Source organism: Streptomyces humidus, from assembly GCF_014649655.1.
Lineage (GTDB): Bacteria > Actinomycetota > Actinomycetes > Streptomycetales > Streptomycetaceae > Streptomyces > Streptomyces humidus.
Map to the genome: position 1 here is coordinate 169,590 of NZ_BMTL01000005.1, position 115,343 is coordinate 284,932.

Here is a 115,343-nt window from a genome sequence, read left to right on the forward strand (position 1 = left end):
GGCCGCCGCCCCCTGACCGTGCACTCCCGGCCCGACGACACGGACGACGACGGCGGCGACGACGGCGACGGCGCAGAGTGGACCGCGCATGCCACCGGCGTCCTGTCCGCCGTTCCCGCCGCCGCGGCCGAGCCGCTCGCAGCGTGGCCGCCGCCCGGCGCCGAGCCGGTCGACATCACCGGGATCCACGAGCGGTTCGCCGCGGGCGGGTTCGCCTACGGACCCGCCTTCCAGGGCCTGCGCGCCGTCTGGCGCCTGGGGGAGGAGTACCTCGCCGAGGCGCACCTGCCGGACGACCGGCAGGGCGAAGCCGCCCGCTTCGGACTGCACCCCGCGCTGCTGGACAGCGCCCTGCACACCACCGGACTGATGGGCGAGGGCGGCGGCCGGATGCCGTTCACCTGGACCGGGGCCGTCCTGCACGCCCAGGGCGCGACCCGCCTGCGCCTGCGGATCACCCCGACCGGCCGGGACGGCATGGCCCTGCGCGCCTGGGACCCGGCAGGACAGCCAGTCCTGTCGGTGGCCTCCCTCGGCCTGCGCCCGGCCGATCCCGACGCCCTCCGGAGCCCGGCACGCCACCACGACTCCCTCTTCCACCTCGACTGGACGCCCCTCGCCCCGGCGGCAGGCCCGGCGCGCGCCCGGTGGGCCCGCCTCGCCGGGTCGACGCACACGGACACGGACGGGCACACGGACGCCGACTTCGTGCTCGCCGAACTCGCCCCCGCCGACGACGCCCGCACCGCCGTCCACCACGCGCTCGCCCTGCTCCAGGACTGGCTCGCCGACGACCGCCGCGCCGGCTCCCGGCTGGTGCTGCTCACCCGGGGCGCCGTGGCCGCGCACCCCGGCGACGACGTCGCCGATCTGCCGCTGAGCGCCGTCTGGGGACTCGTCCGCTCCGCCCAGTCGGAACACCCCGGGCGCTTCCACCTCGTCGACACCGACCGGGACGACACCGGGCCCGCCGCCCTGGCCGCCGTGCTGGAGACCCACGACGAACCGCAGTTGGCCCTGCGGGACGGCCGCTGGCTCGCACCACGCCTGGCCCGGACCCCGGCACGGGACGACGACCCGGCGCCCGCCCTGGACCCCGAGGGCACCGTGCTGATCACCGGCGGCACCGGCCTCATCGGCGGGCACGTCGCCCGCCACCTGGTACGCCACCACGGAGTACGGCACCTGCTGCTCGCCGGCCGCAGCGGCCCCGACGCCCCCGGCGCGGCGGAACTGCGCGACGAACTCGCCGCCCTCGGGGCCGACGCGCGGATCGAGGCCTGCGACGCGGCCGACCCCGGACGACTGGCCGAACTGCTGGCCGGCGTGCCCGCCGGCCACCCCCTGACCGCCGTGATCCACGCGGCCGGAGTCCTCGACGACGGCGTGATCGAATCCCTGACGCCCGACCGCGTCGACACCGTGCTGCGGCCGAAGACCGACGCGGCGCTCACCCTCCACCGCCTCACCGAGGGACTCGACCTCACCGCCTTCGTGCTCTTCTCTTCCGCGGCCGGTACGTTCGGCGGCCCGGGCCAGGGCAACTACGCCGCCGCCAACGCCTACCTCGACGCCCTCGCCCACCACCGGCGCGCCCGCGGCCTGCCCGGCCGGTCGATCGCCTGGACCCTGTGGGAACAGCGCAGCGCCATGACCGGCCACCTCGGCGACGAGGAGGTCCGCCGCATCGCGCGTTCCGGCATGCGCCCCCTCACGGTCGAGCAGGGCCTGGCCCTGCTCGACAGCGCCCTCACCGTCGACGCGCCGCACCTGGTCGCGCTGCGACTGGACACCGCGGCCCTGCGCGGCCGGACCGCCGCCGACCCCGTGCCCCGGCTGCTGCACGGCCTGGTCCGCGCCCCGCTGCGCCCGCAGGCCGCGACCAACGGCCCCGGCGGCGACGAGCGGCCGGCGCTGATCCTGCGGCTCGCCGCCCTGGACGGCCCCGGCCGCCGGCGCGAACTGCTGGACCTCGTCCGCGAACAGGTCGCCGCGGTCCTCGGCCACGCCTCCGGGCAGGCCGTGGAGACCGGCCGCGCCTTCCGCGACCTCGGCTTCGACTCGCTGGCCGCCGTCCAGCTGCGCAACCGCCTCGGCACTGCGACGGGGCTGCGGCTGCCCGCCACCCTGGTCTTCGACCACCCCAACCCCGAGGCCCTCGCCGCCCACCTCGACGAGGAGCTGACGGGCACGGGCGAGGCGCCCGCCGCCCCGGCATCCCGGGCCGCGACGCGCGACGACGACCTCGTCGCCGTCGTCGGCATGGGCTGCCGCTACCCGGGGGGCGTCCGCTCCCCCCAGGACCTGTGGGACCTCGTCGCCGCCGGCGCCGACGGCGTCGCCGCCTTCCCCGCCGACCGCGGCTGGGACCTCGACGCCCTGTACGACCCCGACGGCGAACGCCACGGCACGTCGTACGTGCGCGAGGGCGGATTCCTCGACGCGGCGGGCGAGTTCGACGCGGGCTTCTTCGGGATCTCGCCGCGCGAGGCGCTGGCCATGGACCCCCAGCAGCGGCTGATGCTGGAGACGTCCTGGGAGGCGCTGGAGCGCGCGGGCATCGACCCCGCCACCCTGCGCGCCACCCCGACCGGCGTGTTCGTCGGCGTCATGCACCAGGACTACGCCGCCAGGCTGCTGCCGCACATCCCCGAGGAGGTCGAGGGCTTCCTCGGCGCCGGGAACTCCGGCAGCGTCCTGTCCGGCCGGATCAGCTACACCCTCGGTCTGGAGGGGCCCGCGGTGACGGTCGACACGGCGTGCTCGTCCTCGCTGGTCGCCCTGCACCTGGCGGTACGGGCCCTCAGGTCCGGCGAGTGCACCCTCGCGCTGGCCGGCGGCGTCACCGTCATGTCCAGCCCCGAGCTGTTCGTGGAGTTCAGCCGGCAGCGCGGCCTGGCCTCCGACGGCCGCTGCAAGGCCTTCGCCGACGCCGCCGACGGCACGGGCTTCGGCGAGGGCGTCGGCGTCGTCGTCCTGGAGCGGCTGTCGGACGCGCGGGCGGGCGGGCGCCGCGTGCTGGCGGTGGTGCGGGGCTCGGCGGTCAACCAGGACGGGGCGAGCAACGGGCTGACGGCGCCCAGCGGCCCGGCCCAGCAGCGCGTCATCCGGGCCGCGCTGGCCGACGCCCGGCTCGCACCGCAGGACGTGGACGCCGTCGAGGGACACGGCACCGGAACCCGGCTGGGCGACCCCATCGAGGCCCAGGCGCTGCTGGCCGCCTACGGACACGACCGCCGGCAGCCCCTGTACCTCGGGTCGCTGAAGTCCAACATCGGACACACCTCGGCGGCCGCCGGAGTGGGCGGCGTCATCAAGATGGTCCAGGCGCTGCGGCACGGGACGCTCCCGAAGACCCTGCACGTGGACGCCCCCTCGACACAGGTCGACTGGTCGGCGGGCGCGGTGGAGCTGCTGACCGAGGCACGCGAGTGGCCCGCCGACGACGGCCGGCCGCGACGGGCCGCCGTCTCCTCGTTCGGCATGAGCGGCACCAACGCCCACCTCGTGCTGGAACAGTTCCCGGAGCCCCCGGCCCCCGCCGGGGAGGCCGCCGGCGGCCCGCCCGTCCCCTGGACCCTCTCGGGCCACACCCCCGAAGCGCTGCGCGCCCAGGCCGGCCTTCTCGCCGCCTTCGCCGAGAGCCACCCGGAGGCCGGCCTCGCGGCCGTCGGCCGCGCCCTCGCCACCGGCCGTGCCCGCCACGAGCACCGGGCCGTCCTCGTCGGCGACCGTGGGCAACTGACCGCCGGCCTGCGGGCCCTGGCCGACGACAGCCCCTGGCCCCGCACGGCCCGGGGCGTCGCGGGACCGGTGGGCCGCACCGTCTTCGTCTTCCCCGGCCAGGGCGCCCAGTGGACCGGCATGGCCCTCGAACTCCTCGATACCTGCCCGGCGTTCGCCTCGGCCCTCGCCGACTGCCAGACGGCCCTCGCGCCCCATGTCGACTGGTCCCTGACCGAAGTCCTGGGCTCCGCCGTCGAGATGGAGCGCGTGGACGTCGTCCAGCCCGCCCTCTTCGCCGTCATGGTCTCCCTCGCCGCGGCCTGGCGGGCCTACGGCGTCGAACCGGACGCCGTCCTCGGGCACAGCCAGGGCGAGATCGCCGCGGCCGTCGTCGCCGGGGCGCTCAGCCTGGAGGACGGCGCCAAGGTCGTCGCCCTGCGCAGCGGGCTGCTGCGGGCCGTCGCCGGCCGCGGCGGCATGGCGTCCGTGGCCCTGCCCGCCGACCGCACGGCCGCACTGCTCGCCGCCTGGGGCGAGCGGCTGTCCGTCGCCGCCGTCAACGGCCCCCGCTCCACGGTGGTCGCGGGCGAGGCCGCCGCCCTGGCCGAACTCCTCGCCGCGTGCGAGGCCGACGGTGTCCGGGCCCGCCGGATCGAGGTCGACTACGCCTCCCACTCCGCCGAGATGGACCCCTTGCGCGAACAACTCCTCGACGCACTGGACGGGTTGCGCCCTGCCCGCGCGCATCTGCGCATGTACTCCACCCTCGAGGCCGACTGGCTCGACGGCCCCGAACTCGACGCTGACTACTGGTTCCGCAACCTGCGCGGCACCGTCCGCTTCGCACCGGCCGTCCAGGCGCTCGCCGAGGCCGGGTTCACCGCGTTCGTGGAGACCAGCCCGCACCCCGTGCTCACCGCCGCCGTCCAGGAAGCGCTGGACGACGCCGAGGGCGGCCTCGTCGTCGGTTCCCTGCGCCGCGCCGAGGGCGGCCTCGGCAGGCTGCTGCTGTCGCTCGGCGAGGCCCATGTCCAGGGCCTGCCCGTCGACTGGTCCGCCGCCCTCCCCGGCAGCGGCTCCCCGGCCGCCGACCTGCCCGCCTACGCCTTCCAGCGCACCCGCTACTGGCTGGACGCCCCCGTCCGCACCGGAGACGTGGCCACCGCCGGACTCGGCGCCACCGGCCACCCGCTGCTGGGCGCGTCCGTCGACCTCGCCCGCTCCGGCGAACACCTGCTCACCGGACGGCTCTCGGCCCGCAGCCAGCCCTGGCTCGCCGACCACGTCGTCCTCGGGACGAATCTGCTGCCCGGCACCGCGTTCCTGGAACTCGCCCTGCGCGCCGCCGACGAGGCCGGCAGCGCCGTCGTCGACGAACTCACCCTCCACACACCGCTGGTGCTGCCCGAACGCGACGGCGTCCACCTGCAACTGCGGGTCGGGCCCGCCGAGGACGACGGCAGCCGGATCCTCGGCCTGTACGCCCGCCCCGAAGACGACCCGGGCGCCGAATGGACCCCGCACGCCACCGGCGTCCTCGGCCGCGACGACCGCGCCACCGCTCCCGCCGCGCCCGCGGCCTGGCCGCCGCCGGGAGCCGAGCCCGTCGACCTGACCGGCGTCCACGACCGCTTCGCCGACGCCGGCTACGCCTACGGCCCCGCATTCCGCGGACTGCGCGCCGCCTGGCGGCACGGCGCCGACGTCCACGCCGAGATCGCCCTCGACCAGCCGTCCGACGCGGCCCGCTACCTGGTGCACCCCGCCCTCCTCGACGGCGCCCTCCAGGCCTGCGCCCTGCTCGCCGGACAGGACGGACAGGCCCGGCTGCCCTTCTCCTGGACCGGCGTCGCGCTGCACGCCGCGGGCGCCGCCGCGCTGCGCGTGCGCATCCGCGCCGCCGGACCCGACGCGGTCGCCCTCGACGCCTGGGACCTGGCCGGAGAGCCCGTCCTGTCCGCCGAGTCGCTGCTCCTGCGCCCGCTGACCCCCGGCGCGCTGACGCCCGCCGCCGGCCGGGACGGGCTCTACCGGGTGGAGTGGACGCCGGTCCCCGCCGACGGGCCCGAGGCCGGGCACCCGGCCGTCCTGGACGACGCCTTCCTCGCGGGCCTCGCCGACCGGGCCGACGAGGCGCCCGCCCTGCTCGTGTGGCCCTGCCCCGCCGAGACCGGCGACGACGCCGTCCGCACCCTCACCGGCCACGCGCTGGACCTGGTCCGCCGCTGGGTCACCGAGCCCGCCCTCGCCGAGGCCCGCCTCGCGGTCGTCACCCGCCACGCCGTCTCCACCGCCCCCGGCGCCCCCGCGCCCGACCCGGCGCAGGCCGCGGTGTGGGGACTCCTGCGCGCCGCCCAGAGCGAACACCCCGGCCGTTTCGTGCTGGTGGACTCTGACGGCGCCCCCTCCTCCGCCGACGCGCTGCCCCGGGCGCTCGCTGTACGCGAGCCCCAGTTCGCCCTGCGCGAGGGGGCGGTGCTCGCGCCGAGGCTCGCCCGTGCCTTCCGGGACCCGGGCCTGCGACCCCCGGCCGGCGAGACCGCCTGGCACCTGGCCGTCACCGGGGACGGGGGCCCCGACGGCCTCGTCCTGCTGCCCGCCCCGCACGCCCACGCCCCGCTGGCCGCGGGCGAGGTCCGCATCGCCGTGCGCGCCGCCGGACTCAACTTCCGGGACGTCGCCGTCAGCCTCGGCCTCGTCCCCGGCCAGAGCGTCCTCGGCAGCGAAGGCGCCGGGGTGGTCCTGGAGACCGGACCCGGGGTGAGCGGCCTGGCCGTCGGCGACCGCGTGTTCGGCGTCTTCGGCGCAGCCTTCGGCCCGGTCGCCGTAGCGGACCGCCGTGCCGTCGTCCCGATGCCCGCAGGCTGGTCCTTCGCCCAGGCGGCCGCCGTGCCCGTCGCTTTCCTCACCGCCCACTACGGCCTCTTCGACCTCGGCGGTCTGCGGGCGGGGGAGACGGTCGTGGTGCACTCCGCCGCCGGGGGCGTCGGCATGGCGGCCGTACAGCTCGCCCGGCACGCCGGAGCCGAGGTGTACGGCACGGCGAGCCCCGCGAAATGGGACGCCCTGCGCGCGCTCGGCCTCGACGACGCGCACCTCGCCTCCTCCCGCACCCTCGACTTCGAGCCCCGCTTCCTCGCCGCCACCGACGGGCGGGGCGCCGACCTCGTCCTGGACTGCCTGGCCCGGGAGTTCGTGGACGCCTCGCTGCGCCTGCTGCCCCGCGGCGGACGGTTCCTCGAGATGGGCAAGGCCGACGTCCGCGACGCGGACGCCGTCGCCGCCGTCCATCCCGGCGTCCGCTACCGGGCGTACGACCTCGCCGAAGCAGGACCGGAACGGATCGGCGAGCTGCTGCGGCGCCTCGTCGCCCTGTTCGACGAGGGGGCCCTCACCCCGCTGCCGCTCACCTGCTGGGACGTACGCCGGGCCCCCGAGGCGTTCCGCCACGTCGGCCGGGCCCGGCACACCGGCAAGAACGTCCTGCTGCCGCCCCGCGCGCTCGACCCCGACGGCACCGTCCTGATCACCGGCGGCACCGGCACCCTCGGCCGCCTCGTCGCCCGGCACCTCGTCACCGAGCACGGCATCCGGCGCCTGCTCCTCGCCGGCCGCAGCGGCCCCGACGCGCCCGGCGCGGCCGAACTGCGCGACGAACTCGCCGCCCTGGGCGCCGAGACGCGGATCGTCGCCTGCGACGCCGCCGACCGCGACGGCCTCGCCGCCGTCCTCGCCGGCGCCGACGCTCCGCTCACCGCAGTCGTGCACGCCGCCGGCGTCCTCGACGACGCCCTGGTCGACTCGCTCACCCCCGCACACCTGGACCGGGTGCTGCGCCCCAAGACCGACGCGGCGCTCGTCCTGCACGAACTGACCCGCGACGACGACCTTGCCGCCTTCGTGTTCTTCTCCTCCGGCGCCGCCCTCCTCGGCGGGGCCGGACAGGCCAACTACGCCGCCGCCAACGCCGCCCTGGACGCACTCGCCCTGAGGCGCCGCGCCGAGGGCCTGCCGGGGCTGTCGATCGCCTGGGGCATGTGGGAGGAGCGCACCGGCATGACCCGGCACCTGGACGAGGCCGACCTGCGCAGGATGAGCCGCGGCGGCGTCACCCCGCTGACCTCCGCCGAGGGCCTCGCCCTGTTCGACCGCGCCCTCGCCTCGGACCACGGCCATCTGCTGGCCGCCCGGCTCGACACGGCCGCGCTGCGCACGGGCGGCCAGGAGATCCCGCCGCTGCTGGCCGGCCTGGTCCGCGCACCGCGCCGGCGCGCCGCCGCCGAGGCCGCCTCCGGCCGCGCCGCCGACGACCTGACGACACGGCTGAGCGGGCTGTCCGAGGCGGACGCCCACCGGGCCCTCCTCGACCTGGTGCGCAGCCACGCCGCCGCCGTCCTCGGCCACACCTCGGCCGAACGCGTGCAGCAGGGCCGCCCGTTCAAGGACCTCGGCTTCGACTCCCTCACCGGCGTCGAACTGCGCAACCGGCTCTCCGCCGCGACCGGCGTGCGGCTGCCCGCCGGACTGGTCTTCGACCATCCCACGCCCGAGGCACTGGCCCGGCACCTCGGCACGGCCGTCGGCGAGCGCGCCCGCCCGGCCCGCCCGGCCGCGTCGCCGGCCGAACTCGACGGGTTCCTGGAACGGATCGCGGCGCTGCCGCCCGAGGCCCCCGGACGCGATCTGCTGACCCGGCGCCTGCGCGAGGCCCTGACCGCCCTGGAGGCCTCCGCCCCGGACCCGGGGACCGACGGCGAGGTCACCGCCGCGGGCATCGAGTCCGCCACCGACGACGAGATCTTCCACCTCATCGACCACCAGCTGGGCATCTCGTGACGCCCCGGATCCACGTACCACTGCTTCCAGAAGGCGAGGATGCCCAGTGAGCGAGCACAACGAGCAGCGTCTGCGCGACTACCTCAACCGCGTCACCATCGACCTCCAGCAGACCCGCAAGCGGCTGCGCGAGGCCGAGGAACAACGCCATGAGCCCATCGCGATCACCGCGATGAGCTGCCACTTCCCCGGCGGGGTGCGCAGCCCCGAGGACCTGTGGGCGCTGGTCGCCGCCGGCCGGGACACCATCGGCGCGATGCCGGCCGACCGGGGCTGGGAGGTCGGCGCGCTGTCCTCCTCCGGAGTGCCCGTGCAGGGCGCCTTCCTCGACGACCCGGCCGGCTTCGACCCGGGCTTCTTCGGCATATCGCCGCGCGAGGCCCTCGCCATGGACCCGCAGCAGCGGCTGATGCTGCAGTCCTGCTGGGAGGCGGTCGAGCGGGCCGGCATCGACCCCGTGACACTGCGCGGCAGCCGCACCGGCGTGTTCGCCGCCTCCATCGACCAGGGCTACATGTCGCTGGCCGACGGCGCGCCCGAGGCGGTCCGGGGCTTCCTGATGACCGGCAACGCCGTCAGCGTCATGTCCGGCCGGGTGTCGTACGTCATGGGCCTGGAGGGCCCCTCGGTCACCGTCGACACCGCCTGCTCCGCCTCCCTCGTCGCCCTGCACCTCGCGGCCCACTCCCTGCGCAACGACGAGTGCGCGATGGCGCTCGTCGGCGGCGTCAACGTCATGGCCCTGCCCGGGGCGTTCGTCGAGATCGCCCGGCAGGGCGGCCTCGCCGCCGACGGCCGCAGCAAGCCCTTCGCCGCGGCCGCCGACGGCACCGGCTGGGGCGAGGGCGTCGCCGTCCTCCTCGTCGAACGCCTCCGTGACGCCCGGGCCGCCGGCCGGCCCGTCCTCGCCGTGCTGCGCGGCAGCGCCATCAACCAGGACGGCGCCAGCAACGGCCTCACCGCCCCCAACGGGCCCTCCCAGCAACGGGTCATACGGGCCGCCCTCAAGGACGCGGGCCTGACCCCGGCCGACGTCGACGTCGTCGAGGCCCACGGCACCGGCACCCGGCTCGGCGACCCCATCGAGGCAGACGCCCTGCTCGCCGCCTACGGGCGGGAACGCCCCCGGGAGCGGCCGCTGTGGCTCGGCTCCGTCAAGTCGAACATCGGCCACACCCAGGCCGCCGCAGGTCTGGCCGGCGTCATCAAGATGGTCATGGCGATCCGGCACGGCGTCCTGCCCCCCACCCTGCACGTGGACGCCCCCACCCCGCACGTCGACTGGAGCTCCGGCGCCGTCCGGCTGCTCACCGAGGCCCGCGACTGGACGGGCGCCGGGGCGCCGCGCCGCGCGGGCGTGTCCTCGTTCGGCATGAGCGGCACCAACGCCCACGTCATCGTCGAGCAGGCGCCGGACGCCGACATCGACACCGACGCCGAAGCCGCCCCGGACGCGAGCGGCGTCCCCGTCGCCTGGCCGCTGGCCGCCCGCACCCCCGACGCGCTGCGCGACCAGGCCGTCCGCCTCGCCGCCCGGATCAGCGGCCCCGAGACGGACACGGCCCGCCCCGCCGACATCGGCCACTCCCTGGCCACCACCCGCTCCGCCTTCGAACACCGGGCCGTGATCGTCGCCGACGACACGGAGGGGTTCCGCCGCGGCCTCGCCGCCGTGGCCGCCGGCGGCAGCGCCCCCGAGGCCGTCGTGGGCCGCACCGGCGCGGGCGACGGCAAGACGGTGTTCGTCTTCCCGGGCCAGGGCGGCCAGTGGGAGGGCATGGCCCGCGCCCTCCTGACCGAGTCACCGGTGTTCGCCGCCCGCATGGCCGAGTGCGAGCAGGCCCTCGCCCCCCACCTGGACTGGTCGCTGTCGGCCGTCGTCCGCGGCGAGCCCGACGCCCCGAGCCTGCGGCGCATCGACGTCGTCCAGCCAGTCCTGTTCGCCGTGATGGTCTCCCTGGCCGCGCTGTGGCAGGCGTACGGCGTCGAACCGGACGCCGTCGTCGGCCACTCCCAGGGCGAGATCGCGGCCGCCTACGTGGCGGGCGCCCTGTCCCTGGAGGACGCCGCCCGGATCGTCGCCGTCCGAAGCCGCGCCCAGCGCGAGCTGTCCGGCACCGGGGGCATGGCCTCCGTCGCGCTGCCCGCCGACGCCCTGCGCGAGCGGCTGCGCCCCTTCGACGGCCTGTCCGTCGCCGCCGTCAACGGCCCCGCCTCCGCCGTCGTCGCGGGCGATCCCGCGGCCCTGGAGGAGTTCCTGACGGGCTGCGAGAGCGACGGGACACGGGTGCGGCGCGTCGCCGCCGACGTCGCCGGCCACTCCGCCCACATGGACCCGCTGCGCGAGGGCGTCCTCGCCGCCCTCGCCCCGGTGCGGCCGCGCGCCGCACGCGTCCCGTTCTGCTCCACGGTCACCGGCACGCTGCTCGACACCGCCGCCCTGGACGCCGCCTACTGGTTCGCCAACATGCGGCAGACGGTCGACTTCGACACCGCCGTGCGGACCCTGGCCGGGCAGGAGCACACGGTCTTCCTGGAGATCAGCCCGCACCCGGTCCTCACCGTCCCGACCCAGGACATCGTCGACGACCTCACGGACCCCGACGCCGCCGTCCCCGCCCCGCCCGCCCTCGTCACCGGCACCCTGCGCCGCGACGAGGGCGGACTGCGCCGGATGCTCACCGCTCTCGCCGAACTGCACACGGCGGGCGTCCGGGTGGACTGGCGGGCCGTGTACGAGGGCCACCGGCCCCGACGGGTCGACCTGCCCACCTACGCCTTCCAGAACCGGCGCTTCTGGCTCGAACCGGAAACCGGCGCAGCCGCCGGCGCCGTCGCGGAGGACCCCGCCGACGCCGCCTTCTGGGCCGCGGTCGAGCGTGAGGACGTCCCCGCCGTCGCCGCCACCCTCGGCGTCGCGGCCGACACCTGGAGCGACGTCGCGCCCGCCCTCGCCGACTGGCGCCGACGCCGCCGCGACCGCTCCGTGCTGGACCGCTGGCGCTACCACGTCACCTGGCAGCGGCACACCGTGCCGCCCGCCGCACCCCTGCACGGCGTCTGGCCGGTGCTCGTCCCCGAGGGCCGCGCCGACGACGCCGTCGTGACCCGGGCCGTGGACGCGCTGCGCCGGCGGGGCGCCGAACCCCGCCTCGTGACCCTGGACGCCTCCCACACCGACCGGAGCCGGCTCGCCGGGGAACTGCGCCCCCTCCTGGCCGACGCACCGGCCGGATTCCTCTCCCTGCTGGCCCTCGACGAGCGCCCCCACCCCGGTCTGCCCGCCCTGCCCACGGGCCTGGCCCTGACCACCGCCCTGCTCCAGGTGCTGGACGAGGCCGCGACCGCGGCCCGCCTGTGGTGCGCCACGACCGGCGCCGTCGCGGTCCGCACGGGCGAGCCCGTGCCCCACCCCGCACAGGCCCTGGTATGGGGCCTCGGCCGCACCGCCGCCCTCGAACACCCCGGCCTGTGGGGCGGGTTGGTCGACCTGCCGGACACCTGCGACGAACCCGCGGCCCTGCGCCTCGCCGACGTCCTCGCCGGCGCCGACGAGGAGGACCAGCTGGCCGTGCGCCCCTCCGGCGTCCACGTCCGGCGGCTCGAACGCGCACCCGCCGGCGGCGACACGCCGCAGCCCTGGCAGCCCCGGGGCACCGTGCTCGTCACCGGCGGCACCGGCGGCCTCGGCGCACACGCCGCACGCCGGCTCGCCGACGGCGGCGCCGAGCACCTCGTCCTCGTCGGCCGACGCGGCGCCGACGCGCCCGGCGCCGGGGAACTGGCCGCCGAACTCACCGCACTCGGCGTCGGCGTCACCCTCGCGGCCTGTGACATCACCGACCGCCGGGCCCTGTCCGACCTGGCCGACCGGCTCGCCGCCGAGAACCACCGCGTCGACGCCGTCCTGCACACCGCCGCGGCCGCCCAGCTGCTGTCGCTGCGCGAGGAGAGCCCGGAGACGATGAACGCCACCCTGGCCGCCAAGGTCCAGGGCGCGGCCAACCTCGACGCGGTGTTCGCCGACGCCGACCTGGACGCGTTCGTCCTGTACTCCTCCGTCTCGGGCACCTGGGGGAGCGCCGACCACGCCGCCTACGCCGCGGGCAACGCCTACCTCGACGCCCTCGCCGGCCACCGCCGCGGACGTGGCCTGAAGGCCACCTCGATCGTGTGGGGCATCTGGAGCGCCGAGGGCGGCGGCCTGGCCACCGGCGACCTGGAACGGCAACTGCTCCAGCGGGGCATCCCGTTCATGGACCCGCGCCTCGCCGTCGCCGGACTCCAGCGGGCCCTGGACGACGACGAGACCGTGGTCGTGGTCGCCGACGTCGACTGGGCGCGCTTCGTGCCCGTCTTCACCTCCGTGCGCCCCAGCCCCCTCATCGCCTCCCTGCCCGACGTCCGCGCGCTCGCCGCCGCCGAGGAACCCGCCGCCGACGACCCCGCCGACGGCGCGTCCGGCCTGCGCCGCAGCCTGGCCGGCCTGCCCGAGCCCGAGGTCCGGCGCACCCTGCTGGAACTCGTCCGCACCCACGCGAGCGCCGTCCTCGGCCACGACAGCGTCGACGCGGTCCTGCCCGACCGGGCCTTCCGCGAGCTGGGCTTCGACTCCCTCATCGCCGTCGAGATGCGCAACCGGCTCAACACGGCCACCGGCCTGCGGCTGCGCGCCACGGTCGTCTTCGACTACTCCACCGCCGCGCTGCTCGCCGAGCACCTGCGGACCGAACTCCTCGGCGGAGCCCCGCCTCCGGCGGCCGAACCCGGCGCCGGGGCCGGCGCCGCACCCGACGAGCCCATCGCCGTCGTCGCCATGAGCTGCCGCTTCCCCGGCGGCATCGACACCCCCGAACGGCTGTGGCAGCTGCTCCAGGACGGCGGCGAGGTGCTGTCGGGCATGCCCGCCGACCGCGGCTGGCCCCTGGAGCGCCTCTACCACCCCGACCCCGACCACCAGGGCACCTCCTACGTGCGCGACGGCAGCTTCCTGCACGACGCGGGCGACTTCGACCCCGCCTTCTTCGGGATCTCCCCGCGCGAGGCCGTCGCCATGGACCCCCAGCAGCGGCTGCTGCTGGAGACCTCCTGGGAGGCTGTGGAGCGCGCCGGCATCGAACCGGGCACCCTGCGCACCACCCGCACCGGCGTCTTCGTCGGCCTCAACTACCAGGACTACACCTCCCTCGCGGGCGCCTCCCCGGAGGGCGGCGAGGGCCACCTGGTCGCCGGGGGAGCGGCGAGCGTCGTCTCCGGCCGCGTCGCCTACACCCTCGGCCTGGAGGGCCCGGCGGTCACCGTCGACACCGCCTGCTCCTCCTCCCTCGTCGCCATCCACCTCGCGGCCCAGGGACTGCGCGGCGGCGACTGCTCGCTCGCGCTGGCCGGCGGCGTGGCCGTGATGGCCACCCCGGGCGTCTTCGTCGGCTTCTCCCGGCAGCGCGGCCTCGCCGCCGACGGCCGCTGCAAGGCCTTCGGCGCCGGAGCGGACGGCATGGGCCTCGCCGAGGGCGCCGGAGTGGTCCTCCTCGAACGCCTCTCGGACGCCCGCCGCAACGGCCACCCCGTCCTCGCGGTGCTGCGCGGCTCGGCCGTCAACCAGGACGGCGCCAGCAACGGCCTGTCCGCCCCCAACGGCCTCGCCCAGCAACGCGTCATCCGCCAGGCCCTGGCCAACGCCCGGGTCACGGCGGCCGACGTCGACGTCGTCGAGACCCACGGCACCGGCACCACACTCGGCGACCCCATCGAGGCGGACGCCCTGCTCGCCACCTACGGCCAGGAACGCCCGCACGGACGGCCCCTGTGGATCGGCGCGCTCAAGTCGAACATCGGCCACACCCAGGCCGCGTCCGGCGTCGCCGGCGTCATCAAGACCGTCCTCGCCCTGAACCACGGCGTCCTGCCCCGCACCCTGCACGCCGACGAGCCCTCCCCGCACGTCGACTGGGACTCCGGAGACGTCGCCCTGCTCACCGAGGCCCGCCCGTGGCCCGAGACGGGGCAGCCCCGCCGGGCCGGCGTCTCCTCCTTCGGCTTCAGCGGCACCAACGTCCACGCCGTCCTGGAGGAGGCCCCGCCCGAGACCGAGCAGAGCGAACCGCGGGACGTCACCGACGCCCCCGCCTGGATCCTGTCGGCCCGGTCGCCGCGCGCCCTCGCCCGCCAGGCGGAGCGGCTGCGCGAGCGCCTCACCGGCCCCGACGCACCCGAACCCCTCGACGCGGCCTGGTCCCTGGCCACCGGCCGCACCCCCTTCGAGCACCGCGCCGTGCTCGTCGGCGCCGACCCGCTGGCCGCCCTCGACGCCCTCGCCGCGGACGGAGAGGCCCCCGGGCTGGTCCGCGGCACCGCCGACACCGACGGCCGCCGCGTCTTCGTCTTCCCCGGCCAGGGCGCCCAGTGGGCCGGCATGGCCGTCGAACTCCTCGACGCCTGCCCGGTGTTCGCCACCGCCCTCGCCGACTGCGAACGCGCTCTCGCCCCGCACGCCGACTGGTCGCTGGAAGCCGTCCTGCGCGGCGAGGAGGGCACGCCCCCCTTCGAGCGGGTGGACGTCGTCCAGCCCGCACTGTGGGCCGTGATGGTGTCCCTCGCCGCACTGTGGCGCTCCTGGGGCGTCGAGCCCGACGCGGTGCTCGGGCACAGCCAGGGCGAGATCGCCGCGGCCGTCGTCGCCGGGGCGCTGTCCCTGGACGACGGCGCCAAGGTGGTGGCGCTGCGCAGCCGCGCGATACTCGCCCTCGCCGGACACGGCGGCATGCTGTCCCTCGCCGCCTCGCGCGGGCGGGCCGCCGAACTCGTCGAGGGCCGGGCGGACCTGTCCCTGGCCGCTGTCAACGGCCCCTCGGCCGTGGTCGTCTCGGGCGCCCCCGAGGCCCTGGCCGCGCTCCGGGCCGACTGCGAGGCCGACGGCGTCCGCACCCGCACGGTGGCGGTCGACTACGCCTCCCACTCCGCCCAGGTCGAGCGGATCCGCGAGGACCTGCTCACCGCGCTCGACGGCATCCGCCCCGTCACCGGCGACGTGCCCCTGTTCTCCACCCTCACCGGCGACTGGCTCGACACGACGGCCATGGACGCCGGCTACTGGTACCGCAACCTGCGCGAGACCGTCGAGTTCGACGCCGCCGTCACCGCCCTCGCCGCCCAGGGCCACGAGACCTTCGTCGAGGTCTCGCCGCACCCCGTGCTCACCATGTCCGTCCAGGACTCCCTCGACGCCGCCGGCGTCGCACAGGCCGTGGTGACCGGAACACTCCGGCGCGGCGAGGGAGGCCTCGCCCGCGCGGTCGCCTCGGCCGCCGGACTGTGGGTCCGCGGAGCGCCCGTCGCCTGGCCGGTCCTGTTCGAGAACTCCGGCGCCCGCCGCGCCGATCTGCCCACCTATCCGTTCGAGCACCGGCGCTACTGGCTCCGACCGGCCGAACCGGCGGCCGCCGCCACGCAGACGGACGACGACACCGGCTTCTGGGACCTCGTCGAGGGCGCCGACCCCGTCGCCGCCTTCTCCGGCCTGGACGTCGACGCCGACGCGCTCGGCCGGGTGCTGCCCGCGCTGGGCGACTGGCGCCGCCGCAGGCGCGAGAACGCCACCGTCGAGGGCTGGCGCTACCGCGTCGACTGGCAGCCGGTCCCCGAACCGCCGGCCGCCCGCCTGTCCGGCGTCTGGCTGGTCGCCGTGCCCGAGGGACCCGAGGGACCCGAGGAGGACCCCGTGGTCCGGGACACGCTCCGGGCCCTCGACGAGGCCGGCGCGCGGGCGGTCACCGTGCGGCTCGGCGACGACGACGCCGACCGCCGGGCCCTCGCCGCGAAACTCGCCGACGCCCTCGACGGACACGGCCCGCAGGGCGTCCTCTCCCTGGCCGCCCTCGCCGGACGCCCCCACGCCCGCCACCCCGCCGTCTCCACCGGCGCCGCGCTGACCCTCGTCCTGGTGCAGGCCCTCGGCGACCTCGGCGTCGACGCCCCGCTGTGGTGCGCCACCCGCGGCGGCGTCTCCACCGGCCCCACCGACCCGCTCACCGCCCCCGACCAGGCACTGACCTGGGGCACCGGCATGGTCGCGGGACTGGAACACGCCCACCGCTGGGGCGGCCTCGTCGACCTGCCGCCCGCCCTCAACACCCCGGCCCGCGAACGGCTGCGCGCGGTCCTGGCCGGTGCGACCGGCGAGGACCAGCTCGCCCTGCGCGCCTCCGGCCTCCTCGCCCGCCGCCTGGTACGCGCCCCGCGCCTGCCCGGAGCCGGGTCCCGGCCGGCCTGGCGTCCCCGGGGCACCGTCCTGGTCACCGGCGGCACCGGGGCCCTCGGCCCCCACCTCGCCCGCTGGCTCGCCCACGGCGGCGCCGAACACCTCGTCCTGCCCGGCCGGCGCGGCGGCGACGTCCCCGGCGCCGACGAACTGCGCGCCGAACTCGCCGACCTCGGCGCCCGCCTCACCCTGCCCGCCTGCGACGTCGCCGACCGCGACCAGGTGGCCCGGCTGCTGGACTCCCTCGACGCCCAGGGCACCCCGGTCACCGCCGTCTTCCACGCCGCCGCCTACATCCAGCTGGCCTCCCTGGACGACACCCCGCTCGACGCCTTCGCCGAGGTCGTCGCCGCCAAGGCGGACGGCGCACGGCACCTCGACGAACTCCTCGACCGCGAACTCGACGCCTTCGTGCTGTTCTCCTCCGTCGCCGGTGTGTGGGGCAGCAGCAACCACGCCGCGTACACCGCCGGCAACGCCTACCTCGACGCCCTGGCCGCACACCGCCGGGCCCGCGGCCTGACGGCGACCAGCGTCGACTGGGGCGTCTGGGCCGCCGCCAACCCGTGGGCCGTCCGCGACACCGTCGACGACTCCGACTTCTACCGCGTGCAGAAGCAGGGACTGCCGCTCATCGAACCCGACCGCGCGCTGACGGGGCTGCAACAGGCCCTCGACGACGACGAGAGCGTCATCGCCCTCGCCGACGTCGACTGGGAGCAGTTCGCCGCCGTCTTCACCTCCGTACGCCCCAGCCGGCTGCTCACCGGCGTCCCCGAGGTCAGGCGCCAGCTGGAGGAGGCACAGAGCCCGGCGACGGACTCCACGGCCCCCGCCGCGTCCGCCTTCCGCGAGCGCCTGACCGGGCTGCCCGAGACCGAGCAGCGCCGGGTCGCCCTCGACCTGGTGCGCGGCCACGCGGCAGCCGTCCTCGGCCACGACTCGCCCGAGGAACTGCGGCCCGGCCGGGCCTTCCAGGAACTCGGCTTCGACTCGCTCACCGCCGTCGAACTGCGCAACCGCCTGCGCACCGCCACCGGCCTCCCGCTGCCCGCCACCCTTGTCTTCGACTACCCCTCCGCCGCCGTCCTGGCCGACCACATCCGCGCCGAGACACTGGGCGAACAGGCGGCCTCCGCCGCCCCCTCGACCGGGCCGGCGGCCGCCGACGACCTCGTCGCGATCGTCGCCATGGGCTGCCGCCTCCCCGGACAGGTCCACACCCCGGAAGAGCTGTGGGAGGTCCTGGCATCGGGCGCCGACGTCGTCACCGAGTTCCCCGACGACCGCAACTGGCCGCTGGACACCCTTTTCGACCCCGACCCGGACCGGCCCGGCACCTGCTACGTCCGGCACGGCGGATTCCTGCACGACGCGGGCGAGTTCGACGCCGACTTCTTCGGGATCTCCCCGCGCGAGGCCCTCGCCATGGACCCCCAGCAGCGGCTGCTCCTGGAGACCACCTGGGAGACCCTCGAACGGGCCGGCCTCGACCCCGAACGCCTGCGCGGCAGCGACACCGGCGTCTTCACCGGCGTCAACTACCAGGACTACGGCGCCTCCGTCGCCCAGACCCAGGAGAACGAGGGCCATCTCCTCACCGGCAGCGCCGCCAGCGTGATCTCCGGCCGCATCTCCTACACCCTCGGCCTGGAGGGACCCGCCGTCACCGTCGACACCGCGTGCTCCGCCTCCCTGGTCGCCCTCCACATCGCCGCGCAGTCCCTGCGCTCCGGGGACTGCTCGCTCGCGCTGGCCGGAGGCGTCGCGGTGATGTCGACACCGGGCGCCATCGTCAGCTTCGCCCGGCAGCGCGGCCTCGCCGCCGACGGCCGCTGCAAGGCGTTCTCCGACGCCGCCGACGGCATGGGCATGGCCGAGGGCGTCGGCGTGATCCTGCTGGAGCGCCTCTCCGACGCGCAACGCAACGGCCACCCCGTGCTGGCCGTCCTGCGCGGCTCCGCCGTCAACCAGGACGGCGCCAGCAACGGCCTCACCGCCCCCAACGGCCCCTCCCAGCAGCGGGTCATCCGGGCGGCCCTGGCCAACGCCCGGCTCACCCCGGCCGACGTCGACGTCGTCGAGACCCACGGCACCGGCACCAAGCTCGGCGACCCGATCGAGGCCCAGGCGCTGCTCGCGACCTACGGCAGGGAGCGCGACGGCGGCCGCCCGCTGCTGATCGGCTCCCTGAAGTCGAACATCGGCCACACCCAGGCCGCCGCCGGCGTGGCCGGAGTCATCAAGACCGTCCTCGCCCTCCGGCACGGCCAGGTGCCGCCCACCCTGCACGCGCAGCGGCGCTCCACCGAGGTCGACTGGACGGCAGGAGCCGTCGAGGTGGTCACCGAGCCGACGCCGTGGCCGCGCACCGGCCGGCCGAGCCGCGCGGGCGTGTCCGCCTTCGGCATGAGCGGCACCAACGTCCACGCCGTCATCGAGGAGGCCCCCGCACCGGACCCCACGGCGTCCGTGCCCTCCGCATCCCGCGGCCCACTGGCCTGGCCGCTGTCCGCCAAGTCGACGGACGCCCTGAGCGCCCAGGCGCGGCGGCTCGCCGAGCACCTGCTCCAGGAGCCCGGCGCTCCCGCCCACGGCGTCGCCGCCGCCCTCGCCGGCCGGACCGCTTTCGAGCATCGCGCCGTCCTCGTCGGCGACCCCGGCGCCCTGCCCGGCGTCCTCGCCGCGCTCGCCGACGGCGCGAGCGCCCCCGACCTGGTGCGCGGCCTCGCCGACACCGAGGGCCGGACGGTGTTCGTGTTCCCGGGTCAGGGGTCGCAGTGGGCGGGGATGGCGGCCGGACTGCTGGATTCGTCGGCGGTGTTCGCGGCGCGGATGGCGGAGTGTGAGGCGGCGTTGGCGCCGTTCGTGGACTGGTCGCTGACGGAGGCGGTGCGGTCGGGTCGGGCGTGGGAGGGGGTGGATGTGGTGCAGCCGGCCCTGTTCGCGGTGATGGTGTCGTTGGCGCAGGTGTGGCGGTCGTTCGGGGTGGTGCCGGACGCGGTGGTGGGTCACAGTCAGGGGGAGATCGCGGCGGCGGTGGTGGCGGGTGCGTTGTCGCTGGAGGACGGGGCCCGGGTCGTCGCCCTGCGCAGCCGTGTCCTGGACTCCCTGGCCGGACGCGGCGGCATGGTCTCCCTCGTCCTGCCGGAGACCGAGGCCCGCGCCGCCATCGCCCCCTGGGCCGACGTCCTGTCCGTGGCCGCGCTCAACGGCCCCGCAGCGACCGTCGTCGCCGGAGACGCGGACGCCGTGACCGCACTGCTCGCGCACTGCGAGGCCGAGGACATCCGCGCCCGGCGCGTCGACGTCGACTACGCCTCCCACTGCGACCACGTCGAGGAGATCCACGGCGTGCTCATGGACGCGCTGGCCGGGCTCTCGCCCACCGAGGCCGAGGTGCCCCTGTACTCCACCGTCGACGGCCGCTGGCTCGACACCACGCGGATGCACGCCGACTACTGGTACCGCAACCTGCGCGAGACCGTCGGCTTTGAACCCGCCGTACGCGCCCTCGCCGCCGAGGGGTTCACCTCCTTCGTCGAGGTCAGCCCCCACCCGGTGCTCACCATCTCGGTCGAGGAGACCGTCGAGGCGACCGGCCGCCACGCCGTGGCCGTCGGATCGCTCCGCCGGGACGAGGGCGGAACGCACCGCATGCTGCGCTCCGCGGCCGAACTGTGGGTGCGCGGCGGCGCCGTCGACTGGGCCGCCGCGTGCGCCGACGGCGCGGCACCGGTGCCGCTGCCGACCTACGCCTTCCAGCGCCGCCACTTCTGGATCAAGCCCCCGGCCGCGCTGCCCGCGGGCCCCGGCGCCTCCGGCCATCCCTTCCTCACCCACGCCGTCGAGATGGCCGGCACCGGCGAGATCGTCCTCACCGGCAGCCTGTCGACGCGGACCCACCCCTGGCTGGCCGACCACACCGTCTCAGGGGTGACCCTGCTGCCGGGCACCGGCTTCGTCGAGATGGCCGTGCGCGCCGCGGACGAGGCGGGGTGCCCGCAGGTCGAGGAGCTCACCCTGCAGGCGCCGCTGGTCCTCGACCGCGACGAGACGGTGCACGTCCAGGTCCGGGTCGGCGCCCCCGACGACGAAGGCCGCCGCGGCCTCGGCGTCTTCTCGCGTGTCGCCGAGGGCACGGGTGCCTGGACCGCCCACGCCGACGGAGTCCTCGCCCCCCGGCCCCTCGACGGCCCGGCCGCGTTCGCCGCCTCCGCCTGGCCCCCCGCCGGCGCGGAGCCGGTCCCGGTCGACGACCTCTACGAGCGCTTCGCCGGCTCCGGTTACGGCTACGGCCCCGCCTTCCACGGCCTGCGCGCCGCCTGGCGACTGGGCGACGACGTCTACGCCGAGGTCGGGCTGCCCGAGGACCAGCAGGACCGGGCCGCCGCGTTCGGGCTCCACCCGGCGCTGCTCGACGCCGCCCTGCACGGCCTGTGGCTCACCACCCCGGGCGGCGCCTCCCAGGCCGACGAACCCGGCACCGCCCGGCTGCCCTTCTCCTGGGGCGCCGTGCGGCTGCACGCCTCGGGCGCCACCGAACTGCGCGTCCGGCTCAGCTACGACGACACCGGCGCCATCGCCCTGTCCGCGGCCGACCCCACCGGACAGCCCGTCGCCGACGTGGGCGCGCTGGCCGTGCGGACCGTCTCCCTCGACGCCCTCCGGCGCACCCGGGACAGCCGCCAGGACTCGCTGTTCCGGCTCGGCTGGACCGTCCTGCCCGCCACGGACCGGCCGCCGAGGGGCCGTTGGGCCGCCCTCGGGACCGCGCCGCTGCTGCCCGAGACCCACGCCGACCTCGCGGCGCTCACCGCCGCCGTGGAGGCCGGCGCCCCCGTGCCCGAAACCGTCGTCACCGCGCTCCCCGCGGGCGGCGACAGCGCCGACGCGGCCCGCGGCGGACTCACCGCCGTGCTCCGCCTGCTGCAGGACTGGCTGGCCGACGACCGCTGGGCAGACACCCGGCTCCTCCTCGTCACCCGGGGGGCCGTCGCCACCGACCCCGGGGACGACGTCGGCGACCTGACGGCGGCGGCCGTGTGGGGACTCGTGCGCTCCGCGCAGTCCGAACACCCCGACCGGATCGTGCTCCTCGACACCGACACCACCGCCACTGACACCACCGGCGGTGACGGCGACGACGGCGACGACGGAGACCAGGGTCTCGACCTCCCGCCGCTCGCCGCCGCCATGGCCGCGGGGGAGACACAACTCGCCGCGCGAAAGGGCCGGTTGCTCGCCGCACGGCTCACCCGGGTCGCTGCCGCCGAGACCGGGGGCGAAACCCCTGACGACGGCGGGAGCACCCGATGGGACCCGGACGGCACGGTGCTCGTCACCGGCGCCTTCGGCGTCCTCGGCGGGCTGGTCGCCCGGCACCTGGTCACCGAGCACGGCGTCCGCAGGCTGCTGCTGACCGGACGCCGCGGCGCGGACACCCCCGGGGCACGGGAGCTGGTCGGCGAACTCACCGCCCTGGGCGCGCACGTCGACGCGCGAGCCTGCGACGCCGCCGACCGCGAGGCCCTCGCCGCACTTCTCGCCGACATTCCCGGGGAGCACCCGCTCACCGCCGTCGTCCACGCGGCCGGCGTCCTCGACGACGGAGTCATCGCCTCCCTCACCCCGGAGCGCGTCGACCGCGTCCTGCGCCCCAAGGCCGACGCGGCCCTGAACCTGCACGACCTCACCGAGCACCTGCCGCTGACCGCGTTCGTGCTGTTCTCGTCCGCCTCCGGCACCGTCGGCAGCTCCGGGCAGGGCAACTACGCGGCCGCCAACGCCTTCCTCGACGCGCTCGCCCGGCGTCGCCGCGCCCGCGGACTGCCCGCCCGGTCGCTGGCCTGGGGCATGTGGGCCGAGCGCAGCGCGCTGACCGGCACGCTCGACGAGGTCGACCTGCGACGGCTGGCCCGCGGCGGCGTGGCCGCCCTTTCCAACGAGGAGGGCCTGGCCCTGTTCGACACCGCGCTAGGCCTGGACGAGGCGGCGCTGGTGCCCGTCCGGCTCGACCTGGCCCGACTGGCGGCCCAGGCGGGCACGGCCGGCGTGCCGCCGCTCTTCCGCGACCTGGTCCGCGGGCCCGCCCGCCGCGCCGCCGCCACCGGCGGCGGCATGGCCGAGGAAGCGGACCTGCTGCGCCGCCGGCTGGCGGGCCGGTCCGCCGACGAGGCCCGGCGCGTCCTCACCGACCTGGTACGCGCCCACGTCGCCGACGTGCTCGGACACACCGGCGCCGCGGCGATCGACCCCGAACGCGCCTTCCGGCAGCTCGGCTTCGACTCGCTCACGGCCGTCGAACTGCGCAACCGGCTGCGCGCCGCGACCGGACTGCGCCTGCCGGCGACCCTCGTCTTCGACTACCCCAGCCCGACCGCGGTCGCCGGGTACTGCGCCGAGCGCCTCGTCCCGGCCGCCCCCACGGCCGCCGACGCCGCCGACGCCACGGACGCAGCAGAGGCCGCCGGACCGGCCGACGACGACATCGCCCGCACGGTGTCGGCCATCCCGGTCGCCGAACTGCGCCGCTCGGGCCTGCTGGAGGCCCTCCTGCGGCTCGCCGGACCCGCGCCCCACGAGAACGGCGCCGCCGGGGAGGCCACGGACGCCGACCGCGCCGAGGAGATCCAGGACATGGGCGTCGACGACCTCGTACGCCTCGCGATGGGAGGCGACCGTGCCTGAGCCCCGACCGCACCCGGACGCAAGGGGGACCAGGATGACCGACGACAAGGTCGTGGCGGCACTGCGCAGTTCGCTCCTGGAGAGCGACCGGCTGCGGGGCGAGAACCAGCGGCTGCGCCGGCAGCGCGAGCGGGCCGCCGAGCCAGTCGCCGTCGTCGCCATGAGCTGCCGCTTCCCCGGCGGTGTCACCACCCCGGAGCAGCTGTGGCAGCTCCTCGCCGACGAACGGGACGCCGTCACCGGGTTCCCCGTGGACCGGGGCTGGGACCTCGCCGGGCTCTTCGACCCCGACCCCGACAACCCCGGCACCAGCAGCACCCGGGAGGGCGGCTTCCTGCACGACGCCTGCGCCTTCGACGCCGACTTCTTCGGCATCTCCCCGCGGGAGGCCCTCGCCATGGACCCCCAGCAGCGGCTGCTGCTGGAGACCTGCTGGGAGGCGGTCGAACGCGGCGGCATCGACCCCCTGTCGCTGCGCGGCAGCCGCACCGGCGTCTACGCGGGCGTCATGTACAACGAGTACGGGGCGCGGCTGCCCAGCATGCCGCCCGACGTGGAGGCGTTCATCGGCACCGGGACCGTGCCGAGCGTGGTCACCGGACGCATCGCCTACACCCTCGGTCTGGAGGGGCCCGCGGTCACCCTCGACACGGCCTGCTCCTCCTCGCTCGTCGCCGTCCACCTCGCCTGCCAGGCGCTGCGCGGCGGGGAGATCTCCCTCGCGCTCGCCGGCGGCGTCACCGTGATGTCCACGCCCAGCCTCTACGTCGGCTTCAGCCGCCAGCGGGGGCTGGCCCCGGACGGCCGCTGCAAGTCCTTCGCGGCGGCCGCCGACGGCGCGGGCTTCGGCGAGGGCGTCGGCGTCCTGCTCCTGGAACGCCTGTCGGACGCCCGCCGCAACGGGCACCCGGTCCTGGCCCTCGTCAGGGGCTCGGCCGTCAACCAGGACGGCGCGAGCAACGGCATGACGGCCCCCAACGGCCCCTCCCAGCAGCGCGTCATCCGCAGCGCCCTCGCCGCGGCCGGACTGACCGGCGCCGACGTCGACGCGGTGGAGGCGCACGGCACCGGCACCAGGCTGGGCGACCCGATCGAGGCACAGGCCCTGCTCGCCACCTACGGCCAGGACCGGCCCGCCGGCCGGCCCCTGCTGCTCGGCTCCCTCAAGTCCAACCTCACCCACACCCAGGCCGCCGCCGGGGTCGGGGGCATCATGAAGATGGTGCTGGCCATGCGCCACGGCCTGCTGCCCCGCACCCTGCACGTCGACGAGCCGTCCCCCCAGGTCGACTGGAGCGAGGGCGACATCGCCCTCCTCACCGAAGCCCGCGCCTGGCCCGACACCGGACGGCCGCGCCGGGCCGCCGTGTCCTCCTTCGGGGCGAGCGGCACCAACGCGCACGCGGTGCTGGAGGAGGCGCCGGCCCCGGAGCCCGACGCCCCCACCGCGCCCGACGCCCCCACCGCGCCCGACGCCCCCACCGCGCCCGACGCGCCCGCCGAACCCGCCGCGTCCGGTGAGGCCGTGCCGCTCGTCTGGCCCCTGTCCGCCAAGGGCCCGGCCGCCCTGCGCGCCCAGGCCGCCGCCCTCCACGCCCACCTGGAGGCCGACCCCGGCATCCGCCCCGTGGACGTCGGCCACTCCCTCGCCGCCGGCCGTGCCCTGTTCGCCGACCGCGCGGTCGTGGCCGGCGCCGACCGCACCGAACTCCTCGCCGGGCTCGCCGCCCTCGCCGCCGGACGGCCGCACCCGGCGGTCGCCACCGGCCGCGCGCTGCCCGGCCGAGGGGCCGTCTTCGTCTTCCCCGGCCTGGGCTCCCAGTGGCCCGGGATGGCAGCCGGACTCCTCGACGCCTCACCGGTGTTCACCGCCCGCCTCGCCGAATGCGAACAGGCCCTCGCCCCGTACATCGACTGGTCCGTGGCCGACGTCCTGCGCCGCGTGCCCGGCGCGCCGGAGCTGGACCACGTGGAGGTGGTCCAGCCCGTCCTGTTCTCCGTGATGGTGTCCCTGGCCGCCGTATGGCGCTCCCACGGCGTCGAGCCCGTCGCGGTCGTCGGCCACAGCCAGGGCGAGGTGGCCGCGGCCTGTGTGGCCGGCGCCCTCGGTCTGCGGGACGCCGCCCGCGTGGTCGCCCTGCGCAGCCGGGCCCTGGCCGGTCTCACCGGCACGGGCGGCATGGCCACGGTCCTGATGTCGGCCGACGAGCTCGCGCCCCACCTGGAGCGCCGGTCGGGCAAGGTGACCGTCGCCGCCGTCAACGGCCCCCGGGTGCTGGTGGTCGCGGGCCCCGGCGACGAGGTCGCGGGCCTCGTCGACGATCTCACCGGCGACGGCGTGATGGCCTGGAGCATGCCGGTGGACTACGCCTCCCACTCCGACGACGTCGAGGCGGTGCGCGACCGGCTGCGCGAGGACCTGTCCGGGCTGACGTCCCGCGCCCCCGACATCCCCCTGATGTCCACGGTGGACGCCGACTGGACGGGCCCCGGCGCACTCACCCACGACTACTGGTACCGCAACCTGCGCCACACCGTCCGCTTCCACGAGGCCGTGCGCAAGCTGCTGGACGCCGGTCACCACACCTTCGTCGAGGTCAGCCCGCACCCCCTGCTCACCTACGGCATCGCCGACACCGCCGCGGACGCCGGCGCCGACGACACGGCCGTCCTCACCACCCTCCAGCGCGACGACGGCGGTCCGCACCGCATGCTGCTGGCGCTCGGCGAGGCCCACGTCCAGGGCCTGCCCGTCGACTGGGGCGGGGTGTTCGCCGGCGCCCGCCGCACCGACCTGCCGACGTACGCCTTCCAGCGCACCCACTACTGGCTCGACGTCCCGGCCCCCGTGGGCGACCCGGCGTCGGCCGGCCAGACAGCCACCGGCCACCCCCTGCTCCCCGCGATCGTCGACCTGCCCGACGGCGAGGGCACGGTGTTCACCGGCCGCCTCTCGCTGCGCACCCACCCGTGGTCGGCCGACCACGCCGTCGCCGCGGCCGCGCTGCTGCCCGGCGTGGCCTTCCTGGAGATGGCCGCCCACGCGGCGGCCCACGTCGGGTGCGCCGCGGTGGAGGAACTCACGCTGGCCGCACCGCTGGTCCTGACCGACGACGCCCGGCGGCTGCGCCTCACCGTCGGCGGCCCCGGCCCGGACGGCCGCCGCGGGATCAGCGTCCACTCGGCCCCCGACGACGGACCGTGGGAGCGCCACGCCACGGGCGTCCTCGCCCCGCGGCCCGCACCCGCACCCGGCCCGGGCCGCCACCGAGGACCCGGCGAGGACGCGGAGGAACTCGCCGTCGACGGGCTCTACGACGACTTCGAGGCCGTCGGCGTCCACTACGGCCCGCTGTTCAGGGGCCTGCGCGCCGCCCGGCGCGTCGGCTCCGAGATCCACGCCGAGATCGTCCTGCCCGAGCCGGGCCGTGGCGGGTTCGCCGTGCACCCCGCGCTGCTGGACGCCGCGCTGCAGACCGTCGGCCTGCGTCCGGGCGCCCGGGACGGCTCCCCGGGCCTGCCCCTGCCGTTCTCCTGGCATGACGTGACCCTGCGCGAGAGCGACGAGTCGGCGCTCACCGTGGTCCTGCGGCCCCTCGGCGAGGACGAACACGATGACGGTGACGGCGGCGGTGACGGCGGCGCCGTCTCCGTGCTGGTCGCCGACGGCAGCGGGCGTCCGGTGCTGACGGTCGGCCGGCTGACGCTGCGCTCCGGCACGGCGGGCCCGCCCGCCGCCGCGGCGCGTTCGCTGTTCGCCCTCGACTGGACGGCGCTTGCACCCGCCCCGCCCACGACCGAGCTGCGCACCGCCGTCCTCGGCTCGGCCGACGATGCCACGGACGTCGTCCTGCTGCCGTGCCCGCCGGCCGGCGGCGACCCGCACGCCGCACGCGCCGCGCTCACGGGCGTCCTGCGGCAGCTCAAGGCATGGCTGGCCGACCCCCGCCGCACGGACACCCCCCTCGTCGTGCTCACCCGGGGCGCGGTCGATCTGGGCGAGGTCCCGGTGGACGTCGCCGGCGCCGCCGTGTGGGGGCTGCTGCGCACCGCCCAACTGGAGCACCCCGGCCGGTTCGTCCTCCTGGACACCGACGGGGGCGAGAACCTCAAGACGGCACTGGCGGCCGCCCTGAACGGGGACGAGCCGCAGCTCGCCCTGCGCGGCGACGCCCTGCACGCACCCCGCCTGGCGCGCCCCACCGTGCCCGCGGGCGAGCCGCTCGCCCTGGACGCCGAGGGGACCGTCCTCGTCACCGGAGCCGGCGGGACCCTCGGCGGACTCGTCGCCCGGCACCTGGCCGCCGCGCACGGAGCCCGGCGCCTGCTGCTCCTCGGCAGGAGCGTCACACCCGCCATGACCGGGCTCGCCGACGAACTGCGCGCCGCCGGCTGCCAGGTCACCGTGCGCGCCTGCGACGTGGCCGATCGCGCCGCGCTGGCCGCCGTGCTCGACGCGGTGCCGCCGGAGCACCCGCTGACCGCGGTCGTCCACACGGCCGGAGTGCTGGCGGACGGAGTGCTCACGGACCTGACCGACGACCGGCTCGACACCGTGCTGCGGCCCAAGGCCGACGGCGCGTGGAACCTGCACGAGCTGACACGCAGTCAGAATCTGTCCGCCTTCGTGCTGTTCTCCTCGTCCGCCGGGGTCTTCGGCAGCCCCGGCCAGGCCGCCTATGCCGCGGCCAACGGCTTCACCGACGCCCTCGCCGCCCTGCGCCGGCGCGCGGGACTGCCCGCCGTCTCCCTGGCCTGGGGGCTGTGGGAACAGCGCACCGCTCTGACCGGCGGACTCTCCGACACTGACCGGCAGCGCATGGCCCGGGCCGGCATCCGCCCCCTGACCACCGAGGAGGGCCTCGCCCTCTTCGACGCCGCGCCCACGGCCGGGCGCCCGCTGGTCGTGCCCGTCGGCCTCGAGCCGGCGGCCCACCGTCACGGCCCCGTACCGCCGTTGCTGCGTGCGCTGGTGCGTCCCGCCGCCCGGCGTGCCGCGTCCGCGGCGACCGAGCCCGACCTGCGCCCGCGGCTGGCCGCCGCACCGGAGGCGGAGCGCGACGCCGTCCTGCTGCGCCTGGTGCGCGCCCAGGCGGCCGAGGTGCTCGGGCACACCGACCCCGAGGCCCTGGACCCCCGGGACGCCTTCCTCGAGCGGGGCTTCGACTCGCTCACCGCGGTCGAACTGCGCAACAGGCTCGCGGCGGCGCTCGACCTGCGCCTGCGCCCCACCGTCGTTCTGGACAGCCGCACCCCGGCCCGGCTGGCCCAGCGCCTCGCCGCCGAACTCGCCGCCACCACGGCCGGACCGGCCCCGGCCGGACCCGGACCGGACCCGGTCAGCGCCCTGTTCCGGCAGGCCTGCGACCTCGGCCGCACCCACGACGGCATCCAGCTGCTGCAGCAGGCCGCGCGGCTGCGCCCCGAGTTCCGCTCCGGAACCGGCCTGCTGGACTCCGGCGAGCGACGGCCCGAACTGCTGCGGCTGCACCTGCGTGCGCAGGCGCCCGAACTGGTCTGCTTCGCCTCCGTCGTGGCCCTCGGCGGAGCCCACCAGTACAGCAGGTTCGCCGCCGCCTTCGAGGGCCGCTACGGAGTCAGCGCCCTGGACGCGCCCGGCTTCGCCGCCGACGAGCCGCTGCCCGCGGACCTGGACGCGCTGCTGGAGTTCCAGAGCGGGCTCGTCGCACGCGGTCTGGGCGACCGGCCCAAGGTGCTGCTCGGCTCCTCCTCCGGCGGCACCCTCGCCTATGCGGCCGCCGCCCGGATGGAGGAGACGGGCGCCGGACCGGCGGCCGTCGTACTGCTGGACACCTACCTCTCCGGCGACACGGCGATGACCCAGTTCGACGACGTGCTGGTGCGCGGCATGTTCGCACGCGAGGACCGTGCGGCCCCCATGGACGGCGCACGGCTGACCGCGATGGGCCGGTACTTCCAGCTCCTCGACGGCTGGACGCCGCCCCCGGTCCGGGCGCCCGTCCTGCTGGTCCGCGCCTCGGAACCGATCGCCGAACCGGCGGCGGACGGCGCCGTCGACTGGCGGGCCTCCTGGCCGCGGGCGCACCACGTCGTCGACGTCCCCGGAAACCACTGGTCGATGCTCGAACAGCACCTGCCCACCACGGCCGGCGCCGTCCGCGCATGGCTGGACACCGTCCTTGCCGACACCACCCCCGAACCCCGAAGCGAATAGGCGGCCGACGTGCAGCAACCGAGCGAACAGACAGCCCGCGAGCCCCGCCGGCACCACCTCGCCGTCCTCGGCGCGGGCGTCATGGGCGCGAGCATCGCGACCCTGGCGGCCGGGCACGGCGTCCCCGTCACCCTCATCGACGTGGACGACGCCAAACTCGCCGCCGCCGAATCCAGGATCGCCGGAGAGATCCGCCTGGCCCAACTCATGGGGGCGCTGCCCGACGACGTCGTCGAAGCGACGGTCACCCCCGGCGGCCGCCTCGCCGACGCGGCCGGTGCCACCGCCGTCGTCGAGGCCGTCACGGAGGACGCCGACATCAAGGCGAAGGTCCTCTCCGAAGTCTCCGCCCTCGTCGAACCCGGCACTGTCCTGGTGTCCAACACCTCCTCCATCCCCATCGACGAGCTAGCCTCGGCGGCCTGCCGTCCCGCGGACGTCGTCGGCACCCACTTCATGAACCCGCCCTACCTGATCCGCACCGTGGAGGTCATCCGCGGCGCGCGCACCGGAGAGCGGGCGATGGCCTCCATCCGCTCCCTGCTCGACGCGCTGCGCCGGCAGCCGGTCGTCGTGCGTGACGCGCCGGGGTTCGTCACCAGCAGGGTGCTCCACCCGATGATCAACGACGCCGCCCGCGTGGTGCAGGAGGGCACCGCGACCGTCGAGGACGTCGACGCCCTCATGGAGGGCTGCCTCGGCCATCCCACCGGTCCGCTGCGCACCGCCGACCTCATCGGCATCGACAACCTCGTCGACTCGCTCCGGGTCCTCCACGAGCGCACCGGCGACCCCGGCTGCCTGCCCTGCGACCTTCTCCTGGAGAAGGCGCGGGCCGGCGACACCGGCCGCAAGTCCGGCCGTGGCTTCTACGTCTACCAGGGAGAAACGTCATGACCGTGTCACCGCAGAGCACGATCCAGCAGGAGCTCGTCGACTTCCTCCACAGCAGGACCAAGAAGGTGTGGGAGGAGGACACCGACCTGTTCGCCTCCGGCGGCCTGTCCTCCCTCTTCGCCATGGAGATCGTCGTCCACCTGGAGAAGACGTACGACGTCTCCGTGCGCGGCAAGGACCTGCGGCTGGACAACTTCCGCACCGTCACGAGCATGGCGACCCTGGTCCGCCGGCTCCAGGGCGCCGGAGACGCCGGTGAGTGACGAGTACGCCGACGCCGCGGCCGCCGTCACCGCCCTGGTCGCCGGACGCGCCGGCGACTGGGACCTGGCCGGCCTGATCCCCGAGCCGCTGCTGCGCGAACTCGGAGCGACGGGCCGGCTGTGCGCCACCGTGCCCGCCGAGTACGGCGGCCCCGGCTGGAGCAGCCTGGCCGGCGGGCAGTTCACCGCCCACGTGGGCAGCCTGTGCAGCTCCCTGCGGAGCGTCATGACCTCCCAGGGCATGGCCGCCTGGACCGTCGAACGCCTCGGCACGGCGGCCCAGCGCCGCGCCTATCTGCCCCGCCTGACCTCCGGCGAGCTGGCCGCCGTGGGCTTCAGCGAACCCCTGGCCGGCAGTGACCTGTCCGCCATCGGCACCACCATCCGCAGCGAGGGCGGCATGCTGGTCGTCGACGGCCACAAGGTCTGGGTGACCGCCGCCCACTACGCCGATCTGCTCGTCGTCTTCGGACGCTACGGCGAGGGGGCCGCCGCCGTGGTGATCCCCGCCGACGCGCCCGGCGTCCGCGTCCGAAGGGTCGCCGACCCGATGGGCTGCCGCGCCGCCGGCCATGCCGAAGTGATCCTGGAGGGAGTCAGGCTCCCCGCGGACCACCTGCTCGGCGGCGACGGACTCTCCCTGCCGCTGCTGGTGACCACCGCCCTCGCGTACGGCCGCATCTCGGTCGCCTGGGGCTGTGTCGGCATCCTGCGCGGCTGCCTGGCGGCGGTCGCCTCGCACGTCGTCTCACGGCGCCAGTTCGGCGAACCGCTCGCCTCCCACCAGCTCGTCGCCCGGCACGTCGCCGAGCTCTACGTCGCCGAGCAGACCGCCACGCGCGCGTGCGAGCATGCGAGCCGCTGCTGGGACGAAGGGACACCCGACATGGTCGGCGCCACCGTGCTCGCCAAACACGTCGGCGCGGTGCAGGCCGCCCGGGGAGCCGCCACCGCCGTCCAGGTCATGGCCTCGGCGGGCGCCCAGGACGGCCATGTGGTGGCCCGCGCCCACCGGGACGCCAAACTCATGGAGATCATCGAAGGCAGCAACGAGATGTGCGAACTCATGCTCGCCCAGCACGCGCTGGCCACCCTGGAGGGGTCGTGACCGACACCTCGACGATCGTGAAGTGCCTGGTGTGGGACCTCGACAACACCCTGTGGAACGGCACGCTCCTGGAGGACGAGCAGGTGCTGCTGGACGCCGGGATCCGTGCCGTGGTCACCGAGCTCGACTCGCGCGGCATCCTGCAGTCGGTGTGCAGCCGCAACGACCACGGCCAGGCCTGGGCCCGGCTGGAACAGCTCGGCATCGCCGAGTACTTCGTCCTGCCGGAGATCGGCTGGGGTCCCAAGTCGAAGGCGGTGGAACGGATCGCGCGGCGCCTGAACTTCGCCCACCGCGCCATCGCCTTCATCGACGACCAGCCCGCCGAACGCGCCGAGGTCGCCTACCACCTGCCCGACGTCCGCTGCTATCCCGCCGAGGCCGCCCGCACGCTCACCGGCCTGCCCGAGTTCCGTCCCGCCGCCGACACCGTGGACTCCCGGCGCCGCCGGGCGATGTACCAGGCAGGCTTCCGCAGGGACGCCGAACGGGAGGCCTTCGAGGGCCCCGACGAGGACTTCCTGCGCAGCCTGGAACTGGTCATGCGGATCGGCCGGGCCACTCCGGAGGAACTCACCCGGGTCGAGGAACTGACGCTGCGGACCAGCCAGATGAACGCCACCGGCGTCCACTACCCGGACGCCGCCCTGCGCGCGCTGACGGCCGACCCCGCCCACGAGGTGCTGGTCACCACGCTCACCGACCGGTTCGGGCCGCACGGAGCGGTCGGGGTGATCCTGCTGGAGAGACACCCGGGCCTGTGGCATCTGAAACTGCTGGCCACCTCGTGCCGGGTGGTCTCCTTCGGCGCCGGGTCGGTCATCCTGAACTGGCTGGTGGACCGGGCGGCGGCCGCCGGGGCCCACCTGGTGGCCGACTTCCGCCGCACCGACCGCAACCGCATGATGGAGGTCGCCTACCGCTTCGCCGGCTTCGAGGAGTCCTCCTGCGCCTGCGTACGGGCCCTGGGCGGGACGGAACGGGACGACGTGGAGCGGCTCCACCTCGTGGCCGGCCCGAGACCGGCGTCCACCACGGTGCGCCTCGAGACGTCCGAGCTCGCGCCCACCGGCGCGTGACCCCACGGCGCCCACGGCTTCGGGGCTGTGACGACACCGGTCGTCACAGCCCCGAAGCGCTGCCGGTCAGGCCTCCTTGCGACGGGCGAGCGTGACCCCGTCGGCGATGGTGAGCATGCTCACCTCCACCCGGTCGTCGTCCCGCAGCAGCGCGTTGAGCTCCCGGACCCCCTCGGTGTCGGCGTCCGAGACGTCCGGATCGACGACCCGGCCGAAGAACAGCGTGTTGTCCACGACGATCAGACCGCCGGCCCGCACCAGCTCCAGCGACCGCTCGTAGTAGCGGGGGTAGTTGACCTTGTCCGCGTCGACGAACACCAGGTCGAAGCCGCCCGGCCCCTGCTCGGCGAGCAGCTCCCCGAGGACGGCGGCCGCGTCCCCGACGCGCTGCTCGATACGGTCGGCCACCCCCGCCCGCTTCCAGTAGGGCACGCCGATCGACGGCCAGCGGTCGGTGATGTCACAGGTCACCAGGCGTCCGCCGGCCGGCAGGGCCCGCGCCATGCACAGGGCGCTGTATCCCGTGTAGGTGCCCAGCTCCAGGACGGTGGCCGCCCCCGTGAGCCGTATGAGCAGGGCGAGGAACTGCCCCTCCTCCGGGTGTATCTGCAGGGCGGTGCCGCCCGGCAGTTCGGCCGTCTCCTCCCGCAGCTCGCGCAGAACGTCGTCCTCCCGCAGCGAGAAGTCGCGTACGTAGTCCAGGAGTTGCGGGCTCACGGTCAACTGGTCGGCCATGCGGTGCTCTCTCCATCCGGTGCGAGTGGTCCGGCGCGGCACGGGCAGCCGGCGGCACGGCCGCCGCGGGGCAGGGCGGGGCGCCCGCTCACGTCCGCGTCGTCGGCGCCCGCGTGGCGCCGTGGCAGAAGGGCAGAAGGGCACAGGAGGTCCGGCCACGCCCTCCGCGTCTCCCCGAACGGGGCGAACGGGGAAGAGCGGGGGAGCGGCCGGTCCGACGGCGAGGCCCCCCGGGCGTCAGGCGCCCGTGCCGGGCACGGGCAGTGCGCCCAGATGCCGTCGCAGGGTCTCCTGCACGGCCTCCGCCCGGTCGTTGAGGTAGAAGTGGCCGCCCTCGAAGACATGCAGGAAGAACGGACCGTCGGCGTACTTGCGCCATCCCTCGACCTCGCGCACCGAGGCCCTGGGGTCGCGGTCGCCGGTGAGGGCGACCACCGGGGACCGCAGCGGGGGCCCGGGCACGTGCACATAGGTCTCCGCCGCCCGGTAGTCGCTGCGCAGGGCGGGCATCACCATCTGGAGGATCTCGGGGTCCCTGAGCGCGTCGCCGACGGAACCGCCCAGCAGGTCCAGCTCGCGCAGGATCCCCTCGTCGTCGCGCAGATGGACGGTCTCGCCGCGCTCGAAGTGGGGTGCGCGGCGCCCGGAGAGGAAGACGATCACGGGCTCCGCCGCCCCGCCCAGCTCCTGAAGCCGGCGCGCGACCTCGTAGGCCAGGGACGCGCCCATGCTGTGGCCGAACAGCGCCAGCGGCCGGTCGTCGCCCGGCGCCGAGAGCAACGGGACCAGCCGGTCGACCAGCCCGGGAACGCTGTCGACGCAGGGTTCGTTGCGCCGGTCCTGCCGGCCCGGATACTGCACGGCGAACACCTCGGCCGTCGGCGCGAGCGCGGCCGACCACGTGTGGTAGGCGCTGGCCGAGCCGCCGGCGTGGGGGAAGCAGACGAGTCGGGTGGGGGAGTCGGGAGCGGGGTCGAAGCGCCGGAACCACAGGTCCCGCTCGTCGACATGATGATCCATCGGCTGCTGTCCTTCGAGAGAAGTCGATCACGGACACATGACGCCGCTCCGCAGGCTAGACACCCCCGTCCACGGGGGGCTACCCCTACTGGCCCCGGAGCGCCCCCTGTCTTTGCGCCGCTCACCCCAGCTTCCTCCCGGGCGGTCCGGCAAAGCAGCTAGAAAGTGACCATGAACGTGTTGTGCCAGGCACGCGAACACCGTCCACCGCCGCCGATCACGCCCGCCGGTCTCTCTCCCGGTCTCGCTCCCGGATTCCCCCGGCACGCTCGTCCGAACGGATCCGCCCGGCGTGCTCGTCCGCAGAGAACGGCCTGGCGCCGGGACGCGGCTTCCCACAGCTGAGCGTGCCACTCCCCACCCGCACTGTTCCTGCGCACCGCGTCAAGACACCCCACTGGGCACCCCTCACCGACTTCCGCCACCGGTTCGCCGTCCGGTCGGACGCCGCCGCTCACTGCCGTCTCAAAGGGTGGAGCAGTCATGGAAATATCGTTGCTTGGCCCCCTGGTCGTCCGCTCCGGCGGCCACGAGCTGAGAGTGTCGGCGCCCCGTCAGCGCGTCGTGCTCGCCGCCCTCGTACTGAACGCGAACAGGCTGGTGCCGGTCCGGACACTGGCCCGCTTCGTCTGGGACGGCACCCCGCCGCCGAGCGCGACCGCCACGATCCGCACCTACGTCATGCGTCTGCGCCAGTGTCTGGGCCCGCACGGCGGAAGCCGGATCGTCACGCGCGCACCGGGATACCTCATCGAGATGGAGGAGGACGAGACCGATCTCGGCCGGCTCCAGGCCCACCGCAGGACGGCCCAGTCGCTGGTCGAGGGCGGCGCCCTCCCGCAGGCGGCGGAACACCTGCGCGCGGCACTCGACCTGTGGCGCCACGAACCGCTGATGGACGTCCCCTCCCATACTCTGCAGGAGCTGGAGGGCTGTCACCTGGAGAAGCTCTACCTCCAGACCCTCACCTGGCGCGTGGACCTGGACCTGGCGCTCGGGCGGCACGCCGAGATCCTCCCCGAACTGTGGCGGCTGGGCCGTGAGCACCCCCTGCACGAGGGGCTGATCGGCAGGCTGATGCTGGCCCTGTCCCGCTCCGGGCAGCAGACCGAGGCCCTCGACCTCTTCCGGCGCACCCGGTCCGCCCTCGTCGACCAGCTGGGCGCCGAGCCGGGCGGCGAACTGCGCGCGGTCCAGCAGCGGATCCTGCGCGTCGAGGACGAGCCCGAACAGCCCTCCGCGCGACGGCAGGACCCACCCGCGCTCTGGAGCGACGGCAGACCGCGCTGGCCCGTCCCCGCTCAACTGCCGGCGGTGGCCGCCGGGTTCACCGCACGCGGGCGAGAACTGGCCCGGCTGGAAGGGCTGCTGGACTGCGCACCGGCCGCGGAGACGCGGACGACGGTGGCGTTGACGGGCGGCGGTGGCCTGGGCAAGACCGCCCTCGCCGTGCAGGCGGCACACCAGGTCCGCGACCGGTTCCCCGACGGTCAGCTATTCGTGGAGCTGGAGGGCAGTTCGGGACGGCCCGTCGACTCCGGGGAGATCCTGGCCAGGCTGCTGGCGGGACTCGGCGTGCCGGACACGGCGGTGCCCGCCTCGCACGCGGGGCGCATCGCGCTGTTCCGGTCCCTGACGGACGGCCGCCGCATGCTGATCGTGCTCGACGACGCCGCGAACGCCGCGCAGGTCCGCCCCTTCGTCCCCGGCGCCGGAGGCAGCCGGGTGCTGGTCACGAGCCGCGACCGGCTGACCGACCTGGAGGGCGCGCACACCACGGCGCTGGAGCCGCTCTCCGAGGCGGGCGCCCTGGAGCTGCTCGGCCGGATCGTCGGGCGTCGCCGGACCGAACGCGAACCCGGGGCCGCCCGGCAGGTCGCCGCCGAGTGCGCGGGGCTGCCTCTGGCGGTGCGGATCATCGGCTCCCGGATCAGTGCCAGGCCCCGTCGTGAACTGGCCGACGTGGCCCGGCGCCTCGCCGACGAACGGCGGCTGCTGGACGAGCTGGAGGTCGGCGACCTGGCGGTGCGACCGGTGCTGGAGTCCGCGTACGCAGCCACCCGTGAGCGCACCGTGGCCGGAGTCGGCCTCGGCGCGGCCTTCCGCGTCCTGGGGGCGGAGGCCGACGCCTCCTTCGGCCGGGAGACGGCGGCCGCGCTGCTCGGGTGCTCGCCGGACGGCGCGCAGGACGTCCTGGACGCGCTGGTGGACGCCAACCTCCTGCGCGAACGCGACCACGGGCGCTACCTCATGGACCGGCTGGCCCGGACCTACGCCCGTGAGCGGACCCGCGTCGAGGGCCCGGCCGCCGGCACGGCGCGGACCGGGAGCGGGCCCCGCGTCCTGCCCGCCGTCGGTCCCGGCGCCGGGACCCGGGTCGCGGCCCACGCCGGAGGCTCCCGATAGCGGCCGACGGCACACCGCGCGCCCGCCCGGCCGCGCACCGGCCGACGGGGCCGCGCCCGCCGCGCGCCTCCCGGCTCCTTCCCATCCCATTGGAGAGGTTCATGGACTCCTTGACCGAAGCCGTGCTCGCCGAGGCGCCCGCGGAGGAACTCCTGCGCAGTCCGCTGCCGTCGGCCTACACCGCGGCCCATCTGCGCGCCGAGGACCAGCGGATCTTCGACGGCGCCGGCGACCGGGACGTCCGCAGGACCCTGCGGGTCGGCCCGGTGCCCATGCCTGAACTGGCCGTCGACGAGGTCCTCGTCGCCGTCATGGCCAGCTCCATCAACTACAACACGGTCTGGTCGGCGACCTTCGAACCGGTCTCGACCTTCGCCTTCCTGGAGCGTCTCGGCCGCCAGGGCGGCCCGGCCGCCCGGCACGACCTGCCCTGGCACGTGGTCGGCTCCGACGCCGCCGGAGTGGTCGTACGGGTGGGAGCGGGCGTACGGCGCTGGCAGGCCGGTGACCACGTCGTCGTCAGCTGTGTCCAGGTCGACGACCAGGAACCCGCCACGCACGCGGACGGCATGCTCGGCGCGGAGCAGCGGATCTGGGGGTTCGAGACCAACTTCGGCGGTCTGGCGCACTACGCCGTCGTCCGGGCCAGCCAGTTGCTGCCCAAGCCGCCGCACCTGACCTGGGAGGAGGCCGCCTCGACGATGCTCTGCGCGGCGACCTCGTACCGCATGCTGGTCAGCGACCGGGGCGCGCGCATCAAACAGGGCGACATCGTGCTCATCTGGGGTGCGACCGGAGGACTGGGCTCGTACGCCGTCCAACTGGTCCGCAACGGCGGCGGCATCGCCGTCGGGGTCGTGAGCTCCGAGGAGAAGGCGGAACGGCTGCGCGCGTTCGGCTGTGATCTCGTCGTCAACCGGGCCGAGATCGGACTGGACCGGGACATCTCCGACGATCCGAAAGCGACCGTCGAGGCCGGCAAACGACTCGGCCGCATCATCCGGGGCCGCTTCGGCGAGGACCCCCACGTCGTCTTCGACTACATCGGCAAGGCCACCTTCGGCCTGTCCGTCTTCGTCGTCCGGCGCGGCGGGACCGTCGTCACCTGCGGCTCCAGCACCGGTTACCAGCACCGCTTCGACAACCGTTACCTGTGGATGAACCTCAAACGGATCGTGGGCAGCCACGCCGCCAACCTCCAGGAGCAGGCGGAGTGCAACCGGCTGTTCCGCCTCGGCCACCTGGTCCCCACTCTCTCGGCCGTGCACCCCCTCGCCGACGTCGCCGAAGCCGCCCGCCTGGTCCAGACCAACCGCCATCAGGGGAAGGTCGGTGTGCTGTGCCTGGCCCCCCGCCCCGGGCTGGGCGTCACGGACCGCGCTCTGCGCGACCGGATCGGTGAGGACCGCCTGAACCCCCTGCGCGGTGCGCCGACCGCCGAGCCCGGCGGCAGCCCCGCCGCGGCCGAGCCGGCCGAGGCCGAGCCGGTCCACTGACCCGGGGGCCGGTCGGGCGCCGGACAGACACGAGCGGGAGCCGGAGCGCCGGAGTGCGAACTGGGCAAGTGCTGTGAACGCGCCGTCAAGGAGCGCGCGCTCCGGGTTCTGGCCGACATCGACCCGGAGCTGTGCGCTCAGGTCGCCTCGGGTCTCGGCCTGCCGGTCCCCGCACCCACGGTTTCCCTGGCCGACGTCGCCTTGAGCCCGGCGCTGTCCCAGCTCGGCGGCACCTGGCCCACCGACGGGCGCGTCATCGGGATCGTCGCCGCCCCGGACGGCGACCTCGACGAGGTCCGCGCCCTGCGGGAGACGGTCCTCGCCGGCGGCATGGTGCCCCTGATCGTCGCCCCGGCCGGCGGCACGCTCGGTGAGGGGACGCCGGTCCGACGGTCCAGCGGACGTACGCGACCGCGCGCTCCGTCGAGTTCGACGCCGTCCTGCTCGCCGGACCACCCCCGGTCGGTGCCGACGCCTTCGGCGTCCGCGACGCGAAGGCCGCCCTCGGCGCACCGCGGCCGGGCGTCGATCCGCGCGTGGCGCTGCTGCTGTCGGAGGCCTTCCGGCCCGGCAAGGCCATCGGCGCCTCGGCGCTGGGCCAGGACGTGCTGGAGGCGGCCGGCGTGCCCGTACCCGCTCCCGGCGTCGTCCTGGGCGACTCCGGTCCCGCCGTTCTGGAGCAGGTGACCGCGCTGCCGGGCTCGCACCGCGTGTGGGAGCGGTTCACCGCGGTCTGATCACGGTGCAGGCGGACAGCGAAGCCGGGCGGAAGCGGTCCCGCCCGGCTTTCGCCGTTCGTCGGCACCGGTTGCGGCTGCTGTCGCGCCCGCACCGCACCTCGCGCCGCTCACCCGCTTCGGCCGCCCTCACGGCCTGCGGACGCTGCCGGACGACCCGCCGAGAACCGGCGACACGGCAGCAGCGTTCACCGGGCCGACGCGTTCCTACTGGATCAGCTCGAGGTGTGGATGATCCGCGGAGACCGGGCAGACGTGGAGTTGCAGGCCGTAGCCCCGGGCGAGGTCGACCCGGGTGTAGTTCGCCGGCGGGATGCCGGGCGGGAGCGGATCGCGGGCCTGGTCCCCCTCGGGGGCCCAGCTCTTGGTGCCGGCGTTCCATTCAGTGGTGGCGATGGTCAGCAGCGGGTCCATCTCGGCGCCGCACACGGAGCAGATCCGGGGCACGGGATCGGTGAGACCCCAACGGGACCAGCCGCCCACCTTCCAGCCGGGGGAAACGGACAGCTTGTTCGTGTAGAAGTCCTCCGGGGCCACGGAGTAGGAACTGTCCACCATGGCACCGGCGGACTGCCACCTGCCCCAGTCCGCCAACTCCTCCTGCAACTCCTTGCTCAGCTCCATGAAGTGGGGGTGTTCGACGACCTCCTCCGGCGAGAGGAGGCACGGCTGGGGCAGGTAGCCGGGGAACTCGACCGCGGGAGGTTCGGGCGGTGTGTCCAAGGGGTCGGTGACCGTGGCGGCGGACCGCCAGAAGAGAGCGGTCCTGGGATGGTCCGGGTGGTCGAAGGGGCACCACAGCACCTGGAGCAGATCGGCCTCCGACTGCCCGGGCGGGCGCAGCAGGGGGACGTCCCGCGTGTAGAGCTGGGCGACGGGCAGCATGGCGATCGGGCCGCCGGCCCACGGCAGTTCGGCGTCGCCCAGGTCGTCGACCGCCCGCTCCCCGGCCTCGTACGCGTCGGCGTCGTGCTGCGACCGGCTCTCCCCGCGTGCCGGGATGCCCCGGTCCGCCCGTTCCTCCTCCAGGGAGAAGCCCGCCTCCACCTGGTCCTGCGTGTGCGGCTCGTCGCACTGCGGCCACGGTTCGCCGGCGGGCCACATCAGCGGCCCGCCGACCGAACTGTCGTGCCGCGACGGAGACCCGGCGCGAGGGTGCAGCCGGGTCGCCGTGCGTGCCAGCGGGGCCAGTCGAGGGAAGAGCGCCGTGACGTCGAGCGGCCGCGGCGGGGTGGTACGACTCATTCCGGCTCCCGGTGGCATGCATCGTCCTGGATCAATTTCCGAGGTTCAACTTACCGGTGTTGCGTTGGGTGTTGGTGATGTACACGTCGGGGAACAACGGCTGCGAGGATCCGTCCGCCCGCTCGATCGTGGCGCTCATGGTGACCCCCTGCGGGATCGTGCTGGTGTCGTCCCGGTAGTCGGGCGTGACCTGGTAGAAGATCGCGTCGTTCGGTCCGAAGGCCGCGTTCGCCACCGCCGTCTGTGCCGCGAACTCGTAGGTCCGCATGCTGGGTGTCCCGGTGTTCATGCCCGACTGCCAGCAGGGGACGAGATTGTCCGGTCCGCCGTCCCGGCGCCCGCCCTTTCCGCCGAGGATGTTGGCGATCAGGTGACACCGGGCGAGCCCGGTTCCGGGCGAGTTGACGCGGGCGAACTCCTGGGCGTCCTGCCAGCCGGTGATGTCACCCTCGGCATCGCTGCCCTCGCCGAGGTTCTTCCCGATGCAGGCCTGGGCCATGGACGCCCGGGTACCCGCCGGACCGGGCGGGCTGGTGGTCTTGTTGACGTGCGCGACCGGTTCGGTGGTGTTCCTGATCCACCCGTCGCCGGAGGGAAGCGCCCCGGTCGGCGCGCTCTGCAGACAGGCGCCCTGCGGCTCGGGGGTCGAGCCGGCGATCTCCACCTTGAACTGCTCGGCCTCCACCACGCGCTGGCTCGCGAAGCCTTCGGAAAGCTCCGTCTCGGCGGACCGGACGGCCGCGAGCGGGGCGTGCACGCGTGCGCAGGGCCTGCTGGAGTTCTCGCCGTTCAGTCGGTAGACGTCCCATCCCCCGCTGCTGTAATTGGGGACGACCTCGGCGCACCGGGCGCCGTCGGTTCCTCCTTCGTGAGTGGCCGCGAAGGGGAACTCGCCACAGCTGTCGTCCGCGACGAGGTCCGTCCGCGCCTGGAACGGCTCTGAGCCCCCACTTCCACAGGTGCGGCTCGTGCGGTCGGCGACGCCGTCCTTCGCCCGCGTCAGCGGCTTGTCGCGCCCCCATCCCTCGGCGAGGTTCTCCTGGGCCCACAGATAGCCGGCCGCCGCTGCGCCCGAGCCCGACGCCGCGCTCATCTTCACGACCGGCATGACGGAGGGCACCACGCAGCCGCGGGCGGGCGTGCCGGTGGAACTGGTCGTGTCCCGTACGTCGTCGTCGCAGCGGATCTTCTCCGGGTTGCTCCAGGAGGCGTTCGGGTCGGTGATCTGGGCGCCGGGAGAGGTGACGTACAGCTGGTACGACGTGGTGAAGTCGACCTTCGCGCCGGCGGCCGGGGAGGAGGAGTAGGTCACGAAGCCGTTGACGGAAGCGCCCTTGACCAGATCGCCCCCGTACCACGGCGCCGTCTTGGTGGCCTTGCAGCCGGCCGAGCACGCGGACCTGAGCTTCGCGGTCAGGGACGTGACAGCCCCGGTCGCGCCGGTCATGGTCACCGTGACGTACTCGTTCCACTTCGGGTTCGTGATGTCGGCGGGCAGGAGGGCACTGGTCGCGACGCCCAGCGTGCCGGTGCCTATCTCCTTGCCGTTGCCGTCCCTGAGCACGTACAGCACGGTCAGGCCGCTCACGCAGTAGCCGAAGCGGTGGTAGTTCCACCTCCCGGGGACGGTGATCACGCACTCGGCGTCGTCGGCGGCGGAAGCCCTCGGCTGCGCGGCACCGGGGGTCTTGCGCCCGGCCGGCTTCACCGGTGCGGTGCTCGTGGTGACACAGGCCTCCACGGCGCCCGCCCTGCGCTCGCGGGAGCCGGCGCGCGTGGGCGCGCAGTGCTCCCCGGGCTCCACCGGGACGGGCCGCGTCTCGGTCGGCGCGGGCAGGACGCCCCGGCCGGTCAGGTCGACCCTGCTCACCTTGTGCGCAGACGTCTGCGGCGCCGGGGGCGCCGGAGTCATCGCGGTGGTGGCGCCCAGGGCCAGGACGGCCAGCAACGGAACGGCTGCGCGTCGATACCGCGCAAAGAGGGATGATGGTCGCATTGTCGTACTTACCTTTCGGGTGTGACGTGCTGCCGGTCGGGAGGGGTGAGGAACGTGTCCCGGAAGGGGAGTTCGGGGCGAGGGGACGGCGGGGCCCGCCCGCGCCGCGGATCCGCGTCGGCCTCGGCGCGGCGGTGGGACGTCGTCATGGGACCGCCCCGCCGGTCACCGGCGGGGCGGGGGCGTCATCCGTCGGGTGAGGAGCGGACGGTGCTGGTCACCAGAGGTTCGAGAGACCGCCGGTGATCGAGGACACCAGTTCCTTGCCTTCTTCCGCGACCTTGTTGACCACGGGCGCGGCCTTCTTCACGAGCGGCTTCGCCAGCTTGCCCCGGCCGAAGGTGGCCAGGTTGAGTGCGGCCTCCCCGGCGGAGCTGACGAACTCACCGCTGGTGAAGCCGTGTTCGATGCCGGTGAAGAGGGCTCCCAGCGCACCGGCGCCCAGCGACACGTAACCGAAGAACGCGGCGCCCGCCGCGAGCGGCGGGAAGACCAGGCTGGCCGCACCGAGACCGACGGCGATCAGGCCCGCGGCGACGCTGACCTTGTTGGCGGCGTCGGCCCACCAGCCGGCGTCCGACCACCAGTCCTCGTCCTGCCCGGAGCCGGTGCCGTTGGGGTGGACGTCGTCGTGGGTGTCGCTGTCGGCCGGGTTCTGGCCCTGCTGCCGCTGCTGCCTCGCCTTCTCGGCGGCCTTGCGGGCCGCCTCGGCGATCTCGTCCTGCCGCTTCTGCGCGGCGATCCGGTGCGCCTGGCTGGCCGCCGCGGCGGCGGTGGCCGCGTCCCGGCCCGCCTGGATCTCGGACTGCCGGGCCGCTGCGGCGGACGCCTGGGCGTTGTAGGAGGACTGGAGCGCCGAACGGGCCGCGTCGATGGCCGTGTTCGCGGAGTAGTTCGCCGACCGGGACGCCTGGCGCGCGGTCGAGGCCGCCGCCTTGGCCTGGTCGGCCGAAGCCTGTGCGGCCGCCGCGGAACGGTCGGCGGCGTCGGCGTTGTCCTTGGCCTGCTGGGAGTAGCCGTTCGCCTTGCTCGCCGCGGCGATCGCCTTGTCGGCCCATTCCTTGGCCTTGTCCGCGGCGTTGCGGGCGTCGGCGGCGGCCTTCGACGCGTCCGCCGCGTCCTTCTGTGCCTGGTAGGCGATCTTGGCCGCGGCCGCGATCGACCCGCGGATCGCGGCGACGTGGGTGGCGGAGTCGTGGTCGAGCTGCGCCGCCGTGTACTGCACCTGCTGGACGAAGTTCCGGCGCATCCAGGTGGGCCCCTCCAGGGCCACCTCCGCGTACGCCTTCACGTACTCGCCGCCGGTGGTCGTCGACGTCGCCGTGGCCACCGCGTCGTCCTCCCGCATCGCGGCCGGGTAGGTGCGGTTGAAGAAGTCCTGGTACCCCTCGGGCGTGTTCTCGTCGAGCGCGTCGTTGGCGGCCTTGACGACGGCCTTGCCCGGCTTGTCGTTGAGGATGCGGCCGATCTGGACCTTGTTGTCGTCCTGGGACGCCCGGATCACCCCGGAGGTGAGGAAGTCGCCCACCGCCGTCGAGCTGGTGCTCTGCAGGGCGGCCTGGGCGGCCTCCGCGATGGCGGGGCTGGATATCTGCGCGAGGTAGAGGACGGTCTCCCGGTCGTCCTGGTTCTTGGCGATGGACCGGTCGAGGTCCACCCAGGAGAGCACGTCCTCGTCGCTGCCGGACAGGGCGAACTGCGCCGCCTGTCGCGTCCACGCGCCCTTCGCGTCCAGCAGCCCGGTTGCGGCCTTGCGGCCCAGGGTGGCGGCGAGCGCCAGGTCGCCGGTCTCCCACAGGGCCTTCTCCGCCGCGGCGATGACGTCCTTGAGGGCCTGCTCGGTCTGGGCGTCCTGGGTGCGCTTGTTCTCGTACGCGGCCTCTTCGTCGGCCTCGATCCGGGCCAGCAGGCGGGCCTCGTCGATGCCCTGCAGCTTGTCCTGCTCGAGGCGGGCCAGCTCAGCGTCCCGGGCCGCCTGCTCCACCGCCATGGCGTCCGTCACGGCCTTGGTGGCGACGTCGGCGGCCTTCACGGCCTCGGCGGCGTGCGCGGTGGACTTGTTGGCGTAGTCGATGGCCTTGCCCGCGTTCTTCACCGCCTCGTCGGCGGCGTCGGCGGACTTCAGGGCGTGCGCGGCCGCGGAGTTGGCGGCGTCACGCGCCGCGCGCGCCGCGGAGGCGGCCGTGTTGGCGAGCGCCTGGGCGGTGGACGCGGAGTTGGTCGCGCGGTTGGCGGCGGCCGTCGCGACGGCCGCCTGGCGCTTGGCCTCGGCCGCCTCGGACTGGGCCGCGCCGGCGGACTCGGCGGCCTGCGCGGCAGCCCGTGCGGCGGCGGCCGAGTCGCGGGCCGCGCCCGCGGCCGCGACGCCGGCGTTGACGGACTGGGCGGTGGCGGCCGCGGCGTAGTCGGCGGCCTTGGCCGCGGACTGGGCCTTGGCGGCGGCGTCACGGGCGGCGACCGCGGCGTTCTTGGCCGCCTGCGTCTTGGCCGCGTCCTTGGAGGCGGCGATGGCGGCGTTGTAGGCGCGGGAGGCGGCGTTGCCGGCCGCGGCGGCGGCGTGGGAGGCCGCCGTGGCCGCGTAGGAGGCGCGGCGGGAGGCGGTCACGGCCGCGTTGGAGGCGCTGATGGCGTCGCGGGCGGCGTTCGCCGCGCCCTTCGCGGCGTTCGCGGCCTTGCGGGCGGCCGCGGCGGACTTCTGCACGTCCTGCTGCGCCGCGGCCGCCTCGGCGGCGGCCTTCTCGGCCGCTTCCTTGGCCTTCTGGGCGGCGGTCTGGGCGCGCGCGGACGCCTCGGTGGCCAGGTCGGTCTCGGCCTGGGCGCGCTTGCCCTCCCGCTCGACCACCGCGACGAGTTCGGCGATGGTCGCCGACTCCTGGTCCCGGGCCCGGGCGATGTGCTGGCCGGTGTCGAGGAACCACTGGATGTCCGACGCGGCGCCGCTCAGCGCGCGGTCCGCGTACTTGCGGACCTCGGGCCCGGCGCCGACCAGCATCGCCGACACCTGCACCCGCGCGTCCTCCAGGGCGCCGTCGTACTGGCCGTCGGTGAGGAACGTCTCCAGCGCCTGCGGGGTTCCGGCGTCCAGGGCGGCGGAGGCCTTCCGCTGCACGGCCTTGTTACCGGTGGACGACACGATGAGGGTCGCCACGCGCAGATCCTCCAGCAGGGCGGGCCGGTACCCCTGCGCGAGGAACGCGGCTATGGCGTCGTCGCCGCCGTCGAGGGCGGCCACGGCCTCCCGGCGTGTGCCCTTGCCGGCCCGGACGAGGTACCTGAGGACGGCGACACGATTGTCCTCGGCTCTGACCTTCGGCAGGGTTTCCGCGAGGAACGTCCTGACCTCCGTGTCGCTGCCGTAGAGGGCGTAGGCCGCGGCGGCCTTGGTGGCTCTGCCTCCCGTGGTCCACGCTTCGACCACCTTGGCCCGCTCGGTGTCCGGCAACGGAACCGGGCCGGGCGGCGTGTCCTGGCCGGCGGCGCGTGCCGGGTGAGTCAACGACAGGGGAGTGGCAGCGGCGGCCGTCACGGCGGCGACCGCGCCGAGGAGCCGTCTGCGACTCCAGAACATCGTCTGCATAAGGGCGTTCTCCTCGCGGTCTGGTCGATGGAAGAGCAAAGGGCTGGACTCCGAAGGGGACCATATCAATGCGCATCGGCCCATAAATCATTTGACAGACAAGGGAATTGACGGCACGCCAGTTGTCTCGGAATGCATGGCCCCGCTTGTTTTCACGTGTTCTCCACATGTGGACGCACAACCTCTCCCGGGGGTGTCGCAAGTCACGAAGGATCTTCAACTGCCGTCTCTTTTCGCCCGTTTCACACCCTGGACAGAGTCCCGTCGAGGGAGGTGGCATGGACAGGCTCAAGCGGGGGGTCCGCACGATGAAGGATTGTTCTCCCTTATTCCCGCCGGGGTTGGGGGCCCTTTGTCGAATTGCGGAGCCTTCACGCCTGACACGGGGCCGGATTACGGACGTCCGGCCGAAGGAAAGCGAATTTAGGACTGCGATGAAGGTATGGATCACCCCTGCGGTGAAGCCGCAGCGGAAGAGGCTCGTGGCCGGCGCGCTGGGCGTGCTGGTCGCCGGGGGCCTGGCATGGGCCACGCCGGCGTCCGGCCTCCGGACGGAGAGCGGCGATGCCGCGGTGCCTGTGGCGGACGAGGCCCCGGGCTACGCGGTCGAGAACTTCGCCTATCCGCGGGCCGACAAGATCCTTCAGGAGCAGGGCATCGTCCTCAAGCGCGGGGACGGTCACATCACCCTGGCCGACTGCGCCGACGGCCCCGGCCTCCTGCAGGTCATGGCCCGGCGGAAGTCGGAGACGATCTGCTTCAGGACCGTCGGCAACTCCGGCTGGCTGACGCTGGAGATCCCCGCCGTCTACGTCATGAAGGGCAACGACTACACGACCCAGGTGGACATGACCGTCGGCAGCGAGCAGAAGTCCTTCGACGTCGCCAAGAACACGTGGACGGCCGTCGGCGAGAGCGCGGACGAGCAGGGTCGCGAGTTCATGCTCATGGAGATCCGAACCTCCAAGTGATCCGGCTCCGGCGTCCCGCGCCGGAGCCGCCGCGCCACGCCGGACACCGCACTTCGCCGGCAGTCGGCGGGAGCGCCGACCGGTCCGCCCACCCGGGCCGGGCAGGCCGGGGTCGCCTGCACGTGGCCGGCATCGATCGCAGCCGGCTGTGCGGGCCCGATCGTGCACCGCACCGACGGGAAGAGCGCCACGCGCATCGCCGCCGGCACATGTACGCGCACGTCGCCCCCGGCGACGACGCGTCCGGCGACCCTGTGCCGCACTGCTCCGGCGAGACCTCTCGCCGGAGCGTCAGCCGAACTACTCGTAAGGGAATGACATGCCCGGGAAGAGAACCCGCGCAGTACGGACCACGGGGCTGCTGGCGGGCCTCGCCGCAGTATGCGCGCTCGCCGCACCGGCGGGGGCCGTCACCGGCGGAGCGGCCGCGGACGGCGCGTACGCCTTCACAGCGAAGATCACCGTCGGGGACAGGGCCGGATGCACGGCTGTGCTCGTCGACCCGCAGTGGCTGCTGACGGCGGCCTCGTGTTTCGCGGACGACCCCTCCCACATGGGCTCCCCGATCACTCCGGGTCCGCCGGACGTCGCGACCACCGCGACGATCGGCGGCGACCTCGGCTCCGCCGCCGGCCATGTCCTGGCGGTCACCGAACTGGTCCCACGCACCGACCGCGACCTGGTGATGGCCAAGCTCTCCGCACGGGTCACCGACATCGCCCCGGCTCTCGTCGCCACCACCGCGCCCGTCGCGGGCGAGCAGCTGCGCGTGGCCGGGTACGGCCGCACCAGGGACGAGTGGGTGCCCGACAAGCTCCACACCGGCATCTTCGGCGTCGGCACGGTGGAGCAGGGCACGGTGTCGGTCACCGCCGGTGAGGGCTCGGCGCTCTGCAAGGGCGACAGCGGAGGCCCGGCCCTGCGGGAGACCGGCGGCACGACCGAGCTCGTCGCGCTGCACAGCCAGTCCTGGCAGGGCGGCTGCTTCGCCTCCGACGAGACCCGTACCGGCGCCGTCGAGACCCGCCTGGACAACGTCGCCTCCTGGATCCAGCAGATCCGCGCGCTGCCGCAGAACTTCCAGACCGCCTCGGGTGACTTCAACGGCGACGGCAGGCAGGACGTCGCCGCCTTCTACGACAACGGGACCTCACCCGAAGGCAAGAACCGCTCCTCGATCTACGCCTTCCTCAGCAACGGAACCGGTTTCGCCGCACCCCAGCTCGCATGGAGCACTCCCGGCGGCTTCACCTGGAGGTCCTCCAAGCTGACCTCGGGCGACTACAACGGTGACGGCAAGGACGACATCGGCGTCTTCTACGACGGCGGGTCCTCCGACACGGGGGCCGTCTCCTCCGTCTACACCTTCACCAGCGCCGCCACCGCCACGACCGCCGTCTTCAGCGCCCCCAAGAAGGTGTGGACCACCACCGGCGGCTTCACCTGGGATGCTTCCAAGGTCACTTCGGGTGACTACAACGGTGACGGCAAGGACGACATCGGCGTCTTCTACGACAGCGGCTCCTCGCCCACCGGAGCCATGTCCTCCGTCTACACCTTCACCAGCAACGGCGCCGGCATGACCGCCCACAAGGCCTGGACCACCACCGGCGGCTTCACCTGGGATGCTTCCAAGGTCACTTCGGGTGACTACAACGGTGACGGCAAGGACGACATCGGCGTCTTCTACAACAGCGGCACCTCCGCCGACGGCAAGGCCATGTCGGCGCTCTACACCTTCACCAGCAACGGCGCCGACATGACGGCGGCCAAGACCTGGAGCACCCCCGGTGGGTTCACCTGGGCGGCCGGCCAGGTCACTTCGGGCGACTACAACGGCGACGGCAAGGACGACGTCGGCGTCCTCTACGACACCGGCGCCTCGACCGACGGGGTGCCCACCACCTCGCTCTACACCTTCACCAGCACCGGCACCGTGTTCGGTGCCCCGGTGAGGATGTGGACCAGTACGGGCGCCTTCAGCTGGAACAAGAGCCAGGTGACGTCCGGCGACTACAACGGCGACAAGAAGAGCGACGTCGGAGTCCTCTACGACGCCGGCCAGACCCCCGACGGCCGCCGCCTCAACAGCCTCTTCACCTTCCGCAGCACCGGAGCCACCCTCCAGGCGCCGGTCAGGAACTGGACGGGCAGCGTCCACTGACGCGACCTCAGCAGGACAGGGGGGGACGGACGCGTCCGTGCCCCCCTTTTCCGGATCCGCTCAGGAGCGGCCGTCGGCGGCCGGTCGGCAGGGGTACCGGCTCGGTGCCCGGAACGACGGTGCTGCGGACGGAGCCGAGGATGTCCGCGGTGAGGGTGACGGTGTCGCCGGGCTTGAGCGGAGGCGGAACCTGTTCGCTCGGGCGCCCCACAGTCGGGGGACCGGAGTGGATCAGGCCGAGCAGCGTCGTGCCGTCGGAATCCACGGGCCGAGCGGGGTGAAGCCGGGGGCGTTCGTGCTGTGCAGCCAGTCGGTGCCGATTCCGGGCATGTCCTGGCGGAAGACGGTGGCGCGGTCGGTGAGGTCGCTGGCGATCGTGCAACCGGCGACGTACTCCAGCGCCTCCTCCATGGAGACTCGGTGAGCGGGTTCGGCGATCACCGCCGCCGGCTCCGGTTCCCAGTCCGGCTGTGCGGCCCAGGAGGGGAGGACGACGTCGTCGTAGGGGCCGGTGATCGCGCTCGGCAGGCCGATGAACACGTAGGGCAGGTCCTCGCGTGCCCGCCGGTCCAAGACCTCCGCGAACTCCGCCCGGGCCTCCTCGACGCGTCCGGCCCGGTGGGCCGACGGTGCAGAGGGCGAAGGGGCCGGAGAAGAGCGGTGAATCGACATCACGTTTCACGGACGTGTCCTCTCGGCGGCGGTGCGACTACTCTGGCCGTCCCGCATCCGATTGGGGAAATCGATTCGCCGGATGAAGGTCATCGGTTTCACCGATGACCTTCAGGTCTCGTCTCCGACGGCGACCAGCGCTCGGGAGTGTCATGCATCTGGCCAGCCTTGACCTGAATCTCCTGGTGGCTCTGCGCGCTCTGCTGGAGGAACGCAGTGTCACCAGGGCCGGGCAGCGCGTCGGGCTCAGCCAGCCCGCGATGAGCGGCGCCCTCGCGCGACTGCGCCGGCATTTCGACGACGAGCTCCTCTCCAGGACCGGCAACAACTACGAGCTGACCGCCCTCGGCCAGGCGCTGCTGGACCGGACGGCCAGGGCCTGCGACATGGCGGAACGGGTCTTCAGCAGCCAGGCCGAGTTCGACCCCGTCCAGGACGGCCACGAATTCAAGATCATCGCTTCGGACTATGCCGTGACGGTCTTCGGCACCGAACTGACCCGCATCCTCCACGCGGAGGCGCCCGGCGTCCGGCTCCATTTCGAGCTGACTCCCGCCACGGTCACCGAGGAGACAGCCGCACTGCTGAGCACCACCGACGGGATGCTCCTGCCGCACGGCTTCATCAGCGGGTACCCGGCGGTCGAGGTCTTCCAGGACCGCTGGGTCTTCGTGGTCTCACGGGACAATGCCGAGGTGGGGGACGCGCTCACGCTGGACGACCTGAGCCGGCTGCCCTGGGTGACGTATCGGCGGCTGTACGACACAACGTCCACGAGGCAGCTGAGCATGCTCGGCGTCGAGCCCCGCTCGGAGGTCTCCGCCGACACCTTCCAGGCACTGTGCTTCCTCGTCGCCGGAACCCGCAGAATCGCCCTCGTCCAGGCCCGGCTCGCCGAGCGACTGCGCGAAACGGCCGGCATCCGCGTCATGGAACCGCCGCACGGCATGGTGCCCCTCCACGAAGCCCTGTGGTGGCACCCCGTACACACGCACGACGCGGCGCACATGTGGCTTCGCGAGACCATTGCGCGCGTCGCGAAACGGATGGCAGAGCGCGCACCGGAGGGGTGACCGGGTCTGCCCTCAGGGCGCCGACGGTCTCGGCTTGCCTTCCTCACCTGCGAAGACGCGGAGCTGCAGGGCGAGCGTGGAGTAGTAGCCCACCAGGGTCGTCAGCTCGAACAGGCCGCGTTCACCGATCGCCGACACCGCCGCGTCGTACTCGTCGTCGCCCAGGCTGCCGGAGTGCAGCAGCGAGGCCGTGGCCCGCAGGGCCGTCGTCTCGTCCGGGTCGGTGACGTCCGGCAGCGCACCGGAGCGCAGTGAGGCGAGTTCCTCCTCGGTCAGACCGCATACGCGCCCCACGGCTTCGTGCGCCTCTCGTTCGAACGCGCTGCCCCAGTGCGCGGCGACGAGGAGCACGGCCATTTCACGGACGCGGTCGCTGAGAGAGGACCGGTAGCGCACCGCCGCACCCACGGCCTGCAGCGCGGCGCCGATCGGAGGACTGAGCAGCATCGCGTTGAACGGCCCCCGAAGCCGTCCCTCGCTGTCGGTGAGGGCGAAGAGCTGGGGACCGGCGGCGCGTGGGCCTCCGGAGATCGACCGGTAGACCGCGGCCTGTTCCTCGCTCATGTCGCCGGGAAGAAATCCGGCCAGGCGGGCGACCATCGTCGCTCCCTTCGTTCGGTGCCGGGGAACTATAGCCGCGCGGATCACCGGAGTGGGTCAGCCCTCGCGGCGCAGCGCGGCCGGCGTCGTGCCGAGGCGGGAGCGGATCACTCGGGTCAGGTGTTCCTGGTGGGAGAACCCGCAGGCGGCCGCCACCTGGGCGATGGGCATGGATCCGGCGCGCAGCAGGCGGGTGGCCCGTTCCACGCGCAGCCGCACGAGGTACCGGTGCGGAGGGCATCCCGTGCGAGCCCTGAAACGCCGGGTGAACTGGCTGACACCGAGCCCCGCGGCCGAGGCGAGGTCCTCCAGCGACAGAGGCTCGGAAAGCCGCGTGTCCATGAGCTCCCGAACGGCCGTGAACTGCCGGTCGCTCAGCCCCGCTTGCTCCCGGTCCGGCTCCGCGACGCTCCTCCAGCCTCCGGCCGGGGGCGTCCCCGGCCGCACGCTGTGGCGGCGGGCCAGCTGGGCGGCGGTCATGAGCGCGAGCTGATCCGCATAGGTCCTCCCGCTGGGCTCCCAGTGACGCACCACACCGTCGAGCGCCAGAACGAGCTGCTCCAGCAGCGGATCCGTGGTGCCGAACTCCTCCCTCAGCCGCACCGGCCGGCCGTCCTTCGCCGTCTCTGCCGTCGCCTGGAGGGCTGCGTCCGACAGGTAGACGTGCACCGTGTTCAGATAGCCGCCGAGTTCCACGTCCAGCTCCGTGTCGGCCGGATGCAGGAACAGCCCACCGGGCGGCACCTGCCGCGCCGCCGTCAACCCCCGGCGTCCCCTCCGGACCGTGACGGGGCCGTCCAGATGCAGGATCACCAGGTGACTGCCGGCTCCCTGAAAAGCCTCCCGATACGGCAGCTCCCGCTGCGTCGACACATACAACCGCTCCCAGCCGAGACCCGCGCTCGTACGGAGGGGACGCACCCCGGGCCGCGCCAGGATGCCGTGGGTGTCACCGAGGCCCATCTCGTTCATGAGGCCCTCCTTCGGGGGCACGGTCCTGCCCGCCCTCCGGCGCGGGCGGGCAGGCACGGACCGAGCGAGCCGCGGCCGACGCTGCTTTTGTGCAGGGCGATGCGGAGATTATGCAGGAACGACCGGCACACGGGCTCGAATACTGCGGGAGACCCCCTGACCCCGCAGCACGGAGAGCAGCTTCATGAGGAGTTTTGTGCACACCACCGGCCCGAGCCGGGTGGTCTTCGGCGCGGGTACGCTTCCGCGGGTCCGCGAGGAGGTCGGGCGTCTCGACGGGTCCCGGGTACTGCTCCTGTCCGACGGGTCGCCCGCTCTGCGCAAGGACACCGAACGGCTCCGCGAAGCTCTGGGCGACCTGGTGGTGGCCGAGTTCGACGGCGCGGCCATGCACACCCCCGTCGAGGTGACGGAGCAGGCCCTGAGTCTCGTGCGCGACCGGCGCGCGGATTGCCTGGTGGCCATCGGCGGCGGCTCGACGACCGGCCTCGCGAAGGCGCTGGCGGTCCGCACGGATCTGCCCCAGGTCATCGTGCCGACCACCTACGCCGGCTCCGAGGTCACCCCCGTGCTCGGCGAGACGGTGGACGGCCGCAAGGTCACCCGGTCCTCACCCGCGATCCTGCCCGAAACGGTCGTGTACGACGTCGAGCTCACCCTCGGCCTCCCCGTCGCCATGTCAGTGACCAGTGGCGTCAACGCACTGGCCCATGTCGTGGAAGCCCTCTACTCACCGGACGCGACTCCGGTCACGGACGCCATGGCTCTGGAGGCGGCCGCCGCCATCGCCCGTGCCCTCCCCGCCCTCCACGACGATCCCTCCGACCTGGAAGCACGGGCGGAACTGCTCCAGGCGGCGTGGCTGGCAGGCACCTGCCTCGGCGCCGTGGGCATGGGACTGCACCACAAGCTCTGCCACACGCTGGGCGGCGCCTTCGGCCTGCCGCACGCCGACACCCACACCGTGGTCCTCCCGCACGCGATGGCGTACAACGCGCCCGCGGCACCGGAGGCGATGGACCGCATCGCGCGCGCCCTGGGCGTGCCCGACGCGCCCACCGGAGTCTTCGACCTGATCTGCCGGGTCGGCGGTCCGACGTCGCTGCGAGGCCTCGGCATGGCGGAGGCCGACCTGGACCGCGCGGCGGAACTGGCCACCGCACAGCCGTACCCGAACCCGCGCGAGCTGACCCGCAGGGGACTCGCGGACCTGCTCGGCGACGCCTGGCACGGCCGCCGCCCGCAGGCGGCGGCCGGCTCCGCACCCGACCTGCGCCCGCTGACCGACGAGGTCGCGGCGAGCTTCGGCGGCTGCGCGAACCCGCGCCTGAGGCAGCTGCTCACCGATCTCGCCCGCACCCTGCACGCCTACACGATCCGCAACGACCTCACCCCGCAGGAGTGGCAGCGGGCCGTCGACTTCCTCACCGAGGCCGGCCACATCACCACCGACACGAGGCAGGAGTTCATCCTCCTCTCCGACACCCTCGGCATGTCCAGCGTCGTCGACGCCCTCGCCAACTCCCGTAACCCGGACACCACTTCCTCCGCGATCCTCGGACCCTTCTACGTCGCCGGGCCCCCCGCAGCCGAACACGGCAGCGACATCGCCGGAGGGCTCACGGGCACGCCGATGTGGGCGGACATCCAGGTGACCGACCAGCAGGGAGAGCCGGTCTCCGGGGCCGTCGTGGACGTCTGGCAGTCCAACGAGGACGGCTTCTACGACGTCCAACTCCCCGACCTGGACGGACCGGTGCTGCGCGCCCGGTTCACCACCGACGCCGACGGCCGGTTCACCTTCTGGTCGATCCTCCCCTCGGAATATCCGATCCCCGACGACGGTCCGGTCGGCAGGATGCTCGCCGCCGTCGGCCGCCACCCCTACCGCGCCCCGCACGTGCACTTCCTGATCAACGCCCCCGAGTACCAGCCGCTGATCACCCAGCTGTTCGTACGGGGAGGGGCCTACCTCGACGGTGCGCCCGGACAGCGGGACGCGGTCTTCGGCGTCAAGGACGACCTGATCACCGACTTCGTCCGGCGAACCGGCCCGACGCCCGACGGCCGGCCCGTCGACGGTGAGTGGCGCCTGCTCGAGTTCACCTTCCGCATCGCGCGCCGCGCCGACTGAGCACACCTCGGGCTCCGCACAGCACGCCGCCCCCCGACGTGTTTCACCCAGCCTCCCGGAGACAGACACCATGAGCACGCCTGAGAAGTACGACACCGACGTCCTGGTCATCGGCAGCGGACCCGCCGGCGGCACCGCGGCACTGCTGCTGGCGACCTACGGTGTGCGCACCCACCTGGTCACCAAATACGGATGGCTGGCCGACACCCCGCGCGCCCACATCACCAACCAGCGTGCCATGGAGGTCTTCCGCGACCTCGGGATCGAGCAGGAGGCCCTGGAGAAGGGCACACCGAGCCGCCTGATGGGCGACACCGTGTTCGCCACCTCCCTCCTGGGCGACGAGATCGGCCGTATCCGCACCTGGGGCACCGGCGACGAGAGCCTGACCGAGTACGCCTCCCAGAGCCCCTGCGGCATGATCGACCTCCCGCAGACCTACCTGGAGCCCATCCTCCTGTCCAACGCCGCCAAACGCGGCGCCGTGGTTCGCCTGAACACCGAGCTCGTCGACTTCGAACAGGACGCGGACGGCGTGACCGCCCGCCTGTACGACCGGCCCAGCGGCGTCGAACGCACCGTCCGCGCCCGTTACATGATCGGCGCCGACGGCGGCCGCAGCATCGTCGCCGAGAAGCTCGGGCTGCCGATGGAAGGGCAGATGGGCAAGGCCGGCAGCATGAACATCGTGTTCAGGGCCGACCTCACGCAGTACGTCGAACACCGCCCCAGCGTCCTGTACTGGATCATGCGCCCGGGCGCCGATGTCGGCGGGATCGGCATGGGCCTGCTGCGGATGGTCCGGCCCTGGAACGAGTGGCTCATCGTCTGGGGCTACGACATCGACAACCCTCCGCCCAGCCTCGACGACGAGGCGGCGGCGGCGATCGTCCGCGACCTCGTCGGCGACGACGAACTCGACGTGCGGATCGACAGCGCCTCCCTGTGGACGGTCAACCACGCCTACGCCACCCGGCTGCACGCCGACCGCGTCTTCTGCGCCGGGGACGCCGTCCACCGGCACCCGCCGTCCAACGGCCTCGGCTCCAACACCTCCGTCCAGGACTCCTACAACCTGGCGTGGAAGCTCGCGGCCGTCCTGAAGGGACACGCCGGGCCCGAGCTCCTGGACACCTACTCCGACGAACGAGCCCCGGTCGCGAAGCAGATCGTGGAACGCGCGAACCTCTCCCGGGACCAGTTCCTGCCCCTGTTCGAAGCGCTCGGCGTCGTGAGCGGCGACGAGGAGGGCATCGCCAAGGCCCTGCACGCGGCGCGCCGGCCGGACGCAGAGGGGGCGAAGAAGCGGCTGGCCATCCGCGAGGCGATCGAGCTGAAGCACTACGAGTTCAACGCCCACGGCATCGAGCACAACCAGCGCTACGAGTCGGCCGCCGTCATCCCCGACGGCACCCCCGAGACGATCTCCCGCGACGGAGAACTCTTCGCCCGCCCCACCTCTCGCCCCGGCGCGAAGCTGCCGCACGCCTGGCTCGTCGACGACAGAGGCGGGCGGATCTCGACGCTCGACATGGTCGCCAGGGGCAGCTTCTCGGTCGTCACCGGCCTCGCCGGAACAGCCTGGGCCGACGCCGCCGGCATCCTGGCCCGGGAACTCGGCCTCGACCTGCGCGGTGTCGTCATCGACCGGGACGCCCACGACGCGTACGGCGAGTGGAGCCGCCGCGCGGAGATCGACGAGGAGGGCGTGCTGCTGGTCCGCCCCGACGGGTACGTGGCCTGGCGCCGGCCGAGTGGAGCCGCCGACATCGCCGAGGCGACCCGGCTGCTGCGGGAAGCGCTGACGACGGTGCTCTGCCGGCCTGCACCTGGGACCGCTGACGCGTGAACAGGCCGAGCAGGCACCGCAGTGCGAACGCTCACCGCGGCCGCCGGCCAGCCGGCGGCCGGCCGGGTGCGCCACGGCCCGCCGGCCGACCCGTCCGGTCAGGCTCCCGTCGGTCGACCGTCGCCGTCCACGACGCCGACGGCACCGGGGGTCACCGCTACGGTTTGCGGGCGAGTCCGGCGGCGATGAGGTGTTCCCAGACCGTGAGCTCTCGCCCTGGGCCCTTGTTCCACGGGTTGTCGGTCTCGTCGGGACGCCACAGCGACGCGGGGACGATCCCGGGATCGAGAATCTCCAGGCCGTCCAGCAGGGAGGTGATCTCCGCGTCCGTACGCCACCGGCCGCGGCCGAACGTCTGCTGGAGGACCCTCTCGGCCTCTTCGGTTTCCGGGTTGTTGCCGGAGCGGAAGTGGCTGATGAAGAAGTAGCTTCCGGAGGGGACGTGGTCGCGCCAGTAGCGGACGATGCCGGCCGGGTCCTCCTCGTCGTTGACGTGGTGGAGGATCGCGCTGAGGATGACGGCGACGGGACGGGCGAAGTCGATGACGTCGAGGGTGTCGGGATGCGTGCGGACGCCTTCGGGGTCGCGCACGTCGACCGCCACGACGCGGGTCCGGTCGTTGTTCTCCAGCAGTGCGCGGCCGTGGACCAGCACCTGGAGGTCGGTGTCGACGTAGACGACCCGGGACTCGGGAGCGTGCCGTTGCGCGACCTGGTGGACGTTGTCCGCGGTCGGCAGGCCACTGCCCAGGTCGATGAACTGCCGTATGCCGGTGGTCTTAGCGATCTCCCTGACCGCCCGCGTGAGGGCCGCGCGGTTGGCGAAGGCGATGGCCACCGAACCGGGCAGGTCGCGTTTGAACACGTCACCGATCGCACGGTCCACGGCGTAGTTGTCCTTGCCGCCGAGCAGGTAGTCGTAGACGCGCGCGATGCTGGGCTTGGTCGGGTCGATGGAGGAGCCTTCGTACGTCATGCCGGCCATTCTTCCCCCAACACCGCTTGCACGCGCTCGCTTTGGGTTCCCTCAGCCGGTCCGAGCGGCGCGACGGCATGGACGGCCCGGGTTCGGTGTCAGACACCTCGACCGGCTGACAGGCCGACTGAGCCGACAGCCATCGGTGAGGGCGGCGGCATCGTGGTACGCGCCGCCGCTCATGAACGACAGATCAGCAGGGCGGATGACAGTCGGGGCCCAACACCGCTGTCGATGCGCCCCGTTACTCGTCCGAGAGGTCGACGCGCCCTTTCGCCGGAGGCCCGGCACAGCTCATGGAGCGGTTCGCCCACGGCATGCGTGGCATGAGAGCGCCCGCCCACGACGTCGGCGAGACGGTCATGGGCGGGCGTGACGGGCGCCGACGCCTGGGAGGGGGGAGGGGGGGATGGCGCGGGCCCGTCGCCTCCGGGTGGATCAGATGCCGGGGCCGGTGAGGTAGGTGAAGGCGTCGACGGCCGGGACCGACCCCGCGGGGTTGGTCACGACCACGTCGACCGCACCTGCGGTGCCGGGCGGGGTGACCGTCGAGAGCGTGGCCGCGTTGATCACCATGAACGATGCGGGGTTGCCGTCGAAGGTGACCGAGTCGGTGCTGTCGAGGTTGGTGCCGGTGATGGTCACCGCGGTTCCGCCCGAGACCGGGCCGGAGGCCGGAGTGACCGTGGCGATCGTGGGTTCGTTGACGTAGGTGTAGTGCAGCCCGTTGTTGACGCCTCCGGCGGTGGTGACGCTCACTCCCACCGGGCCTGCCGCGGCTCCCGCAGGGACCGTGACACTGAGCGAGCTGTCGGAGTTCACCGTCGGGACGGCGGTGACGCCGCCGAAGGAGACGCTCGTGGCGGTCGACAGGCCGGTTCCGGTGAGGGTGATGGCGTTGCCGCCGGCCAGCGGCCCGGAGCTGGTGCTCAGGGACGACTTGAACGGTGCACCGACGTAGAAGAAGGGCACCGGGTTGCTGGTGCCGCCCGGAGTGGTCACCGTGACCCCGATCGTGCCCGTCCCCGACGGCGAGACCGCGGTGACCTGGGTCGGAGAGACGTTGGTGACGCTGGTGGCCGGCTTGTCGCCGAACTTCACCGCGCTGGTGTTGGACAGGTTCGTGCCCGTGATGGTCACCAGGGTTCCGCCCCCGGTAGAGCCCTGATTGGGAGAGATCGGCATGGGGACACTCCTCGACTCGCTGATTGATGGGACATGCGAGGAACCGGCCGAGCAGATGACCACCGCGGTTGAAGCGCTGTCAGCCACGGCGCCCTTCTCTGGCGTGTCGGCCCTGCGGGGCAAGCGGCAGAGCGAGAGCCGCCGACTCCATGCGCCGGACCGTGCCTGGGCATGAAGAAACCGGCGTGGGCCTGCCCGTCTCACTCCCCCGGCACAGGGATGGGCAGCCCGCCGGTTCGCACTCTTAGTGACGCACACACCCAATCGGGTGACAATGGGTCACCATCGGGGTTCACTCGAATGGAGTAGCGGGAGCTCTTGTCGGGCGGTGCGTCCAGGGCCTTTGACAGGGGGCGGCACCGCCGGCGATCTCTTCGCCTCCACAGAGGCGCGCTCTGTCGCGTCAAGCGGGGCCGAGGGCATCGCCGGATCCGCGTGGGCGGTGTTCAGCGGCGCCGACCGGGGATCGCCGGACTTGGCGTCACCTCCACGCCGTCCGGGCTCCTGTTGCATTCCGCGGTATTGCCACCGGGCGAACCACTCGGCTGCACCGGCCGTTCGGCTGCTGGATTGCTGCGTACTTCACACCAATGCCGCACAACTCTCAGCCGAGCGGGCTCTTTGCCGAGTCGCCGCCCGGCGTGACCGTGATGGGGGGCCTAACGTGTGCAGTCCCATGGGCGAGGAAATGGAAGGAGCTGACTCGTGAAGCTTGGCTATAGGTGTGGCAAGTGGGCGGGGCTCACGTCGGTGGCCCTGGCGACCGTGACGGCCGTCGCCGCACCGGCATTCGCAGTCCCGTCGGGTACGACCGTCATTGCTTCACCGTCCGTAACCACCGTCAATACCTCAGTCGAATTCGATGTCACGGTCACCTGCGAATCCGACCCGAGCGGCGGTCTGGGCGTGACGTTCTTCGACAGCGGTGACTTGCTGAGCACGGTCCCCGTGGCAGCTGACGGTAAGGCCGCCTACACCACTTCGTTCAGCACGATCGGTTCTCACACCATCACCGCCGCATACAACGGCAACGGCTCCTGTGACGCCTCCAGCGGCAGCACCTCCGTTCAGGTTTCCGCAGCACCGGCTCCGCCCACTCCGACCCCCGGCAACTGTTTGCTCCTCTGCGGCGGAATTATCAACTTCGTGGTCGGGGACATCACCAACAACGTTGCGATCCCAGACCGTCGAGCGGGCGCGGAGACACCACATCTGCAAGGGCAGCACGCTCCCGGGCCGCGGCAGAGGCACGGAGGCTCCCGCTTGTGACACCGCCACGGGGCCGAACGCGAACACGGGGCCGGGCCCGAAGCGGGGCTGAACCAGCGGCCGTCACGACGGTCGGTGCGAAGCAGTCGGCCGGTATCGGACCAAGGCCCGGCCGCATGGAACAGCGCGGTCCGAGAGGCACGTTCATGAAAAAGAAACCACCGTCTCGGGTATCGGGTCACGACACCTGAGATCACCGGTCCGAATGAGCTTCTCCCGCTGCTCGGGAGGGGCTGATCAGCTTCCTCCCTCGTACCGGCGTGTCGATGGAGGGAGGCAGCGGCATCGTGTTTGGCTGTTTTTCCTGCTGCGCGCATCCAGAGTCGTCGTGTGGCGGGCGCAAGAATCCTGTTCAGGCGTTCTGAAGGCCTGGTCATCAGTGACCTACAGAGTTCCCTTCAGAGTGAAAAGGTCGGTGAGCCCGTGCCATCATTGGTGAAAGATACACTGAGCCACCATCTGGCTCACGTTGCTGCTCTCACTCCGGACGAAACAGCTTTCACCTTCGTCGACTACGGGAAGGACCCTCAGGGAGCGAGTACCTCACTGACTTGGAAACAGCTCGATGACCGGGTAGGTGCGACAGCCGACGGACTGCGTTGTGCGGGCGCGGTCGGCCGGAGAGTGGCGATCGTCGCGCCGCAGGGCCTCGAATACATTGTGGGTTTCCTCGGGGCTGCCCGGGCGGGAGCGATTGCGGTTCCCGTGTTCACTCCGTCCTTGCCCGGCCACAAGGAGAAACTCTCGGCGGTATTGCAGGACGCTTCCCCCGCGTTGGTGTGGACCGTCGAGGAGCTGCGTCAGTCACTCACCGGATCATTCGCGCCGAACGACTCACCCACCGGCTGCCGCGTCATCACGGAACGGGATCTGCGGAAGGCTGTGAAACAGTCCTCTGCAGAATTCGAAGACCCCAAGCCCACTGACCTGGCCTACCTGCAGTACACCTCGGGCTCCACCCGTGTCCCGTCCGGAGTGGAGATCACGCACTCCAACGTGTGCACCAACGCCCGTCAGGCCCTCGAGGCCTACGACATCCGCCGGGGGCGCAACTGCACGGTGGGATGGCTGCCGCTCTACCACGACATGGGGCTCGTGCTGGCTGTGGCGCTGCCGATCATCGGTCACCTGCCCTCGGTGCTCATGGATCCCCTGGCGTTCATCCAGCAGCCAGGGCGTTGGCTGCGACTGTTGACCCGGTACCCGGGGGCCATCACCGCAGCACCCAACTTCGCCTACGACTACGCCGTTCAGCGGGTGGGGGAGGAAGAGCGCGCCGGCCTCTCGCTCGGTTCCGTCAGTGCCATGGTCAACGGAAGTGAACCCATCGCGGCCCGCACTCTCGAGCGCTTCCAGGCGGCCTTCTCGCATGCCGGAATGCAGCGCAGGATCATGCGCCCCTCATACGGGCTTGCCGAGGCGACCGTATTCGTGTGCGCCTCTCACGCGGGGGAGGAGCCGACCGTCACGTCCTTCGACAGAAAGGCTCTGGGCCAGGGATGCGCCCGTGTCGTCGAGGTCGCGGAGGCAGCCGATCAGCAGGCGGCGGTCGACCTCGTGGCATGCGGGCGGCCCACCGGCCAGGAGATCGCGGTCGTCGATCCCACGACATGCCGACGTCGTGAAGAGGGCCAGATCGGCGAGATCTGGCTCCGCGGACCCAACGTCGGACGTGGCTACTGGCGCCGTCCCGACCAGAGCGGAACCACCTTCGGGGCGGTCCTCGTCGATGACGGCTCCGGCTCCTGGCTGCGAACCGGCGATCTGGGGGTGTGGCACGACAAGCAGCTCTATGTCACCGGACGCCTCAAGGACCTGGTGATCGTCGACGGAACCAACCACTACCCGCACGACATCGAAGAGACGGTTCAAAACGCACATCCGGCGGTTCGCCGCCACCGCCTCGCGGCCTTCGCCGCCCCCACCGTCGACGGAGAACGCCTGGTCGTCGTAGCCGAGCACGGCCGGGAACTCGACCCCGGCCGGCTCGTCCAGGACGAGGTGGCGCGCGCTGTACGGGCAGCGGTCGCCACCGGACACGGCCTGGCCGTGCACGACTTCGTGCTCGTGCCCCCCGGCAGCGTTCCGCACACCACGAGCGGCAAGGTCGCCCGCAGCGCATGCCGCGACCGCTACCTGGCAGGTGAATGGACGGTCCGCCCCCACGTCTAGGCACCTTCGAGCGAGCGACATCACACCAGGGCGTATCCAGGGGAGAGACGGATGGAACCAGGCAGCGAAACGGCCGCGGAAGCCGGGTACGGGCCGGCCTCCGCAAGTCAGCTACGGCTGACCCTGCGGGAACTCGTCAGCCAGACATGCGGCATCCCTGAGAAGGAACTCGACGACACCCGGCCCTTGGTGGAATACGGCCTGACCTCACGTGCCGCGGTCGGCCTGGCCGGACAGCTGGAGCAACTGCTGCACATCGCGCTGCCGGCGACGCTGCTCTGGGAGAGCCCGACCGTGGAGCGGCTCGTCCAGCACCTGGTCGCCATTCAGGAACCCGACGAGGCGCCACAGCAGGCCCACCCCTCGGGCGTCCTTCCCGAGACCGCCCGCGCCGAGGAGGAAGACGACGCTCGCGATGCGGCCTCAGGCGCGGGCTCCGTCGCCGTCATCGGCGTCGGCTGCCGCCTTCCCGGCGGCATCAGCGGCCCCGAAGCCTTCTGGAAACACCTCCTGGCGGGAAGCGACCTCGTAGGACACGCGTCCAGCAGCCGTCGGCGAGCCTTTGCCCCGGTCCCCGGCACAGACACGCAACCGGAACAGCCCGCCCACCAGGGAGCGTTCCTCGACGACATCGAGGCCTTCGACGCCGACCACTTCGGCATCACTCCACGCGAGGCCGAAGTCATGGACCCCCAGCAGCGTTTGCTGCTGGAGGTCACCTGCGAAGCACTGGACCATGCCGGACTTCCCGCACACGCGCTCGGCGACAGCGACACGGGAGTGTTCGTGGGCCTGAGCGCCCTCGAATACGGTCACCTGACCACGGCGGACCCGACCCGGCTCACACCATGGACCAGCACCGGGGCCGCCGGAAGCATCGCGGCGAACCGGCTGTCCTACCTCTTCGACCTGCACGGCCCGAGCGTGACGATCGACTCGGCCTGTTCGTCGTCACTGGTGGCCGTGCACCAGGCCTGCCGGAGCCTGCTCAGCCGTGACTGCGACACCGCCCTCGCAGCCGGCGTCAACGTCCTCCTCTCACCCACCGTCACGGCGTCCTTCGAGCAAGCCGGAGCGCTGGCCGCGGACGGACGCTGCAAGCCCTTCGACGCGGCGGCGGACGGTATCGCCCGGGGAGAGGGCTGCGGTGTCGTCGTCCTGAAGCGGCTGGCCGACGCCCAGCGCGACGGCGACAGGATCCTCGCCGTCATCAAGGGCACCGCCGTCAACAACGACGGGCGCTCGGCCGGACTGATGGCACCCAACCCCGCGGCACAGGAAAGCCTTCTGCGCAGGGCGCTGGACAACGCCGAGGTCGAGCCCGGCAGCATCGACTACGTGGAGACACACGGGACCGGCACTCTCCTGGGAGACCCCATCGAGGCGGGCTCACTGGGCACGGTCCTCGGCCGCGGCAGGCCGGCCGAGCGACCACTCCTCATCGGCTCGGTGAAGAGCAACCTCGCCCACCTCGAGGGCGCCTCCGGTGTCGTCGGCCTGATCAAGACGGTACTGGCACTCCATCACCACCAGCTCCCCCCGAGTCTGCACTTCCACCGGCCCAATCCCCACATCGACTTCACCGGTCTGCGACTGCGCGTGGTCACCACGCCCACCGCCTGGCCTCAGCACGGCTCCCGTCCTGCCCGGGCCGGCGTCTCCGCATTCGGCTTCGGCGGCACCAACGCGCATGTCATCCTCGAGCAGGCGCCCGCCGGCCCGGACGGCAGCCGGGCCGCCCAGCCGCGAACCGATGACGAGCACGGTGAGGACCCGCACGTGCTGGTCGTGTCCGCGCGGTCCAAGGAGCGCATCAGCGATGCGGCGGCCGGTCTTGCCCGGCTGACAGCGGCGGTCGACGCACCCGCCCTGCAGGACATCGCGCACACCCTCGCCCGCCACCGCAGGGGCCCGGCATGCGCGGCGGTCGTCGCGCGCACCCATCAACAGGCCACCACCCTGCTCACGGCGCTCGCACGTGGTGAAGAAGCCCCCGGTCTCGTATCACCCTGCTCCGGTGACCCGACCGTCCACCCGACATCCGACATCCGCAGACCGGTCTTCGTCTTCTCCGGCCACGGCTCCCAGTGGCACGGCATGGGGGCCGGCCTGCTGCGACACGACTCCCGCTTCGCCGCCATCGTGCACGACATGGACCCTGACTACCTGGCCGAAGCAGGCGTTCGCCTGAGCGACATGCTCTCCCGGCAAGCGGCCGACGGCGACGTGGATCATGTCCAGCCCTTGTTGTTCGGCATGCAGATCGCCCTGGCCCGGACTCTGGAAGCGTACGGTGTGCACCCTGGCGCCGTCATCGGCCACTCCATGGGAGAAGTCAGCGCCGCGGTCACCGCGGGGGCCCTCGAGCTGACCGACGGCCTCAGGGTCGTCCTGCGCCGGTCGGCGGAACTCACCGTCATCGACTCCCAGGGCATCGGCGCGATGGCCGCCGTCCAACTGCCGGTCGAGGACCGCATGCGCGTCCTGTCGCGATTTCCCGGCGTCGAGATCGCGGTGCATTCCTCACCGCGCCGATGCACGGTGGCAGGGCCGGCTGACAGCGTCCGGCAATTGGTCGACGAGCTGACCGCCCGAGGCGCTTTCGCCCGCCTCCTGAACGTCGGGGGAGCAGGACACTCCCCAGCCGTGGACCCCGCGGTGCCGCGACTGCGCGAGGCCCTGAACGGCCTGCGCCCCGGCAAGGCCAAGACGGCCTGGTACAACACCGTGCTCGACGACCCACGCGCCAACGTCTGTCCGGACAGCGAATACTGGTGTGCCAACCTTCGCCGTCCCGTCCGGCTGCACCAGGCGGTAGAGGCAGCCGCGACAGACGGCAATGACCTCTTCCTGGAAGTCTCCCCCCACCCGATCGCTCTCATGCCGCTGAGCGAGACTCTCCAGGAAGTCGGCGACCCTGCACAGGCAGTTGTGATTCCGACCCTGCGCAAGGAGGGTGACGAAGCGGTGGATCTGCGTACCGCTCTCGCCCAACTGCACTTCGCGGGGGTCCAGTTGGACGAGGCATCCTTGTGGCCCGCCGGTGCCCGCATCGCGCTTCCCAGCCCCGCCTGGCGGCACAAGAGCTATTGGTTCGGCCACCGGGGATCCACCTCTGCCGCATCCAGCCCGTCTCACACCGTGCTCGGCAGGCGCACCGACGATCCACGCACGGATGCCGTGCTCTGGCAGACCGACCTGGGCACGGCGCATGCGGATGCCCCGCGGCGTCACCTCCACGGCCGGCCCGTCCTCACTCTCCCCGCAGCTGCCGCCCTGATGACCGCGGCAGTTCAGGAGAACCACGAGCACGACCCCGTCACCGACGTGTGCCTCGAAGAACTTGTCGTCCACCGCTGGCTGCCCATCGCCGGCAGCACCCCCGTCACCCTCCTGTGGGAGCCCTCCGGCGGTCACGCGAAGGCCACGATCAACGCCCGTGGGACAGACGGCGTCTGGCACTGCTACGCATCCGCTCGAATCCACACCCGTCCCTCTCCGCCCGCGGAGGACACCTCCGGCACATCACCGCTCCTCACCAGCCGATGGGACCCCGGTGCGGACGGCGAATCCGCCACGCCAGGTCATGGAGAACTCCTCGCCGCGCTGCTGTACGCACCTGCCGGAACCATCGCAGAAGGCCCGGAGGACAACCTGCCTCGCGGGGCGACCTCGGAGACGGTTCCCACCGCCGTGCGGCGTCTGCACCTTCACAACCCCGCCGCAGAAGGCCCCTTCACCATCGAGGCCTTTCCGGCCCCCCTCGACGCGGTACCACCCGACGGCCCCGGCCTGCGATGGAACGTCGTCGCCACCGGAACGCGTACGCGCATCACCGCCGAAGGCGTGGAACTACGGCCCTCTGAGCACGAGGACGTGCCCAAACCGCTGGAAGCGCTGACCTACGACATCCAGTGGCAGAAGTCTCCCCCCCTGCTCCCCGGTCACCTCGACCACGCACTGCTCCTGGCGGACGAGCCCGTGACCGGGGCCGACAGCACCGTGACGGCTCTCGGATCGGCGTTGCGGCAGAAGCAGGTGCGGACCACGACCGGCACAGGCTCACCCGACCACCTCGACCAACTGCTCGAGGACTGGCTGGGGAACACCCCCTCGGAGGGCCCCGGCGCCGTCGTGCTGCTCCTGAGCCGCCCGGCCGACCCTCACGACGCCGGGGCCCTGCACACCGCCACAAGGGTTGCCCGACGTCTCGCCTCCGTCACGCCGGGACAGCAGCACCCACGGCTATGGCTGGTCACCGAACGCGCCCGGTCCACGTCGCCGGACGAAGCCGGCGAGCCGCCGCTGGCGTCTCTGCGCGGGCTGGTGCGCGTGCTGAGTCTGGAAGAACCCGGGCTGAGGGCAAGCCTCGTGGACATCGACACCAGTCGTGACTCCATCGAGGACCTCGCACAGGAACTCCTCGGTGACAGCCCCGAGGACGAAGTCGCCTGGAGAGCGGGGACCCGCCTCGTCGCCCGTCTGGCCCGAGCGGACCTCACCGCACGACAGCACACAGTGCCGTTCGCCCGCCGAGACGCCGCGTACATCATCACCGGCGGTCTGACCGGCCTCGGCCTGGCGACCGCCCGCCGCCTCGCCGATCAGGGAGCGGGCCGCCTGGTCCTCAACGGCAGGCGGCCCCCCACACCCGAAGTCCAGCAGGTCATCAGCGAGTTGCTCGCCGGCGGAACCTCCACCACGGTCGTCCGAGGCGACATCACCGATCCGGAGGTGGCGACACACCTCGTGCGGGCCGCCCTCAGCGAGGGCCATGCCCTGCGCGGAGTCGCCCACTGCGCCGGCGTCCTCCACGACAGGATGCTCACCGACCTCGACATCACCGACATCGACACCGTACTGCGGCCCAAGGTCCTGGGGGCACTCCACCTCGACAAGGCCCTCACCTCGCACGACCTCGACTGGTGGGTCTTCTACAGTTCGGCGGCCGCACTTCTCGGCTCGCCCGGCCAGTCGGGCTATGCGGCAGCCAACGCATGGCTGGACGCGATGGCACAGCGCCGCAGAGCAGAGGGCAAGCCCGCCCTCTCCATCGCCTGGGGCCCCTGGAGCGGCATCGGCGCCGCTCCCGCCGACCGGAGCACGGCGCTCGAGCCGATCACCGTCTCCGAGGGGCTGGACGCCCTGCAGGCGCTCATCGTCCACAACCGGACCTACACGGGGGTCGTGTATCTCGACGGTGAACGGATCACGGAGGCCTTCCCGAGCCTGTCCGACATCCCCTTCTTCGCCGATGCCCTCCAGGGCGACGCCGGGGTCCACGACGACTGGCCCGGCGCCGACCGCATCGACACGCTCGGCGACAACGCCGCCGACAAGGTCTATGAGCGCCTGGTCAAGCGTACGGCCGCCATCATGGGGTTCAGCGTGCCCGACCTCAGCGAAACGGTTCCCCTGCCCGCACTCGGCCTGGACTCCCTGATGGCCGTACGCATCCGGAACGCCGCCCGACAGGACTTCGCCGTCGAGCTGCCGGCGGACCTCATGCTGCGAGGCGCGACGCTGTGCGACATCGGAGAGGCCGTCCTCGACGGCCTCGGGCTCAGCGGTGCGACGCGCCACACCGAGACACCGCCGCCACCACCGGACACCACAGCAGTCCGCCCGGCTCCCTCACCTCTGCCGACGACGATTCAACCCCGTGACCCCGCTGAGCGTCTGGTGGCCGGCGCCTGGACCGAGGTCCTGCACAGTCCGCCCGTGGACGTACGAGCCGACCTGGTCTCCTGCGGTGGGGACCGCAGCACGGCCGAGCGTCTCATCGAGGCGATCAACCGCAGGCTCGGCGATGCCCGCCTGGATCTCACAGCCGAGGCCGTACTCACGCACCGTACAGTCGCTGCTCTCGCCGAACTGGTCCGCCCGGCAGTCAACCCGACGGGCGAGTCCGTCCTCACCACACTGCGCCCACCTGGCTCAGGCTCCTCCAGACTGCCGCTGTTCACCTTCCACCCGGCCGGGGGCCCCACCTCCGTCTACCGGCCCCTCACCCAGCTCCTGCCGGCGGACCAGGCCGTGTACGGGATGGAGCGGCTCAGCACGGTCGACTCGATGGAGGAGAAGGCCGCTCACTACCTGCGCCTCATCAGGGACATCCAGCCCGAAGGGCCCTACCAGCTCCTCGGCTGGTCCTTCGGCGGTTGCCTCGCCTACGAGACCGCTCTGCAGCTGCAGGCCGCCGACGAGACCGTCGGCTTCCTCGGACTCATCGACACCATCTTGCCGGCGGCCCTTCCCGGCCTCCACTCACAGGACGTGCTGCTCGAACGCTTCGGACGCTTCGCCGAATACGTACAGAAGACCTACGGGCATGAACTGCGGCTTCCGTACGACGAACTCGCGGCCACCCCCGACGAACAACAGATCGATGTGATCATGCGCATGGTGGCGCAGGCCGGCCTCGACATGAGCCCGGGAATCATGGAGCACCAGCGGACTTCCTATGTGGACGCCCGCGTCGGTGAGCGCTACACGCCCCGCCCCTACAACGGCCATGTGGTTCTGTACCGCGCCCAGCAAGCGCAACCCCTCACGACCGCCCTTGACCCGCGTTACCTCAGGACGGAAGCGGACCTCGGCTGGGCGCCCTTGTGCCCCTCTCTTGAGATCATCCCCGTCGAGGGTGATCATCTCTCCCTCATCGACCCGCCTCACGTCACCACGATCGCCAAGCATCTCGCCCGCTCTCTCACGGCTGGGTGAGAACAGGTCCTGAGAACGCACCCCGGTTCGCGTTTCCGAGAGCCATGCCGCAGCCGGAGCCGACATGGGTGGCGTCCTCGCAGGCCGATCCCCGTCGAGTGGGAGCGTCCGCACGGTATGGGGATTTTCTCCTGATCGGCTTCGCTGTCCTGCGTTGCCCGCGGGCCCCACATGGCCTCGTGCGGGAACACCTCCTCGCCTGAGCGCTCAGACGACCGGTGCCTCGACGCGGACGAAGGTGAGTGCGTCTGACGTGCCGCCGACCGTTGTGACAACGAGCGGAACCGCACCGGACGGCCCTGGCGGCACTACGGCGGTCAACTCGCCGTCGGAGAGAACGACGTAGCTCACCGGCGAAGCGCCGACCTTCACGGAGGTGGTCGTAGTGAAGCCGGTGCCCAGCAGCGTCACCACGGCTCCACCCGATGCGGGGCCGCTGGTGGGCGAAACGGCAAGGAGCACGGGACCGCCGACGTAGGCGTAGGCGAGTGGATTCGACGACCCGCCTGGAGTGCTCACCGTGATGTCCGCGACCCCTGATCCCGGGGGAGCCTTCGCTGTCACCTCGGTGGACGACACACTGGTGAAGGTCGAGACCGCAGCCCCGAACCGCACCGCTGTGGCGTTCGACAGGTTCGCCCCCTTCAACGTGACGTTGTTGTTCCCACCGGTGGGGCCCGCACTGGGGGAGATCTCCGTGAGGAAGGGAGCCGGTACGTAGAAGAAGTACGCTGCCGCCGCCGACGCACTGGTTCCGGATGGCGTCGTCACCGTCACGGGAACAGCGCCAGGGGAGCCGGAAGGTGACACTGTCGTGATGCGTGTCGACGAAGTCACCGTGAAAGAGGGGGCGTTGTCGCTGCCGAAGCGAACTGCGGTGGCACCGGTGAAGTTGGTGCCGGTCAGGGTGACGGCGGTTCCGCCGCTTGCGGGGCCCGTGGCCGGCGAGACAGCAGTAACCGTGGGAAGGACCGCCGTATAGGTGAAGGAGACCGTTGCGTTGCTGGTCCCGCTCGGGGACACGACGGTCACCGGAACGGAGCCAGGGCTTCCTGCCGGGGTTGAGGCAGTGATCTGCGTCGAGGAATTGACGCTGTAGGACGCTGCGTTGGAGGCGCCGAACCGCACAGCGGTGGCACCCGTCAGGTTGGTTCCGGTGATGGTCACCGTGGTGCCACCGGACACGGATCCTTGTGAGGGGTTGATCGAACTGACCGCAGGAGGCATAGGTAGCTCCTAGGCGAGAGAGTCGCTGGCTGATTCCGCTCCGCAACGCACGACGCACGTCGTTCGTCACGCTGAAAAGAGGAAGGCTCGGCATGCGACGCTGCGGAACCTCTGCCCCCGGTCGGCGGCTCGACTGAACCGCAGACTGCCTCGACCGGCGCCGTGGCAATTGACGCCGTCTGCAGACGATTGCCATGGCGTGCGCTCTCCGGAAGCATCGACGATGTTCGTATGGCGACACCTCGCATGCACGGGCACCCGCGTCAGTCGCCGGATCATCTGCCTCCGGTACGGGAAGGGCGCCCGCCGGTCTGTGTCTCCAGTGACCCACGGGCGCCTTGCTCCCGGCAAGGCGGTACGTCTTCCATCACCCGTATGGAGTAGCCGTGCGGCGTCAAGACATGAGAATCAGTACGACGGGACGTCGGCGTACCGCAAGGAGCGCCGCTACTCCGGCACTTGCAGTCGTAGGTTCTGCAACGTGCGGCACACTTCCGCGTCCATCGCATCCCATGAGACGAAGCGCCAATCCGAGTCCGTCGCACCGGGCAGTGCTGCGCCTCGAGCTTCCCACTCCGAGACGAGGGAGGCGTACAGGGGAGTGCAACGCAGGTCGGCCGACTGGGCTTGACCTTGCTTCTCAGCCGACTCCTCACTCTGTGGCCGGGTTGATGTCACGTCCGCAGCGTCCGGGCGGGCCGTCCCGGCCAAGGCGTACCAGAAGCCCTCAGGCCAGTCACCGGGAAAGGCGGCATATGTCAAAGGCAGCAGGGAGCTCATGTAGGGGGAACGAAGATCTGGACCGGGGAGACACTCGAACCTGCCACTGGTACTCCACATGAGTGAGACGACACCGTCCGACCAAGGGGACCGGTTTGCCGCATGGCGGATCGTCGGCCGGAGTATGCGCATTGGCGGATGGGATGCCTCCCGGTGCCCGGTTCCCGGCGCATCGGTTGCAGACCCAGCGGCCGGCGATACAGGGAATCCGATTGGACAACCGACCAGTCGGTGCCGCGAAAGCGGCACCGACTGGGGATCCAATCCCCTCTCCAGGGGTGCCCATCGCAGCCGCGGTGTGGCCGGACTTCCTTACCCGTAACAGAAGTCGGCGGCCGCACCAAAGCCACGCCCCCCAAGAGGGATGGGCAGCCCACCGGTTGGATACATCCAGTGACGCAGCATCCGGAATATGCCGCAAGGGGTGGATGGGATCGTCACCCTTTCGGAGGGGCGCACCTCCGGGGCGCACTGTGGCGGTGTGTGGATCACGATACTCACGCGAAGTCGGCCCTTGCGTCGAACACCGGGTGAACCTCCCCGAGGGTTCCGCCAGGGCCGGGTCGACTCCGCGAGAGGGCCCCGGAACGGGTGGCAGGAAACCTCGCCCCAAGCCCTATGGGTGCTCGCCGAGTTGGAGGACGCCTGCGAGGGAGAAGCACAGAGCGCCGGTGAGAGTGCCCCAGTTGGCGATGTCGGCGTTGACGAGGCTGCCGGTGGTGGGGCTGGTGTAGGCAGCGAGCGCCGAGACCATGAACAGCACGGATCCGAGTTGGTTGACGGCCACGATCCACAGCCCGAGGTCGTGTGTGGGGATGCGGAGCCGGCCGTGGCAGATCTCCACGAAGGCCAGGTGCCCGGAGATCAGGAAGAGGGTGCAGCCGATCACGTCGGGCGTCCAGATCAGCCGGTTGACCTGCTGCACGCTCAGGCCTTGCAGGAAGGAGTCCAACAGGTTGACGGCGAAGACGAGCGTGCCCGCGAAGAGAACGAACGTGCTCAGCCAGTCCACCCGCGTCGGCTCGTAACTCCACCATCGCCACTGGGGGGTGGCCAGTCGTCCTGCGCCGCCGGCGGTGTGGCGCGGTGCGTTGACCACTTGGAGCAGCGAGACGTATCCGCCGAGGGTGAAGAACAGGCCGCCCACGGAGTAGATCGAGGCGCATTCGGTGGCGTCGCCGGATCCGAACCGTGCGTCGGCCGCACCCGCCGCGAAGAGGGCCCCGCCGATGACGAAGGCGATCGCGGCGATGGAGTTGAGCCGCTGCAGCCGGGTGAGGGAAACGGCGTCGGCGCGGACGTGGCGCGTGGGCCCCGCACTGAAGGGGCGGACGGAGATCATGCCACGTCGGCGCGCGAGGCGGGACTCCCAGACAGCGGTGCCGCCGTCGCTGAGGCGCCAGGTGAGCCGGGTGGTGAACGGTCCCGCGCCCTCGGCGCGCTGGTCAGGTTGCCCCACGGGCCGAGCCTAGAACCTGCGGCGGGACGGGAGCCGGACGAAACGCCGTCCGCCGAGCCACTGCCACACCCCGACACGGCTTCCGATGTGCATGGCGGGTGAGCGCCGGGGACCTCACCCCAGCCGGTTCAGCACTTCGCAAGCGCGGCCGGTGCCGCTCTCGCTCCGCACCGCGCGCCCGAGTCGACGGGAGGCTTCGGTGTAGCCGGGGTTCCGGGTGAGTTCGCGCAGACGTCGGGCGAGGGCGGGGACGGTGAACTGACGGAAGGGCAATGGCCGGGGGCCTGCGCCGAGGTGGTGGACGCGAGCGGCCCAGTAGCTCTGGTCGCCGAAGAACGGGCAGACGAGGGAGGGCACTTCGGCGCGGAGTGCGGAAGCGGTGGTGCCCGCCCCACCGTGGTGGACGACCGCGGCCATCCTGGGGAACAACCAGTCGTGAGGAGTGTCGCTGACCACGAGGAAGCCGTCTTCGCTCGTGGCCGGGTCTCCGGCCAGCACGCCTCGGAGCCCTGCGCGTCTGAGCGCTGTTCGGACGAGGTGATCGGTGGCTTCGGGGTCGCTGGTCTTCATGCTGCCGAAGCCGACGTACACAGGCGGGGGTCCGTCGGCCAGGAAGGCGAGCAGCCGTTGCGGTGGTTTCCAGAGCGGCTGGTCGTGGTGCCAGAAACCGGTCACGTGAACGTTCGGCCCCCAGTCGGGCGGCCGCGGGACGACGGTGGGACTGAACGCGCACAGTACGGGGGCACGGCGGATCCGGCGGAAAGGGGCGAGTGCGGACATGGGCGGCAGGCCGAGGTGCTCGCGTCGCCAGCCGTTGATGAACGTACGGCACATGAGCCAGGATCCGAGGTCGACCGCGTCGAAGCTGAGGCGGTTGCCGAACCCTCCCAGGAGCCGAGCGGCCGGTGCCATGGGGTGGGGGAACAGGCTCGTGGGCTGGCTCGGCTGGAAATGAATGATGGCGTGCGGTACCCGCAGGTACTGGCTCAGATGAACGCCGAGGAATCCGAAGGCCGGGGCCAGGACCAGATCGGCGCCCTCGGCAGCGGCACGGGTCTCCTCGAGGATCTGTGCGACCCGCGGCCGCAGGACTCGGCCGATGCCGCGGATGAAGGCCGCCGGGTTGCTTCGGCCGGCCAGCAGTTCCTGGCCTTCGGCCGACTCCATGATCTCGGCCGGATCGGCTGCGAGGGGGTGAAAGTCCACTCCCGCGGCATCGATCAAGTGCTGATAGCGGGTGCTGGCAAGGAGGCGCACGGCGTCGCCCTGCCGGGTCAGTGCTCTGCCGAGAGCCAGGCAGGGCTGGACGTCCCCCCGGGAGCCTGCCGCGAAGATCACCACTGTTCGGCCCATGCGTCTACCTCTCCGGGTCCGCGGCCCTTCCGACTCCGGTGGCGCCTCTCACCTGAGTGCCCGCTCGACGGCCGGCCAGATGGTGTGCAGTTCACGGTTCCAGTACGGCCAGGAATGCGTCCCCGGTCCGTAGAGATGTGTCGTCGTCCGCACGCCTGACGAGCGAAGTGCCGCGGCGAACCTCTCCGTCGGCTTGGGGAGTGCCGATTCGGCCACTGCGCCGACCAGCACGACGTCGAGCGCATGGTCCCTGTCCAGTGGCCCGGGCACCCCGTTGCCCGCGGAGAGATGGACCTTTGTTCCGCGGAAGGCGGCCGGCATCGCCGCGGGATTGTGGGCCTGCCAGATGCCGGCGTCCTTGATCGGGTCGCCCCAGACCTTCCGGAGGTCGGTGCCGTCCCTTTGCGAGCCGAGCGCCAGAGTGAAACGCACCGTGGGGTCGTTGAGGTCGACGTAGGAGCTCATCGACGCCACGTACCGGAACATCCCCCGGTGATGCGCTGCGTAATTGAGTGCGCCGAACCCGCCCATGGACAGCCCCATGATCGCTCGGGAGGAGCTGGCACGGTAGGCCCTCTCCATGAGCCGGACCAGTTCGACGGTGTGGAAGGTCTCCCAGCGGGGGGCGCCGACTTTCCAGTCGGTGTAGTAGCCGGCTCGGCCGCCGTCGGGCATCACCACGAGGACGTCGGACTTCTCGGCGAGCGCCTCGACGTCCGTCTCACGCGTCCAGGAGGTGTAGTCGTCGTCCCCGCCGTGCAGCATGTACAGCACGGGGAATGTGGCATGCCGGTGCGTCTTCCAGGTCCTGGGAAGGATGACCCGGACCGGGACGGAGCCGTGCATCGCGGGCGAACTGACCGTCAGGTCCCGGGTACGGGCGTCGATTTCCCGTACGGCGGTGATCCGGGCACCGGTCCCATCCTGTCCGGGCACTTGGCCCGCGCGGGCATGTGCGGTCTCGGCGCCGGACAGCGCGGAGACGAGCAGCAGGGCGCAGGCGAGAAGGGATCCGACTCTGACGCGCCGTGTACGACCGATGGAAGTGGATGTGACGAGAGGTGACATGAGCTGCGGGACTCCTTAGCGAAGCGACAAGCCCAGGACGAAGTGGTGCTGACGGTCGGACGTCACGTGTCGGCACCCGGCTGCGGGTGATGCGCCGGCAGGCATGCGTTGTGTGGTAGGCCGATCGCGGGTCAAGGGGTGGTGCCCTCTGCGACCTGGCTGCGCGTGGAGTGCGCCGCCGACTTCCCGTCGCGAGCGGCCTGCGGCAGAGGGTGAGCAGCGCGGGCCGGGGGCACTCGCCGCACAGGGCCGAACGGTCGGCTCGGGGCGGGTGCTGGGCGGGTGCTGTCCGGCCGTACGGGGCCGCGCGAGCGGAGACGTCCCGTCCCCACACCTCCCTGAGCAAGATCAAGATGCACGCCCCGACCATGCCGAGAGGGGTGGTGAAGCACCAGGCGACACACCGGTCGGCCACTGAGACGGTCGACCAGGGGGCGGCCATGTGGAGGTGTTCCGGCGAGCTGTGCGCTCACCAGGGCCCTGGGGAACCTGACGGCCCGTGAGCGGCAGCAGCTGAGGGCCGGTTGCCGAGGTACCGCGTGTCGTCGCTTCGCGTGTCTTCGGCGTTGCCTGCCCAGGGCGAGGACGACCCCCTAGGCTGGCGCGGTGACTGATGCGCAGGAGCGGGTGCGGCCGTCGGGAGTGTGGGCTACGGCGGTGGGCGTGGCAAGGGTGCGGGCACTGGAGACCGAGCGGGAGAACGCGCTGTTCCGCGACCCACTGGCACAAGCCTTCGCCACCGCCGGCGGTCTGTGGCCCTCCTCGTCGCCGCTGCCCGGTGACGAAGCCGCGCGACGACGCCGAATGGGCGTGGCTCTCTCCATCGTCATCAGGACGAAGTTCCTCGACGACCTGTTGCAGCAGGCAGCCGCGTCCGGGGTCCGGCAGGTCGTGGTGCTCGGCGCCGGCATGGACAGCCGGGCCTTCCGGATGGACTGGCCCGAGGGCACCCGGCTGTTCGAGGTCGACACCGCCGCGCCACTGGACTTCAAGGAGTCGGTGCTGTGCCGGGAAAGGGCCGTCGCACGCTGTGAGCGGATCACCGTCGCGGTGGATCTGCGTGAGGACTGGCCAGGCGCGCTGGCCGCCGCCGGGCACGACCGGGCGGCGCCGACCGTGTGGATCGCCGAAGGACTGCTGATCTATCTGCCCGAGGACGCGGTGGAGCTGCTGCTGGCCCGGATCAGCGCGCAGTCGGCACCAGGCAGTCGCATGGGACTGACGTTGGGCTCGCGCGGCGTCATCGAACGCTTCGGCGCGGACGCCGTGCCGGGATCAGCGGCGTCCATGTGGATCTCGGAGATGCCCGACGACCCGGTGGGCTGGCTGGCCGGGCATGGATGGGAGGCCTGCTGCCACACCCTGCGCGAGCGCGCTGCCGCGTACGGCCGCCCGATCAGCACCCCGCCGCAGCATGAGGAGCGGCCCGGCGGACTGATCTCGGCGGTCCGCCGACGGAGCGCCTCCCCGTTCCCTGGCTGATCGTCTCCAAGGGGGCCTGATGAACGGGACCGGGTTGATGCTCGGCCGGCCGGTCGTGTGTGCACCGGCCGCCTACGACCACCGGCGGGCTTGAACACCGGTTGCGGGCTCGGGGGAGCGAGGAGGTGGAACGGGCCTTCCACGGACAGGTCCAGCAATACAGGTTCCGTGTGGCAGGGGGCCGACAACCGCTCAGCCGGCGCCATGAAAATGGCGCCGGCTGAGGGATCCATTCCTCTGAGGGGGTGCCCATCGCGGTATCGGTCTCGATGCTGGCCTGCCCTACGCGCAGGGCAGGCAGCGGCCGGACCGAATGCCGTGCCCCCCGAGAGGTTGGGCTGCCCACCGGTTGGATACCTCCAGTGAGGCAGGAGTGAGGCATATGCCGCAAGCAAACTGATTCATAGTCACCCGATCGGAGGGGCGCAGCGAGGGGCGCATCTTCGGTCGGCATCAACGACGGTTCTGCCGACGGCCGTACTGCTCAGTTCCGTCTCATTTGCCGCTGCCGGCCCGTTCCTCGTCGATGCCGGGCGGTGAAGGTGTATGCGGTGAAAGTGTGTCACTTCGCCTTTTTTGAGCGCGCGTGTGGGCCCGGACGCGAACTGCCGTCCGGGCCCACACGCGCATCGATCAGACGTAGGTGAACCCGCCCGTGACGGTCGCGCTGCCGGCCGGGGTCGTCACGACGACCGCCGCGTTTCCGACCGCTCCCGCGGGGGTGACGGCTGTCAGCACCGTGCCGGTGACGTCGACGACCACGCCGGTCGCGGGGACGCCGCCGATGGTCAGGGTTGCTCCCTGGAGGTTGGTGCCGATGATGACGATCGGCGTTCCACCGATGGCAGGCCCGACGGCCGGGGTGATGGAGAGCGCCGTGGGCGGCGGCGGGCCGACGTAGGTGAATCCGCCGACGACCGTGGCGCTGCCGGAGGGGGTGGTCACCACGACGGGCACGTTGCCGGCCGCGTGCGGAGGCGTGACACCGGTCAGCACCACGCCCGCGATGACGTTCACCCCGACGGCCGGGACGCCGCCGAAGGTGACGCTCGCGCCGGCGAGGTCGGTCCCCACGATCGTGAACAGGGTGCCGCCGGTGGTCGGGCCGGTCGGCGGGCTGAAGGCGAGGACGGTGGGCGGCGGGGGCAGCACGGGTCCCACGTAGGTGTAGTTCGCGGGCGTGCTGGCGCCGGCTGCGGTGGTCACCACGACGGGCACGTTGCCGGCGGCGTGCGGCGGCGCGACCACGGCGATCAGGAAGCCGAAGAGGTCCTGGGAGACGATGGTGGCGGGCGCACCTCCGAAGGTGACCGAGGTGGCGCCACCGAGGTTGGCGCCGATGAGCAGGACGGTGTTGCCGCCGGTGGTCGGCCCGAAGCCGGGGACCGCGGCGATGAGCGTCGGCTGCGACAGGACGGGGAGCAGAGAGGTTTCGGACATGGGTGTCCTCCTGGACTGGGTCGTTGTGGTGTGAGGCGCGTCGGCCTCGTGGACCGCAGGTGCTTGTGTGGCTCGTGTCGAGACCGCACAACTGCATCGGCGGGGGAGATGACCCGGATGTGGCCTGGGCGATCACAGTGCCGGGCGAGAGGTCGCGGAACTCTGGTCGACTCCGGCGGCCTACCGGGGACCTGTCGTACAGCTCTCGCCATGGGCGGCGGCGCAGCTGAATGTGCTACTGACGTGCAACAGACAGGTCGCGAGCGCTGGTTATACGCGCTACCCGCGTGGGATGGGCCGCCCACCGGTATTTCCATTGATCCATACGGGGGATGTGCTGACAAGAGAACCTGCGGAACATCACTCTTACGGGGGGTGCGAGCAGTTTCCGAGCCGGACTTCTTCCCTGTTTCCAAGGCCTTCGCATGCGCTGCGCACTGCTTTCTGGTGGAGCGCCTTTCTCCTTCCCGCGCAAGTGCGGCGGGAGAGCTCGTCGACACGGCACCCGTCCCGTTTCGCCGTCGCTGTGGAGCCGTTACTCCCTACGGACGACGGCAGGCGCCGGATTCCTGGCGCTCAAACGTCTGACCTGCACGCCCTTGGCGATCTGAACGTCATGCGGCACTCGTGCGGTTGCGAATCTCCAGGTCACCATGCTTGCTTGAAACGGACGTCACAGAAGATCAGGTGTCAGACGTCCCAGGCGGCCGGCGCCTTCAGGGGCGGTGTCGCCTTTCCGTGATCGAAAAGGAGGACAGCTGCCTATGAACAGCACCTTGGCGGAGGCCGTCGTCGCAGGGGCCGGCGGGCAGGACCTCAAGGACCTGCCCGTCCCCGATTCCTTCACGGCAGCCGTGGTGCGTGCCTGCGACGTCAGCATGTTTCAGGGTGTCGAGGACAAGGACGTACGCAAGTCCCTGTTCGTCGAAGAGGTGCCGATGCCGGAACTCGCTCCGGACGAAGCACTGATCGCCGTCATGGCGAGTGCGATCAATTACAACACGGTGTGGACGGCCATGTTCGAACCACTGCCGACATTTCAGTTCCTGAAACGCATGGGGAAGGCCGGCGGGTGGGAGTCACGCCACGACCTGCCCTATCAGGTGGTGGGATCGGACGCGTCGGGCGTGATCGTGCGCACCGGTTCTTCCGTGCGCAGGTGGAAGGTCGGGGACCATGTGGTCGTCGCGCCGGCTTATGTCGACGAGCAGGACCCCGACACCCACCGGGACGGGATGCTGGGAGAGGGACAGAAGGCATGGGGTTTCGAGACGAATTTCGGCGGCCTGGCTCATTACGCGGTCGTGCGGGCTAGCCAGCTGATGCCCAAGCCGGCTCTGCTGACATGGGAGGAGGCCGCCGCCAACCCCCTGTGCGCCAGTACCGCCTACCGCATGCTGGTCAGCGAACGGGGCGCGCGGATGAAGCAGGGGGATGTGGTCCTCGTCTGGGGAGCGACCGGCGGCCTCGGCTCCTACGCCGTCCAGCTGGTGCTCAACGGCGGTGGCGTTCCGGTCGGCGTGGTCAATTCCGCTGAGAAAGCATCCCTGTTGCGGTCGCTGGGCTGTGAGGCGGTCATCAACCGCTCGGAACTCGACGACGGCGACCCCACAGCACTCGAGCGGCCGGACGGGTGGAAGAAGATGGGCGCGGCCATCCGCGAGGCGGTGGGTGAGGACCCGCACATCGTGTTCGAGCACGCGGGACGGAAGACGTTCGGGGCATCGGTGTTCCTCGCCCGCCGCGGGGGGACCGTCATCACCTGCGGTTCCAGCACGGGTTACGAGCACACCTACGACAACCGCTACCTGTGGATGCGTCTCAAGCGGATCATCGGAAGCCACGGCGCCAACCTGTACGAACAGTGCGAGGTCAACCGGCTCTTCAGCCTGGGCCATCTCGTCCCGGCGCTGTCGAAGACCTACGCCCTGCGTGACGTGGGGGCGGCTGCCAGGAGCGTGCAGACCAACCAGCACATCGGCAAGGTCGGCGTGCTCTGCCTCGCGCCGAACCCCGGGCAGGGGGTGACGGACCCGGAGGCTCGGGCGAAGGTGGGCGAGGACCGGTTGCGGATCTTCCGCGAACGAGGACGGTGATCGGGCGTCTTCTCGCCCGCGTTCGGTGAAATCGCCGTCGGCCGTCGGCCGTCGGCCGTCGCCGTCGGAGAGGGAATCGATGAGGTGCTCGGCGACTGCTTCGACAAAGGGCGGGTCGATCAGTGACAGATCGTCACCCTGGACCGGCACGACCGCGAGAGAGCGCCCCGGGGTCGCCCGTTCCAGGTCCGCCTCGAACCCGAAGACGGCGCGGGTCCGAGGCGATCGTCGGCGGCGCCCTCTTGCGCCCGGTGCAGGCGTGGCGCGCGGCGTGTCGATTTTGAGAGCCGTGTTCTCCTCATCGAGGATCAACAGCACCGGTTGAGCTCGGCGATCCACGCCATCGGGCCGGACCGACTCACGGGGCTGATTCATGAGCCGACTGCGCAATATCGGCATACTGGCGGCCGTCATCCTGCCTTCCTTCATGACGGCCCTTGACAGCACAGCCGTCAACGTCGCTCTACCGCAGATCCAGAGGGAACTCGGCCTGGACGAGTCAGCCCTGAAGTGGGTAGCCGCCATTTACCCGCTGACGCATGCCAGTTCTCTTCTGTTCGGCGGCCATCTGGCGGACAGAAAAGGACGCCGACTGACCCTGACCCTCGGCGTGGTCGTCTTCACGGTGTCGTCGGTGCTGTGCAGCGCGTCGAACCAGGCCGGTGCTTTGATCGCGGGCCGAGGAATGCAGGGAGCCGGAGCCGCATTGATCTCACCGGCGTCCCTGGCGGTGCTGTCGCACGACCTCCCTCCACGTGCCAGAAGCGGCGGCATCGCCGCGCTCACGGTCGCGTTGGCCTCAGCCCTGGCCGGCGGTCCCGTGCTGTCCGGGCTGATCACGCAACACCTGGGCTGGAACTGGCTGTTCGTGATCAACATTCCGGTCGGAGTCGTGTGTCTCCTCTTCTGCGCTGCCTACGTGCCTTCCCCGGTGTCTTCTCCGGCGTCGCAGGTCGTTGGCGTGCCCACGCTCCCTCTCCGCGTCGTGGCCTTTGTCTGCCTTCCCGTCGGTGGACTCTCCTATTGCTTCATCCAGGCTCCCCGTGACGGATTCGGCTCCCCCCATATCGCGATTGTCGGCATCATCTCCGTTCTGTCCCTCCTCTCTCTCCCCGTACTGGCCATGCGGCCGTCATCCCGCCGACGGTCCGCTGTCAGAGTCCTGTTCGGGCAGCGAGCTTTCACGGGTGGAATCATCAGCCAACTGCTCTGGGGTCTGGGCATCAGCGGCGTCTACTTCTTCACCACACTGTTCATGCAGAACGTGTTGCGTCTGAGTCCCACATCTGCGGGGCTCCTGTTCACGCCGGTCGCGCTGACTCTCCTGATGACCGCTCCCTTCGTCGCTCACCTGGCTCGCCGCTGGGGGGACGGGCGCGTGTCCGCGTCGGGACTCTTCCTCGTCTCCATGGGCTTGTTGCTCGTGGCGCTGGGGAGCGGGCGCCACGACGCCCTGGCCCTCGTTCCCGGGCTGGCGGCCATCGGCGTCGGGTCGGCCCTCGCTGTCCCGCTGACCACACGCGCCCTGGAGTCCTCCCCGGACGGCCTCTCCGGAATCGCCGCCGGACTGTTCGGCGCCACGCGAGAGGCGTCCGGAGTCTTCGGCATCGCCGTGGTCGGTCTGATCGTGACGTTCGTACAGCGTTCGGTGTCATCGACCAGCGTGGACTCCGAGCAGGCCTTCCTGATCGGCTACCAGACAGGCCTCTGCGCCGCTGCCGCCCTCGTGGCCACCGGCGTTCCCATCGCCCTGTGGGCGCTGCGCAGACACGTGTGCCCACAACACGGCTGCTGCGCGGCCTGAGCGACCTCGCACTCGACGGGGCCGTCTCGGCATGGCGTTGACCTGCCGGCCGGCCGGGACCTATGGTCGCGGCGGTGGGGCCCGCCGTACCCGAACCGTGGCATCGGCGCCGCCGACAGTCCCTGCCAGCGATGGTGTGTGCCCCACCGGTGTGCGGGCCCCGGCGAGCAGGAGACGTACGTTCATGACAGCCCCGAACTCCCAGGCGGTGGAACAGCCCACGGACCTCGACGTCGGTCTGCGTGTGCCCGTCCGGCGGCACCTCCTGGCGGGCGCAGGGGCCGATCGTGGCGACGGCGTTCGCGGCGCTCGCCGCTGTACGGCTCGCGGTGGCATCGAGGGCTCCGGCGCGCCGTCGCTGATCCACACCTCCCTCGTCGGCAGGGGGAGCGACGCGTGTTTCCGGGCACGGGGCTGTGCGTGGCGCTGACGACGTACTCGACGTTCTCGTACGAGACGCTGCGGCCGGCCGAGGACGGGACGTTGTTCTTCGCCGCGGCCGACGTGATCGCGAGCGTGGTGGCCGGGCCGGGCGCGGTGTTCGTCGGGATCGCCTTCGCGGAGGCGTCGTGGGCGTGACCGGGGCGTCCGTCCGGCGGCCGAGCCGGATGGGGCCCTGGCGGTTCGTCGTCTGGTTCGGCACGGTCAGCCTCCTCGCGGACTTCGTGTACGAGGGCGCCCGCTCGATCGCCGGCCCGCTGCTGGCCTCGCTGGGCGCGTCGGCCCTGGTGGTCGGTGTCGTCACGGGTGCGGGTGAGGCGGCGGCCCTGGGGTTGCGGCTCGTGTCGGGACCGCTGGCGGACCGTACCCGCCGCTTCTGGGGCCTGGCGATCGCCGGATACGCGCTGACGGTGGTCTCCGTGCCGCTCCTGGGCGTGGTCGGCGTGCTGTGGGCGGCGTGCGCGCTGGTGATCGCCGAGCGGGTGGGCAAGGCCGTGCGCTCGCCGGCGAAGGACACGATGCTGTCCCACGCCACCGCCGCGACCGGGCGCGGGCGCGGCTTCGCCGTACACGAGGCGATGGACCAGGTCGGCGCGCTGGTCGGACCGCTCGTCGTGGCCGGCATGCTCGCCCTCACCGGCGGTGACTACGGTCCGTCGCTGGCCGTGCTCGCCCTCCCGGGCGTCGCTGTGCTGGGGCTGCTGCTGTGGCTGCGGGCCCGGGTGCCCGACCCCGAGGCGTACGAGCGGGAAGCGGCCGCTGCCACGGACGAGCCCGCGCCGGACGGGCGTCTGCCGACGGCGTTCTGGACGTACGCGGCGTTCACCGCCGCCACCACGGCCGGGTTCGCCACGTTCGGCGTGCTGTCGTACCACCTCGTCGTACGGCATCTGGTGGCGGCGGCCTGGGTGCCGGTGCTCTACGCCGCCGCCATGGCCGTCGACGCGGTGGCCGCGCTCGCGACGGGCCGGCTGTACGACCGCCACGGCGCACGCGTGCTGATGGCGCTGCCGGTGCTGACCGCCGCCGTAGCGGTCCTGGCGTTCACCGACACGGTCGCGATCGCGGTGGCCGGGTCCCTGGTGTGGGGTGCGGCCATGGGGATCCAGGAGTCCACCCTGCGGGCCATGGTCGCGGATCTGGTGCCCAGTGGACGGCGGGCGACCGCGTACGGGCTGTTCGCCGGCGTGGTCGGCGCGGCGAGCCTGGCCGGTGGGGCACTGACGGGTGGTCTGTACGGCCGTTCGATCCCCTTGCTGATCACGGTCGTGGTCGGCGTCCAGGTGCTGGCTCTGGTGCTGCTGGCCGTCACGCCGGCGGCCCGGCGCTGATCCAGCAGGGGGCGGAGGAGCGGCACGGGCCGCGGCCGACGGCGGGGAACCGTCCGGCTGCCGGGAGTTCGGAGGTCTTGCCGGTGACGGTGTCACGCGGGGGCAGGCCGCGAGCCTGCCGCTCTCTTCGTCGTCGGTGCCGCTCGGCGCTCCCGCCGCTCACGCCTCCTGCCGGGCGTCGATCTCGGCGATCAGAGCCTCGACGCGGGTCCTGATCTCGTCGCGGATGGGGCGCACCGACTCGACGCCCTTGCCGGCCGGGTCCTCCAGCGCCCAGTCGAGGTACTTCTTGCCGGGGAAGACCGGGCAGGCGTCGCCGCAGCCCATGGTGATGACGTAGTCGGATGCCTGGACGGCCTCGGTGGTGAGGATCTTCGGCGTGGCGTCGGCGATGTCCACGCCGGCCTCCCTCATCGCCTCGACGGCGGACGGGTTGACCTGGTCACCCGGGACGGAGCCGGCCGAGCGGACCTCGATCCGGTCGCCTGCGAGGTGGTCGAGGAATCCGGCGGCCATCTGGGAGCGGCCGGCGTTGTGGACGCAGACGAAGAGCACGGAGGCGAGCGGGGCGGTGGACATGGGTTCTTCCCTCGGGTCGGCGGGTGGTTCAGCTGGGCAGGGAGCACAGCGGTTCGCTGCTGTGGGCATCGATCGCGTCGCGGATGCCCCGGACGGCGGCGGGCGGGGCGCCGTGCCGGGTGGCGAGGCGGGAGACTCCGGCGGCCGGGCGCCGGCCGGGCAGGACGGGCAGGAGGGGCAGGAGGGGCAGGGAGGAGGCGGACACGGGGACTCCTTCGACGCGCCCAATGAGTCAGCCCGCGCTGGTATCAGCGTGCGGTGATGTGACAGTATCAGGGCATGCTGACTTCAGTCGATCCTGATGTGATCCGGGTGTTGGGCGATCCGCTCCGCCTGAAGATCGTGAACCTGCTGGCGCGCGAGACGCTCTGCATGACGCACCTGGTCGAGGAGACCGGAGCCAAGCAGACCAACCTGTCCAACCACATGAAGGTGCTGCGCGAGGCCGGGCTGGTGGAGACCGAGCCGTGCGGGCGGTTCACCTACTTCAGGCTCAGGCCCGATGTCCTGGCCGGGCTGTCCGAGCGGTTCGCCGCGCTGGCCGCCTCCGCCCGTACCGCTGCCGAGAACAAGAGGGCCTGCCCGTGACCTCCTCCGCCGGGCCCGCTACCGCCGACGGCGCCTCGTCGGCCGGCGGGGACGACTCGATCGTCAAGAAGCTCTCCGCCCTCGACCGCTACCTCGCGGCGTGGATCCTGCTCGCCATGGCCGTCGGCCTGGGCCTGGGGCGGGTCGTCCCGGGACTGAACGACGCGCTGGCGAAGATCGAGATCGCAGGGATCTCCCTGCCGATCGCGCTCGGCCTGCTCGTGATGATGTATCCGGTGCTGGCGAAGGTCCGCTACGACAAGCTGGATTCCGTCACCGGCGACAAGAAGCTGATGGTCTCCTCGCTGGTCGTCAACTGGATCGTCGGCCCCGCGGTCATGTTCGCGCTGGCGTGGATCTTCCTTCCGGACCTGCCCGAGTACCGCACCGGCCTGATCATCGTCGGTCTCGCCCGCTGTATCGCGATGGTCGTCATCTGGAACGACCTCGCGTGCGGCGACCGCGAAGCGGCTGCTGTCCTGGTCGCGCTGAACTCCGTCTTCCAGGTGATCGCGTTCGGCCTGCTGGGCTGGCTCTACCTGGACCTGCTGCCGGGCCGGCTGGGCCTCGGGGACGGTGAGCACCTGGACATCTCCATGTGGGAGATCGCCCTGAACGTCGTCATCTTCCTGGGCGTCCCGCTCCTGGGCGGGTTCCTCACCCGCCGCATCGGTGAGCAGAAGGTGGGCCGCGAGTCCTACGAGACGAAGTTCCTGCCCAAGATCGGGCCGTGGGCGCTGTACGGGCTGCTGTTCACGATCGTCATCCTCTTCGCCCTCCAGGGAAAGACGATCACCTCTCAGCCGCTGGACGTCGTACGGATCGCCCTGCCACTGCTGGTGTACTTCGCACTCATGTTCTTCGGCAGCTTCCTGCTCGGCAAGGGCCTCGGCCTCGCCTACGACCGCACGGCGACGCTGGCGTTCACCGCGGCGGGCAACAACTTCGAGCTGGGCATCGCGGTCGCCATCGCCACCTTCGGCGTGACCTCCGGTCAGGCACTGTCCGGCGTGGTCGGCCCGCTCATCGAGGTGCCCGTCCTGATCGGCCTGGTCTACGTCGCGCTGGCCTGGCGCCGAAAGTTCGCCACCGACCCCCGTCAGCCGGTGAAGGGAACGACGTGAACCGCCTGGACCCGCCGTCCGCGCTGCCCGCGCAGCCTGTGCAGCCGGTCCGGACACCGTGACGAGCGGCCGGCACACTCAGGTGGTGGTGATCGGCGGCGGGCAGGCCGGACTCGCCGCCGGCTATCACCTGCGCCGTAACGCACTCGGCTTCGTCATCCTCGACGCCCAGGCTGCGCCGGGCGGGGCCTGGGGGCACACCTGGGACTCTCTGCGCCTGTTCTCCCCGGCGGCGTTCTCCTCGCTGCCCGGCCGGCTCATGCCCGCCCAGGCGGGCGAGGAGTACCCGCAGGCCGCTCACGTCGTCGAGTACCTGGCCGATTACGAGCAGCGCTACGACCTGCCCGTGCAACGCCCGGTCCGGGTGAGCGCCGTACGGCCCGACGCCGGGCGGCTGCGCGTGGAGACCGACGCGGGCGCCTGGACGGCCGAAGCGGTCGTGTCGGCGACCGGCACCTGGTGGCGCCCCTTCCTGCCCGCGGTTCCGGGCCGGGAGGTGTTCGGCGGCCGCCAGCTGCACACCGCCGGCTACCGGCGCCCGGCCGACTTCACCGGCCGGCGGGTCGTCGTGGTCGGCGGCGGGAACTCCGGCGCGCAGATCGCCGCCGACCTCGTCGTTCACGACGATATCGACCTGACCTGGGTCACCCGGCGCCCGCCCCGCTACCTGGCCGACGACATCGACGGCCGTGCCCTGTTCGACGCCGCGACCGCCCGCCGCCGTGCCCTGGACGACGGCGCGCCCGATACCGGCGGCGTGGCCTCGCTCGGCGACATCGTCGCTGTGCCGCCGGTCCGCGCCGCACGGGACGCCGGGCTGCTGAAGGCCCAGCCGATGTTCGAGCGCCTCACCCGCGACGGGGTGGTGTGGGCCGACGGGGCATCGGCCCGCGCGGACGTGGTGATCTGGTGCACGGGCTTTCGGCCCGCCCTGTCCCACTTGGCCCATCTGGGGCTGCGCGAGCCCCGCGGGCACATCGCCACCCAGGGCACGCGCGCCGTCGGCGAGCCGCGGCTGCACCTGCTCGGCTACGGCGACTGGACCGGACCTGCCTCGGCCACCCTGATCGGCGTCGGACGCCCGGCCCGCGAGGCCGCCGCGCAGATCGCGGATCTGCTGTCCTGACCGGGGCGCCCGCCCGTGCGACCGGCGGCGCAGCCGGGACATGCGTTTCGACGGCGACGGCGACGGCTACGGCTATGGCTACGGCGACCGCATGGGCGGGCGCCCCCGGCCGCGCTACGGCGTCGCCACCGTGCTCGGTCTCGGCTCGATACGGCGACGGCCGACTTCCGCAAGGCCCTGGCGGGCGATATCCGGCAGAAGGTGACGCAGCAGTTCGCGGGCGGTCTGCGACTGGCCGTCGGCGAGATCGCCGAGCGGTGCGCGCTGAGGCCGTCGAGCGCGTCAGAACGCCTCAGTCTGCTGCGCCGCGGCGGCCTGTCCTCTCCCGGGAGGAGGGCAGGCAGGTCTTCTGCCGCGCCGACGGTGCGCGCATCGGGGAGTCGTCGGCCATGATCTGCCGGCGGCCCATGGCCGGCCGCCGAGCGGCTCGGCGCGCTGTACGCGTACCTGGCGCGCTGCTGCCCGCCGGGCCGTGCCTGACCGGCGGCGCCGACCGTGATCGGTCAGGTGCGCAGGTCGAGCATGGCGGACATCGCGGCGAGCACGGACGGGGCGACCTGGTAGTACACCCAGGTCCCGCGCCGCTCGGAGGTGAGCAGTCCGGCTTCGCGCAGCTTCTTCAGGTGGTGGGAGACGGTCGGCTGGGAGACGCCGACGTCGGAGATGTCGCACACGCAGGCCTCGCCACCGGGATGCGAGGCGACACGAGAGAACAGCCGCAGCCGCACCGGGTCGGACAGCGCCTTGAACATCGCGGCCATCCTCTCCGCGTCGGCCTGCGACAGCTCTCCGGCGGTGATCGGCGGGCAGCAGGGCACCACAGCGCCGGCATCCAGAACCGGCAGTTCGACGACCTCTGACTTCGACATGCGCCTATGTTGACACCCGTCGATACGGGTGGCAAGCTCCAGACATCGAAGACATTGACGGGCATCGAAACAAGAAGTCGTCGTGACAACTCGGATCCGCACCGCTTCCCCCGCCGCCCGGCCCAGCCGCGCCCGGCCCCGCCGCACGGCTCGTCACCTAGCCGACGTCACCTTCTGTGACGGCTGTGCACAGGCCTGCGACGCCTGCTTCCGGGCCATGGCCCACCAGCAGCACGCCCGGTGCGCACTCTCCTCCGCCCGCTGATTCCGCCCCGACCACTCAGGGAGACCGACCACCATGAGCGAGCAGCAGCTTCCCGTCGTCGTCATCGGAGCCGGCCCCGCCGGCCTGGCCGCGGCCGCCCACCTTGTCGAGCGCGGCATCGAGCCCCTCGTCCTGGAAGCCGGCCCGGCCGCCGCCTCTGCGGTGCGCGAGTGGAGCCACGTGCGTCTGTTCTCCCCGTGGGGTGAACTCACCGACCCGTCCGCCGAAAAGCTGCTCGCCCCCACCGGCTGGACCAAGCCGGACGCCACCGGCTACCCCACGGGCGGCGACTGGGCGGACCTCTACCTGCAGCCGCTGGCCGACGCCCTGGGCGACCGCGTCCGCTACGGCGCGCGCGTCACCGGCGTCTCCCGCGCCGGACGCGACCGCATGGTCGACGCCGACCGTGAGACCCAGCCCTTCGTCCTGCATCTCACGACCGCCGACGGCCGTGAGGAGCGTCTCCTCGCCCGAGCCGTCATCGACGCCTCCGGCACCTGGACCACACCCGCCCCGGCCGGAGCCGACGGTCTGCCCGCCTTCGGCGAAAAGGCCGCCGCCGACCGGATCACCTACCGCGTGCCTGACCTCAAGGACCCCGCCGTGCGCGCCCGTTACGCAGGCAAGCGCACTGCCGTCATCGGCTCCGGCGCCTCCGCCTTCACCGCTCTCGCCACCCTCGCCGACGTCGCCCGGAACGCGCCGGGCACGCACGCGGTATGGGTGCTGCGCCGCGGCCTCAGCGGCTCCACGTTCGGCGGCGGAGAAGCCGACCAGCTGCCGGCCCGCGGCGCCCTGGGCCTGGCGGCGAAGGCCGCCGTCGACGACGGCCATGCCGACGCCGTCACCGGCTTCCGCACCGAAGCGATCGAGCGGGCGGACGACGCACGGCTGGTCCTGGTCGGCGAGGACGGCCGACGTCTCGACCCCGTCGACGAGATCGTCGTGCTCACCGGTCTGCGCCCGGATCTGTCGTTCCTCTCGGAGATCCGCCTAGGCCTGGACGAACGCCTCCAGGCGCCCACCGCGCTGGCACCGCTGATCGACCCCAACCAGCACTCCTGCGGCACCGTCTACCCGCACGGCCACCGCGAGCTTTCCCACCCCGAGCCCGGTGTCTACCTGGTCGGCATGAAGTCCTACGGCCGTGCTCCCACCTTCCTCGCCATGACCGGCTACGAGCAGGTCCGCTCCGTCACCGCCGCCATCGCCGGCGACCTCGAGTCCGCCGACCGCGTCGAACTCACCCTCCCGGAAACCGGGGTGTGCGGAGGCGCCGGCCTCTTCGACGACCCCACCGCCGGACAGACCGACGGCTGCTGCGCCCCGGCGCCCGCGCTCGTGCGACTCGGTGTCGGCGCGCCCGCAGCCGCTGTCGCCGAGGAGGCGTCGGCCGGCGGCTGCTGCGGCTCGTGACCACCCTCGACACCCCGAGCGGGGCACCCCCTCTGCCCGTCCCTCCCCTCGTGGTCGGGGTTCATCAGGTCCAGGCAACGGACGCACACGCCTGAATTTCGTGAGGGTGCTGTGCGCCGGGTGATCGAGACGGGCAGGCCGATCCCGGAGGTCGCCGAGGGGCCTGGTGTGCGTTCCGCCCGCGCTGCACAACAGCCGCGTGTCGCGGTGGCGGCGGAACAGGTCGGCGTCGTCCGACCACGACACGCGGGTTCGGAGCAGCCGAACGAAGGGCTGCTCCGAACCCGGAGGACCGGTCAGTTGACGGTCAGGGCGGCGGTGTTGTCGGTGAGGTCCGGGTCGAAGTCGAAGGGGTGCTCACCGAACTCGCCCCACAGCGGATGGATGCTCACGGCGCCGGTGGCGCCGGGTACCACGGTGTCGACGCGCACGGAGAACGCGAACGTGCGCTGAGTGTCCTGAAGCACCCAGTAGGGCAGTGCGCAGTCGTAGCGCGGGGCTCCCGTCTGCCTCGGGTAGTAGCTGCCGGCGAGGGTGTGCGGGGTGCAGCCGGAGGGCACACCGGTGACCGTCGTGCCCTGGGGTACGACCAGTTGGACGCGGGCGACCGGTTCGCCGGAACCGAGGTTGCCGAACCATGCGGGGCCGTTGTTCTTGAATGTGAGCTCGGCGGTGGCCGTCCGGCCGGCCGCGGCGGAGATGGTGTCACCGGTCACGGAGAAGTCGGCCGTGTTGTCGGCGCCGAGCCCGAGGGCCATGAAGTCGTTCCTCGAGTCGAGGTCCTGGGCGTCGCCGCCCGGCTCCACGTCGATGTCGAGCCGTTCGTTCAGCGCATGCGGGGCGAGCCGAACCGTCAGAGGTTCGGGCAGTTCGAAGGAGTCGCCGGGCTTCAGTACCCGGTCGAAGCGGCAGGTCTGCGTGCTCGACGGTGGATAGTCGCCGCTGTCCGACGTGGTGTGGGTGCAGGCGCCGTACCGGGTCAGATCCGTCAGGCCGTAGGAGGCGGACAGCGTGACGATGAAGCCGTTCGCGCTCACGTTGCCGTTGTTGGTGATCTTCAACGGGATCGTGCGCTCGTCGCCGGGCAGGCCGTTCTCGATGTCGTCGATGGGGGCGATGGCGAGGTCCGGGCCGGAGCCGACGGTCAGCGTGGTCTCGAAGCTCTCGTGCGGGGCGGCGAGGGTGCCGTCGGGGCCGCCGGTGGCCGTCGCCTCGTAGGTGATCCGGCCGCGTGCGCCTGCTTCGGCGCCGTCGGCGGCACGCACCGTGAGGAACACCTGGTCCCTGTAGTCGCTCTGGATCGCGGGCACCACGGGAACGTCGCAGACCGCGCGGGTGCCGGTGGGCGTGCAGTTGTCGGGCCACGTCACGTCGGCCACGCCGGCGAGGCCGGAGACGTCGACGGTGAGCCGGCCGTCGGTCACCGTGAAGTTGGCGTTGTCGTGGTAGAGGCCGACGCCGAGGGTGCGAGACTGCGGCTGACCGCCGTCGCTGCCGAGTGGCAACGCCTGCTCGTACGGCTTGTTGATCCACAGTTGGTCGGTCTGCGGCGGCTCGTCGCCTGCGAAGGCGGGCGCGGCGAGGCCGACCGTCAGCAGGCCGGCCGTGACGGCCAGGGCGGCGCCGGATCTGAGCGGTAACGGGCGTCCGGCGGCAGGCAGTCTCATGTGTTACCCCCATGGATGTGGTCGCGCGACTGACGTGCCGGCAGTCCCGGCGCATCGTCAGGATCATGACATGGCGGCCCGGTCGCAGCGTCCGGATTTCCTGGGCCTGGTGGGCTTTCGCGGTGCGCCGGGGTCCCGCGGTGCTCCGGGGGACGGTGCGTCCCGGTCTGCTGAACCGGAGCCGAACGGGACGAGCCGTGTCACCGGCTGGTCCCGGGGTGCGGGTGTCCGTGCGAGCCGGACGGCTGGAGTCCGCGGTGGCGGCGTGTGCCGTGACGCCCGTGCGGGACGGATCGGTCCAGACTTCCGGCATGACCGAGAACGAGGCACGGTTCGGCCCGCCTGAGTCACTGCTGCAGTTGATCGACAACCTCGCGCGGTTCCACCGCGAGCACGAGGAGTACTACGCGCAGGCTCCGCTGCGGCAGGCAGGTGAGCTGCAGGCACGGTCCCGGGTGCTGAAGGCGTTGGCCGACCGGTGGAGCGTGGTCGCCGTGGGTGAGCGGGCGTCGGCGGTCGGGTTCGCCGGCGCGGAGGACCTGAACGCTCCCGGGCTCGTCGCGGAGTCGGGAGTTCTCTTCCTGGAGGGGGAGGGTGAGCCGGCCGAGTTGCAGCGCCTGAAGCGCGAACTCCGGCAGGTGGCGGACGACGTCGATCAGACGGGCAGTTGGCTGGCTCAGGCGATGGAGCAGGCCTGGGAGATCGCGGGCAGTCTGGCTGCCTATCGGGAGTTGGCCGACCTGCTCGGAGAACGGCACCGCATCATCGCCGACGACTGGCAGTCGGCCGCACTGCAGTCCCTGATCGCGCGTATGCTGCGGCGCGCCCTCGACCTGCTGGCCGAGGTCGACTTCACACCGGCGGCGCTGCGGGCCGACCTGGGAGGGGACAGGACGGCCCCCGCCTACCTGTATTCGGCTTCCGAACTGCTGGACCGGTCGGCGGACCTGATGGTCGAGTCGGCGATGCTGGTGCACGACAACGAGCGGCGCTGGCGTGTCTTCCGGGCTCGGGTTCGTGAGCTGCGGTCCGCGTAGGCGGGTTCACGGGGTCTGCCGCGCGAGAGGCCCGGTCCGGCGTCCGGTGGCCGCCCCTGACCCTCTCGATGCGGCGGGTCATGGCGGCGAGGCCGGGCACGTCAGGCAGCCGCTGCCGGTCTGTTCCCACCCCCACCTCGACTCGTCGGAACCATGGCCTGCTGCCGCGGAGGCCGACCGCTCAGCCGGCACTCGACCGGGTCGGGTGGCGACGCAGCAGGAGCAGGGCGCAGTCGTCCTCGGCACGGGAGCCTGACAGACAGCGGGTGGTGATGTGGTCGAGGGCCCCGGCGGTGGGCATCGGGCAGGCCTCTGCGAACGCCTCGTGGAGCAGGGCGCGGGCGTGGGCGAGGTCGGTGCCGGGCCGGTCGGTGAGGCCGTCGGTGTGCAGCAGCAGCTGGGCCGCGTCGGCGAGCCGGTATGACGTGGACGGATAGGCACTGTCACTGAAGATGCCCAGGGGCGGACCGCTCTCCACGGCGAGCTCGTGAACACCGCCCGCAGGGCTGTGGACGAGGGGCACGGGGTGTCCGGCCGTGGCACAGCGCAGCTGGCCGGTGCCGGGCGTGAGGACGATCAGGCAGCAGGTGGCGGTGCGGGCGCGTTCGGGGTCGCTGTCGTTGTCCTCCGTGAGCAGCCTGTTGGTGTGCTGCAGGAGCTCGGTGGGGTCGTCGGTGAGCGCGGCGTAGGCGCGTACGGCGGTGCGCAGCCGTCCCATCAGGGACGCCGCCTGGGTGTCGTGCCCCTCGATGTCGCCGATGGCGAGCAGCAGGTCGCCTTTGCCCGTGGTGAAGGCGTCGTACCAGTCACCGCCGGCATACGCGTCCGCGGCCGCCGGCAGGTACGAGGCGGTCAGCTCGGCGTCCGGCAGGTGCGGTAGCGCGGCGGGAAGCAGACCCTTCTGCAGTTCGACGGCGCGGGCGTGTTCGGCGTCCCAGGCGCGGCAGCGCTCCAGGGCGCGTCCCAGCAGCCCGGCGGCTGCGATGAAGAGTGCGTGGTCCTCGGCGGTGAAGGCGTGGGGCCGGTTGAAGGAGAGCATGCAGGCCGCCGGCCGTGCGGCGGGGTCGGACAGGGGGACCGGCACGGCTGCCCAGGCGTGCCGGTCCAGGAGGTGGGCGGTGTTCGCGTAGTGCGGGTAGGCGGCGATGAGCTCGTCGTGTGAGGCGATGAACACGGTGCGGTGCTCGCGCAGCGCGTCGGTGAGGGGGGCGCTCGTGCTCAGCGGGATGCCGCGGAGGGCATCGAGGTGGTGTTGTCCGTGGCTGGTCAGGACGTGCAGGCGCTCGCCGGTGGCTTCCGCCAGCACGATGGCGTCGGCGCCGAAGACGGCCAGGACGTCGCATGCCGCGGCGGCCAGTTCGCTGGTGCTGCCGGCCGAGGCACAGGCGGAGGCGAGGGCGCGGATCTGCTCGGCACGCCGCATCTGCCGGTGCATGCGTTCGTCGCGCCAGGCGGCGTCGTCCGTGTCCACGGTGATGTCGGTGACGTGGCCGGTCAGCACCACCCGGTCGCGGACGTCCGTGTTGCGGGAGCATCGGGCTTGCAGAGTGCGGGCCCCCTCGGCTCCGGCGACGCGGTAGACGACCTCGTAAGGCCCCGGGTCCGTGGCCAGTCGTGCGAGGAGCCGTTCGGCCTGGGGCAGGTGTGCGGGCGGGAGCGCCGCCAGTGCCGCGGCCAGCGGATGGCGGCCCGGCCCCGGCAGCCCGTGCTGGTCGGCGAAGACGCTGTCGCCGGTGATGTCCAGGTCGGTGAGGTCGAGGACGAAGGACCCCCGTTCGACCAGGCGCAACCGGGGCAGTGCGTCGGCCCGGTGCGGTCCGGGCAGGTCGGCGAGGGCGTCGGAGACGTCTTCCGCGACCGCCGACAGAAACGCCCCCTCAGCGGCGGTGAAGGGCTCCGGACCCGGCCGCAGGGCTACGAGCGTGCCCTGGGACTTGCGCAGCGGCAGGGCAGCCGCTGCCGCCGGGGCGGTGGCATGAGGCAGCGGATAGGGGCGCTGGAACCCGTGGCCGGTCCAGACGCGGCCCAGTGCCGCCGAGCAGACCGGCCAGCCTGCGGAGCGTTCCAGCGGGCGCAGTGGAGGCTCCCAGACGGATGGCAGTCCGCTGATGCCGCAGGGAAACAGATGGCTGCCGTCTTCCTGGGCCAGCATGAGGGCCCAGCCCACCACCCCCAGACGGGAGCATGAGCCGACCAGCGACGCGGCCATCTCCCACGGGCTGCCTGCCTGGCGCAGCCCGTGCCGGACTCCGCTCAGCGCATCACGGGGAACGCTCAGTGCATCGGGGACACCGCTCAGTGCATCAGGGGGAACGCTCATGGCGGCACCTTCCACTGCCAATTCCTCATGCCGTCGACGCTAAGTCTTCGATGAGGGCAAATGGAAGGAAACCTGTAAAGCGTCTCTTTATGTGAAATTTTGAACATTTCTACCCATTGTGGTTCGTAGAGGGCGATGCCGGTCTGAGTGGCGCCATCGCTGTGCGTCACCACCGTCATCATCGCGGTGACCTTCCATGGGCGAGGAGGCCGACCGCGTGGTGGCCCTCGACGAGCGCGATCGGTGCTGCCGGGCCGGCCGCGTCCGCGCTGCTGCTGTCCGTGAGTCCGGCCCGCCGGGTCGGCGGTCCGCTGTCGGCACTGGACCTCCGCGCCCGGCGACGGGGGTGAGGGCGCCCTGGACGAGCGGGCCGACGTCGGTGCCGGCCCGCCGGACAGCTGCGCACCCCGTCGGCTGCGCCGCGACCGCGGCTCGACGTGCCGGCCGCCGACGACGCCGCCGTGTCGCGGCTGGGGACGCGTGCCCTCTGGCGTCGGTCTGACGGTTCGCATCCGTGCGCACAGCAGGGCGGGAGGGTTTTCGGCCAAACAGTCCTCCGTCGTTGAACAGCTGCCCGAGACCGGATGTCCTGGCCGACGCATAATCAATAACCTTCAACTGCAAGCCACTTACTCACCACCGGGAGCTCCATGCCCACCGCACAGCAGGTCCCCGACATCCTGTCGCCCGAGTTCGCTGCGGATCCCTATCAGGCCTATCGCGCGATGCGGGAGAGCGCCCCCCTCTTCTGGCACGAAGCCATGCAGAGCTACGTCGTCTCGCGCTACGAGGACGTGGAGCGCGTCTTCAAGGACAAGGGCGGCGAGTTCACCACCGACAACTACAGCTGGCAGATCGAGCCTGTGCACGGCAAGACGATCCTCCAGCTCAGCGGGCGCGAGCACGCGGTCCGGCGGGCCCTCGTCGCCCCCGCCTTCCGCGGCAGCGACCTTCAGGAGAAGTTCCTGCCGGTCATCGAACGCAACTCCCGTGAGCTGATCGATGCCTTCCGGTTCACCGGCTCCGCGGACCTGGTGACCGACTACGCGACCCGTTTCCCCGTCAATGTGATCGCGGACATGCTGGGCTTGGACAAGTCCGACCACGCCCGGTTCCATCGTTGGTATACGTCGGTCATCGCTTTCCTGGGCAACCTTTCAGGCGACTCCGAGGTCGCCGCGGCCGGCGAGCGCACCCGGGTGGAGTTCGCGGAGTACATGGTCCCGATCATCCGGGAGCGCCGTGACCACCTCGGCGACGACCTGTTGTCGACCCTGTGCGCCGCCGAGGTCGACGGTGTGCGGATGAGCGACGAGGACATCAAGGCCTTCTGCAGCCTGCTGCTCGCCGCGGGCGGTGAGACGACCGACAAGGCGATCGCCGGTATCTTCGCCAACCTGCTGCGGCACCCGGAGCAGCTGGCGGCCGTCCGAGAGGACCGCGGTCTCATCGCCCGCGCCTTCGCCGAGACGCTGCGCTTCACGCCCCCGGTGCACATGATCATGCGGCAGTCGGCCGTCGAGGTCACGCTCAGCACCGGTGTCATACCTGCCGGCGCCACGGTCACGTGCCTGATCGGTGCCGCCAACCGGGACGAGAGCCGCTACCGGGACCCGGACCGGTTCGACATCTTCCGCGACGACCTGACCACGACCACCGCCTTCTCGGCCGCCGCCGACCACCTCTCCTTCGCGCTCGGCCGGCACTTCTGCGTCGGTGCTCTCCTCGCCAAGGCCGAGGTCGAGATCGGTGTCGGCCAGCTCCTCGACGCCATGCCGGACCTCCGCCTCGCCGAGGGAGCCGAGCCCGTGGAGCAGGGCGTCTTCACCCGAGGTCCGCAGTCGCTGCCGGTGCGCTTCACACCCGTCGCCGACTGATCCCTTCGCATCGCCTGCGCCTCCCGAGCTGTGAGCGCGTCTCTCCGCCGTGCCGCACCGCATGTGTGGCGAGCAGGACGGGACCCCCGGCGCGGCGGGCGGGCGTGGGACGGCTACGGCGTGGAGACGGCGGGCGAGGATCCCTGCGACCTGCGACCTGCGACCTGCGACCTGCGACCTGCGACCTGCGACACGGTTCGTGCGAGCACAGTACGGCTCGGACAGGGACGACCCGGCTGCGGCGGTGCGGTGCGGTGCGGGGGCGGGGCGGGTGCGCGGGTGGTGCGGGTGCGGGGGTGGTGCGGACGAGAGCCGGTCCGGAGCTGACCAGTGGCCCAGGGGCATGAGGCATGGGCTGCCCGTCGGGTTCCTGGCCATGCGCGCACGGGCCGAGGGCGACAGCCTTCGCCCGCACCCGCCGCCCCTCCGTCCTGTGTGCCACCGTCACCGCGCTCTGGCTGTGGACCCGGGGCGCCGCGGCCCGCCCATGGCCGCGGCGCCGCGCCGATGCCACCGAGCCGAGCCGCGAGAAGCAGGTCACTGCGGTGGAACACCTGGCGGCCAGGGGGCTTGCGCGCACGCGCCTGGCCGAGTCCGCGCACGACACCGGGTGGTCCCGGTTCGCTGCCGATCTCGAACACGAGGCAGCCCCGGTGCGGACGCACCTCGCACCTCGTGCGGATCGGATGCCGGCCGGCCACCGGCGCCGACTGCCTGTCTGCTGCCGCCGGCATCAGGCGCCGGCCCCCTCGCCCCGGTGCTCTACTGCATCACCGGAGTGAACTCCACCGGCAGGGCGTGCAGGCCGCGCATCCAGACGGACGGGCGCCAGGAGAGCTCTTCCGGTTCCACCGCGAGCACCATGTCGGGCAGGCGTTCCAGTAGCGTCTCGACGGCGGTACGGGCGATGACGTCGGCCAGCAGCGGGGCCGGATAGGGGCACCGGTGCTCCCCGCTGCTGAACGACAGGTGCGCGGAGCTCTCCGCCCCGACGTGCGACTCGGGCCAGATCTGCGGATCGGTGTTGGCCGCGGCCAGTCCCAGCACCACGCAGTCGCCTGCCCGGATCAGCTGTCCGCCGAGCTGGGTGTCGCGCACGGCCCAGCGGCCGATGAAGTTCTGTGTCGGTGTGTCGAGCCACAGGACCTCGCTGAGCGCCTCGCCCACACTGAGCCTGCCCCCTGACACGCTCAGGGCGAACCGCTCGTCGGTGAGCAGCAGCCGCAGCGTGTTGCAGATCCAGTTGGCGGTCGGCTGCTGGGCTGCGGCGATGATGGTGATCAGGTCCTGCACGATCTCGTCGTCGGTCAAGCCGGCACGGTGCTGCAGCATGCGCGACGTGATGTCCGGGCCGTGACGCTGTCGCTTCTCCTTGACCAACTGCTGGATCTGCTCACCCACGCGCATGTACGCGGCCACCGGATCGTCGCCCTCCCCGGCGTCCAGGGAGATCCGCAAATCTTCCACGAGCTGGTGGGTCGCATCGCCGGCGTGCGGCATCCCGCACATCTGAACCGCCGCGCGCATGGGCAGGGCGTGCGCGTACATGTTCATCAGCTCGGCCTGGCCGCTGCCGGCGAACGATGCGATGAGCTGGTCGGCGAGCTGCCGGCAGTCGCGTGACAGCTGGAACTGGTCGACACCCTCCAGGGCTTGGGTGATGACTCCGGCCCGCCGCCGGTGTTCCTCGCCCTCGGTGAACAGCACCGACGGCTGGTAGCCGACGAACGGCATCAGCGGCCAGTCCTCGGGTATGTTCGCCCACTGGTTCCAGCGCCGTGAGTCGCGGGCGAACAGTTCGTCGTGAGCGGTGACGTAGCTGACCTCGGCGTAGCCGAGGACCAGCCAGGCGGGGATGTCCCCGTCGAGCAGCACGGGCGCCACCGCGCCGTGCTCCCGGCGCAGTTCCCGGTACAGACGGGCCGGTGTCTGCTGGTATTCCAGACCGCCCAGCCTCACAGCCCCCGCGTGGGCGGGACACCCCGCGCCGGGCGTCCGGGAGGTACGGGATCCGGTGTCGGTCACAGTGTCATCTCCTGGGCCATGGCCATTTCGTAGAGGTGGTCCACGAGGGTGATCAGCACGCCCTTGCCCGAAGACCTGACACGCGCGTCACAGTCCACGAGCGGCACGTGCGCGGGCAGGCAGAGCGCCTGGCGTATCTCGTCGAGGGAATACCGGTCGGGTTCGTCGTCGAACCGGTTGACGGCCACCACGAACGGGGTCTTGTGGTGTTCAAGCCGGTCGATCGCGTACCAGGACTCGTCCATCCGACGCGTGTCGACCAGGACGACGGCGCCGAGGGTGCCGGAGAAGAGTCGGTCCCACAGGAACCAGAACCGCTCCTGGCCCGGTGCGCCGAACAGGTAGAGCACCAGGCGTTTGTTGAGGCTGATGCGGCCGAAGTCGAAGGCGACCGTCGTGGTGGTTTTCGTGGCCACCTGCCGTGTCTCGTCGACACCGACCCCCGCCTGTGTCATCAGCTCTTCGGTGTTGAGCGGCCGGATCTCGCTGACCGAGCGCACCAGAGTCGTCTTGCCGACCCCGAAACCTCCCACGATAACGATCTTCAAGCCCGCTTCGGCGGCGTCGGACAGGGGCGTACGAAGGGACGGCAGGTCAGAGGTTGCGGAGCCCATGCAGCACCTCCAGGAGGAGAGCGGAGTCGGGGAGCGCGGCTTGCGGCCGCGGCGGGGGCGGGTGGCGGGCGCTGATGCGGCCCATGGCGAGCAGGTCGCCCAGGAGGATGCGCATCACCGTGATCGGCAGCTTCATCTCGGCGGCGATCTCGACGAGGGCCGTGGGGTGTCGACACAGATCGAGGATCCGTGCGTGCTCCGACTGCATCCCCGCGCGGGGTGCGCTCTCGCTGACTATCAAGGTGACCAGGTCGAATGCGTCGTCCGCACGGCTCCGCCCGCCCGTGATCGTGTAGAGCCGGTCGGGGTCACCGATGTCCACGGGCCGACGCGTCACGACGGTGCGCTCCCCGGGGTGCCCCCGCGGGGTTCGGCCCGCAGGTGATCACCGATCTGCTCGACCAGCTCGGTCATCTGGTGGCCCACGACTCCCGGGTCGGCGCTCTCCTCGCACAGGAGTGCCAGATGGGCGCCGTCACCGGCCTGCACGATGAAGAGCTGGCCTCCGTGGAACTCGGTCATGGAGTGGCGGACTCCACCGCTCCCGTCGCCGAACTCGACGGACGCGCCCTGGGCGAGGGCTTGCATGCCCGAGCAGATGGCTGCCAGCTGGTCGGCCTGGTCGAGTTCCAGGTGATCGGTCCAGCACAGCTTCAGGCCGTCCCGGGACAGGACCAGGGCGTGCCGGGCGCCGGGAACGCGTTCCAGAAGGCCCTGCAGAAGCCAGGTGAGGCTGTTGTCGGTGGTCTGCATGGTAGGTGGTGGGACGGTAGGGCCTGGGGCCCGGTCACCGGCCCGTTTCTCCAATCTCACGAGCTGAAGCGGGGAAGAGGACACCACGGTCGCGGCGCCGTGAACGACGAGGGAACGAGGAGAGTCACTGAGCGGACGGCGGCTCGGGCAAGGGGCCGGCACCGGTGCCGGACGGGCCGTCCTCGCCCGTGGAGGTGCGTCCGGCGTGGAAGGCCCCGAAGCGGGAGCCGGCATCGCGTGCGACGTGGGGGGCCTGCGCGGGCGTGTCGCCGGCCGCGGGGGGTTCGGCCCCCGCTCGGCGGTCCCGGCGATCCTGTTCGGCTTCGGCCATGGTGCGGCCGGGGGCGCGCACGGGCAGCCCGTTCGGGGTGGCCGCCGCGCGACGGGCGGACGAGCCAGGCGTGAGGGTCTCCCCGGTAGCCGCAGGCGAGCTCGGGGCGAGGGCCGCAGCCGAGGTCGGTGCCGACGCCGGGGGAGAAAGGGGGGCGTCCCCTCCCTCCGCAGGGGCGGTCTCCGGGAGGGCGGCGCGCGTGGATTCCGCGGCGGCCACGGCGGGCCGGGCCGATGTCTTCTTCGGCGCGGTGTCGCGACGCTGGGCGAGCAGTTGCCGGGGCAGCAGGACGACGACGCCGGTGCCGCCGCGCGACGAGGGCCGGTAGTTGACACTGATGCCGTACTTCGTGGCGAGCCCGCCGACCACTGCGAGGCCGAGGCGTGTGCCCGGCAGCGAGGCGAGGTCCGTCATGTGCCCGGCCACTGCCTCCTCGGCATGCCGCATCGCCGCATCCGCCATCTTCAGACCGCTGTCCTCGATGGTGACGACGAGCCCGGCACTGTGCTCGTCGACATACACATGGACCTCGTCGATGGGCGGGGAGAAGTTGGCCGCGTTGTCCATCAACTCGGCGATCAGGTGCATGACGCCTTCCGCGGCGAATCCGGAGATCGCGGCGCTTGTGGAGCAGTGCAGCCTGACCCTCTGGTAGGCGGCGATCCGGCCGGCCGCACCGCGCAGGATGCTCTCCATCACGATCGGCTTGTTCCATGCCCGGCTGGACCGGCCGCCCATGAGGAGGGCCAGTCGGTCGGTCAGGAGACCCAGCTGGGAGGTGCTGTGATCGAGTTTCAGCAGGTCGCCGAAGACCTCCTCGCCGTGTCGCTCCTGCATGTCGCGCAGGTCGGCGAGCATGCTCACGGTCTTTGCCTGAACACGGCTGAGGGCCCTGGCGGAGGCGACCTGCGCCGCGGCGCCCCGCCGCTCGCTGCGGGCGAGGTCCCGTACGAACACCTCGACAGGGGCCCGCAGCAGGGAGGACGGAGGCCATTCCCACTCGGCCAGCACGGTGTCGGCCGAGTTGCCCTCTCGCAGCCGCGTGACCATGTCGGGAAGGAGGGCCCGCGTCACCTGCTCCACCTCTTGGTTCACCTGGGCCAGTTCTTCGCGTGCGCGCCGCAGCTCACTGTCCGATGACGCCGCGTGCTGCACGACCTGCTCCATGGCCGAGCTGAACACCTGGACGATCTCGAGCAGTTGCGTGTCGGTCGGCAGGTTCACCTGCTCCTGGGCCTCCTTGGCCCCTGCCCCCTTGCGGAGCAGGCTCACGAGAGCGGGGACGGTGACGTTCGCCAGATACGCCGACTCGGCCGACTGCTGGGCCGACCGAGCGGTGAGCCGGACGACTTCGGCGTCCTTCGAGTCGGCCGACCGGCGGGTCCGCCGGAGCAGCAAGGCGAAGACGAGGACGGTCACCGCTACGCAGCACCATGCGGCCACGGCCGTGACCATCGTCCAGGTGCGAGCCGCGGCGGGAGCCGTCGCCACCGCCGTGCCCGCGGCCGCGGCACTCAACAGCAGCCCCGTCACGGCTGGGGAGATGCGGGGGAGTCCTGGTGACCGACGTCGACGGGGCGGTGCAGGCAGAGGCATTCCACGGTTCCTCGGTCCTCGAGAGCAGGAAGAACGGATCGACCGACACGACGGCCGCAGGCCCGGATACGAGAAAATCGTGATGTCCCGGTCCAGGTGTCAGCACATGCTAGTCATTGCGTCGGGAGTGGTGATCTGCCTGCTTGCCCAGTTTGCCGAGAGGCGGTTTTCGTCGCAAAGCCACTGATGCAGCCGGGATCCGTGGTAATGACGAGACGGCCTTTTCGCTGAGCCCCTTTTCCTCGTAACGGGCGATCAGGGCGGAGCATGTCCGGTGACCGTTGCCCGGAGAACGTCGCATGCAAGAGAGGAGGCGTCGATTTTCGGTCAACTGTGGAAGTCCTCGCGCGCTCGACGAGTCGCAAACGTGCAGGGCAGTCACAACTTCCCCACGAAATCCGCCACAGGGTCGAAGGCGGCCGGGGCGGGCCCTGGGGCCGGGGTCCGGCGACCGAGTGAGAGTCCCCCGACGCACGCCTGGGTGCGTTCGACGGCTCGACGGAGCCGCGTCCGGCTGTCCCGTGACAGCTTCGACGACCATCGCACTCACCTGCTGCCTGTGTAACCGTCCTGGCATGGTAAAGGGAAACTCTTTGCAGTCAGGGACAGGCGTTCCCGCCGTCGGCCTTCATCACGGGAGGCCCGGATTGATACGGCCTTTGCCGGTGAGGAATTCGGCGTGCGACGCAACGGGGTAGTGACGCCGAACGGCCGGCATGAATCAAGCGGCTGGTCAGCCCATTCGACTCGTATCCGATCCGGTCCCGCGGTTGATCGGGGCAACAGTTCGGGGGGAAAGGAGAATTCCCGAGTGTCGGTGTGGTCGAGCCCCGGCAGCTCGAAGGCGACGCCGCCCGAAAGGCGGACCGCTGCGGGTTGCTCACGCCCCGCGGGCTTCGCTGTCCCGCCCCACGGGCGAGGACGACGGCACCGGTCAGGCGTCCGAGTGGATCCACTGCCGCGTGTCGAACCCTGACCTTCCGCCGATCCACCGGGTCATGAACTCGCCCCGGCCGCTGCGCCGGTCCCGCGACCGGCTCTCGCGGCTTGCCGACCCCTTGTCGTCGGGGTGCGGTCATTCCAGTGTGAGTGAATATCTGTCCTTCAGCGAACTCCATTTTCCCGCATGTAGGGAGTCATGATGGCGAAACGCGGGGCAGCCTGCGAGTGGCAGCGGGACGCGACATGTGTCGCAGGGCCGCAGCGCCCAAGGGGCTCGTGCTGCCGTGCCTGGCCCCTGACATCGAGGCGCACATGAAGCACGTGCGTGTCATTGCATTCGTGATGACTTCCTCAAGCGCTCCCTGCGCTCAGCCGGCCGACTGCCCATGGCAGGAGTTCCTTGGCCACCGCAAGGCTGAACGGCCTGACCAGCGAGCACAGTTCGGCGCAGGCCTCAGGGCCGAGCGTGAGGTAGGGGAGAGCGGCCAGCCTGTCGGTGGTGTGCTCGATCTCCGCCCTGCGCCGCGCACCGTCCTCGGACAGCGTCAGGTGCGGCCCGTCGGCGAGCCAGCCACGCTCACGCAGGTTCTGCACGGCCTCGTCCCACTGCTGCGGCGTCCATGCCCGTGAGTCGCGCAGCACCCCCGCGTCGACGTCGCCTGCGGCGCCATGCGTGACGAGGGCTTCGATCCCGCTCAGTCCGGCGGTCAGCAGTGCTCCCACGTGGCCGTCGCCACGGAACTCCCTCAGCAGAGTCTGCGCGTGCCAGAGCACGAGGTGGGGCGGGCTCGGCCACGGCAGTGCGGCGTGCGCGGCGAACAGAGGGCGGCCCTGCGGGTGCCCCACGGTTGCTTCAGCCGCGGTACGGGCGAGTTCTGCCGCGCGGGCCATCTCCGGTGAGGAGACCTCCGCGCCGAGGATGCGACGGAGCGTGGCATCGATCCCTGTGAGCCGGGCGGCAGCGAACTGCTGCGGCGTGGCGGCCTCCCATGCCGCGGGTATGGCCCGGCGCACCAGTTCCGGATTGAAGTTGTAGAACGTGGCGATCACCAGGTCCGCCGAAGCGGCGCCGAGCGCGGCCGAGCGGGAAGCGAAGTATCCCGTCCTCGCATCCACCCCCAACTCGTCGTACAGGGCGGCGGCTTCGGGCGAGAAGTAGACGGCCCCGTGGTAGGGCTCGAGAGCTCTCCAGGTCTCGCGCGCAAGGGCCGGACTGTCGCGGTCCGTGTCATGCGTCATCAGGGGCTCTCCGTTTTGTGGCGAATGAAACGACGGTGTCCAGCGAGCACATGACGGTGCATCGGGCGTCAACTGTACCGTCCGGTCGGTACGCTACCGGAGAGCGGCTCGGGCGACTACTGTCCTGCTGCCGGCTCTCCGCGCTCTCCCCGGAGACGGCCAGGGCAGTGGTCCACCGCACGGTCGATGCGAGCGTCATCCGCAAGGCCTTCACGGGCCGCGGAGCACGCGGGCGGGCTCGTCACGAAGGCGCCGGAGATCCCCTGCGAGCCGCCGATCGACCGGACGTCACCCGGCCAGTGCTGCATCAGGCTATCGACCTGGACGGCACGAGCCGCCCCGAGCCTCGCACGACAAGACCCCGACGCGCGGTGATCCGCGTCCTGGTCCAGGAGGTGCCACTCACCGTCGCCGCCCAGGCCCTGGGCTACGCACCCGGGTGCGCCCGAAGACCACGCCGTCCAGGGCGGCGTCCCCTGGGCCACCTGCCTCAACCGGCCCGGTAATTCGATGGCGCACAGCCAACCGAACGTCGACTCTGGTCACCGTGTCAGAACCCGAGCGTCAGATCCGCGCCCTCTACACGGCCTCCACAGTGACCGTTTACCAGGCATACGCGCCTGAGATCGGCCTGCCCGCCGCGCAGCACGGTCACTTTCCCGCAGCCTGGAAGAGGGACCGGATGACATGGATCAAGCCCAGCTTCCTGTGGATGATGTACCGCTGCGGGTGGGGTCTGAAGGAGGGGCAGGAGACCGTCCTGGCCGTGGAGATCCAGCGGGACGGTTTCGAGTGGGCGCTGCGTCATGCGTGCCTGTCGCACCACGTGCCGGAGCTGTACGCCGACCAGGCCGACTGGAAGCGGCAGCTGAAGCGGTCGCCGGCGCGGGTCCAGTGGGATCCGGAGCGGGACCTGCGACTGCAGCCCCTGCCGTATCGGTCGCTGCAACTCGGCCTCTCCGGTGAGGCCGTACGACGCTACGCGGACGAATGGACGGTCGCCATCCGCGACATGACCCCACTCGCTCACGAGATCCACGCCCTCGTCAGGGACGGCGACCTGGACTCCGCCGCCCGACTGCTGCCCGAGGAACACGCGTATCCCGTCGAGGACGAGCTTCTTGCCCACCTACGGATATGACGGGTAGCCGCTGTCCATGGGGCACATGGCAATACAGGCACATGGCAACACAGAGAGAGGATGCCTCCGCGCGGACAGTGGTCCAAGCCCTGCAGAGCCCTCCATCGACCGTCACCGACGCGCGGCGCGGGTCCCCCCGTCGGCCGGAGCGGCCCTCTCGGGCGTGCCTGACCCGGTATCCACCCTCCGTGACGGGAGCGAAGGCGGCAGGCGCCATGCGCTGATTCCTTCCGTCCGCCGACGGATGCTGTCGGTCCTGCGCAGCCTCCTCACTGTCCCTGGCCCGCGGTGCGGGCCGTCGGACGTCACGACGCCCGGGCCCCGGAGGGGGCGTCGGGCGACTTCGTGAGCGGCGCCCGACGCCCATCCGCAAAGCGTGTGCATGACCATCTCGGCCGGGTTCCGCGCAACCTCGACGCCGTCCAGGCGGAGCCGGGCGAACCTCAGCTCCACCAGGGGCAGCAGGGGGCTGCCCGGTGCGGACTGGCGACTTCCGGGTTCGACGGTTGGAAAGCTGCCGGAGGTCACCCCGGCCTCGATGTCACGCAGTGCCCGCCGGGACAGGCCGGTGGCTGACTGGATGCGGGACCAGGCCCGGACGACGCGGATCCCGCATCAGCTCCGGGTGGAAGTCGGCCATACGGAGGTCGCGTTCGGTGCGGCCGCATCACGCAGGTGCGCGCACCTCCGCCGTGACGTGAAGGACGGCGGCGGCCGGGCCCCGTCGCTCGGCCGACCCCTCAGGGCGCCCAGGGCTTGATCATGTCCTTCATCGCGTCCGTCATGGCGAATTGCAGAAGCGGACCGTAGGTGATCCGGCCCACGCCGAGACGGCGGAAGCGCTCGAGATCATGTTTGACGGGATGGGCCGTGGAGTTCACGGGAACGGTGACGGCGCCGGTCACGGCAGCGAGCAGCTCGTCGTCGTCCTGAATGCCCACGGGGTACACGCTGTCGGCGCCGGCCTCCGCCAAGGCCCGCAGCCGCTCGATCGCCTCGTCGAGCACGCCGGCCGCGTCCTGCGCGTGCATGAACAGGTCAGTGCGCCCGTTCACCCAGACCGGGACCCCCGCGTCGTCGGCCGCCGTGCGCAGGCCGGCGACGTAACTCGCGTGCTCGTGAGTGCTGCGCACGCGGCCGCCGTCCGAGTGGACGGTGTCCTCGATGTTGAGACCGGCCCCGCCGGCGTCGATGAGCCCGGCGATGAGTTCGGCGGGCTGCCGGCCGTAGCCGGCCTCCAGGTCCACGGACACCGGGACGTCGACCGCCGCGATGATCGGCCTGACGGCGGCGAGCACCTCCTCGAAGGTCTGCCCCTCGTGGTCGGCGGCACCCCGGGAATCCGCGAGGGGATGGCTGCCGATCGTCAGTGCGGGGAAGCCGGCGGCCACTGCCGTGCGCGCGGACCAGACATCCCAGACAGTCGGCAGCACGAGCGGCTTGTACTGGGCGTGCAGTTGCTTGAGGAGTTGAGCGCGCTCAACGGTGGTGTGAAAGTCCATGCCAGGGACGCTACCCCGTGATCGTCGCGGACAACGTGCCGACAGGCGTTGCCCGGTGGCGGGAACCGCCGCCGCGAAACATCGAAGTCCCCGGTCCCTGCTTCACGGAGGTGCTGCACATCATCCGCTCGACGTGCTGATCAACGGCCCGCGAGCTGACGGCCGGCACCGTCCACCGTCTCGTCGCCGGGCCCGGAGCGGCCCCGGCGCCCCGGCCGTCAGCCCTGTGCGGTGGGGCGCACGACGAGTTCGTTGACGTCGACGTTCGCCGGCTGGTCGATGGCGAAGGCGATCGCGTCGGCGATGGCCGAGGCGGGGATCGCCAGTTGCTCAGCCGCCGTGCGAGCGGCGCCCTGGGCTTCCGGCGAGCCACCGCGGTGCGTCAACTCGCTCTGTGTGAACCCGGGGCTGACGACGGTGACCCGGATGTCCCGGCTCTCCTGCCGCAGCCCCTCCGACACGGCGGCCACGGCGAACTTGGTGGCACTGTAGACGGCGGCGGTCGGGTCCACCCGATGCCCCGCCACCGACGACACGTTGACGATGTGACCGCCTGCCTGCCGCCGCATCTGGGGCAGCACGGCGGCGATCCCGTGGAGCACTCCGCGCAGGTTGACGTCGATCATCTGTTCCCACTCGGTGATGCGCAGGTCCTCGATCGGGGACAACGGCATCACGCCGGCGTTGTTGATCAGCACGTCGATACCGCCGTACTCCGCCACGCCGGCGTCGGCGAAGGCGCGTACGGAGTCCAGGCTGGTCACGTCGAGTTCGCGGTGGGCGACCGAGGCGCCGGCCGCGCGAAGCTCTCCGGCCAGAGCGGCAAGGCGGTCGGTCCGGCGGGCGCCGAGGAGCACGCGGTGGCCGAGCCCCGCCAGTCGGCGCGCGGTGGCCTCGCCGATGCCGCTGCTGGCGCCGGTGATCAGGACGGTCTTCGATTCTGCTGGCATGCTCACGGGTTCTCCTTCGCTGGGTACCGGCGGCGACCGCCGTGCCTTCGACTTCAACGCATCGGGCGGAGCCGGGGAAGGATGCGTGAGCCTGGGTGTGTGGCACCCAGGCTCACGCGCCCTTCTTCGGCGCCGGACCCCGACGGAAGCTGGGGGTGCCGGTGCGAGGCGCCGGCCGGAACCCCGAACGGGATCCGCAGCGCGACACGGAAGGGCTGCCATGAGCGACGAGCGCAGGATCCAGGAGGTTCTGGCGCGCTATGTGCGGGCCACGGACCAGCGCGACGGCAAGACCCAGGGGGCGCTGTTCACCGACGACGCGGTCGTGCAGAGCTTCTCCAGGACGGGTCCCGGCAGCCATGCGCCGGTCGCGCCGCCCATGATCGGCGGGGCGGCCGTGGAGTACGCGGTGGACCACTACATGGCCCCGCACCCCGTGGGCGGCTCCAGCCACCACGTGACCGCCGACCACATCATCGAGGTCGACGGTGACCGCGCCCACATGAACGCCCAGTTCGTCGTCTTCCGCGTCCAGGCCGCCGCGCGGCCCGAGGGCGGCTGGGCGGAGGGCACTTTCGGCTCCCAGGGCACCGTGCAACCCATCGAGTCCGGGTACTACGACACCGACCTGCGCCGGATCGACGGCGAGTGGAAGATCGTGGGGCACCGCATCCTGCTGGACATGCCGTATGTCATTCCGGGGGTCTGACTCGGGCGCCGCGAGGGCGGGGACGGGAGAGCGTCCGTGATCAGGCGGCTGACGGTCCCGAACCTGCGGATCGCCGACCCGGCCGGTGGGGCTAGCATCGGTGACATGACCACACGCGACAACGAGCTCGGCGCCTTCCTCCGCGCGAGCCGCTCGCGCGTGGAGCCGGGCGACGCGGGGCTGGCCGGCGGGGTCTCGGGGCGACGCGTCCACGGCTTGCGGCGCGAGGAGGTCGCCGTGCTCGCCGGGGTCAGTGCGGACTACTACGCCCGTCTCGAGCAGGGACGCGAGCGCAACCCCTCCGCCCAGGTGATCAACGCCCTCGGGCACGCCCTGCGCCTGGCGCCCGAGGCGCGCGAGCACCTGTTCCGGCTGGCCGGGCTCAATCCCCGGCTGGGCCCGGACAGCCCCAGGGACCTCGTGCACCCGTCGCTGCTTCGGATGCTGGAGACCTTCGCCCAGGCGGCGGCCTACGTGCTCGGCCCGGCCCTCGAGGTGCTCGCCGCGAACCCGATCGCCGACGCGCTGCTGTCGCCGTTCGGAACCGAGCGGAACATGCCGCGTGTCCTGTTCACCGACCCTCGGGCCAAGGAGGTGTTCGCCGACTGGGAGGTGCAGCTGAGCAGCTGCGTGTACGCGCTCCGCCTGAACGCGGGACGCTTCCCGGACGACGCGGAGATCACCGGCCTCGTCGCCGAACTAAGAGAGGCCTCGCCGCAGTTCAGGGCGCTGTGGGCCGACCACGACGTCGCGGGCCTCACCCGGAAGTTCAAGGTGTTCGTGCACCCCGAGGTGGGCCGCGTCGAGCTGACCTACCAGACGTTCGAGGTGGTCGACGCTCCCGGCCAGCAACTGCTCGTCGGCACCCCCGAGCCCGGTAGCCGCAGCGAGGAGGCCCTGACGTATCTGGCCTCGATGGCGGAGCCGGCCTGACCGTCCCGTCACCCCGCCGGGGACTGCGGACCCCTTCTTGAGGCCCGTCACCCTGCCGGGACCGCGGCCCCCTCCTGAGGCCCGTACACCCCATGCGGGCCCTGCTTTCCCGCCCGCTGAGCGGCACGTCTGCGGGAGGGACCGTGGGCGGACGGCATCCGCCGAGCCGCAACCTCCATCCCGTGGGAAAGGACAGCCCGGCATGCCCGAGATCCTGGAAGTGACCACCCTCCGCCCCGCGCCCGGCCGCACGGCGGAGGACTTCGTCGCGGCGAACGCGGACATCAACGAATACCTCAAGACACGGCCCGGTTTCCGGTGGCGCCGGATCGTCGTGCGCGACGACGGCATGGTCCTCGACATCGTCGCCTACGACAGCATCGAGCACGCCCGCTCGGGAGCCGCCGGGATCACCGGCGAGATGGGCGGCTCGCCCGTGCACGAGGCGATCGACCACACCACCGTCGACTGGCGGTTCACGACCGTGCTCCAGCACGTCGAGCCCTGACCGCCGGGAGGAGACGGCCGTGCCGTTCGCCGACGAACTCGTCAACGGCCACACCGCGCGGCTGCTGACCCGGGCCGTCCGCACCGCGCTGCCCGGCGGGGAGACCGCCGCACTGCGGGCGGCCGCACGGCAGCTCGACCCGCTCTCGCTGAGCGAACGGTCGGACCTGCTGCGCGATGCCCTCCTCGCCGACATCCCGGGCGGGTACGCCGAGCTGGCCCGCGTGGTGCGGGCCGCCCGGGACGGCGTACCGGAGTTCGGCGGGTGGCTCATCCGGCCGGTCACGAGTGCCGTCGCCGTGAAGGCCGTGGCCGAGGGCACCGACGGCGCCTTCGACGACGCGATGGCGCTTCTGGCCGACCTCACCGGGAGGCTGACATCCGAGTTCGCGCTGCGGGTCCTGCTGCGGCACGACCTCGACCGGGCACTCGGGATCATCGCCGGATGGACGGCGTCACCCGACGCCGACGTGCGCCGCCTCGCCTCGGAGGGCACCCGGCCCCGCCTTCCCCGGTCGGCCCGGGTGCCGGAGCTCATCGCCCGCCCCGGCGTGACCGTGCCCGTCCTCGACGCCCTCCACCGCGACGGCAGCGAGTACGTGAGGCGATCCGTCGCCGATCACCTGGACGACCTCAGCCGCGACCACGCCGACCTCGCCGTGGCCACCGCCCGGCGCTGGCTGGGCGACCCGGCCCCGGCGACGGGACGCATGGTGCGTCACGGGCTGCGCACCCTCGTCAGACGCGGCCATCCCGGCGCCCTCGGACTGCTCGGCTTCGCCCCCGTGACCCTCGAGGTCGACGGACCGGTGCTCGACCGCACCCGGGTGCCGTTCGGCGGGAGCGTCCGCCTCACCGCGGCCATCCGCAACACCGGCGCCGAGGACGCCCGGCTCGCGATCGACTACGTGGTCCACCACCCCAGGGCCGACGGCTCGCGGAGCACGGCGACGTTCAAGCTCACGACCCGCACCCTTGCGCCGGGTGAGACGGTCACGGTGACCCGGGAACACTCGTTCCGGCTCCTCGCCACCGGCTGCCACCACCCGGGCTCGCACGCCGTAGCCCTGCAGATCAACGGCGTGACGTCGCACCGCGCGGAGTTCGAAATCCATTCGCCCTGAGGAGATCTGCCGCCGTACATCCGTGTCGCGCCCCGTTGCCGGGTGGGTGCTCGGGCCGGGCGGCGGCAGGCTCCCGCCGTCAGTTCGTGATCGCCGGACGGCGGTACACGCCGTGCCAGTAGCCGTGGGCGAGTTCCCGGGCCACGTCGGCGTCGTCGCCGCCGTCGCCGCCGACCACCTGACGGGTGATGACCTCGCCGCCCCCCTGGACGATCACCCGCGCGGCGAGCCGCGGATCGATGTCCGCGGGCGTGCGGCCGGCCCGCTGCTCCTCCTCCAGCACTGCCACCGTGTTGTCGACGAAGCGGTCCTGGTGGGCCGACCACGAGTCGCGGACCGCGGGGTCGTAGGCGGCCACCTCGTGGATGGCCGACAGCAGGGCCGCGTGTTCGCGGTAGTGCCGCATGATCTCTTCGTAGGTGCGGGCCAGGCCGTCGGCGCCGCCGTCGGGCCCGCAGGGCTCCCACGCCTCCGCGATCTCGTAGCTCCGGATCCTGAGCGAACCGCTCACCCGCAGCAGCACGTCGACCTTGTCGCGGAAGTACAGATAGAAGGTGGACCGCGAGATCCCCGCGGCGTGCGCCATCTGCTCGACGCTCAGTTCGGTGTAGGTCAGACCGCCCCGCAGTAGTTCCTCGAGCGCGGACACCATGCGCTCCTCGAGTGCGGCCCGCCGGTCGGCCGCGGTGGAACGTCGTCGCGTGGTGGAAGCCATGCCGCCATCCTACGGAGCTGGGGAAACGGCCTTTGCGGGGGAGGAGGAACGGCTCGTCGCCGGTCGGGCCCCAGAGGTCACACCGCACCCCCGGTCGGCGCGCAGGAGACGGCTCAGCCGGCCGACCCGGACGCGATCTTCGCGAGAAGGCTGGCGAGCTCCCCGGGCATCGACAGGAACGGCGAGTGACCGCTCGCGATGCGGTGGACGGAGCCGGACCGGACGGCGAGCTGCTCCTGGTCGCCCGCCGGGAGTGCCCGGTCCTGCTCGCAGACGACGTACGTCGAGGGGACGGTGTGCCACCCGGCCGCGGTCAGCGTGTCGCTGAAGGACTTCGTGCTCTGCGGCACCAAGCGCCCGGCGGCGGCCTGCGCGTCGGCCGCCGGGGCGTCCGCGTAGAACAGCGGGACCGGATGGTCCGGCACGGCCTGGAATCCGCCGGGATCCGCCGGGGCGGGCGCACCGTGGTGGCCGAGCAGGCTCTCGCCGGCGTCGAGCTGGTAGGCGGCCAGGTAGACGACGTGCGAGACGTTCGCGGCCTCGGCGACGGCCTGGGTGGCCGGGACGCCGCCGTAGGAGTGGGCGACCACGACCACCGGGCCGTCGATCCGGGCCAGTGCCTCCAGCACCACACGCGCGTCGTCCCGCACGCCGGCCCCCGACCCGGCGCTGGGGAGGTCCACGGTCCGGGTCGTCCAGCCGTCGGCGTCGAGCACCCTCGTCAGTCTCTCCCAGCACCACGAGCCGTGCCACGCCCCGTGCACCAGGAGGAGGGTCGGACGGGTTGTTCCACCAGCACTCACTGCGATTCCACTCTCGAGTTCGGATGAAGAAGGCGCTGAACCGCGCTGTCATCGGAGCCTAAGCAAGTTTGGACACACTGTCCAACAAGATGTCTAGAATAGTGTTCGGCGCCTGGTCCCGTGGCCGGACCCGAACACCGGGGCGCCCGCCGGGCCCACCGATGCGAGCGGCCGGCCCGGCGCCGGAGCAGGCTCGCGGCATGCCCGCGCAGACGAAGAGGAGCCGGCCATGAGCATCACCACGACCACCTCGGCCAAGCCGACGATCCTGTTCCGGGAGGCCTGCCTGCCCGACGTCCCCCGCCGCTCGGCGATCACCGTCCCCCCCCCGCTGCGGGCGGGCGCGGAGCAGCTTCGGGGACTGCCGCCCGCCTTCGTGATCGTGGACGAGGCCGACGGGCCGCGGACGAGGGCGAGGCGTACGCTGCGAGGCCAAGCGTCGCGGACGTCCCCGTGACCACCGGCCGCCACGACGGCATCAGCCACGACGTCATGGCGCTCGACCCGCTCAGTGCCGCCCATGCCACCCGGGCGGCCCTCGCCCCGGCCGGGATGCTCCGCGCGGCCCGGACCCCGGACGGCTGAAGCCGCGGCGCCCCGGTCCCGTGCCCGGGGCGCCGCGCACCACCGCACCCCGAGCACCACCGCACCCGCGCACCCCGTACATCCATCCCGAGGGAGAGACCGCATGGCACCGGTGACAGAGGACGTCGACCTTCTCGTCGTGGGCGGCGGAAAAGCCGGCAAGACACTCGCCATGGACCGGGCGCGCGGCGGCGCCCGCGTGGCCATGGCGGAACGGGGCATGATCGGAGGCTCGTGCATCAACGTCGCGTGCATCCCGACCAAGGCCCTGGTGGCCAGTGCCCGCGCCCGCAGGGCACTGGACCGCGGCCGTGAACTCGGCCTGGTCGTGGGCGACGTGCGGACCGACGTCGACCTGCTGCGGGCGCACAGGAGCGATGTCGTCGACGCCATGGTCGCGCTCAACCACAAGCAGTTCCTCGACTCCGGCATGGACCTGGTGATCGGGCAGGCCCGGTTCGTCGCCGAGCGCACGGTGGAGGTCCGCACGGCCGACGGCGGCGGACGCGTGCTGCGCGGCGCCGACACCGTCATCGACACCGGCACCCGGCCGCGCCTCCCCGACATCCCGGGACTGGACCGGGCCGGCGCGCTGACGAGCGAGAGCCTGCTGCGGCTGGAGCGGATCCCGGACCGGCTGACCGTGCTCGGGGACGGGCCCATCGGCCTGGAGTTCGCCGACATGTTCGCCGCTTTCGGCAGCCGGGTCACCGTGGTGAGCCGGCACTCCCGGCTGCTGCCGCAGGAGGACGCCGAGATCGCGGCCGCCGTCGGGGACCTGCTGTCCGGCCACGGCGTCACCGTGCTGTTCGAACGGCGGGTCGCCCGCGTCGGCCGCGACGCCGGCGGCGAGGTGACCGTGGTGCTGGAGGACGGCCTGGAGATCACCGGGGACGACCTGCTGGTCGCCGTCGGGCGCGTCCCGGTCACGGAGGAGCTGGACCTGGAGCGGGCGGGCGTGGCGGTCACCGCCGCGGGGTTCGTCGACGTCGACGAGCACCTGGCCACCACCGCGCAGCACACCTGGGCCGCCGGCGACGTGGCGGGCAGCCCTCAGTTCACGCACGCGGCCCTCGACGACTACCGCATCCTGAAGGAGAACCTGGCGGGCGGCTCCCGCTCCACCCGGGACCGCCTGATACCGCGCACCACCTTCCTCGGCCTGGACCTCGCGCACGTCGGCCTCACCGAGGAGCAGGCCCGCCGGCTCGGCCACCGAGTGAAGATCGCCCGTCTGCCCGTGGCCGCCATTCCCCGCGCCCGCACCACCGGGGAGACGCAGGGGCTGTGGAAGGCCGTCGTCGACGCGGAGACGCACCGCATCCTGGGCGCCACCCTGCTCGGCCCCGAGACGGGGGAGACCCTCACCACCGTGCAGACCGCGATGCTCGCCGGCCTGCCCTGCACCGCCCTGCGCGACATGGTGATCAGCCACCCCACCATGACCGAGGGGCTCAACATGCTTTTCGCGAACCTCACCGAGGACCAGGACACGTCCGGCCGATGACCGGCGAGCGGGGAGCACCGTCGTGATCCGGCTTCTGGGCGGCACCCACAAGGCCGTCGAGAACGGCACCGCGCAGGGCAAGATCGTGATCGACGTCGGCCGGCGGCGCGGCGCGGCGCGAGCGGGTGCGGACAACGGCACCGCCGCCCCGGAGACCCCCGGGGGAGCGGCGTCGTAGTCCAGGCGGTGCCGTTCTCCTTCTTCGCGTCCGGGGGCCGGGTCCGTGGTGTGGGTCAGTGGTGTGGGTCAGCGGAGGATGCCGGTCGCGGTGTCCCACAGACGTTCGGCGTTCGCCGGGTCGAGCGCGTACGGCGCCACCCCGGGCACGCCGGGCGCCGTGGGCCGGGCGTCGACGACGGGTGCCTCGGCGACGTCTTCGAAGTAGCGGCCGCCGACGCCTTCGGCGAGTGGGGAGGCGGCCAGGAACACGGACGTCGCGGCGCCTTGCTCGATCGTCTTCCGGTACGGCTCCGGGGTTCTCAGCCCGCCGGTGTGCTTCTGCAGGTTCGTGGCGACGGCACCGGGATGCAGCGCGTTGGCCCTGATGCCTTCGCCCGACCAGCGACGGTCGGCCTCCACCGCGAGGAGGACCTCCGCCGTCTTGGACTGTCCGTAAGCGGCGAGAGCGTCGTAGGGGCGGAAGCGGAAGTCGAGGTCGTCGAAGACGACGGGTGAGTACAGATGACCGCTGGAGGACACCGAGACGATCCTGGCCGTGCCCGCCTCGGCGAGCGCGGGGTGCAGGCCGAGAGTCAGGGCGAAATGGCCCAGGTAGTTGGTCGCGAACTGCTGCTCGTGGCCACGCATGCCCCGCTCGAGCCCGGGCGGCATCATGATCCCGGCGTTGTTGACCAGGATGTGGAGCGGGCCTCGCCATGCGGCGGTGAACGCCTGCACCGAGTCCAGATCCGCCACGTCCAGGTGCGAGACCCGAACCGCGTCGCTGCCCGTCCTCTTCCGGAGGTCGGCCGCCACCTCCTCTCCCGCGTCCGGA

The 115,343-nt window shown here is 72.4% G+C and carries 66 protein-coding genes and 4 pseudogenes (2 of these 70 cut by a window edge); 38 read left to right on the top strand and 32 right to left on the bottom strand.

Features of this window, described 5'->3' with window-relative positions:
• The 7 genes in view from IE239_RS07345 to IE239_RS07375 are tightly spaced (at most 46 nt apart) and all read left to right on the top strand, a layout consistent with a single transcriptional unit that may run on beyond the window.
• Nucleotides 1–8,562 carry the 3' portion of an SDR family NAD(P)-dependent oxidoreductase gene (locus tag IE239_RS07345; protein ID WP_444545008.1) on the top strand. 3,036 nt of this gene lie to the left of the window's left edge, so only the last 8,562 of its 11,598 coding nucleotides appear in the window; its start codon lies off the left edge, out of view; its stop codon occupies nucleotides 8,560–8,562.
• Between the two features lie 46 nt (nucleotides 8,563–8,608).
• Nucleotides 8,609–23,509, top strand: a complete 14,901-nt coding sequence (locus tag IE239_RS07350; RefSeq protein WP_190148445.1) for a type I polyketide synthase — start codon at nucleotides 8,609–8,611, stop codon at nucleotides 23,507–23,509.
• A 34-nt stretch (nucleotides 23,510–23,543) separates the two neighbouring features.
• Nucleotides 23,544–29,705 (top strand): type I polyketide synthase, encoded by a 6,162-nt coding sequence (locus IE239_RS07355; RefSeq protein ID WP_190148446.1) that lies wholly within the window; start codon nucleotides 23,544–23,546, stop codon nucleotides 29,703–29,705.
• Between the two features lie 9 nt (nucleotides 29,706–29,714).
• On the top strand, nucleotides 29,715–30,602 hold the full coding sequence (locus tag IE239_RS07360) for a 3-hydroxyacyl-CoA dehydrogenase family protein (protein ID WP_268254499.1): 888 nt from the start codon (nucleotides 29,715–29,717) through the stop codon (nucleotides 30,600–30,602).
• Complete coding sequence (locus IE239_RS07365; protein ID WP_190148447.1) at nucleotides 30,599–30,865, top strand: acyl carrier protein; 267 nt, start codon at nucleotides 30,599–30,601, stop codon at nucleotides 30,863–30,865. Before IE239_RS07360 ends, IE239_RS07365 begins: the two co-directional genes overlap by 4 nt.
• On the top strand, nucleotides 30,858–31,973 hold the full coding sequence (locus tag IE239_RS07370) for an acyl-CoA dehydrogenase family protein (protein ID WP_190148448.1): 1,116 nt from the start codon (nucleotides 30,858–30,860) through the stop codon (nucleotides 31,971–31,973). Before IE239_RS07365 ends, IE239_RS07370 begins: the two co-directional genes overlap by 8 nt.
• A complete protein-coding gene (locus IE239_RS07375) occupies nucleotides 31,970–33,052 on the top strand; it encodes an HAD-IIIC family phosphatase (protein ID WP_190148449.1) in 1,083 nt (360 codons plus the stop codon). The genes IE239_RS07370 and IE239_RS07375 overlap by 4 nt, the downstream gene beginning before the upstream one ends.
• Before the next feature lie 66 nt (nucleotides 33,053–33,118).
• On the opposite strand, the gene IE239_RS07380 is transcribed toward IE239_RS07375, so the two are convergent.
• On the bottom strand, nucleotides 33,119–33,787 hold the full coding sequence (locus IE239_RS07380) for a class I SAM-dependent methyltransferase (protein ID WP_190148450.1): 669 nt from the start codon (nucleotides 33,785–33,787) through the stop codon (nucleotides 33,119–33,121).
• A gap of 237 nt (nucleotides 33,788–34,024) precedes the next feature.
• Nucleotides 34,025–34,807: a thioesterase II family protein gene (locus tag IE239_RS07385; protein ID WP_308435383.1), complete on the bottom strand. Its 783-nt coding sequence runs from the start codon at nucleotides 34,805–34,807 to the stop codon at nucleotides 34,025–34,027.
• Between the two features lie 483 nt (nucleotides 34,808–35,290).
• Between IE239_RS07385 and IE239_RS07390 the strand changes: the two genes are divergently transcribed.
• The 3 genes and pseudogenes from IE239_RS07390 to IE239_RS07400 all read left to right on the top strand — a co-directional run.
• Nucleotides 35,291–37,213 (top strand): AfsR/SARP family transcriptional regulator, encoded by a 1,923-nt coding sequence (locus tag IE239_RS07390; protein ID WP_190148451.1) that lies wholly within the window; start codon nucleotides 35,291–35,293, stop codon nucleotides 37,211–37,213.
• Between the two features lie 101 nt (nucleotides 37,214–37,314).
• Nucleotides 37,315–38,709, top strand: coding sequence for a crotonyl-CoA carboxylase/reductase (ccrA, locus tag IE239_RS07395; protein WP_190148452.1), 1,395 nt, complete (start codon nucleotides 37,315–37,317; stop codon nucleotides 38,707–38,709).
• Between the two features lie 42 nt (nucleotides 38,710–38,751).
• Nucleotides 38,752–39,446: pseudogene (locus IE239_RS07400) on the top strand (catalase HPII); the annotation flags it as partial.
• A gap of 207 nt (nucleotides 39,447–39,653) precedes the next feature.
• On the opposite strand, the gene IE239_RS07405 reads toward IE239_RS07400, so the two are convergent.
• From IE239_RS07405 to IE239_RS07415, 3 genes are all read right to left on the bottom strand, one after another.
• Nucleotides 39,654–40,691: a hypothetical protein gene (locus tag IE239_RS07405; protein WP_190148453.1), complete on the bottom strand. Its 1,038-nt coding sequence runs from the start codon at nucleotides 40,689–40,691 to the stop codon at nucleotides 39,654–39,656.
• A 31-nt stretch (nucleotides 40,692–40,722) separates the two neighbouring features.
• Complete coding sequence (locus tag IE239_RS07410) at nucleotides 40,723–42,687, bottom strand: DNA/RNA non-specific endonuclease (RefSeq protein ID WP_229877880.1); 1,965 nt, start codon at nucleotides 42,685–42,687, stop codon at nucleotides 40,723–40,725.
• A 217-nt stretch (nucleotides 42,688–42,904) separates the two neighbouring features.
• A complete protein-coding gene (locus IE239_RS07415; RefSeq protein WP_190148454.1) occupies nucleotides 42,905–46,264 on the bottom strand; it encodes an ALF repeat-containing protein in 3,360 nt (1,119 codons plus the stop codon).
• Nucleotides 46,265–46,698: 434 nt separating this feature from the next.
• On the opposite strand from IE239_RS07415, the gene IE239_RS07420 reads away from it, so the two are divergent.
• A complete protein-coding gene (locus IE239_RS07420) occupies nucleotides 46,699–47,235 on the top strand; it encodes a hypothetical protein (protein ID WP_229877882.1) in 537 nt (178 codons plus the stop codon).
• Nucleotides 47,236–47,554: 319 nt separating this feature from the next.
• A complete protein-coding gene (locus IE239_RS07425) occupies nucleotides 47,555–49,399 on the top strand; it encodes an FG-GAP-like repeat-containing protein (RefSeq protein ID WP_190148455.1) in 1,845 nt (614 codons plus the stop codon).
• Nucleotides 49,400–49,406: 7 nt separating this feature from the next.
• On the opposite strand, the pseudogene IE239_RS43465 reads toward IE239_RS07425, so the two are convergent.
• Both IE239_RS43465 and IE239_RS07430 read right to left on the bottom strand, forming a co-directional pair.
• Nucleotides 49,407–49,612, bottom strand: a pseudogene (locus tag IE239_RS43465) (hypothetical protein); the annotation flags it as partial.
• 36 nt (nucleotides 49,613–49,648) lie between these two features.
• A pseudogene (locus tag IE239_RS07430) lies at nucleotides 49,649–50,002 on the bottom strand (fumarylacetoacetate hydrolase family protein); the annotation flags it as partial.
• A gap of 221 nt (nucleotides 50,003–50,223) precedes the next feature.
• On the opposite strand from IE239_RS07430, the gene IE239_RS07435 reads away from it, so the two are divergent.
• Nucleotides 50,224–51,144, top strand: a complete 921-nt coding sequence (locus tag IE239_RS07435; protein ID WP_190148456.1) for a LysR family transcriptional regulator — start codon at nucleotides 50,224–50,226, stop codon at nucleotides 51,142–51,144.
• A 12-nt stretch (nucleotides 51,145–51,156) separates the two neighbouring features.
• On the opposite strand, the gene IE239_RS07440 is transcribed toward IE239_RS07435, so the two are convergent.
• Nucleotides 51,157–51,744 (bottom strand): carboxymuconolactone decarboxylase family protein, encoded by a 588-nt coding sequence (locus tag IE239_RS07440; protein ID WP_190148457.1) that lies wholly within the window; start codon nucleotides 51,742–51,744, stop codon nucleotides 51,157–51,159.
• 57 nt (nucleotides 51,745–51,801) lie between these two features.
• On the bottom strand, nucleotides 51,802–52,716 hold the full coding sequence (locus IE239_RS07445; RefSeq protein ID WP_190148458.1) for a helix-turn-helix domain-containing protein: 915 nt from the start codon (nucleotides 52,714–52,716) through the stop codon (nucleotides 51,802–51,804).
• 184 nt (nucleotides 52,717–52,900) lie between these two features.
• On the opposite strand from IE239_RS07445, the gene IE239_RS07450 reads away from it, so the two are divergent.
• Together IE239_RS07450 and IE239_RS07455 are read left to right on the top strand one after the other, a co-directional pair.
• Nucleotides 52,901–54,850, top strand: a complete 1,950-nt coding sequence (locus tag IE239_RS07450; RefSeq protein ID WP_190148459.1) for a maleylacetate reductase and hydroxyquinol 1,2-dioxygenase domain-containing protein — start codon at nucleotides 52,901–52,903, stop codon at nucleotides 54,848–54,850.
• 70 nt (nucleotides 54,851–54,920) lie between these two features.
• Nucleotides 54,921–56,699 (top strand): FAD-dependent oxidoreductase, encoded by a 1,779-nt coding sequence (locus IE239_RS07455; protein ID WP_190148460.1) that lies wholly within the window; start codon nucleotides 54,921–54,923, stop codon nucleotides 56,697–56,699.
• 157 nt (nucleotides 56,700–56,856) lie between these two features.
• On the opposite strand, the gene IE239_RS07460 is transcribed toward IE239_RS07455, so the two are convergent.
• Together IE239_RS07460 and IE239_RS07465 are read right to left on the bottom strand one after the other, a co-directional pair.
• Entirely contained in the window at nucleotides 56,857–57,684 is an 828-nt protein-coding gene (locus tag IE239_RS07460) for an SAM-dependent methyltransferase (protein WP_190148461.1), read from the bottom strand.
• Between the two features lie 429 nt (nucleotides 57,685–58,113).
• Nucleotides 58,114–58,860: an IPT/TIG domain-containing protein gene (locus IE239_RS07465; RefSeq protein ID WP_190148462.1), complete on the bottom strand. Its 747-nt coding sequence runs from the start codon at nucleotides 58,858–58,860 to the stop codon at nucleotides 58,114–58,116.
• Between the two features lie 705 nt (nucleotides 58,861–59,565).
• Between IE239_RS07465 and IE239_RS07470 the strand changes: the two genes are divergently transcribed.
• The 3 genes from IE239_RS07470 (at nucleotide 59,566) to IE239_RS07480 (ending at nucleotide 69,024) form a co-directional block, all read left to right on the top strand.
• The gene (locus IE239_RS07470; protein WP_190148463.1) at nucleotides 59,566–60,129 is read left to right on the top strand and encodes an Ig-like domain-containing protein; all 564 of its coding nucleotides are present in this window, start codon (nucleotides 59,566–59,568) and stop codon (nucleotides 60,127–60,129) included.
• Between the two features lie 330 nt (nucleotides 60,130–60,459).
• The gene (locus tag IE239_RS07475) at nucleotides 60,460–62,301 is read left to right on the top strand and encodes a fatty acyl-AMP ligase (RefSeq protein ID WP_229877884.1); all 1,842 of its coding nucleotides are present in this window, start codon (nucleotides 60,460–60,462) and stop codon (nucleotides 62,299–62,301) included.
• 51 nt (nucleotides 62,302–62,352) lie between these two features.
• Nucleotides 62,353–69,024: a type I polyketide synthase gene (locus IE239_RS07480; RefSeq protein ID WP_190148464.1), complete on the top strand. Its 6,672-nt coding sequence runs from the start codon at nucleotides 62,353–62,355 to the stop codon at nucleotides 69,022–69,024.
• A 207-nt stretch (nucleotides 69,025–69,231) separates the two neighbouring features.
• On the opposite strand, the gene IE239_RS07485 is transcribed toward IE239_RS07480, so the two are convergent.
• The 4 genes from IE239_RS07485 to IE239_RS07500 form a co-directional block, all read right to left on the bottom strand.
• Complete coding sequence (locus tag IE239_RS07485; protein WP_190148465.1) at nucleotides 69,232–70,251, bottom strand: IPT/TIG domain-containing protein; 1,020 nt, start codon at nucleotides 70,249–70,251, stop codon at nucleotides 69,232–69,234.
• A gap of 1,396 nt (nucleotides 70,252–71,647) precedes the next feature.
• The gene (locus tag IE239_RS07490) at nucleotides 71,648–72,490 is read right to left on the bottom strand and encodes a hypothetical protein (protein ID WP_190148466.1); all 843 of its coding nucleotides are present in this window, start codon (nucleotides 72,488–72,490) and stop codon (nucleotides 71,648–71,650) included.
• 114 nt (nucleotides 72,491–72,604) lie between these two features.
• Nucleotides 72,605–73,843, bottom strand: a complete 1,239-nt coding sequence (locus tag IE239_RS07495) for a glycosyltransferase (RefSeq protein WP_190148467.1) — start codon at nucleotides 73,841–73,843, stop codon at nucleotides 72,605–72,607.
• Between the two features lie 48 nt (nucleotides 73,844–73,891).
• Nucleotides 73,892–74,911 carry an alpha/beta hydrolase gene (locus tag IE239_RS07500; protein WP_190148468.1) on the bottom strand — a complete coding sequence of 340 codons (1,020 nt, stop codon included), beginning with the start codon at nucleotides 74,909–74,911 and terminating at the stop codon, nucleotides 73,892–73,894.
• Between the two features lie 642 nt (nucleotides 74,912–75,553).
• Between IE239_RS07500 and IE239_RS07505 the strand changes: the two genes are divergently transcribed.
• Nucleotides 75,554–76,393: a class I SAM-dependent methyltransferase gene (locus IE239_RS07505; protein WP_229877932.1), complete on the top strand. Its 840-nt coding sequence runs from the start codon at nucleotides 75,554–75,556 to the stop codon at nucleotides 76,391–76,393.
• 633 nt (nucleotides 76,394–77,026) lie between these two features.
• On the opposite strand, the gene IE239_RS07510 is transcribed toward IE239_RS07505, so the two are convergent.
• Nucleotides 77,027–77,833, bottom strand: coding sequence for an IPT/TIG domain-containing protein (locus tag IE239_RS07510; RefSeq protein ID WP_190148470.1), 807 nt, complete (start codon nucleotides 77,831–77,833; stop codon nucleotides 77,027–77,029).
• A 764-nt stretch (nucleotides 77,834–78,597) separates the two neighbouring features.
• On the opposite strand from IE239_RS07510, the gene ccrA (IE239_RS07515) reads away from it, so the two are divergent.
• The 4 genes and pseudogenes from ccrA (IE239_RS07515) to IE239_RS07530 all read left to right on the top strand — a co-directional run bounded on the left by ccrA (IE239_RS07515) (nucleotide 78,598) and on the right by IE239_RS07530 (nucleotide 83,505).
• On the top strand, nucleotides 78,598–79,929 hold the full coding sequence (ccrA, locus tag IE239_RS07515; protein WP_190148471.1) for a crotonyl-CoA carboxylase/reductase: 1,332 nt from the start codon (nucleotides 78,598–78,600) through the stop codon (nucleotides 79,927–79,929).
• A 373-nt stretch (nucleotides 79,930–80,302) separates the two neighbouring features.
• The gene (locus IE239_RS07520) at nucleotides 80,303–81,733 is read left to right on the top strand and encodes an MFS transporter (RefSeq protein WP_190148472.1); all 1,431 of its coding nucleotides are present in this window, start codon (nucleotides 80,303–80,305) and stop codon (nucleotides 81,731–81,733) included.
• A 357-nt stretch (nucleotides 81,734–82,090) separates the two neighbouring features.
• Nucleotides 82,091–82,312: pseudogene (locus IE239_RS07525) on the top strand (fluoride efflux transporter FluC); the annotation flags it as partial.
• Entirely contained in the window at nucleotides 82,309–83,505 is a 1,197-nt protein-coding gene (locus IE239_RS07530) for an MFS transporter (RefSeq protein WP_229877889.1), read from the top strand. The pseudogene IE239_RS07525 and the gene IE239_RS07530, both read left to right, overlap by 4 nt.
• A gap of 159 nt (nucleotides 83,506–83,664) precedes the next feature.
• Here IE239_RS07530 and IE239_RS07535 read toward each other — a convergent pair whose 3' ends face one another.
• The gene (locus IE239_RS07535) at nucleotides 83,665–84,084 is read right to left on the bottom strand and encodes an arsenate reductase ArsC (RefSeq protein ID WP_190148473.1); all 420 of its coding nucleotides are present in this window, start codon (nucleotides 84,082–84,084) and stop codon (nucleotides 83,665–83,667) included.
• Nucleotides 84,085–84,112: 28 nt separating this feature from the next.
• A complete protein-coding gene (locus IE239_RS07540) occupies nucleotides 84,113–84,289 on the bottom strand; it encodes a hypothetical protein (RefSeq protein WP_190148474.1) in 177 nt (58 codons plus the stop codon).
• A gap of 74 nt (nucleotides 84,290–84,363) precedes the next feature.
• On the opposite strand from IE239_RS07540, the gene IE239_RS07545 reads away from it, so the two are divergent.
• From IE239_RS07545 to IE239_RS07555, 3 genes are all read left to right on the top strand, one after another.
• The gene (locus tag IE239_RS07545; protein WP_190148475.1) at nucleotides 84,364–84,672 is read left to right on the top strand and encodes an ArsR/SmtB family transcription factor; all 309 of its coding nucleotides are present in this window, start codon (nucleotides 84,364–84,366) and stop codon (nucleotides 84,670–84,672) included.
• A complete protein-coding gene (gene arsB, locus IE239_RS07550; RefSeq protein WP_190148476.1) occupies nucleotides 84,669–85,796 on the top strand; it encodes an ACR3 family arsenite efflux transporter in 1,128 nt (375 codons plus the stop codon). Before IE239_RS07545 ends, arsB begins: the two co-directional genes overlap by 4 nt.
• An 85-nt stretch (nucleotides 85,797–85,881) precedes the next feature.
• The gene (locus IE239_RS07555) at nucleotides 85,882–86,922 is read left to right on the top strand and encodes an ArsO family NAD(P)H-dependent flavin-containing monooxygenase (RefSeq protein ID WP_373308068.1); all 1,041 of its coding nucleotides are present in this window, start codon (nucleotides 85,882–85,884) and stop codon (nucleotides 86,920–86,922) included.
• 503 nt (nucleotides 86,923–87,425) lie between these two features.
• On the opposite strand, the gene IE239_RS07560 is transcribed toward IE239_RS07555, so the two are convergent.
• A complete protein-coding gene (locus IE239_RS07560) occupies nucleotides 87,426–87,791 on the bottom strand; it encodes an ArsR/SmtB family transcription factor (RefSeq protein ID WP_190148478.1) in 366 nt (121 codons plus the stop codon).
• A gap of 298 nt (nucleotides 87,792–88,089) precedes the next feature.
• Here IE239_RS07560 and IE239_RS07565 point away from each other — a divergent pair, with 298 nt between their 5' ends.
• On the top strand, nucleotides 88,090–89,472 hold the full coding sequence (locus IE239_RS07565; protein ID WP_190148479.1) for an NAD(P)-binding domain-containing protein: 1,383 nt from the start codon (nucleotides 88,090–88,092) through the stop codon (nucleotides 89,470–89,472).
• A 296-nt stretch (nucleotides 89,473–89,768) separates the two neighbouring features.
• On the opposite strand, the gene IE239_RS07570 is transcribed toward IE239_RS07565, so the two are convergent.
• Nucleotides 89,769–91,139: a COG1361 family protein gene (locus IE239_RS07570; protein ID WP_190148480.1), complete on the bottom strand. Its 1,371-nt coding sequence runs from the start codon at nucleotides 91,137–91,139 to the stop codon at nucleotides 89,769–89,771.
• A 311-nt stretch (nucleotides 91,140–91,450) separates the two neighbouring features.
• Between IE239_RS07570 and IE239_RS07575 the strand changes: the two genes are divergently transcribed.
• On the top strand, nucleotides 91,451–92,176 hold the full coding sequence (locus IE239_RS07575) for a hypothetical protein (protein WP_190148481.1): 726 nt from the start codon (nucleotides 91,451–91,453) through the stop codon (nucleotides 92,174–92,176).
• 181 nt (nucleotides 92,177–92,357) lie between these two features.
• Here IE239_RS07575 and IE239_RS07580 read toward each other — a convergent pair whose 3' ends face one another.
• Entirely contained in the window at nucleotides 92,358–94,496 is a 2,139-nt protein-coding gene (locus IE239_RS07580) for a PP2C family protein-serine/threonine phosphatase (RefSeq protein WP_190148482.1), read from the bottom strand.
• Between the two features lie 650 nt (nucleotides 94,497–95,146).
• Between IE239_RS07580 and IE239_RS07585 the strand changes: the two genes are divergently transcribed.
• Nucleotides 95,147–96,373, top strand: a complete 1,227-nt coding sequence (locus IE239_RS07585; RefSeq protein ID WP_190148483.1) for a cytochrome P450 — start codon at nucleotides 95,147–95,149, stop codon at nucleotides 96,371–96,373.
• A gap of 762 nt (nucleotides 96,374–97,135) precedes the next feature.
• Here IE239_RS07585 and IE239_RS07590 read toward each other — a convergent pair.
• From IE239_RS07590 to IE239_RS07615, 6 genes are all read right to left on the bottom strand, one after another.
• Nucleotides 97,136–98,398 (bottom strand): cytochrome P450, encoded by a 1,263-nt coding sequence (locus IE239_RS07590; protein WP_190148484.1) that lies wholly within the window; start codon nucleotides 98,396–98,398, stop codon nucleotides 97,136–97,138.
• Nucleotides 98,395–99,012: a GTP-binding protein gene (locus IE239_RS07595; RefSeq protein WP_190148485.1), complete on the bottom strand. Its 618-nt coding sequence runs from the start codon at nucleotides 99,010–99,012 to the stop codon at nucleotides 98,395–98,397. The genes IE239_RS07590 and IE239_RS07595 overlap by 4 nt, the downstream gene beginning before the upstream one ends.
• On the bottom strand, nucleotides 98,993–99,349 hold the full coding sequence (locus IE239_RS07600; protein ID WP_190148486.1) for a DUF742 domain-containing protein: 357 nt from the start codon (nucleotides 99,347–99,349) through the stop codon (nucleotides 98,993–98,995). Before IE239_RS07600 ends, IE239_RS07595 begins: the two co-directional genes overlap by 20 nt.
• On the bottom strand, nucleotides 99,346–99,765 hold the full coding sequence (locus IE239_RS07605) for a roadblock/LC7 domain-containing protein (RefSeq protein WP_190148487.1): 420 nt from the start codon (nucleotides 99,763–99,765) through the stop codon (nucleotides 99,346–99,348). The genes IE239_RS07600 and IE239_RS07605 overlap by 4 nt, the downstream gene beginning before the upstream one ends.
• A 124-nt stretch (nucleotides 99,766–99,889) precedes the next feature.
• Complete coding sequence (locus IE239_RS07610; protein WP_190148488.1) at nucleotides 99,890–101,692, bottom strand: sensor histidine kinase; 1,803 nt, start codon at nucleotides 101,690–101,692, stop codon at nucleotides 99,890–99,892.
• Nucleotides 101,693–102,985: 1,293 nt separating this feature from the next.
• Nucleotides 102,986–103,873 (bottom strand): SCO6745 family protein, encoded by an 888-nt coding sequence (locus IE239_RS07615; RefSeq protein WP_190148489.1) that lies wholly within the window; start codon nucleotides 103,871–103,873, stop codon nucleotides 102,986–102,988.
• A gap of 547 nt (nucleotides 103,874–104,420) precedes the next feature.
• Between IE239_RS07615 and IE239_RS07620 the strand changes: the two genes are divergently transcribed.
• Entirely contained in the window at nucleotides 104,421–105,014 is a 594-nt protein-coding gene (locus IE239_RS07620; protein ID WP_190148490.1) for a DUF4291 domain-containing protein, read from the top strand.
• A 740-nt stretch (nucleotides 105,015–105,754) separates the two neighbouring features.
• On the opposite strand, the gene IE239_RS07625 is transcribed toward IE239_RS07620, so the two are convergent.
• Both IE239_RS07625 and IE239_RS07630 read right to left on the bottom strand, forming a co-directional pair.
• The gene (locus IE239_RS07625) at nucleotides 105,755–106,516 is read right to left on the bottom strand and encodes an isocitrate lyase/PEP mutase family protein (RefSeq protein ID WP_190148491.1); all 762 of its coding nucleotides are present in this window, start codon (nucleotides 106,514–106,516) and stop codon (nucleotides 105,755–105,757) included.
• 218 nt (nucleotides 106,517–106,734) lie between these two features.
• Nucleotides 106,735–107,466: an SDR family oxidoreductase gene (locus IE239_RS07630; RefSeq protein ID WP_190148568.1), complete on the bottom strand. Its 732-nt coding sequence runs from the start codon at nucleotides 107,464–107,466 to the stop codon at nucleotides 106,735–106,737.
• 220 nt (nucleotides 107,467–107,686) lie between these two features.
• Between IE239_RS07630 and IE239_RS07635 the strand changes: the two genes are divergently transcribed.
• The 4 genes from IE239_RS07635 (at nucleotide 107,687) to IE239_RS07650 (ending at nucleotide 110,739) form a co-directional block, all read left to right on the top strand.
• The gene (locus IE239_RS07635) at nucleotides 107,687–108,175 is read left to right on the top strand and encodes a nuclear transport factor 2 family protein (RefSeq protein WP_190148492.1); all 489 of its coding nucleotides are present in this window, start codon (nucleotides 107,687–107,689) and stop codon (nucleotides 108,173–108,175) included.
• Nucleotides 108,176–108,280: 105 nt separating this feature from the next.
• Complete coding sequence (locus IE239_RS07640) at nucleotides 108,281–109,108, top strand: helix-turn-helix transcriptional regulator (protein WP_190148493.1); 828 nt, start codon at nucleotides 108,281–108,283, stop codon at nucleotides 109,106–109,108.
• 202 nt (nucleotides 109,109–109,310) lie between these two features.
• A complete protein-coding gene (locus IE239_RS07645; protein ID WP_190148494.1) occupies nucleotides 109,311–109,616 on the top strand; it encodes a hypothetical protein in 306 nt (101 codons plus the stop codon).
• Between the two features lie 19 nt (nucleotides 109,617–109,635).
• Complete coding sequence (locus IE239_RS07650; protein ID WP_190148495.1) at nucleotides 109,636–110,739, top strand: YhaZ family DNA alkylation repair protein; 1,104 nt, start codon at nucleotides 109,636–109,638, stop codon at nucleotides 110,737–110,739.
• A 79-nt stretch (nucleotides 110,740–110,818) separates the two neighbouring features.
• Here IE239_RS07650 and IE239_RS07655 read toward each other — a convergent pair whose 3' ends face one another.
• Entirely contained in the window at nucleotides 110,819–111,454 is a 636-nt protein-coding gene (locus tag IE239_RS07655; RefSeq protein WP_190148496.1) for a TetR/AcrR family transcriptional regulator, read from the bottom strand.
• 113 nt (nucleotides 111,455–111,567) lie between these two features.
• On the bottom strand, nucleotides 111,568–112,257 hold the full coding sequence (locus IE239_RS07660; RefSeq protein ID WP_190148497.1) for an alpha/beta fold hydrolase: 690 nt from the start codon (nucleotides 112,255–112,257) through the stop codon (nucleotides 111,568–111,570).
• A 229-nt stretch (nucleotides 112,258–112,486) separates the two neighbouring features.
• Here IE239_RS07660 and IE239_RS07665 point away from each other — a divergent pair, with 229 nt between their 5' ends.
• The 4 genes from IE239_RS07665 to IE239_RS07675 all read left to right on the top strand — a co-directional run bounded on the left by IE239_RS07665 (nucleotide 112,487) and on the right by IE239_RS07675 (nucleotide 114,527).
• A complete protein-coding gene (locus IE239_RS07665; protein ID WP_190148498.1) occupies nucleotides 112,487–112,714 on the top strand; it encodes a hypothetical protein in 228 nt (75 codons plus the stop codon).
• The gene (locus tag IE239_RS42915; protein WP_268254500.1) at nucleotides 112,711–112,842 is read left to right on the top strand and encodes a hypothetical protein; all 132 of its coding nucleotides are present in this window, start codon (nucleotides 112,711–112,713) and stop codon (nucleotides 112,840–112,842) included. Before IE239_RS07665 ends, IE239_RS42915 begins: the two co-directional genes overlap by 4 nt.
• Nucleotides 112,843–112,945: 103 nt before the next feature.
• A complete protein-coding gene (locus IE239_RS07670; RefSeq protein WP_190148499.1) occupies nucleotides 112,946–114,349 on the top strand; it encodes a dihydrolipoyl dehydrogenase family protein in 1,404 nt (467 codons plus the stop codon).
• A 22-nt stretch (nucleotides 114,350–114,371) separates the two neighbouring features.
• Nucleotides 114,372–114,527 (top strand): hypothetical protein, encoded by a 156-nt coding sequence (locus IE239_RS07675; protein WP_190148500.1) that lies wholly within the window; start codon nucleotides 114,372–114,374, stop codon nucleotides 114,525–114,527.
• Between the two features lie 68 nt (nucleotides 114,528–114,595).
• Here IE239_RS07675 and IE239_RS07680 read toward each other — a convergent pair whose 3' ends face one another.
• A protein-coding gene (locus tag IE239_RS07680) for an SDR family NAD(P)-dependent oxidoreductase (RefSeq protein ID WP_190148501.1) crosses the window boundary here: on the bottom strand, nucleotides 114,596–115,343 show its 3' portion. 176 nt of this gene lie beyond the right edge of the window; 748 of the gene's 924 nt are visible here — the last part of the coding sequence; its start codon lies off the right edge, out of view; its stop codon occupies nucleotides 114,596–114,598.

What these genes read in the sequence shown, in the direction of transcription:
- IE239_RS07440 (WP_190148457.1), bottom strand. Translation starts at nt 51,744, where the DNA reads ATGGTCGCCCGCCTGGCCGGATTTCTTCCCGGCGACATGAGCGAGGAA.
- IE239_RS07485 (WP_190148465.1), bottom strand. Translation starts at nt 70,251, where the DNA reads ATGCCTCCTGCGGTCAGTTCGATCAACCCCTCACAAGGATCCGTGTCC.
- IE239_RS07635 (WP_190148492.1), top strand. Translation starts at nt 107,687, where the DNA reads ATGAGCGACGAGCGCAGGATCCAGGAGGTTCTGGCGCGCTATGTGCGG.
- IE239_RS07610 (WP_190148488.1), bottom strand. Translation starts at nt 101,692, where the DNA reads ATGCCTCTGCCTGCACCGCCCCGTCGACGTCGGTCACCAGGACTCCCC.
- IE239_RS07445 (WP_190148458.1), bottom strand. Translation starts at nt 52,716, where the DNA reads ATGAACGAGATGGGCCTCGGTGACACCCACGGCATCCTGGCGCGGCCC.
- IE239_RS07405 (WP_190148453.1), bottom strand. Translation starts at nt 40,691, where the DNA reads ATGAGTCGTACCACCCCGCCGCGGCCGCTCGACGTCACGGCGCTCTTC.
- IE239_RS07355 (WP_190148446.1), top strand. Translation starts at nt 23,544, where the DNA reads ATGACCGACGACAAGGTCGTGGCGGCACTGCGCAGTTCGCTCCTGGAG.
- IE239_RS07415 (WP_190148454.1), bottom strand. Translation starts at nt 46,264, where the DNA reads ATGCAGACGATGTTCTGGAGTCGCAGACGGCTCCTCGGCGCGGTCGCC.
- IE239_RS07450 (WP_190148459.1), top strand. Translation starts at nt 52,901, where the DNA reads ATGAGGAGTTTTGTGCACACCACCGGCCCGAGCCGGGTGGTCTTCGGC.
- IE239_RS07565 (WP_190148479.1), top strand. Translation starts at nt 88,090, where the DNA reads ATGAGCGAGCAGCAGCTTCCCGTCGTCGTCATCGGAGCCGGCCCCGCC.
- IE239_RS07630 (WP_190148568.1), bottom strand. Translation starts at nt 107,466, where the DNA reads ATGCCAGCAGAATCGAAGACCGTCCTGATCACCGGCGCCAGCAGCGGC.
- IE239_RS07655 (WP_190148496.1), bottom strand. Translation starts at nt 111,454, where the DNA reads ATGGCTTCCACCACGCGACGACGTTCCACCGCGGCCGACCGGCGGGCC.
- IE239_RS07595 (WP_190148485.1), bottom strand. Translation starts at nt 99,012, where the DNA reads ATGGGCTCCGCAACCTCTGACCTGCCGTCCCTTCGTACGCCCCTGTCC.
- IE239_RS07480 (WP_190148464.1), top strand. Translation starts at nt 62,353, where the DNA reads ATGGAACCAGGCAGCGAAACGGCCGCGGAAGCCGGGTACGGGCCGGCC.
- IE239_RS07520 (WP_190148472.1), top strand. Translation starts at nt 80,303, where the DNA reads ATGAGCCGACTGCGCAATATCGGCATACTGGCGGCCGTCATCCTGCCT.
- IE239_RS07455 (WP_190148460.1), top strand. Translation starts at nt 54,921, where the DNA reads ATGAGCACGCCTGAGAAGTACGACACCGACGTCCTGGTCATCGGCAGC.
- IE239_RS07580 (WP_190148482.1), bottom strand. Translation starts at nt 94,496, where the DNA reads ATGAGCGTTCCCCCTGATGCACTGAGCGGTGTCCCCGATGCACTGAGC.
- IE239_RS07670 (WP_190148499.1), top strand. Translation starts at nt 112,946, where the DNA reads ATGGCACCGGTGACAGAGGACGTCGACCTTCTCGTCGTGGGCGGCGGA.
- IE239_RS07535 (WP_190148473.1), bottom strand. Translation starts at nt 84,084, where the DNA reads ATGTCCACCGCCCCGCTCGCCTCCGTGCTCTTCGTCTGCGTCCACAAC.
- IE239_RS07560 (WP_190148478.1), bottom strand. Translation starts at nt 87,791, where the DNA reads ATGTCGAAGTCAGAGGTCGTCGAACTGCCGGTTCTGGATGCCGGCGCT.
- IE239_RS07435 (WP_190148456.1), top strand. Translation starts at nt 50,224, where the DNA reads ATGCATCTGGCCAGCCTTGACCTGAATCTCCTGGTGGCTCTGCGCGCT.
- IE239_RS07545 (WP_190148475.1), top strand. Translation starts at nt 84,364, where the DNA reads ATGCTGACTTCAGTCGATCCTGATGTGATCCGGGTGTTGGGCGATCCG.
- IE239_RS07645 (WP_190148494.1), top strand. Translation starts at nt 109,311, where the DNA reads ATGCCCGAGATCCTGGAAGTGACCACCCTCCGCCCCGCGCCCGGCCGC.
- IE239_RS07605 (WP_190148487.1), bottom strand. Translation starts at nt 99,765, where the DNA reads ATGCAGACCACCGACAACAGCCTCACCTGGCTTCTGCAGGGCCTTCTG.
- IE239_RS07365 (WP_190148447.1), top strand. Translation starts at nt 30,599, where the DNA reads ATGACCGTGTCACCGCAGAGCACGATCCAGCAGGAGCTCGTCGACTTC.
- IE239_RS07460 (WP_190148461.1), bottom strand. Translation starts at nt 57,684, where the DNA reads ATGGCCGGCATGACGTACGAAGGCTCCTCCATCGACCCGACCAAGCCC.
- IE239_RS07510 (WP_190148470.1), bottom strand. Translation starts at nt 77,833, where the DNA reads ATGTCCGAAACCTCTCTGCTCCCCGTCCTGTCGCAGCCGACGCTCATC.
- IE239_RS07665 (WP_190148498.1), top strand. Translation starts at nt 112,487, where the DNA reads ATGAGCATCACCACGACCACCTCGGCCAAGCCGACGATCCTGTTCCGG.
- IE239_RS07420 (WP_229877882.1), top strand. Translation starts at nt 46,699, where the DNA reads ATGAAGGTATGGATCACCCCTGCGGTGAAGCCGCAGCGGAAGAGGCTC.
- IE239_RS07465 (WP_190148462.1), bottom strand. Translation starts at nt 58,860, where the DNA reads ATGCCGATCTCTCCCAATCAGGGCTCTACCGGGGGCGGAACCCTGGTG.
- ccrA (WP_190148471.1), top strand. Translation starts at nt 78,598, where the DNA reads ATGAACAGCACCTTGGCGGAGGCCGTCGTCGCAGGGGCCGGCGGGCAG.
- IE239_RS07495 (WP_190148467.1), bottom strand. Translation starts at nt 73,843, where the DNA reads ATGGGCCGAACAGTGGTGATCTTCGCGGCAGGCTCCCGGGGGGACGTC.
- IE239_RS07410 (WP_229877880.1), bottom strand. Translation starts at nt 42,687, where the DNA reads ATGCGACCATCATCCCTCTTTGCGCGGTATCGACGCGCAGCCGTTCCG.
- IE239_RS07385 (WP_308435383.1), bottom strand. Translation starts at nt 34,807, where the DNA reads ATGGATCATCATGTCGACGAGCGGGACCTGTGGTTCCGGCGCTTCGAC.
- IE239_RS07575 (WP_190148481.1), top strand. Translation starts at nt 91,451, where the DNA reads ATGACCGAGAACGAGGCACGGTTCGGCCCGCCTGAGTCACTGCTGCAG.
- IE239_RS07380 (WP_190148450.1), bottom strand. Translation starts at nt 33,787, where the DNA reads ATGGCCGACCAGTTGACCGTGAGCCCGCAACTCCTGGACTACGTACGC.
- IE239_RS07640 (WP_190148493.1), top strand. Translation starts at nt 108,281, where the DNA reads ATGACCACACGCGACAACGAGCTCGGCGCCTTCCTCCGCGCGAGCCGC.
- IE239_RS07570 (WP_190148480.1), bottom strand. Translation starts at nt 91,139, where the DNA reads ATGAGACTGCCTGCCGCCGGACGCCCGTTACCGCTCAGATCCGGCGCC.
- IE239_RS07390 (WP_190148451.1), top strand. Translation starts at nt 35,291, where the DNA reads ATGGAAATATCGTTGCTTGGCCCCCTGGTCGTCCGCTCCGGCGGCCAC.
- IE239_RS07585 (WP_190148483.1), top strand. Translation starts at nt 95,147, where the DNA reads ATGCCCACCGCACAGCAGGTCCCCGACATCCTGTCGCCCGAGTTCGCT.
- IE239_RS07425 (WP_190148455.1), top strand. Translation starts at nt 47,555, where the DNA reads ATGCCCGGGAAGAGAACCCGCGCAGTACGGACCACGGGGCTGCTGGCG.
- IE239_RS07615 (WP_190148489.1), bottom strand. Translation starts at nt 103,873, where the DNA reads ATGACGCATGACACGGACCGCGACAGTCCGGCCCTTGCGCGCGAGACC.
- IE239_RS07500 (WP_190148468.1), bottom strand. Translation starts at nt 74,911, where the DNA reads ATGTCACCTCTCGTCACATCCACTTCCATCGGTCGTACACGGCGCGTC.
- IE239_RS07625 (WP_190148491.1), bottom strand. Translation starts at nt 106,516, where the DNA reads ATGGACTTTCACACCACCGTTGAGCGCGCTCAACTCCTCAAGCAACTG.
- ccrA (WP_190148452.1), top strand. Translation starts at nt 37,315, where the DNA reads ATGGACTCCTTGACCGAAGCCGTGCTCGCCGAGGCGCCCGCGGAGGAA.